This is a genomic window from Mesorhizobium sp. M7A.F.Ca.US.011.01.1.1 (genome assembly GCF_003998295.1).
Taxonomy (GTDB): Bacteria; Pseudomonadota; Alphaproteobacteria; order Rhizobiales; family Rhizobiaceae; genus Mesorhizobium.
The window spans coordinates 55,092-168,739 of record NZ_RZRT01000006.1; the positions used below are offsets into that span (position 1 = coordinate 55,092).

Annotated in this window: 110 protein-coding genes (2 of these 110 cut by a window edge); 43 read left to right on the forward strand and 67 right to left on the reverse strand. The window is 61.5% G+C overall.

The window, feature by feature from the left end:
* The 3 genes in view from EOA13_RS10240 to EOA13_RS10250 are tightly spaced (at most 13 nt apart) and all read left to right on the forward strand, a layout consistent with a single transcriptional unit that may run on beyond the window.
* A protein-coding gene (locus EOA13_RS10240) for an OmpA family protein (protein WP_127292017.1) crosses the window boundary here: on the forward strand, positions 1–2,272 show its 3' portion. Its footprint begins 407 nt before the window's first position; 2,272 of the gene's 2,679 nt are visible here — the last part of the coding sequence; the start codon falls outside the window, past its left edge; it ends in the stop codon at positions 2,270–2,272.
* Between the two features lie 13 nt (positions 2,273–2,285).
* The gene (locus EOA13_RS10245; protein WP_127292019.1) at positions 2,286–2,780 is read left to right on the forward strand and encodes a Rab family GTPase; all 495 of its coding nucleotides are present in this window, start codon (positions 2,286–2,288) and stop codon (positions 2,778–2,780) included.
* Positions 2,781–2,783: 3 nt separating this feature from the next.
* Positions 2,784–3,854 carry an adenylate/guanylate cyclase domain-containing protein gene (locus tag EOA13_RS10250; protein WP_127292022.1) on the forward strand — a complete coding sequence of 357 codons (1,071 nt, stop codon included), beginning with the start codon at positions 2,784–2,786 and terminating at the stop codon, positions 3,852–3,854.
* Between the two features lie 77 nt (positions 3,855–3,931).
* On the opposite strand, the gene EOA13_RS10255 is transcribed toward EOA13_RS10250, so the two are convergent.
* The 5 genes from EOA13_RS10255 to EOA13_RS10275 all read right to left on the reverse strand — a co-directional run bounded on the left by EOA13_RS10255 (position 3,932) and on the right by EOA13_RS10275 (position 11,436).
* Entirely contained in the window at positions 3,932–4,612 is a 681-nt protein-coding gene (locus EOA13_RS10255; RefSeq protein ID WP_127292367.1) for a redoxin domain-containing protein, read from the reverse strand.
* A 19-nt stretch (positions 4,613–4,631) separates the two neighbouring features.
* Positions 4,632–7,928 carry an adenylate/guanylate cyclase domain-containing protein gene (locus tag EOA13_RS10260; protein WP_127292025.1) on the reverse strand — a complete coding sequence of 1,099 codons (3,297 nt, stop codon included), beginning with the start codon at positions 7,926–7,928 and terminating at the stop codon, positions 4,632–4,634.
* 690 nt (positions 7,929–8,618) lie between these two features.
* Positions 8,619–9,998 carry a hypothetical protein gene (locus EOA13_RS10265; protein ID WP_127292027.1) on the reverse strand — a complete coding sequence of 460 codons (1,380 nt, stop codon included), beginning with the start codon at positions 9,996–9,998 and terminating at the stop codon, positions 8,619–8,621.
* Positions 9,998–10,522, reverse strand: coding sequence for a GNAT family N-acetyltransferase (locus tag EOA13_RS10270; protein WP_127292030.1), 525 nt, complete (start codon positions 10,520–10,522; stop codon positions 9,998–10,000). The genes EOA13_RS10265 and EOA13_RS10270 overlap by 1 nt, the downstream gene beginning before the upstream one ends.
* A gap of 74 nt (positions 10,523–10,596) precedes the next feature.
* The gene (locus EOA13_RS10275) at positions 10,597–11,436 is read right to left on the reverse strand and encodes a hypothetical protein (RefSeq protein WP_245490342.1); all 840 of its coding nucleotides are present in this window, start codon (positions 11,434–11,436) and stop codon (positions 10,597–10,599) included.
* Between the two features lie 188 nt (positions 11,437–11,624).
* On the opposite strand from EOA13_RS10275, the gene EOA13_RS10280 reads away from it, so the two are divergent.
* Positions 11,625–13,040: an adenylate/guanylate cyclase domain-containing protein gene (locus tag EOA13_RS10280; protein WP_127292035.1), complete on the forward strand. Its 1,416-nt coding sequence runs from the start codon at positions 11,625–11,627 to the stop codon at positions 13,038–13,040.
* Positions 13,041–13,167: 127 nt separating this feature from the next.
* On the opposite strand, the gene EOA13_RS10285 is transcribed toward EOA13_RS10280, so the two are convergent.
* From EOA13_RS10285 to EOA13_RS10320, 7 genes are all read right to left on the reverse strand, one after another.
* Positions 13,168–13,647, reverse strand: coding sequence for a class I SAM-dependent methyltransferase (locus EOA13_RS10285; protein WP_023809557.1), 480 nt, complete (start codon positions 13,645–13,647; stop codon positions 13,168–13,170).
* A 210-nt stretch (positions 13,648–13,857) separates the two neighbouring features.
* Complete coding sequence (locus tag EOA13_RS10290) at positions 13,858–15,039, reverse strand: ABC transporter permease (RefSeq protein WP_127292038.1); 1,182 nt, start codon at positions 15,037–15,039, stop codon at positions 13,858–13,860.
* Positions 15,036–16,034, reverse strand: coding sequence for an ABC transporter permease (locus EOA13_RS10295; protein WP_023809555.1), 999 nt, complete (start codon positions 16,032–16,034; stop codon positions 15,036–15,038). Before EOA13_RS10295 ends, EOA13_RS10290 begins: the two co-directional genes overlap by 4 nt.
* A gap of 2 nt (positions 16,035–16,036) precedes the next feature.
* Positions 16,037–17,935, reverse strand: coding sequence for an ABC transporter substrate-binding protein (locus EOA13_RS10300; RefSeq protein WP_127292041.1), 1,899 nt, complete (start codon positions 17,933–17,935; stop codon positions 16,037–16,039).
* On the reverse strand, positions 17,932–19,827 hold the full coding sequence (locus EOA13_RS10305; protein WP_127292044.1) for an ABC transporter ATP-binding protein: 1,896 nt from the start codon (positions 19,825–19,827) through the stop codon (positions 17,932–17,934). Before EOA13_RS10305 ends, EOA13_RS10300 begins: the two co-directional genes overlap by 4 nt.
* A 156-nt stretch (positions 19,828–19,983) precedes the next feature.
* Entirely contained in the window at positions 19,984–21,318 is a 1,335-nt protein-coding gene (locus EOA13_RS10310; protein ID WP_127292047.1) for an adenylate/guanylate cyclase domain-containing protein, read from the reverse strand.
* Positions 21,319–22,136: 818 nt separating this feature from the next.
* Positions 22,137–23,318: a DUF3095 domain-containing protein gene (locus EOA13_RS10320; RefSeq protein ID WP_127292050.1), complete on the reverse strand. Its 1,182-nt coding sequence runs from the start codon at positions 23,316–23,318 to the stop codon at positions 22,137–22,139.
* Between the two features lie 73 nt (positions 23,319–23,391).
* Here EOA13_RS10320 and EOA13_RS10325 point away from each other — a divergent pair, with 73 nt between their 5' ends.
* Both EOA13_RS10325 and EOA13_RS10330 read left to right on the forward strand, forming a co-directional pair.
* On the forward strand, positions 23,392–24,480 hold the full coding sequence (locus EOA13_RS10325) for a glycosyltransferase family 4 protein (protein ID WP_127292053.1): 1,089 nt from the start codon (positions 23,392–23,394) through the stop codon (positions 24,478–24,480).
* Complete coding sequence (locus tag EOA13_RS10330; RefSeq protein WP_127292056.1) at positions 24,477–25,256, forward strand: polysaccharide deacetylase family protein; 780 nt, start codon at positions 24,477–24,479, stop codon at positions 25,254–25,256. The genes EOA13_RS10325 and EOA13_RS10330 overlap by 4 nt, the downstream gene beginning before the upstream one ends.
* Position 25,257: 1 nt before the next feature.
* Here the strand turns inward: EOA13_RS10330 and EOA13_RS10335 are convergent, their stop codons facing one another.
* From EOA13_RS10335 to EOA13_RS10345, 3 genes are read right to left on the reverse strand one after another with little or no spacing between them, the layout of a single operon-like run.
* Positions 25,258–26,112, reverse strand: a complete 855-nt coding sequence (locus tag EOA13_RS10335) for an MBL fold metallo-hydrolase (RefSeq protein WP_127292059.1) — start codon at positions 26,110–26,112, stop codon at positions 25,258–25,260.
* Positions 26,113–26,135: 23 nt separating this feature from the next.
* On the reverse strand, positions 26,136–26,582 hold the full coding sequence (locus tag EOA13_RS10340) for a cyclic nucleotide-binding domain-containing protein (RefSeq protein WP_127292062.1): 447 nt from the start codon (positions 26,580–26,582) through the stop codon (positions 26,136–26,138).
* Positions 26,583–26,616: 34 nt separating this feature from the next.
* The gene (locus EOA13_RS10345; RefSeq protein ID WP_127292065.1) at positions 26,617–29,331 is read right to left on the reverse strand and encodes an ABC transporter ATP-binding protein; all 2,715 of its coding nucleotides are present in this window, start codon (positions 29,329–29,331) and stop codon (positions 26,617–26,619) included.
* Positions 29,332–29,564: 233 nt separating this feature from the next.
* Here EOA13_RS10345 and EOA13_RS10350 point away from each other — a divergent pair, with 233 nt between their 5' ends.
* On the forward strand, positions 29,565–30,230 hold the full coding sequence (locus EOA13_RS10350) for a class I SAM-dependent methyltransferase (protein WP_127292370.1): 666 nt from the start codon (positions 29,565–29,567) through the stop codon (positions 30,228–30,230).
* Between the two features lie 37 nt (positions 30,231–30,267).
* On the opposite strand, the gene EOA13_RS10355 is transcribed toward EOA13_RS10350, so the two are convergent.
* The 4 genes from EOA13_RS10355 to EOA13_RS10370 all read right to left on the reverse strand — a co-directional run bounded on the left by EOA13_RS10355 (position 30,268) and on the right by EOA13_RS10370 (position 34,811).
* Entirely contained in the window at positions 30,268–31,419 is a 1,152-nt protein-coding gene (locus EOA13_RS10355; protein ID WP_127292068.1) for a glycosyltransferase family protein, read from the reverse strand.
* Positions 31,416–32,660, reverse strand: coding sequence for a glycosyltransferase (locus EOA13_RS10360; RefSeq protein WP_127292070.1), 1,245 nt, complete (start codon positions 32,658–32,660; stop codon positions 31,416–31,418). The genes EOA13_RS10355 and EOA13_RS10360 overlap by 4 nt, the downstream gene beginning before the upstream one ends.
* Before the next feature lies 1 nt (position 32,661).
* On the reverse strand, positions 32,662–33,876 hold the full coding sequence (locus EOA13_RS10365; RefSeq protein WP_127292073.1) for a glycosyltransferase family protein: 1,215 nt from the start codon (positions 33,874–33,876) through the stop codon (positions 32,662–32,664).
* Positions 33,877–34,316: 440 nt separating this feature from the next.
* Positions 34,317–34,811, reverse strand: coding sequence for an alcohol dehydrogenase catalytic domain-containing protein (locus EOA13_RS10370; protein WP_164780047.1), 495 nt, complete (start codon positions 34,809–34,811; stop codon positions 34,317–34,319).
* On the opposite strand from EOA13_RS10370, the gene EOA13_RS37870 reads away from it, so the two are divergent.
* Entirely contained in the window at positions 34,782–35,276 is a 495-nt protein-coding gene (locus EOA13_RS37870; protein WP_164780042.1) for a hypothetical protein, read from the forward strand. The two genes, EOA13_RS10370 and EOA13_RS37870, sit on opposite strands and share 30 nt — an antisense overlap.
* Before the next feature lie 382 nt (positions 35,277–35,658).
* Here EOA13_RS37870 and EOA13_RS10375 read toward each other — a convergent pair whose 3' ends face one another.
* From EOA13_RS10375 to EOA13_RS10405, 7 genes are all read right to left on the reverse strand, one after another.
* Positions 35,659–37,035, reverse strand: coding sequence for an MmgE/PrpD family protein (locus EOA13_RS10375; RefSeq protein ID WP_127292076.1), 1,377 nt, complete (start codon positions 37,033–37,035; stop codon positions 35,659–35,661).
* Positions 37,036–37,060: 25 nt separating this feature from the next.
* A complete protein-coding gene (locus EOA13_RS10380) occupies positions 37,061–37,873 on the reverse strand; it encodes a CoA ester lyase (protein ID WP_127292079.1) in 813 nt (270 codons plus the stop codon).
* Entirely contained in the window at positions 37,867–38,709 is an 843-nt protein-coding gene (locus EOA13_RS10385) for a MaoC family dehydratase N-terminal domain-containing protein (RefSeq protein ID WP_127292081.1), read from the reverse strand. Before EOA13_RS10385 ends, EOA13_RS10380 begins: the two co-directional genes overlap by 7 nt.
* Before the next feature lie 11 nt (positions 38,710–38,720).
* A complete protein-coding gene (locus EOA13_RS10390; RefSeq protein ID WP_127292084.1) occupies positions 38,721–39,851 on the reverse strand; it encodes a CaiB/BaiF CoA-transferase family protein in 1,131 nt (376 codons plus the stop codon).
* On the reverse strand, positions 39,844–40,584 hold the full coding sequence (locus EOA13_RS10395) for an NAD(P)H-dependent oxidoreductase (protein WP_127292086.1): 741 nt from the start codon (positions 40,582–40,584) through the stop codon (positions 39,844–39,846). The genes EOA13_RS10390 and EOA13_RS10395 overlap by 8 nt, the downstream gene beginning before the upstream one ends.
* A 9-nt stretch (positions 40,585–40,593) precedes the next feature.
* Positions 40,594–41,742: an acyl-CoA dehydrogenase family protein gene (locus EOA13_RS10400; protein WP_127292088.1), complete on the reverse strand. Its 1,149-nt coding sequence runs from the start codon at positions 41,740–41,742 to the stop codon at positions 40,594–40,596.
* A 104-nt stretch (positions 41,743–41,846) separates the two neighbouring features.
* Positions 41,847–42,782, reverse strand: coding sequence for a LysR substrate-binding domain-containing protein (locus EOA13_RS10405; protein ID WP_127292091.1), 936 nt, complete (start codon positions 42,780–42,782; stop codon positions 41,847–41,849).
* A 161-nt stretch (positions 42,783–42,943) separates the two neighbouring features.
* On the opposite strand from EOA13_RS10405, the gene EOA13_RS10410 reads away from it, so the two are divergent.
* From EOA13_RS10410 to EOA13_RS10430, 5 genes are all read left to right on the forward strand, one after another.
* Complete coding sequence (locus tag EOA13_RS10410; protein WP_164748823.1) at positions 42,944–43,456, forward strand: thiamine pyrophosphate-binding protein; 513 nt, start codon at positions 42,944–42,946, stop codon at positions 43,454–43,456.
* A gap of 5 nt (positions 43,457–43,461) precedes the next feature.
* Entirely contained in the window at positions 43,462–44,049 is a 588-nt protein-coding gene (locus EOA13_RS10415; RefSeq protein WP_127292096.1) for a thiamine pyrophosphate-dependent enzyme, read from the forward strand.
* An 8-nt stretch (positions 44,050–44,057) separates the two neighbouring features.
* Positions 44,058–45,536: an aldehyde dehydrogenase gene (locus EOA13_RS10420; RefSeq protein WP_127292099.1), complete on the forward strand. Its 1,479-nt coding sequence runs from the start codon at positions 44,058–44,060 to the stop codon at positions 45,534–45,536.
* A 90-nt stretch (positions 45,537–45,626) separates the two neighbouring features.
* Positions 45,627–46,406: an SDR family oxidoreductase gene (locus tag EOA13_RS10425; RefSeq protein WP_127292102.1), complete on the forward strand. Its 780-nt coding sequence runs from the start codon at positions 45,627–45,629 to the stop codon at positions 46,404–46,406.
* 4 nt (positions 46,407–46,410) lie between these two features.
* Positions 46,411–46,860: a VOC family protein gene (locus EOA13_RS10430; RefSeq protein WP_127292105.1), complete on the forward strand. Its 450-nt coding sequence runs from the start codon at positions 46,411–46,413 to the stop codon at positions 46,858–46,860.
* A gap of 46 nt (positions 46,861–46,906) precedes the next feature.
* On the opposite strand, the gene EOA13_RS10435 is transcribed toward EOA13_RS10430, so the two are convergent.
* Positions 46,907–47,560, reverse strand: coding sequence for a GntR family transcriptional regulator (locus EOA13_RS10435; protein ID WP_027167548.1), 654 nt, complete (start codon positions 47,558–47,560; stop codon positions 46,907–46,909).
* Between the two features lie 106 nt (positions 47,561–47,666).
* On the reverse strand, positions 47,667–48,845 hold the full coding sequence (locus EOA13_RS10440; RefSeq protein WP_127292108.1) for an FAD-binding oxidoreductase: 1,179 nt from the start codon (positions 48,843–48,845) through the stop codon (positions 47,667–47,669).
* A gap of 203 nt (positions 48,846–49,048) precedes the next feature.
* Between EOA13_RS10440 and EOA13_RS10445 the strand changes: the two genes are divergently transcribed.
* From EOA13_RS10445 to EOA13_RS10465, 5 genes are read left to right on the forward strand one after another with little or no spacing between them, the layout of a single operon-like run.
* The gene (locus EOA13_RS10445) at positions 49,049–50,251 is read left to right on the forward strand and encodes a pyridoxal phosphate-dependent aminotransferase (protein ID WP_127292110.1); all 1,203 of its coding nucleotides are present in this window, start codon (positions 49,049–49,051) and stop codon (positions 50,249–50,251) included.
* Between the two features lie 8 nt (positions 50,252–50,259).
* Entirely contained in the window at positions 50,260–50,709 is a 450-nt protein-coding gene (locus EOA13_RS10450; RefSeq protein WP_127292113.1) for an acetyl-CoA carboxylase biotin carboxyl carrier protein subunit, read from the forward strand.
* A 5-nt stretch (positions 50,710–50,714) separates the two neighbouring features.
* Entirely contained in the window at positions 50,715–52,088 is a 1,374-nt protein-coding gene (gene accC / locus EOA13_RS10455) for an acetyl-CoA carboxylase biotin carboxylase subunit (protein ID WP_127292116.1), read from the forward strand.
* Entirely contained in the window at positions 52,078–52,464 is a 387-nt protein-coding gene (locus tag EOA13_RS10460) for a biotin attachment protein (protein ID WP_127292119.1), read from the forward strand. The genes accC and EOA13_RS10460 overlap by 11 nt, the downstream gene beginning before the upstream one ends.
* A 38-nt stretch (positions 52,465–52,502) precedes the next feature.
* Positions 52,503–53,276, forward strand: coding sequence for a 5-oxoprolinase subunit PxpA (locus EOA13_RS10465; protein ID WP_127292121.1), 774 nt, complete (start codon positions 52,503–52,505; stop codon positions 53,274–53,276).
* A 17-nt stretch (positions 53,277–53,293) separates the two neighbouring features.
* Here EOA13_RS10465 and EOA13_RS10470 read toward each other — a convergent pair whose 3' ends face one another.
* The 6 genes from EOA13_RS10470 to EOA13_RS10495 are packed head-to-tail and all read right to left on the reverse strand — an operon-like array spanning position 53,294 to position 59,014.
* Complete coding sequence (locus EOA13_RS10470; protein WP_127292124.1) at positions 53,294–54,319, reverse strand: proline racemase family protein; 1,026 nt, start codon at positions 54,317–54,319, stop codon at positions 53,294–53,296.
* Positions 54,320–54,361: 42 nt separating this feature from the next.
* Positions 54,362–55,393, reverse strand: a complete 1,032-nt coding sequence (locus EOA13_RS10475) for an Ldh family oxidoreductase (protein WP_127292127.1) — start codon at positions 55,391–55,393, stop codon at positions 54,362–54,364.
* Positions 55,394–55,431: 38 nt separating this feature from the next.
* Positions 55,432–56,595, reverse strand: coding sequence for an epoxide hydrolase family protein (locus tag EOA13_RS10480; protein WP_127292130.1), 1,164 nt, complete (start codon positions 56,593–56,595; stop codon positions 55,432–55,434).
* Positions 56,592–57,572 carry a biotin-dependent carboxyltransferase family protein gene (locus EOA13_RS10485; RefSeq protein WP_127292132.1) on the reverse strand — a complete coding sequence of 327 codons (981 nt, stop codon included), beginning with the start codon at positions 57,570–57,572 and terminating at the stop codon, positions 56,592–56,594. The genes EOA13_RS10480 and EOA13_RS10485 overlap by 4 nt, the downstream gene beginning before the upstream one ends.
* Positions 57,569–58,231, reverse strand: coding sequence for a 5-oxoprolinase subunit PxpB (pxpB, locus tag EOA13_RS10490; RefSeq protein WP_127292135.1), 663 nt, complete (start codon positions 58,229–58,231; stop codon positions 57,569–57,571). Before pxpB ends, EOA13_RS10485 begins: the two co-directional genes overlap by 4 nt.
* 6 nt (positions 58,232–58,237) lie before the next feature.
* The gene (locus EOA13_RS10495; RefSeq protein WP_164780043.1) at positions 58,238–59,014 is read right to left on the reverse strand and encodes an SDR family oxidoreductase; all 777 of its coding nucleotides are present in this window, start codon (positions 59,012–59,014) and stop codon (positions 58,238–58,240) included.
* Positions 59,015–59,252: 238 nt separating this feature from the next.
* Here EOA13_RS10495 and EOA13_RS10500 point away from each other — a divergent pair, with 238 nt between their 5' ends.
* The 6 genes from EOA13_RS10500 to EOA13_RS10525 all read left to right on the forward strand — a co-directional run bounded on the left by EOA13_RS10500 (position 59,253) and on the right by EOA13_RS10525 (position 64,639).
* Entirely contained in the window at positions 59,253–59,888 is a 636-nt protein-coding gene (locus tag EOA13_RS10500) for an RraA family protein (protein ID WP_127292137.1), read from the forward strand.
* A 148-nt stretch (positions 59,889–60,036) separates the two neighbouring features.
* The gene (locus EOA13_RS10505) at positions 60,037–61,155 is read left to right on the forward strand and encodes a branched-chain amino acid ABC transporter substrate-binding protein (RefSeq protein WP_245490343.1); all 1,119 of its coding nucleotides are present in this window, start codon (positions 60,037–60,039) and stop codon (positions 61,153–61,155) included.
* A 118-nt stretch (positions 61,156–61,273) separates the two neighbouring features.
* Entirely contained in the window at positions 61,274–62,185 is a 912-nt protein-coding gene (locus EOA13_RS10510) for a branched-chain amino acid ABC transporter permease (protein ID WP_023809510.1), read from the forward strand.
* The gene (locus EOA13_RS10515; RefSeq protein WP_245490344.1) at positions 62,185–63,144 is read left to right on the forward strand and encodes a branched-chain amino acid ABC transporter permease; all 960 of its coding nucleotides are present in this window, start codon (positions 62,185–62,187) and stop codon (positions 63,142–63,144) included. Before EOA13_RS10510 ends, EOA13_RS10515 begins: the two co-directional genes overlap by 1 nt.
* Before the next feature lie 2 nt (positions 63,145–63,146).
* A complete protein-coding gene (locus EOA13_RS10520; RefSeq protein ID WP_023809508.1) occupies positions 63,147–63,911 on the forward strand; it encodes an ABC transporter ATP-binding protein in 765 nt (254 codons plus the stop codon).
* The gene (locus EOA13_RS10525) at positions 63,911–64,639 is read left to right on the forward strand and encodes an ABC transporter ATP-binding protein (protein WP_127292146.1); all 729 of its coding nucleotides are present in this window, start codon (positions 63,911–63,913) and stop codon (positions 64,637–64,639) included. Before EOA13_RS10520 ends, EOA13_RS10525 begins: the two co-directional genes overlap by 1 nt.
* Before the next feature lie 27 nt (positions 64,640–64,666).
* On the opposite strand, the gene EOA13_RS38615 is transcribed toward EOA13_RS10525, so the two are convergent.
* On the reverse strand, positions 64,667–65,194 hold the full coding sequence (locus EOA13_RS38615) for a hypothetical protein (RefSeq protein WP_245490345.1): 528 nt from the start codon (positions 65,192–65,194) through the stop codon (positions 64,667–64,669).
* 63 nt (positions 65,195–65,257) lie between these two features.
* On the opposite strand from EOA13_RS38615, the gene EOA13_RS10535 reads away from it, so the two are divergent.
* From EOA13_RS10535 to EOA13_RS10545, 3 genes are all read left to right on the forward strand, one after another.
* On the forward strand, positions 65,258–65,461 hold the full coding sequence (locus EOA13_RS10535; protein WP_023809505.1) for a CsbD family protein: 204 nt from the start codon (positions 65,258–65,260) through the stop codon (positions 65,459–65,461).
* A gap of 554 nt (positions 65,462–66,015) precedes the next feature.
* The gene (locus EOA13_RS10540; protein ID WP_127292148.1) at positions 66,016–66,339 is read left to right on the forward strand and encodes a hypothetical protein; all 324 of its coding nucleotides are present in this window, start codon (positions 66,016–66,018) and stop codon (positions 66,337–66,339) included.
* An 80-nt stretch (positions 66,340–66,419) separates the two neighbouring features.
* Complete coding sequence (locus EOA13_RS10545; RefSeq protein ID WP_127292151.1) at positions 66,420–66,845, forward strand: c-type cytochrome; 426 nt, start codon at positions 66,420–66,422, stop codon at positions 66,843–66,845.
* A gap of 7 nt (positions 66,846–66,852) precedes the next feature.
* Here EOA13_RS10545 and EOA13_RS10550 read toward each other — a convergent pair whose 3' ends face one another.
* The 8 genes from EOA13_RS10550 to EOA13_RS10585 form a co-directional block, all read right to left on the reverse strand.
* Positions 66,853–67,890: a cytochrome c gene (locus EOA13_RS10550; RefSeq protein ID WP_164780044.1), complete on the reverse strand. Its 1,038-nt coding sequence runs from the start codon at positions 67,888–67,890 to the stop codon at positions 66,853–66,855.
* Between the two features lie 401 nt (positions 67,891–68,291).
* On the reverse strand, positions 68,292–68,633 hold the full coding sequence (locus EOA13_RS10555; RefSeq protein ID WP_127292157.1) for a hypothetical protein: 342 nt from the start codon (positions 68,631–68,633) through the stop codon (positions 68,292–68,294).
* 1 nt (position 68,634) lies between these two features.
* A complete protein-coding gene (locus EOA13_RS10560; RefSeq protein WP_127292376.1) occupies positions 68,635–69,237 on the reverse strand; it encodes a cytochrome c oxidase subunit 3 in 603 nt (200 codons plus the stop codon).
* Complete coding sequence (gene ctaD, locus EOA13_RS10565; RefSeq protein ID WP_127292159.1) at positions 69,234–71,174, reverse strand: cytochrome c oxidase subunit I; 1,941 nt, start codon at positions 71,172–71,174, stop codon at positions 69,234–69,236. The genes EOA13_RS10560 and ctaD overlap by 4 nt, the downstream gene beginning before the upstream one ends.
* Positions 71,171–72,151 (reverse strand): cytochrome c oxidase subunit II, encoded by a 981-nt coding sequence (coxB, locus tag EOA13_RS10570; RefSeq protein ID WP_164780045.1) that lies wholly within the window; start codon positions 72,149–72,151, stop codon positions 71,171–71,173. Before coxB ends, ctaD begins: the two co-directional genes overlap by 4 nt.
* A gap of 248 nt (positions 72,152–72,399) precedes the next feature.
* A complete protein-coding gene (locus EOA13_RS10575; RefSeq protein WP_127292164.1) occupies positions 72,400–73,281 on the reverse strand; it encodes a cytochrome c oxidase assembly protein in 882 nt (293 codons plus the stop codon).
* Between the two features lie 95 nt (positions 73,282–73,376).
* Positions 73,377–75,131 carry a thiamine pyrophosphate-dependent enzyme gene (locus tag EOA13_RS10580; RefSeq protein WP_127292166.1) on the reverse strand — a complete coding sequence of 585 codons (1,755 nt, stop codon included), beginning with the start codon at positions 75,129–75,131 and terminating at the stop codon, positions 73,377–73,379.
* A gap of 106 nt (positions 75,132–75,237) precedes the next feature.
* Positions 75,238–76,248, reverse strand: coding sequence for an ATP-dependent DNA ligase (locus tag EOA13_RS10585; protein WP_127292169.1), 1,011 nt, complete (start codon positions 76,246–76,248; stop codon positions 75,238–75,240).
* 222 nt (positions 76,249–76,470) lie between these two features.
* Here EOA13_RS10585 and EOA13_RS10590 point away from each other — a divergent pair, with 222 nt between their 5' ends.
* From EOA13_RS10590 to EOA13_RS10600, 3 genes are all read left to right on the forward strand, one after another.
* The gene (locus EOA13_RS10590) at positions 76,471–77,061 is read left to right on the forward strand and encodes a LysE family translocator (RefSeq protein WP_127292172.1); all 591 of its coding nucleotides are present in this window, start codon (positions 76,471–76,473) and stop codon (positions 77,059–77,061) included.
* Between the two features lie 237 nt (positions 77,062–77,298).
* On the forward strand, positions 77,299–78,678 hold the full coding sequence (locus tag EOA13_RS10595; protein WP_348629754.1) for an Nramp family divalent metal transporter: 1,380 nt from the start codon (positions 77,299–77,301) through the stop codon (positions 78,676–78,678).
* 87 nt (positions 78,679–78,765) lie between these two features.
* Entirely contained in the window at positions 78,766–79,260 is a 495-nt protein-coding gene (locus EOA13_RS10600; RefSeq protein ID WP_127292175.1) for a hypothetical protein, read from the forward strand.
* A 73-nt stretch (positions 79,261–79,333) separates the two neighbouring features.
* On the opposite strand, the gene EOA13_RS10605 is transcribed toward EOA13_RS10600, so the two are convergent.
* Positions 79,334–81,445, reverse strand: a complete 2,112-nt coding sequence (locus EOA13_RS10605; protein ID WP_127292177.1) for a catalase — start codon at positions 81,443–81,445, stop codon at positions 79,334–79,336.
* Between the two features lie 291 nt (positions 81,446–81,736).
* On the opposite strand from EOA13_RS10605, the gene EOA13_RS10610 reads away from it, so the two are divergent.
* Positions 81,737–82,300 carry a sigma-70 family RNA polymerase sigma factor gene (locus EOA13_RS10610; protein WP_127292180.1) on the forward strand — a complete coding sequence of 188 codons (564 nt, stop codon included), beginning with the start codon at positions 81,737–81,739 and terminating at the stop codon, positions 82,298–82,300.
* Here EOA13_RS10610 and EOA13_RS10615 read toward each other — a convergent pair whose 3' ends face one another.
* The 10 genes from EOA13_RS10615 to EOA13_RS10665 form a co-directional block, all read right to left on the reverse strand.
* A complete protein-coding gene (locus EOA13_RS10615) occupies positions 82,301–82,477 on the reverse strand; it encodes a hypothetical protein (protein ID WP_127292183.1) in 177 nt (58 codons plus the stop codon). It abuts the gene before it with no gap.
* Between the two features lie 458 nt (positions 82,478–82,935).
* Entirely contained in the window at positions 82,936–83,850 is a 915-nt protein-coding gene (locus EOA13_RS10625; protein WP_127292186.1) for a class I SAM-dependent methyltransferase, read from the reverse strand.
* 3 nt (positions 83,851–83,853) lie between these two features.
* Positions 83,854–84,840: a GNAT family N-acetyltransferase gene (locus EOA13_RS10630; protein WP_127292189.1), complete on the reverse strand. Its 987-nt coding sequence runs from the start codon at positions 84,838–84,840 to the stop codon at positions 83,854–83,856.
* Complete coding sequence (locus EOA13_RS10635; RefSeq protein WP_127292191.1) at positions 84,837–85,985, reverse strand: glycosyltransferase; 1,149 nt, start codon at positions 85,983–85,985, stop codon at positions 84,837–84,839. Before EOA13_RS10635 ends, EOA13_RS10630 begins: the two co-directional genes overlap by 4 nt.
* A 5-nt stretch (positions 85,986–85,990) precedes the next feature.
* Positions 85,991–86,923, reverse strand: a complete 933-nt coding sequence (locus tag EOA13_RS10640) for a beta-xylosidase (protein WP_127292194.1) — start codon at positions 86,921–86,923, stop codon at positions 85,991–85,993.
* A complete protein-coding gene (locus EOA13_RS10645) occupies positions 86,916–87,677 on the reverse strand; it encodes a TIGR04290 family methyltransferase (RefSeq protein WP_127292196.1) in 762 nt (253 codons plus the stop codon). The genes EOA13_RS10640 and EOA13_RS10645 overlap by 8 nt, the downstream gene beginning before the upstream one ends.
* Positions 87,678–87,679: 2 nt before the next feature.
* The gene (locus tag EOA13_RS10650) at positions 87,680–88,483 is read right to left on the reverse strand and encodes a sugar phosphate nucleotidyltransferase (protein ID WP_127292199.1); all 804 of its coding nucleotides are present in this window, start codon (positions 88,481–88,483) and stop codon (positions 87,680–87,682) included.
* Positions 88,483–89,583, reverse strand: a complete 1,101-nt coding sequence (locus tag EOA13_RS10655; protein ID WP_127292201.1) for a glycosyltransferase — start codon at positions 89,581–89,583, stop codon at positions 88,483–88,485. The genes EOA13_RS10650 and EOA13_RS10655 overlap by 1 nt, the downstream gene beginning before the upstream one ends.
* A gap of 14 nt (positions 89,584–89,597) precedes the next feature.
* Positions 89,598–90,194, reverse strand: a complete 597-nt coding sequence (locus tag EOA13_RS10660) for a histidine phosphatase family protein (protein WP_127292204.1) — start codon at positions 90,192–90,194, stop codon at positions 89,598–89,600.
* Positions 90,191–91,294, reverse strand: coding sequence for an inositol-3-phosphate synthase (locus EOA13_RS10665; RefSeq protein WP_127292207.1), 1,104 nt, complete (start codon positions 91,292–91,294; stop codon positions 90,191–90,193). The genes EOA13_RS10660 and EOA13_RS10665 overlap by 4 nt, the downstream gene beginning before the upstream one ends.
* Positions 91,295–91,450: 156 nt before the next feature.
* Here EOA13_RS10665 and EOA13_RS10670 point away from each other — a divergent pair, with 156 nt between their 5' ends.
* On the forward strand, positions 91,451–93,193 hold the full coding sequence (locus EOA13_RS10670) for a hypothetical protein (protein ID WP_127292210.1): 1,743 nt from the start codon (positions 91,451–91,453) through the stop codon (positions 93,191–93,193).
* A 9-nt stretch (positions 93,194–93,202) separates the two neighbouring features.
* Here the strand turns inward: EOA13_RS10670 and EOA13_RS10675 are convergent, their stop codons facing one another.
* From EOA13_RS10675 to EOA13_RS10715, 9 genes are all read right to left on the reverse strand, one after another.
* On the reverse strand, positions 93,203–93,388 hold the full coding sequence (locus tag EOA13_RS10675) for a hypothetical protein (RefSeq protein ID WP_032900517.1): 186 nt from the start codon (positions 93,386–93,388) through the stop codon (positions 93,203–93,205).
* Positions 93,389–93,482: 94 nt separating this feature from the next.
* The gene (locus EOA13_RS10680; protein ID WP_127292213.1) at positions 93,483–94,529 is read right to left on the reverse strand and encodes a UDP-glucuronic acid decarboxylase family protein; all 1,047 of its coding nucleotides are present in this window, start codon (positions 94,527–94,529) and stop codon (positions 93,483–93,485) included.
* 23 nt (positions 94,530–94,552) lie between these two features.
* Positions 94,553–95,656 (reverse strand): glycosyltransferase, encoded by a 1,104-nt coding sequence (locus EOA13_RS10685; protein WP_127292216.1) that lies wholly within the window; start codon positions 95,654–95,656, stop codon positions 94,553–94,555.
* A complete protein-coding gene (locus tag EOA13_RS10690) occupies positions 95,653–96,747 on the reverse strand; it encodes a glycosyltransferase (RefSeq protein WP_127292219.1) in 1,095 nt (364 codons plus the stop codon). Before EOA13_RS10690 ends, EOA13_RS10685 begins: the two co-directional genes overlap by 4 nt.
* A complete protein-coding gene (locus EOA13_RS10695; protein ID WP_127292222.1) occupies positions 96,744–97,874 on the reverse strand; it encodes a glycosyltransferase in 1,131 nt (376 codons plus the stop codon). The genes EOA13_RS10690 and EOA13_RS10695 overlap by 4 nt, the downstream gene beginning before the upstream one ends.
* Positions 97,875–97,876: 2 nt before the next feature.
* Positions 97,877–98,977, reverse strand: coding sequence for a glycosyltransferase family 4 protein (locus EOA13_RS10700; RefSeq protein WP_127292225.1), 1,101 nt, complete (start codon positions 98,975–98,977; stop codon positions 97,877–97,879).
* Complete coding sequence (locus EOA13_RS10705) at positions 98,962–100,254, reverse strand: TIGR04295 family B12-binding domain-containing radical SAM protein (RefSeq protein ID WP_127292228.1); 1,293 nt, start codon at positions 100,252–100,254, stop codon at positions 98,962–98,964. The genes EOA13_RS10700 and EOA13_RS10705 overlap by 16 nt, the downstream gene beginning before the upstream one ends.
* Entirely contained in the window at positions 100,251–101,324 is a 1,074-nt protein-coding gene (locus EOA13_RS10710; RefSeq protein ID WP_127292231.1) for an NAD-dependent epimerase/dehydratase family protein, read from the reverse strand. Before EOA13_RS10710 ends, EOA13_RS10705 begins: the two co-directional genes overlap by 4 nt.
* Positions 101,321–102,427 carry an SDR family NAD(P)-dependent oxidoreductase gene (locus EOA13_RS10715; RefSeq protein WP_127292234.1) on the reverse strand — a complete coding sequence of 369 codons (1,107 nt, stop codon included), beginning with the start codon at positions 102,425–102,427 and terminating at the stop codon, positions 101,321–101,323. Before EOA13_RS10715 ends, EOA13_RS10710 begins: the two co-directional genes overlap by 4 nt.
* A 212-nt stretch (positions 102,428–102,639) precedes the next feature.
* On the opposite strand from EOA13_RS10715, the gene EOA13_RS10720 reads away from it, so the two are divergent.
* Entirely contained in the window at positions 102,640–102,912 is a 273-nt protein-coding gene (locus EOA13_RS10720; RefSeq protein ID WP_127292237.1) for a hypothetical protein, read from the forward strand.
* A 106-nt stretch (positions 102,913–103,018) separates the two neighbouring features.
* Here EOA13_RS10720 and EOA13_RS10725 read toward each other — a convergent pair whose 3' ends face one another.
* Positions 103,019–103,612: a response regulator gene (locus tag EOA13_RS10725; RefSeq protein WP_023809469.1), complete on the reverse strand. Its 594-nt coding sequence runs from the start codon at positions 103,610–103,612 to the stop codon at positions 103,019–103,021.
* A gap of 332 nt (positions 103,613–103,944) precedes the next feature.
* Here EOA13_RS10725 and EOA13_RS10730 point away from each other — a divergent pair, with 332 nt between their 5' ends.
* Together EOA13_RS10730 and EOA13_RS10735 are read left to right on the forward strand one after the other, a co-directional pair.
* Complete coding sequence (locus tag EOA13_RS10730; RefSeq protein ID WP_127292240.1) at positions 103,945–107,055, forward strand: CheR family methyltransferase; 3,111 nt, start codon at positions 103,945–103,947, stop codon at positions 107,053–107,055.
* Complete coding sequence (locus EOA13_RS10735; protein ID WP_023809467.1) at positions 107,052–107,432, forward strand: response regulator; 381 nt, start codon at positions 107,052–107,054, stop codon at positions 107,430–107,432. Before EOA13_RS10730 ends, EOA13_RS10735 begins: the two co-directional genes overlap by 4 nt.
* A gap of 20 nt (positions 107,433–107,452) precedes the next feature.
* Here EOA13_RS10735 and EOA13_RS10740 read toward each other — a convergent pair whose 3' ends face one another.
* The 3 genes from EOA13_RS10740 to EOA13_RS10750 all read right to left on the reverse strand — a co-directional run bounded on the left by EOA13_RS10740 (position 107,453) and on the right by EOA13_RS10750 (position 109,898).
* The gene (locus EOA13_RS10740; protein WP_127292243.1) at positions 107,453–107,692 is read right to left on the reverse strand and encodes a hypothetical protein; all 240 of its coding nucleotides are present in this window, start codon (positions 107,690–107,692) and stop codon (positions 107,453–107,455) included.
* 166 nt (positions 107,693–107,858) lie between these two features.
* Positions 107,859–109,037 (reverse strand): zinc-dependent alcohol dehydrogenase, encoded by a 1,179-nt coding sequence (locus EOA13_RS10745; protein ID WP_127292245.1) that lies wholly within the window; start codon positions 109,035–109,037, stop codon positions 107,859–107,861.
* Between the two features lie 75 nt (positions 109,038–109,112).
* Entirely contained in the window at positions 109,113–109,898 is a 786-nt protein-coding gene (locus tag EOA13_RS10750) for an SDR family NAD(P)-dependent oxidoreductase (RefSeq protein ID WP_127292248.1), read from the reverse strand.
* Between the two features lie 331 nt (positions 109,899–110,229).
* Between EOA13_RS10750 and EOA13_RS10755 the strand changes: the two genes are divergently transcribed.
* The 8 genes from EOA13_RS10755 to EOA13_RS10790 all read left to right on the forward strand — a co-directional run.
* Positions 110,230–110,496 (forward strand): hypothetical protein, encoded by a 267-nt coding sequence (locus EOA13_RS10755; protein ID WP_127292250.1) that lies wholly within the window; start codon positions 110,230–110,232, stop codon positions 110,494–110,496.
* On the forward strand, positions 110,493–110,711 hold the full coding sequence (locus EOA13_RS10760; protein WP_127292253.1) for a hypothetical protein: 219 nt from the start codon (positions 110,493–110,495) through the stop codon (positions 110,709–110,711). Before EOA13_RS10755 ends, EOA13_RS10760 begins: the two co-directional genes overlap by 4 nt.
* Before the next feature lie 4 nt (positions 110,712–110,715).
* Positions 110,716–110,934, forward strand: coding sequence for a hypothetical protein (locus EOA13_RS10765; protein WP_127292255.1), 219 nt, complete (start codon positions 110,716–110,718; stop codon positions 110,932–110,934).
* Between the two features lie 84 nt (positions 110,935–111,018).
* Positions 111,019–111,249 carry a hypothetical protein gene (locus EOA13_RS10770; RefSeq protein ID WP_127292258.1) on the forward strand — a complete coding sequence of 77 codons (231 nt, stop codon included), beginning with the start codon at positions 111,019–111,021 and terminating at the stop codon, positions 111,247–111,249.
* Between the two features lie 157 nt (positions 111,250–111,406).
* Entirely contained in the window at positions 111,407–111,862 is a 456-nt protein-coding gene (locus EOA13_RS10775) for a hypothetical protein (protein WP_127292260.1), read from the forward strand.
* Entirely contained in the window at positions 111,859–113,079 is a 1,221-nt protein-coding gene (locus tag EOA13_RS10780) for an Nramp family divalent metal transporter (protein WP_127292263.1), read from the forward strand. Before EOA13_RS10775 ends, EOA13_RS10780 begins: the two co-directional genes overlap by 4 nt.
* Complete coding sequence (locus EOA13_RS10785; protein WP_127292266.1) at positions 113,079–113,438, forward strand: hypothetical protein; 360 nt, start codon at positions 113,079–113,081, stop codon at positions 113,436–113,438. The genes EOA13_RS10780 and EOA13_RS10785 overlap by 1 nt, the downstream gene beginning before the upstream one ends.
* 2 nt (positions 113,439–113,440) lie before the next feature.
* Positions 113,441–113,648, forward strand: partial view of a hypothetical protein gene (locus EOA13_RS10790; protein ID WP_127292269.1) — the 5' portion only. It continues 125 nt past the right edge of the window; 208 of the gene's 333 nt are visible here — the first part of the coding sequence; it begins with the start codon at positions 113,441–113,443; the stop codon falls past the right edge of the window.

Genomic DNA, 113,648 nt, shown 5'->3' on the forward strand with positions numbered 1-113,648 from the left:
GGCAATCCGCAAGTCGATCGGGGAAAAGATCGACCAGACATTTCAGTCACTGAATGAAACTTTAAGACATATATTTACCTGGCACGGGCTCAAGTGGAGATTTGAAGCTTGGAGGACAGGTGCGAGCTTCTCGGAAGTTGTTCTAAAGCATTCTCTTATCTATCGTGTAGAGCATGCCTTTCTCATTAATCGTAATTCCGGGCTTTTGATTGCGCATGTAGCTGCCGACAATGCGACGAGCGAAGATCCCCAGCTGATTTCGTCAATGCTTAGTGCAATTCAAGATTTTGTGAAAGATTCGTTTAACGAGAGAGAGCAGAGCGGCCTGGACACTATCCGTTTTGGCGACCTTCGTCTCTGGTCGGAAGTTGGACCGTTTGCGACCCTGGTTTCGGTGATCCGGGGAAATCCGCCAGAGGAATTGCATGAAATAGCTCGCGATGTATTGCTTCGCATCCATGAGGAATGCTCACAGGCTTTAGTTGAGTTTGACGGCGACAGTTCGCAGTTGGCCGGCGTAGAGGCGCAATTGCGGACCTGCGTCGAGCAGAAGCAGGAGGAATCAAACGAGGGATTTCCGTGGCTGGTGGCGGCCGTGGCCCTGCTGTTTTTGCTTCTGGCAGGCGGTTGGTTCTTTCTTTCCTGGCAATCCGGGCAGCGCTGGCAGGCTTATGTGTCGCGCTGGCAGGCCTACGTGTCGCGACTGGAGGCCCAGCCAGGCATCATCGTTGCCGAACAACAGGCGCGCGACGGCCAATTCTATATTGCCGGCCTGAGAGACCCGCTTGCCGCCGACCCACAGTCCCTGTTGTCTGGAACGCAGGTCGATCCCGCCCGGGTTCATTCGCAGTGGCAATTCTATCAGAGCCTTGAACCGGAGTTCGTGCTGAAGCGGCTGAAGGCGTCGCTGGCTCCGCCGGATTCAGTACGACTATCAATCGACAATGAGCGCATCGTTGCCGAGGGTGAGGCTCCCGACACCTGGATAGATCGGGCGCGCGCGGCGGCCCGACAGCTTTCGGCAGGCGGACCGGAGTTCGACATCTCCAAGGTTCGTGACGTAAGCCCCGAAGTACTCGAGGCGAAGCGCTGGCAGGCCTACGTGTCGCGACTGGAGGCCCAGCCGGGCATCATCGTTGCACAACAAAAAATACGCGATGGCCGATTCTATATTGCCGGCCTGAGAGACCCGCTTGCCGACGACCCGCAGTCGCTGTTGTCCGGAACGCAGGTCGATCCCGCCCGGGTTCATTCACAATGGCAATTCTATCAGAGCCTTGAGCCGGAGTTCGTGTTGAAACGGCTGACGGCGTCGCTGTATCCACCAGATACAGTACGACTTTCGATCGTCAATAATCGCATCATTGCCGAGGGCGAGGCTCCCGACACCTGGATAGATCGGGCGCGCGCAGCGGCCCGACAGCTTTCGGCAGGCGGACCGGAATTCGACATTTCCAAGGTTCGTGATGTGAGCCCCGAAGCACGCGCGGCGGAGCACTGGCAGTATTATGTGTCGCGACTTGAGGCCCGACCGGGAATTATTGTCGCCCAACAATCGGCCAGGGGTGGACATTTCTATATTTCCGGCCTGCGAGACCCGCTTGCCGCCGACCCGCAAGCTCTGCTGTCCGGAACGGAGGTTGATCCTGCCCGCGTTCATTCACAGTGGCAATTCTATCAGAGCCTTGATCCGAAGTTTGTGGTGAAGCGGCTGACGGCGTCGCTGACCCCGCCGAAATCGGTCCGACTTTCGATCATCCAGGGTCGCATCGTTGTCGTGGGCGAGGCTCCTGCCGCTTGGATCAACCGGGCGCAGGCCGCCGCTGAACAACTTTCGGCGGACGGAGTGGTTCTGGATGTCTCGCAGCTGCGTGAGCTGGACCTTGCAGAGCTCAATCATTTGAGAGAGGCCATCCAGATGACCGACATTTTCTTCTCTTCCGGCAAAGTTGTGCCTGGACCAGAGCAGACGCCGGTTCTCGACAGATTGGCGGATCAAATAAAGGAATTCGCCCAAAATGCCCGCAAGTCAGGCGTAACTGCGCGGTTCATGTTGACCGGCCATTCGGACACCACGGGCCGTGAGACGGCTAACGCATCGATCAGCGCCGCCCGCGCCGAGACAGTTCGTGCGCTTCTCAACAAGCGCGGCGTCGCTCCGGAACTGCTGCTGGTTCGGGGTGCGGGTACCTTTGAACCGGCGGTGCCTGAAAATAGTCAAGCTGGTAGCTCCACCAATCGCCGGGTTTCGGTTACGGTAAACCTGGACTAGGGCGGAGCCCAAGATGTTGCAAAAAAAGATCTGTATGCTGGGGGGGTTCTCTGTCGGAAAGACGAGCTTGGTCCGCAGGTTTGTGAAAAGCATCTTTTCAGAAACCTACTTGACCACGGTGGGAGTGAAAATCGACAAAAAGAGTGTCGAACTCCCGGACAAAACAGTGGATCTGATTTTATGGGATTTGGCCGGCGAAGATGATATCGGCTCGTTCCGGGTTAGCCATGTGCGAGGCGCAACGGGGCTCGTGCTTGTCGTCGATGGAACCCGCGCCGCTACCCTTACCGCCGCGCTCACGCTGCGCGAGCGGGTCGAGGCTGAATTCGGTGCTATGCCGTTCGTATTGCTTTTCAACAAATCAGATCTGGCCGATCGGTGGGTAATACCGGATAGAGAAATTGACGAACTGAGGCAACGGGGATGGCAAGTCTATCTAACAAGTGCGCTCTCGGGTGAGCATGTCGATGACGCGTTTCTTACACTTGCTTCGATGGTCACCAAATAGACCATGCAAAGATTGCCAAGAGAGATCGGAAACTGGATTTACGATTTCTTCTACAACGAGCGTGCTATTGCGTATGTGAAAATTGACGCCCAGCTGCGGACAGCGGCGAAGGGCGGTAACGTTGAACATTACGGGCTCTCATCCCTTCGCATCGGTAAGCCTGTTGCCGATCAGCTTGAATTCATGGAAGGTTTGCTGCCTTGCCCGGAGCTTCCATTTCATATGCCTATGGTCGAACTGCCCAGCGGGCGTGTCGCGGACCTTCATTTTTTTGCTGATGATGACCGCGTGTGGCTGCTCTTTCTTGATGCGACTGCCGAACGCGACAACAAGCAACGGCTTCAACAGAAGGCTTATGAAATGACGCTTCTGCAAGAGAGGGAGCGCCACCTCAACGAGAAGTTACAATCGGCCAATGAGGCGTTGAGGAAGAGCCAGGAGGGATTGGCGCGTGAATATCTGCGCGCCGAAACCCTGCTCCTAAACATTCTTCCGGCGTCGATCGCGGAGCGGTTGAAAGCGCAAAAGAAAATTGCCGACAACCACGCGGAGGTGAGTGTGCTTTTTGCCGACATCGTCGGCTTTACCGAAAGAGCGCGCAGCGTCGGAGCGGTGACGACGCTCGCTATCTTGAATTACTTCTTCAAGGCGGCGGATAGGCTCTCGGAACGACACGGCTGCGAAAAGATCAAGACTATCGGCGATTGTGTCATGGTGGTCGCTGGCCTGCCCACTGCGCGATCCGATCATGCACGAGCCCTCACGCACTATGCAGTTGAACTGCGCAAGGCGGTCAAGCGCGAACTCTTCGCAGGAGAACCGATAAGGCTGAGAATTGGAATTCACTCGGGACCGATCGTCGCTGGCGTCATAGGCAAAAGGCGGTTCGCCTATGATCTGTGGGGCGAGACCGTTAATCTCGCCTCACGTATTCAAACGTCCGCGGAGCCCGGTGAAATCCGTATCTCCGATGCAACGCGCCAACTGCTGGGACCAAAATTTGCTTGCGATCCACTCGAGGAAACGGAATTGCGTGGTGCAGGTCGCGTACGAATGTGGCGGCTCCCAGCCTGATTGTCGCTTGCCGACGCTGGAGCGCACTGCATCTCAAGCCGCAAATTATTAACGTGAAGATTTGACCCAACGGGACCTCATTGGGCGACTTGCGACACAGCTGACATCAGTTCCTTCGGGTTGGGCGCCCCAAACATGTATCGCCCCCCCTCCGGAACCTCCGTGAAACTCCAGCGGACAATTCCCTGCCTGTCCAGCAGGAATTGACCGACCAATTGTCCGTGTCCTGTTGCGATCATCTGTTCGTCGGCTTCGGTCACTTCGTAAGGGTGCTTCCTATCGAGGATTTCGCTCGCTGCAAAAGGATCCATGGGACCGGGCAACTCGCCTGGTATGTCGACCCGCATATCCTTTGCTGCTGCCATCGAGACCTTGTACGGCCAGTTCGTCTCGTTTTGGGTGAATTCGAGATTGGGTAGTCCAAAAGCACGATGTGAAGCGCGTTCCGGGTCGGAGGCCGCAAGCAGGTTCGGCATCGGGTGGTAGCGGAAATAGAGACGCGCCCGTTCGATCGGCGTGTTGACCACCGTCAGGCTCTCTACGCCCCTTTCGCGCAGCTCCGGATCAAGCCGCGCCTGGGCGGCGATGTGGCGCCGGCAGAAGGCACAATGCAGACCTCGAAACAGGCCGACCAGCACTGGTTTTTGCCCGCGAAAGTCGTCGAGCGCGATCTTGCCTTCCTGGGTAATAGCGTCAAGCACCAGGTTCGGCGCACGGTCGCCCGGTTGAAGCGGTACCAAGTCACTAGGCGCGGACATTTCCAACCCCTAACCCCGGCTAGTCGAGAAAAGGCAGCACCACAAGCGCTTCCGGGTCGAGCCCGTGCTGGGCGCATATACCCTGCGCCAGGGAAAAGTAGCGTTCGGCCTCGGCCAGATTGTCGAGGTCCAGATTAAGCGTTGCGAGACCATCATAACACGGAAAGAGCAGTTGGGGCTCGCCCATTTCGCGGGCGACGTCCAGTGCTTCGTGGAACAGGCCAACCGCCAGTTCCGGACGACCGTTGCACTGGTGGATCTGCCCAAGCACGATCAACGGCACCGGCAGGTGCTCGCGCTGGTCGAGCGCCCGGTCGATCTCGATAGCCTTCTCGGCGGCAGGCACGCCCTCCGTTGGACAGCGATCCGTGAAAGTACAACAAGCGACCGCCAGATTGGCGAGGAGGCGGGCCTGGAAACCCAGATCACCAATATGGCGCGCCACGTCCAGACCGCGCCGACAGACCTCCATCGCCTTTGCCGGATCGATAGTCGTGTAAAGCACGCCGAGATTGGTGTAGCCGCGGCAGGCCGCACCCAGCAGACCGGCGGCTTCGGCCAATTCAATGCTGCGCTCGACCTGGCCAACGGCTTCACGGTTTCGTCCGAGGCGAGCCAGCGCAACAGCCTTGGTATTAAGTGCCTCGGCGGTCACAAGAGTGGCATCGCGTCCTACGTCGGAAACATGCTCCGTCGTCAAAGTGCGTACACAATCCAGCGCCGCGTCCGCCCATTTTGTCGCGAGGGAGTGATCTCCGCTCCGGAACGCCTGTCGGCCACGTTCTTGCCAGAGATGCGCCTGCTCGATCGGGGCATCCGCTCCATCGAGGAGCGCTGCCGCTTCAGCATAGCGGGATTCTGCGTTGTCCCGCTTGCCGACGTCCCAGAGCAGCCGACCGATCTTACGCAAAACTCGCGCCGAAGCGACACGATCTGCCGACTCGCGGTATGCTAGCAACACCGCCTCGTAGTGGTGGTGCGCGACCTGGCGGCGGCCTGCCGGGCCGCTCAGATCGGCAATGCGCTCTGCAATTGCCAGTTTGAGCGGTGTTTGCCCGATCGCACCCACCGCCGTCAGTGCTCGCTCATAGAAACGAAGGGCGTCGTCGTTGGCGTATATCATGCGGGCGCGATCACCCGCCGCCTGCAGGTAATGCGCGCCCCTCTCCCGCTCGGCGCTCTGTGCGAAATGATGACCGAGCACGGCCAAATCCTCGAGCCGTTCCGGCCCGTCGCCGCACAGTTGCTCCAAGGCAGCACCGACCCGCCCGTGAATGTCGGTCCGGCGTTGCACGAGCAGATTCTGGTAGATCACGTCCTGCAGCAATGTTTGAGTAAAGCGGTAGCTTTGCGACGAGCCCGAGCCAGATCCGGCAACTTCCTCGATGATTTCCGCATCGCAAAGCAGTTCGCAGCCGGCTTCTAGCCGGCCGGGGTCGGATGTAACGGTTTTCAGAAGGGGGGCATCGAAGCGCGGGCCGATTACCGCGGCTTCCTGGGCCAACCGGCGCAACTCTTGGGGCAAACGGTCGACCCGAGCAAGCAACATTGCCTGGATCGTGGCGGGAATGCCGGTTGCGACTTCGCCTGCCACAGTCCGCCATCGCTGGCCCTCTCGCATCAATACACCGCGATCGATAAGGCCGCGAACGATCTCCTCTAAAAAAAGCGGGTTGCCGCCCGCGCGCTCGAGGATCTGGCCGAGAAGCCCTCCTGCGGAGTTTACCCAGCTCTCGCCGAAAAGCGCCGCCAGCAGACTGCGTCCGTCATCATTGTTGAGCGCCGAAAGCCTGAGCGCCGTGTGACTGACCCGATTTGAATCGAGTTGGTCGTTGTCCAGCGCTGGACGATGCGTGACCAGCAACATCAACCGTGTGCGTTCCAACCTGTCCATCACGAAACGCAGTGCCTCAATTGACACGGCGTCGGCCCAGTGCAGGTCTTCCACGACAATCAACAGCGGCGACAACGCAAGCCGCCGTTCGATGATTGTGCGGACTGCGTAAAGAATTTGCCGCCGCAGCTGCTCGGGTTCGATATGCTGCAAGGTGGCATCGGGGTCGCCAAGGCCAAGCACATGGTAAAGCAAAGGCATCAGTCGCTTCGCCTCCTCGCCCTGCAGGCCGAGATCGGTAAGCAAGGCTGCGAGCTTCCCCCTTATTTCATCCCCATTGTCGTTCTGCATCATCCCCGCAGCGCTGCGCACAACTGCGTCCAAGGCGCCAAATGATTGTTCGCCCAGCGGTGAGCACGCGGCCTGCCGCACGGCGACGTTGCGAAAACGATCCTCGTCGCCGACGCGGGCGACGAACTCCTTCACGAGCCGCGACTTCCCGATACCGGCCTCTCCGACGAGGCGGACAAGTTGGGCCGAGCCGCCGCACGCTTGGTCAAGGCTCGCCAACATTCTATGAAGCTCCGCACCGCGACCTATCATCGGCGCGCTGAGGCCGAGCGCCTCCAGCCCACGTGCTGCACGCGGGGCCGCAAGCGGTGCATCCAGTCGATGGACGAGCACGCTGCCGGCCTTGCCGCGAAGCACGATATCGCCCAGCGACTCGTAAGAGAAGGCATGCCGGGTCAGCCTGTGAGTGAGTTCGCCTACCAGCACCTCACCCGGTGCGGCCAGAGATTGCAGGCGCTGCGCCGTATTCACGGTGTCGCCGGTCACCGAATAGGATTTGGCGGTGCCGATGCCCAATCCGCCAGTAACAACCGGACCGGTGTTTATGCCGATGTGGAGTAACAGAGGCGAGCCGGAGTGGGGGGTGCTTTCACCGAGCCGCGCCGTCCGGGCAATCATGTCGAGAGCGGCGCGAAGCGCACGTTCCGGATCGTCTTCATAGGCCACCGGCGCACCGAACAAAGCGAGCAGCGCATCGCCGATGAATTTGTCTACGAAACCGCCAAAGTTTCGCACGGCCCCCGTCAATTCCTTGAACAGCGCGTTCTGCAGAGCTTGCATCACCTCGGGGTCGAGCTGTTCGCTGAGTGTCGTGAAGCCGCAAAGGTCGGCGAACAGGACCGTTACCGTCCGGCGATCGGCGTCAGAGACGGGATGCAGCCCATAGCTTTCGATGTTCGGAGGCAGCGACGGGATTCGAGAAGGCGGCACGATGGTCCCGCTTGGTTCCGGAACAGGCCGTTCGGCGGCTTTTGCGGACGCACCAAGGCGTGCCCCACATTTCGGACAGAACTCGAAATCAGGTGCGCAGGGGTAGCCGCAGCTGGCGCATGGCACAGGCTGGCGCCTGCCACACTTCGGACAGAAGGCGTAACCGCCCTCAATCTCGAAACCGCAGCCCGAGCAGTCCATGGAAACCTCACCCGAGCATGATGCCGAAAAGTTTGAAGCGGTTTTCGGACCACATCATGCTCTGTCTCTTTGACCTAGAGATGGATTCAGATTTCAGGTCGATTCGGCCTGCAATCATCCGGCTCTTGGGGCCATGACTCGTGATCTCGCCACGCCCTTCACGGCCAGGGTATTCACAATGATGAACCGATAGCCGTCAACCGGCAAGCGGCAGTGCAAATGGGCATCCGTGGGTCCGGTGGCGGAGCGTTGCCGATTCGGACGGCTGCTTGGCCGTCGTTGCGAAGTTCTCTCTTCGCCCCTCCGTCTTCCTGCTATCATGGAGATGAGGAGACGGACCTTGAGCGAGAATCGCAGACTAGTCGCAATCCTAGCTGCAGATGTGGTTGGATACAGCCGGTCGCCAGCGCGGACGAAGATTCGCCTCGCGTCTGGAGGGCGTCGCGGCGCCCGGCGCTATCTGCCTGTCCGAGGACGCCTATCGCTAGGTCAAGGCGAGGCTCGACCTCTCGGTCAGCGATCTCGGCACGCGCGGGCGGCATGGCAGGAACTGCTCGCGTCAATCCTGACTATTCGCTGGAATACCGCCGCAAAGTCTTGCCTTACAAGAACCCTGCCGATTTCGAACTCATGATCGACGGGCTCCGCAAGGCGAAATAGCGCAATGACAAATGAGGGCATGCGGCCGGATCAGACGCCAAAGGCTCGGCCGATCTTGCGCCATCGGGCGTTTTCACGAACCAGTTTCAGGTCGTCGGTCGTCTCGGCAAAGGTGTGCGAACGGTAGTGCCCGAGCAGGTCAGGAAACAGCCTCCCTGCCGGCAGGCCGGCAACCTGTTCGCGAACCGACATTTTTTCATCGATGACCCGGGTGCCCCAGGCATTTTCCCGAACCTGCAACTCGGCAGCCAGACCGCGCTCTTCCGGCGCGGTTTCATCCAGCGCAGCCAGCAGGATCGAGTGGAAAAGCGCTACATAACCGATCTGCCTCAGGCCGCCCACGACCCGCACGCGCGGCAATATGGCAAGAACGAGGAATGTCAGGAACAAGTTCGGCAGCAGCACGCCGTCCAGCAGCGCCTGCTTGAGATGCGCCCGCTCGAACGGGATGGAAAGACCATTCTGCCTTTCAGGCTCGATCAGGTGCCCGTTATCGAGAACAAGCTTGCGCACGCGCTCCTCGCGAATGCCCCAGAAGTAGGCCGTGGCATTGGGCAGGAATCTGCCAAATGGGCCCGATTCGGTCTCTTGCAGGGTACGTTCGAGACGCTGACGCCTTGCGGGCTCAAAGAGCAGCTTGGAAAGAAGGCTGCCGTCATGGTCCAGATGCCGCGCCACGACGGAAGCCGCGAGCCGGTCATCGATGAACACCGGCCGAGCCATGCCGGAACGATCCCAATCGGCGACCAGATCCTCGTTGAGGGCTGTCAGTGCATCAGCGGCGGTTCCAAACACCTTGTCCTGGCTGGCGAGCAGTGTGCCCAGCCAGCGGCTGGCATCCGTTTCGTCGCCCACCGCCTCGAGCGCCCGCTTGTTGAGGGTGACCGGGCCGGCCGCGCAGGCGCTTTTGCGGCATAGTTTGTGGCGCCCCATGCCAAACAAGTTGACCTTATCGTCGCCGACATCGAGCCATCCTGGCCCCTCCCGGCCAATTGTCTCCATGGTCATCGTCGTTCCCATGAAGCCGACGAAGGCCGACAGCCCGTTTTCGACCGCGCCGAGCCAGGCAAACAGGAGAGCATCGAAGGTGATCCGGTCCATCAGAAGCAGGCAGTGCAGGCCGGACTGAATCACCGGTCTGTGGTCGAATTCTTCAAGGGCCTTGCCGACCTCTTCAGGCTGCATGATCAAATCAAGGCGCTGATGCAGTATATCAAGCAGGATCGAACGGGCAGCGATCGCCGGACCCGAAGCAGGCCTTGCCACCGGCCGCCACAGATGGCGGGCGTATTCGGAAACCGGTGCATTCCAGTTCTGCTCGATGTCACGCACGACTTCCGGACAGAGCCGTGACAGCACTGCCAGAAGTTCCACCGGCAGCTTAAGGGTTGGATCAAAGACCGTGGTCATCAAAACCGCAGCCGGGCCATGCTCAGGAGGTCGTGGTACTGCCCGTCGGTAAAACCGGCCTTCACATGCCGGCCTTCGACCTCGAAGCCGTGGCTTGTGTAGAGGCGAATAGCCGGTTCGTTGTCGGCGTAGACGGTCAATTCGACCCGCTTCAGGGCGCGCCAGTTGTCGGCCACGTCAAGCAGCGCGCCAAGTATGGCAGAGCCGATACCCTTGCCGACAAAGCCATCGTCAAGGCCGATATTGATCTCGCCGATATGCGAACGGCGCGGCGAACCCTGCACGACCAGGCTGCCATGGCCGACGACCTTGCCGTCCAGCTCGGCAACGATCCAGGTGGTTTCCTGGCCGGACTTGGCAATACGCCGTTCTACCTGTTCCACCATCTCGAATGGCATCCTGAGCGTGCCCCAGCGGAAGCCCGGCATGTTGAAGATGGCGCAAAGCGCCTCCGCATCGCTTGGCCGAATGGCCCGGAGCTGCGGCTGGATTTTCTCTGGGAATGGCGAGGTCGTGCTGGTCATGGCTTTCCCGGCGAAGGCAATCGGCCCGGCACGATGCACCGGACGTCACCTGAAAATCCAGCCATCTCCGCATCCTATGATGCCGATTGCGCGCTGAAGTACCGGGAGACGGCGTAGAGTTTGAAGATGCCGCTGATTCCGATCCAGCCGAAAAGGGCGAGCCAGCACAATGTCCCCGTCGCCGTCCGGTCGATCCGGTGCATCGCGGTGTCGGTGATGACGAGGCCAAGGATGACAAGCAGGCCAACTAGGAACTGCGCCAGGCCGAGCACCAGCAGCTCTTCGCGCGGCGCGTTTTTCCAGACGAGATATGTGCCGCCCGCGCCGGCGAGGAAGATGGCGCTGTAAACCTGAGCGTGGAAGGCGTCGATCGGCCATGGCCAGAAGCCGCCGAATGTCAGGGGAAACAGCAGCAGACCGACGCCATAGAGCCCGAGGATCGCCATTTCCATCGACATGTAGCCGCGCCATGCAGAGTTTAAGGTCACGCCCTTTGCGGAAGGACGGGCCCTGGCCCGCCACAAGAACAGCCCGGATACCGCGACCGAAGCAAGATAGACCAAAAACCAGAGCCAGGGCGCTTTCCGCTCGAAGTTGAAATAACCGAGATTGATGAACGAAGCCACCGACACGATGACGGTGAAGATGAAGGCCATGACGAGCACAAGCCTGCCGGGCGACCAGCGATTCCAGAACAGCAGCGCCGCCATCACGACCATTTCGGCGGTGTAGAAGCCGCCGAGGAAGCGGGCGTTGAACGGCGTGACGGCCCAGGGCCAGCGCGGCTTGACCAGCGCAGGCGCGAAAAAAAGGCCGGCGCCGACGATCAGGAAGATGACGACCCCCGCAGAGAAAAGCCGGAAGGCCGTGGGAAATGGCGGGTTGTCGGGTGTCGGCGCGGGAGAAAGTCCCAAAGATGAATACTCCATGGACCCACCATAGTGCCGCTTGTGATCGGGGAAAATCCCGACGGAATTGACACGTCGGCGGGCTTTTCCTTTCGAATGGCTGTACGATCCGTTTCGAAGTAAGATGGAGCGCTCGGAACGAAGAACGGTTCCGGCCAACCCACCTCGGGGGCGCATTTTCCGGAGCCTGCACGATGACCGAAACTCAGGATCTGTTCGCGCTTTTGGGGCAGTCGACCGACGTCGATCCGAAGGCAATCGACGCGATCCGGCGGACCATCGCGGAAGGCAAGGATCATGAACTTTGCCGCATCAATGTGCCGGCTTTCGCCAGCAAGCATGGCCTCGACGAGGAACGCGCCATAAGCGCCTTCCTCCATGCGGCGCGGGTGGCCATCTTCGACATTTCCTGGAATGTTCTGTGCCCCGGCTGTGGCGGCGTGCTCGACACCAACGCTACGCTGAAAACCCTACAGAGGGACGAATACACCTGCGCGCTATGTTCCGAAGGCTATTCGCCGACCCTCGATGAAATGGTCGAGGTGACATTCACCGTGAATTCCCGCGTGCGCAGGATTGCCGCCCACAATCCACACGAACTGCCGTTGGTGGAATATTTTCGCCAGATCTACTGGGGATCCGGCGTCGATCTGCCGGAAGAGGATCTGGCGAAAAACATAGAAGCGTTCTCGCTGGCGGATATCGAGCTGGCGCCGGGTGAAAAGGCCGTTCTGCCCATACAGCTTCCGTCCGAATTCATCATCGTCTTCGAGCCGGTCACCCATTCAGCGCAGTTCATCGACGCGAAGGGCGAACCAACAAAAGAGCGGCGAAGCCTGTCGTTGGCTTTCGACCGCGACCATGTCCAGAACCAGACACTGGAAATGCAACCCGGTCCGCTGCGTATTTCGCTGGAAAACAGGACCGACACCCGGGTGCTGCCGGCAGTCTTCATCGCCGGCGAGGCATTGCATAATCTCCTGGGCAAACGCCGGCCTTTTCTAACCGCCAAGCGCCTGCTCACCAACCAGACGTTCCGCGACCTCTATCGTACGGATACGCTCGACATCAACCAGCGCCTGAAGATCACCAGCCTCACCTTCCTGTTCACCGACCTGCGCGGATCGACCGCGCTTTACGAGCGGGTGGGCGACCTTTCAGCCTTCGATCTCGTGCGCGTGCATTTCCAGGTTCTGCACGAGATCGTCGCGGCGGAGGCAGGCGCGGTGGTGAAGACCATCGGCGATGCGGTGATGGCGACATTCGCGACGCCTGATCGCGCGATGGCTGCGGCCCTCAGGATGCGTGACGCCATGCGTGCGCTCAACGACAGAAGCGGGCGCGAGGATCTGCTGCTCAAGATCGGTGTCCATGCCGGTCCCTGCATCGCCGTGTCCATGAACGAGCGACAGGACTATTTCGGCCAGACGGTCAACATTGCTTCACGGGTCCAGAACCTGGCCAACGCACAGGCTATCTTCGCCACCCGTGCGGTGGTCGACGACAATCTCACCGCCGATCTGTTGCGCAAGAACGCGCTGACGCCCGTGCCTCACGAAGTCTCGCTGCGCGGCATCGAGCGGGAGATAGCGGTGTATACAATCCCGTGAGCAATTGGGCCGTCCAGAGCAATTCCACGGAAAGTGTAAACGGTTTTTCGGGAAAAGCGCGTAGCACTTTCCCTTGGAATTGCGGTAGAGCAGCGTTTGCGTGAAAAGATGAGGCGCTCTCGGCCGCTCACACGCGCTTGCAGAGGAAATAACGATCGGCGGGCTCTGAAGTCGGCGCCGGGAGGCGTTGCAGCAGCGGGTGATCGAGCGGCGTGCCACTGACCGCAAAGCCGCCGACGCGGAGAAGGCTCGCAATCAGATCGGGAAGCCAGGTAGCAGTCACTGCATCGCGATCGTCATAGCCGGTGCCGATGTCGGCATGAACAAGGGCGGCTTCGATGCCAATGAACTTGCGGGCCGTCTCGCGTATTTCGCCGAGCACGAGGTTTTCGGCTTCGGGAATTGAGCTGGCATGTGCGCCGACTTCGCGGTCGAACACCACGATCCGGCGCCCGGGCAGGCGCTCGCGCAGATGGTGGAACGTCCGACCGTTGCCGAGGCCGAGCTCGAGTACAAGCCCCTCCATCTTCGCCACCTCGACGCAGACTTGGTCGAGAATGTCGCGCTGTGCGGTCATCCTGCTGATGAAATTCTCGAGGCGACTCATATGCTTTTGTGTGTCCTGAACCAGCTCAAGAGATCGTCAATGCCGCCGACAAGAACTGTTCACGGGTGAATCCCGAAGGCGTAGTGCTAAACTCGATCACGTCTCGGCACATATAGAGGTGGGCGATGAACACTGCAACAACCGCACAGGCAGCCGGCAAGGATCATACCGGATGGAATAGGCGGCACGGCGCGCGGCAAAATAACGACCTCACTTGTAGGGATCTGCGGCGTCCCGCAAGCCGTCTCCGAGGAAGTTGAACGCCATGATGACGAGAATGACGGGGAGCATCGGCAAGAGAAGCCATGGATAGAACGCGATCACGCTGACGCTGCGCGCCTCGGTGAGCAGGATGCCCCAACTGGTTATCGGCGCCCTCAGGCCGAGCCCGAGGAAGCTCAGCGCCGTCTCGCCCAGGATCATGCCAGGAATCGAGAGCGTCGCCGTCGCGATCAGATGCGACATGAAGCCGGGAATGAGATGCCGCCTAATGATGCGGCTGCTTCCGGCGCCCATCAACTGCGCGGCGAGAACGTAATCTTCCTCGCGCAAGGCCAGAAGCTTTGAACGCACGGCCCGCGCCAGTCCGGTCCAGTCGAGCACTCCGAGGATGACGGTGATGCCGAAATAGATCAGGATCGGACTCCAGGTTATCGGCATGATCGCCGCCAGGGCCAACCATAGCGGAATGCTGGGAATCGATTGCAGAACTTCGATTATTCGTTGAACGATCAGGTCGAAGATACCGCCGTGATAACCGGCCAGTCCGCCGATGACGATGCCGAGCAGGAAGCTGAAACTGATGCCGACGAGGCCGATTGTCAGTGAAATGCGTGCGCCATAGATCATGCGCGAGAGCACGTCGCGCCCCAGCCGGTCGGTGCCCGCCAGGAAGAGCTGACCGTTTTCGGCAGCGCAGACAAAATGCCTGTCACCTTCGATCAGGCCCCAGAACCGGTAACTGTCGGCCTTGCAGAAGAAACGGAGCCGCTGAACATCGTCCTGGTTGTCGATGTAGTTCCGCTTGAGCGTGTCCATGTCCAGCGTCATCTGGCGGCCATAGACGAACGGCCCGACGAACTGGCCGTTGTGGAACAGGTGCACCTGCTGCGGCGGCGAATAGATGTAGTCCATGTTGCGCGTGTGCAGGTTGTAGGGCGCCAGGAACTCGCAGATCAATATCCCGAAATAAAGCACTACCAGGAATATGCCGGATACAAGGGCGAGCCGGTGCATGCGGAATTTCCACCACATCAGCCGCAACTGCGACGCCTGAAAGACTTTCGACTGCTCCACCGTCATCGCCTCGACCGACTGCAGGTCAAAGGGCGTGCTGGAAACATAGTGTTCTAGTGGAGCACCCGGAGCGGGCAGCGGCGAATCCGTCTTCATTTGGTGCTGCCACCCTGCAAACGAATTCGTGGATCAAGCAGCGCCAGCGCCAGGTCGGAGATCAGGACACCGATGACCGTCAGGAAGGCGAGGAACATCAGGAATGACCCCGCCAGATACATATCCTGGCTTTGCAGCGCCTTGATCAGCATCGGCCCGGTCGTTTCCAAAGACAGCACGATCGCCGTGATTTCGGCGCCGGAGATGATGGCCGGCAGGATGGAGCCGATGTCGGAAATGAAGAAATTGAGCGCCATGCGCAGCGGATATTTGACCAGCGCCCTGAACGGATGAAGACCTTTGGCGCGCGCGGTCACGACATATTGCTTGTGCAGCTCATCGAGCAGATTGGCGCGCAGCCGCCGGATCATGCTTGCCGTGCCGCCGGTGCCGATGATCAAGACCGGAATCCAGAGATGGGAGAGTATCGACTTCGCCTTGGCCCAGCTCATCGGCTCGCTGAGATATTGCGGGTCCATGAGATGGCCGATGGACGTGCCGAACCAGATGTTGGCGAAATACATCAGGATCAGCGCCAGCATGAAGTTCGGAATGGCAAGGCCCAGGAGGCCAAAAAAGGTCAGGCCGTAATCGCCCCAACTGTATTGATGCGTCGCGGAGTACATGCCGATCGGAAAGGCGATGAGCCAAGTGAAGATGATCGTGACGAAGGAAACCAGTACGGTCAGCCACATTCGGTCCCCGACGACGTCGCGAACCGGCAACTCATACTCGAAGGAATAGCCGAAATCGCCGTGCAGCATACCGCCGACCCAATAGAAGTAGCGAATGATCGGCGGCTTGTCGAAACCATATTCCTTGCGCATCATCTCGATGCGATCGGAATCCACCCCTTCGCCCTGTGCCCGAAGCTCGGCGACATAGCTGTCGAAATAGTCGCCGGGGGGAAGTTCGATGATCGTGAACACCAGCGCTGATATCACCAGCAGCGTTGGAACCATCACAGTAATGCGCCAGACAATATATCGAAGCACGCTCAGGACTCTCCAAGCCAGAATGTATCCGGCATGTAGACACCGAAATAGGCGGTCGGATCGTAGCCGAAGAGCGCCTTGTCAGGCAGATTGCGCAGCCGTGAGGACACCAGAATCGGCTGATGCGTTCCGTTCACGGTCCCGATCGAAAATACCTGATCGGTGTAGATCGACAGCATCGAATTCCAGATTTCGGCGCGCTCTGTCGCTTCGGTCGATGCGTTCCAGCGCTTGAGCAAAACCATTAACTCGATCACTGCAGGAAGATCGGGCGTCTCGCCCATCTTGCCATGAGACAAGTAGTGAGCACCCCAGAGCGGCCATTGCAGCTGATCGTCGATGGTGGGGGCCAACTGACTCGGGTTCATGTCGGCGGTCGGCACGCCATTGTCGATGCCCGACCACATCGACATCATGATCTGGCCGCCAAGCGCGCGGCTGCGGAAGATGTCGCGCTGCGAAGTCCGGATGAACAGAGCGATGCCGATCTTTCGCCAGTGATCGGTGATGAGTTCGAGCGCGTCGGTTTCCAGCGTGCTTTCGCCGGCGGTTTCCACGATGATCTGGGCAGAGCGTCCATCGGGAAGTATCCGCAGACCGTCATCGTCACGTGCCAGAAGCCCGACCTCGTCGAGCAGCGCGTTGGCCTGGTCGGGATCATGGGCAACCCAAGCTTTAGCGAATTCCGGCCGGTAGAGCGGGCTCTCGGACAAGACCGTATCGGCGCTTTCCTGCGCCAATCCGTAGAACACGGCCATATTGATCTCGCGCCTGTCCACGGCGAGCGAAAGTGCGCGGCGCACGCGCACGTCACGCAGAAGGCCACGCCACACCTGGTCGGCGCAATTCAGATTCGGCAGCAGCGCCAGCCGAGAACCCTGTGTGCGTTTCCACAGGTGCATCTTCACCGGATAGCGCTTCTCCGCGTCCTTCAGGAAGGAGTAATCGCTGAAGTCAATTCCCATGCATTGAAGATCGCTCTCGCCCGCCCCGGTCTTGGCGGAGATGATCGCCGATGAGCTGACATTCATGATGATCCGGTCAACATAGGGCAGTTGCCGGCCGTTCTCGTCTACTCGATGAAAGAACGGGTTGCGCTCGAAGATGAATTGCTCGGCCGGCGGCTTGGTCCGGTTCTGCCAGGGGTCGAGCGTCGGCAGTTCCGGGTTCTCCGGGCGATACTGCCGCGACATACGGATATGCAGGAGCGTCCATTTCTGGGTCCGGTTCTCCTTCATCAGGCCGGCGAGCCGGAATGGATCCTGATATTTCTTGTGGAACTGCTTGAGATAGGCGGATGGCAGAACAAGCGATATCGGCGAAGCGGCAGCGAGCTTGGGCAGGAAGTCGGGATTGGGCGCATCCCAACTATAGCGCACCGTCAACGGATCGACGATCTCGAAGCGTGGCGGCTTGCCGTCCGCCATCAGGGTCGGGGCGAGCCCGCCTTGCGAAAGCTCATCGTTCAGCCAGACATCTTCCCAACAATAGCGAAAATCCTCCGGCGTCAGCAGGCTGCCGTCGGACCATTTGTGTCCTTCCCGTATCTTGAACGTGAAGATGCGATCATCCGCGACGTCGAAACTTTCGAGAATGTCGGGTTGCATGTTGAGCTTTTCGTCATAACCGACCAGGCGAGAATACCCGTAGATCGTCATCATCCGGATATCTTTCTGGCTGCCGATGATCGTCCGCAGCGTGCCGCCATACTGGCCGGGCAGCCGGCCCATTGCAGCGAGATTCAGCGCGCGCGGACTCTTGGGCAGGCGCTCGGTGAGTGCCGGCAGCGCCCTGGCTGTCAGCTGCGGCCGAAGAAATTCCGGCTCCAGGTCGCCAGCGCGCGACGTGCCCGGCAGGAGTGCCGAAGCCATCAGGCCAAGGACGGTGCGACGGCTGATCAATGGCGTAACTCGCTGACATCGGCCGAACGTCGGGCCAGCACGAGGTGGCCGCCGCCAAGATCGAGCGGCGCCAGGACATCCTCGTCGCCTTCTTCGCGGAATTGCGGTCCCCATGCGCTGGTGTCGGAAGCGCCGCCGAGCTTCAGCGTCTTGAAATCCATCGGCCGGTCGAGATCGGGGAAGGGTACCGCGGCAAGCAGTGAGCGCGTGTAGGGGTGGATCGGTTTCCTGAGCAGAATTTCGCGCGGCGCAAGCTCGACGATACGCCCGCCGCACATCACCGCGATGCGGTCCGCCATGTAGTCCACCACCGCCAAATTGTGGGATATGAACAGGTAGGTCAGGCCCAGTTCCTTCTGCAGGTCCTTCAGAAGGTTCAGGATCTGCGCCTGGACAGAGACGTCAAGCGCCGAAACCGGCTCGTCGCAGATCAGGAGTTCAGGCCCCAGCGCCAATGCGCGCGCGATGCCGATGCGCTGACGCTGCCCGCCGGAGAAACTGTGCGGATAACGCTTGATGAAGCGCGGATCGAGCCCGATTGCCTGCATCAGGCTCTTGACCGTGGCGAGCCGGGACGCGGTATTGCCACGCTCATGGATTTCCAGCGGCTCGCTCAAGATGTTCTCCACCGTCATGCGAGGTGAAAGCGACGAAACTGGGTCCTGGAAGACCATCTGGATTTTCGCGCGCAACATGCGCAGGGCATCTCCCTCTGCGCCCAGGACGTCGGTCGGTCCATCGCGGCCGTTGAAGATCACAGAACCGCCGCTGGGGGTGATGGCCCGCATGAGGATCTTGCTGACGGTTGTTTTGCCACAGCCGCTTTCGCCGACCAAACCCAGACACTCACCCCGCCTGATGTCGAAGCTCACGCCGTCCACCGCGTGAACAGAGGATTGATGACCCCCGCTGAACCATCCGGACTTGCGGGTGGTGAAGGTCTTTGTCAGATCCCTCACCGACAGGAGGATGTCGTCTGGCCCCCTCGATGCCGGGGCAGTCTGCTTGCCGAGCAGGTTCCCGACATTCACCGGTACCTCGCGGAGCGCCTTTAGCCTTTCACCGGGCTTCAGCTCGAAATGCGGAACGGCTGCCATCAGGCCCTTCAGGTAAGGGTGGCCCGGCCGGCGGAATATCGCCTCGACAGGCCCCATTTCCATGATCTCGCCATGGTACATGACCACCACCTCGTCGGCGACATTGGCGACAACGCCGAGGTCGTGCGTGATCAGCAGCATCGCCATGTTCAGCTTGGTCTGAAGCCCGCGCAGCAAATGCAGGATTTGCGCCTGGATGGTGACGTCCAACGCCGTCGTCGGCTCGTCGGCGATCAACAAAGCAGGCCGGCAGATAAGCGCCATGGCGATCATGGCGCGTTGCCGCAATCCTCCCGAAAGTTCAAATGGATACATGTCGTAGGCGCGTTTGGGATTGGGGAAGCCGACAAGGCCGAGCATTTCCTCGGTCCGCGCCTTGCGCTCCGCCCGAGCCATAGGCGTATGAATCTGCAAGGATTCGCTGACCTGGTTGCCGATCGTGTGCAGCGGCGACAGCGATGTCATTGGCTCCTGAAAGATCTTGCCGACGCGGCTGCCTCTCAACGCCCGGATTTCGGTTCCGTCACGCTGCATCTGCAGGATATCCTGCGTCGTTCCGGGCTTTTCAGGATCGGAAAACAGGATACGGCCGCGAACATGTGCTGTGTTCGGCAAAATGCCCATCACTGCCTGGCTGAGAACCGATTTTCCGGAACCGGACTCGCCCACAAGCGCGGTAACCTTGCCGGGCAGGACGCGAAGATTTGCACGCCTGACAGCATGCAACGGTCCCCCGATCATGGCAAAAGAGATACCAAGATCCTCGATCCGCAGCAGATCAACGCCCGAATTCATCCTCACACCAGCCCCACTCTGGCAGTCTGCCGGGCGGCAGACCCAAAAGCGAGACTAGCGCATTGCCAGCCTAGAGCAACTTGGATTCGAAACGGATTCGGCGACAAAACCGGCGACCGGACTGCACACCAAGGCGCTCGGACCAGATCGTGTCGGTTACTGGAGCTTCCTCCGCTCACTCGCCGACAGCCGCGCGGCATCGCGATGAAGCAGCATGACCTGCTCGGCGTCCGATATCCGGTCGTGAATCGGCGCAGCGTCTTCATCGAGTGCGAGAGCACCCGACAGATCGGGTGAAAGCACCGTCAGCTTCTGCTTGCTGCCCGCCAGTTCCTCCGTGCCGAGCGTCAGCCAACTGTTGTCGCCGCAATAGCTGGCGAAGTCCTTGCTGGCGAGAACGCTGTGCGGATATTTCTTGGTCAGGGTCTGGAGACGCTGGACCTCGTTTACAGCCGAGCCGAAGACAGAGAATGTCAGCCGGTCGGTAAGCCCGACATTGCCGAACATCACATTGCCGACATGCAGGCCGATACCAAACTTTATGTCGCCCAGTCCCTGCTCCTTTCTGCGCCGATTGAGTTCCATCATGCGCGCGCTGGCCTTGTGCGCTGCCGCAAGAGCAGCCTGGCAGGCGATCTCGGACTGCGAACGATGCCTTTCGCAGGGGTAGACGGCGATGAAGCCATCACCCAGGAAACTCATGATCTGCCCGCCTTTGCGATTGAAAGGCGCAGCGATGGCATCGAAAAACTGGTTCAGCGTATCGATGTAGATTTCGCGACCGGAGGTTTCTGCAAGCCTTGTCGACCCGCGCATATCGCCCATGACCAATGCGGCCCGGATTGTGTCACCCTCGCCGCGCTTGATCTGGCCGTCCAGCACACGCCTGCCGGCGTCGCCGCCAAGATAAGTGGTCATCATGTTGTCGGCGAGCTTGGTGAGCATCGCCATCTTGGTGGCGATAGCGAGATAGTTCTGGATCCGCAATAGCGCCGAAATCATGCCGTCGCTGAAGCCAGACGCACTGTCGGTCGACCACGACCCCATCATGCCCTGGCTGGTATCGCCGTTGAAGGGATGCACGAAAGCCATGTAATCGGTGACGCCCATACGCCTGAGGTCGTCGAAAACAGGAAACTCCGACCGCACCGACGGGTCAAGCCGGCGCCGCAGGTGGTCGAGCTTGTTGCTGAGCAGATGGTAGTATGGGCTGGTCAGGAATCTGTCGGAATGAACGCCGTTCTCACTGCGGAAGCCTTCCACTTCCAGGCCCTGGCCGCGAAGCCAGGTAAAGCCAAGCGCGTCATAAAGCGGATGAAGCATCGAAAAGCTCAAATGCACCCGCTTCAGCGGCAGGCCGGCAGCAGCCAGCCGTTCACAAAAGCCCTTTACCAATGTTTCCAGGTCGTTGCCCGCCAGCGCCGATTGGCTCAGCCAGTCGGCAACTTTATCCATGAGAATGGTGGAAATTTCTGCTTGCGCTGTGCTCATGCTATCTCAAACCCGTCGAAGACGAGCCATCTCCTTTGATCCGCCACACAATCGAAGTCAGTGAAGCCGGCTTCGACGAAAGCCGGCGAAGAATTTCCTAAATAACTCCTTGCAGGAAGGAAGCAGGCGTAAACAGCATCTATCACCTGGAACCCTATGTGGCGAGGCTTCCGGCGGAGTGCAATCTCGATCCTGACATCGGGCAAAGAATTCGCCGTCTCAGACATCGTCGGGCCTTCACCACCACTGTCTCTTGGACCAGCCCGAGGCGGCCAAAATCATTGCGTGTGTCGACGATCAGAGGAGCGTGATCAGCGATCGCCTGATAGTCGTCGATCGCGTCGTGGTCGGTTGCCACGACGACAGCATCGAATCCGTCGGGATCCTCTCGGGCTCCCGGTGTTTCGTCAGCGGTGTCGGAACGCAGATTATGATGGCATCGCAGACGGCTAGTTCGACAAATCCGCCGTGGCGCGGAACCGCCCGGCCGGCAAGGGCTGTCGACGTCACTGCCTCAAGTAGGATTGGCCGTTGTTCAGGCTCTCGACCTTCCGGGTTTCGATTCCGAAGCCGGAAACCGGGGACCCGGCGCGTGCGATCGCAACCGACAGCGGCAACCCGACATAGCCAGCGCGATCACGCCGAGATGCGCGGCGCGCCTCGAAATCCGGTTCAGAAGACGGTCATATGTCGATCGTGAGGCGTCCAAAAATCTGCTTTCCCGTCAATTCGGACAGACTACCCCTCCCATGGCGCGGCTCACCGGTGCCAAGAACCATGAGTGAGGGCATATTGCGGAAATCGATTTCCGCAAGCAGTCAGCAGACCGGCGCCTTCGCCTTCAGGCTTGCGGCAGCCATCGCGTAGCCGCCGGCGGCGCCATCGATGAAATGAACGTGATCGCGCTGCAGCGGCGAGGTGACGAGGCAGGTCATTAAGGCCGACTTCTGGCGGTGCAGGCCATAATTGCAGATGCCCGCCTCTTCCGCCTGCTTCAGCCGGTCTTGGATCCGATGCAGCACATCCGCGTCAACGTCGATGGTCATTTTCAAGCCGTCGTCGAACTTTCGGAAATCCGAATTGCTGGCCACCTCGCGTTTGTAGACCTTCGGATCGAAACGGCCAATCGTCCAGCCAAATCGATCGGTTACAGCCGTGAGCGTCATCAGGAACACGATCCACAGCTTCGACCGCCACCGCCATCCTGCCGGGGCCATCGCCCGCGCCTCGACATCCAGGCCGGCGGGCAGCAGACTGTAGCCCGGGCCGTCCACCGGCACCGGGTGGCCATCGCGCTCCTGCCTGCCGGCGAGGGCGATGATGTCGGAAGCCAGAAACTGAAACCCGCGCAAGTCGCGCGACGCCCCCGGTGTGGCTATGATCGAGACGATTTCGCCATGCCGTGCTTCGATCGGGTTCCAACGGCAGGAAAGGCCGGTCAGATCCGGCCGCGCGCCGACAGGCGCAGGATCGATGCGGTAGCGCCCCGCTTTCATCTCGGCTTCCGCCCAACTGCCGCCACCGCCGGCGAACATGGCATAGAAGGCCGCTTCGGAGGCCTGGAACCTCGCCACGCGAACGTCGAGGCCATGCGCCCTTATGTCCCCTATCGGCACGATCGCGGCGCGCAAGGTCAGGCCCAGTTCGTCCGCCACCCATCTTTGGACGGTTGCCAGCGCGTTGCGGGCGATCTCCAGCGCCGAGCCGGGAAACGCCACGAGTGCGCCGTCGCCGCCGAAGACAAAGGGGAGATCTTGCCGACCCAGCGCATTGAGCAGCGCCGAAATGACGCTTGCGCCGGCCATATTGACGGTTTTATAGCGCCCCGCCTCGATCGCCTTGGTCGAGCCGACAATGTCGGCGGTGGCCAGCGCCCAGCCATCGGGGAGGGGCCGATAGTTATCGATGTCGGCAACGCTTTCGAACTTTGCGAAGACCGGCAAAGAAGCGACAAACGGGTCGGACGCGACAGCTGTTTCCATGGCCATCAGATAGCACATTCCACGGCTTCAAGGTGAAGTCGATCGCGCTTCGAAATTGACTTGCGCAGGCTTTCCGAGGATAGGTCGCGCGATGCGAATTGCCTTCTACGCGCCGCTGAAGTCACCCAATCATCCCGTTGTATCCGGCGACCGCCAGATGGCACGGATGCTTGTCAAAGCGCTGGAGCACGGAGGGCATAGCGTCGAACTGGCATCTGAGTTGCGCTTCTATCTACGCCAGCCGGAGTCGAAAAGTTTCGCGGCACTAAAGATCGAGGCCGCAGAGGAAGCCGCGCGGCTGACCAAGCTTTGGGATCGTGACGGCAAGCCCGATCTCTGGTTCACCTACCATCCCTATTACAAGGCGCCCGACTTGATCGGGCCGGAGCTGGCGTCGGCCTTTGCTGTCCCCTATGTGACAGCGGAAGCCTCCTATTCCAGGCGACGCAATGCCGGCTTGTGGGCCGATAGCCAAGCATTGGTGGCGCGAGCCATCGAACAGGCGGCCCTGAATATCTGCTTCACCCAAAGGGATCGTCAGGGACTGGCGGATGCTATTCCTAAGGCCACTTTCGGTATGCTTTCGCCCTTCATCGATACATCGGCATTCCGGGAAGTCCCGGCACGGGGTTGTCCGACGCGCCTCGTTACCGTCGCCATGATGCGCCCGGGCAACAAACTGGACAGCTATCGCATGCTGGCGCAAGCGCTCGGCTCGATCGGCCACCTGCCCTGGACCATGTCGGTCGTCGGAGACGGGCCAGCCCGTGACGAGGTCGAAGCGCAATTCGCCGGCTTGCCCGCCGATCGTATCGAATGGATTGGCTCGATCGAGCCTGACGCCGTGCCGGATGTTCTTTACACCGGGGGAATCTATGTCTGGCCGGGTTATGGCGAGGCCTACGGCGTTGCCTATCTTGAAGCACAGGCCGCCGGCCTTCCGGTGGTGGCTCAGGACATCGCCGGCGTGCCGGAAGTCGTGCGCGATGGCCAGACCGGGTTTCTCACCACGCCGGGCGATGTCACGGAGTTTGCTTCCGCCATTGAAAGGCTTCTGGTCCGTAACGATGAAAGAACCATCATGGCCGCGGAAGCCAGGCGTTTCGTTCTCGAAGAACGTTCCCTCGGTGGCGCAGCTGCGCGTCTGGCCGAACTTTTTGCGAAGGTCCCGGTCTCATGACGTCCGATCCGATCTGGCAACCCTTGGTGGAAGAGCTGGCGCGCCTGCAACGGGCGGGCCGCAAGGCGGAGTTCTGGCTGCGCGACGACGACGCCGTGGATCCGACGCCCGCGCTTGATCGGCTGCTCGATCTCACCGGTGAATTCGCGGTTCCGGTCACTCTGGCCGTCATTCCGGCCCTGACCGACGCGAAGCTTGTCGCCCGGCTTGACGAGGCCCCGCATGCCACGGTCGCCATCCATGGCTGGGCGCACCGAAATCATGCGCCCGAGGACCAGAAAAAGCAGGAGCTCGGCGCGCCTCGGCCACGCGAGGCGGTGCTCGATGATCTGGCTCGCGGACTGTCGCGCGTAACCGGCCTGCACGGCGCACGTGCCGTTCCGATGCTGGTGCCGCCCTGGAACAGGATCGACGCCGGCGTGATATCCGACCTTGGGTCGATAGGATTCGCGGCATTGTCGGTCTTCGGGCCGCCGAAGCCGGCTTCACTGGCTGTCATCAACAGCAATGTCGACATGATGGATTGGCACGGCACCCGCGGTTGCCACGATCATGGCCTGTTGGTTCAGAGGATTATCGCACAATTGCAGCATGCATTCGACGGCGGCGAACCGGTCGGCCTGCTCACGCATCATCTCGTGCATGATGAATGGGCTTGGCTTTTCCTCGAACGGCTGTTCGCAGTCACTGCTCGGATCGAAGCCTGCGCATGGCTTCCGATCAGGACATTGATCGGACGCAGTGATTCCATCGGATTGGGCTTTAAAGGAAAATAGCTCAGCGCTTTCTGTGCGATGAGACCGGGAATTTGAGCGTCTGGCCATCCCGCGCGGCAAAAGCGCCGGCAAACCTGTCCTTGGCCAGCTTCTCCATCTCGTCCAGTTGCTCGTCGGTGCGTGTCGGATCGTGGTGAAACAGCGCAAGCGCCCGTGCACCAGCTGCCTTACAGAGCTTGACGCCCTGTTGCCATGTCGAGTGCCCGTTACCGCGGCGGCGTTCCATTTCCTTCTCGGTGTAGGTGCAATCGTAAATGACGAGGTCGGCATCTTCGATCAGGTCGAGCACCGACTGATCGAGTTTGTCCGGCTCGTGCTCGGTGTCGGTGATCACCGCCACGACGCGGCCGCCCCATTCGATCCGGTAGCCTATGCAGCCTCCCGGATGGGTGAGACTGCCGGTCCGAATCACCACCCCTTCGCGCGGCCGAAGCACGTCTCCGGAGACGAAATCGCGGCAGTCGAGCTTTGCCTTGCAGACGTTCATTTTCACCGGAAACCACGGCGGCCGTATGAACTCATCGATAATCTGCCGGGTCGTCATGCGTCCTGCAAGATGCCCGGACCAAAGCGTAAGCTTGACGCTCGGGTCAAAGATAGGCGCAAAGGCCGGCAGCCCGATGATGTGATCGTAATGGCAATGGGTGAAAAGCAGGTCGAAATCGGTCACATCCGACGCCTGAAGCGCCCTGCCGGCAGGCCGCAGGCCAGAGCCTGCGTCGAACAGAAGCGTATGCTTGCCGCATCGCATCTCAATGCAGATTGTGTTGCCGCCATAGCGAGCGAATTCTGGCCCGGATACAGCAATGCTGCCGCGCACGCCCCAAAATCTGACCAGGAAAAAATCGTCGTCCATGCTACCTTTCGCCCATCATAGCTCTAGGCGCTTCGAGCGTCGATCAGATCCGCGGTCGTGTGGCTTAGCCGATCGGCAAGAACCCGCAATATCTCGATGGTCATTTCCGGGAACTCTTTCATAAGCCTCAGGAAATGATCCTTGCGGATTCTCAAGGCCTCCAGATCACTTGCCGCGCTGACGGTGGCAGTGCGGGAGCTGTTGCACAATATGGCGATCTCGCCGACGATCGAATTTGGCAGCAGTTCGGCAACTTTTATCGGCCCGCTGTCGGAATCGACCAGAATATCCGCCCTGCCTGAAAGGATGACGTAGGCAGCGTCTGCCTCGTCGCCCTGCCGGAAAAGAATCTGGCCGGCACTGTAATTCACGCGATCGGATGTGAACGCGAGCAGCTTGAGCTTTGCCGGCTCAATGCCAGAGAACAAGGGAACGCGTTGCAGCATTCCAACTTCATCCTTGAGCAGCATTGTCGCAAACCTTCCTAAATTCGCGTCTGCCAGGCTATGACAGAAGTTCCTTGAAGATACCGTTCTCTGCTAAAAGTGTCTCGTGTGTACCGTCTGCCACCAGTTGGCCCGAGTCAAAGACGATAACGCGATCGAACATCATCGCCATTGCCGGACTCGTCACGACCCACACAATTGCCGGCGAATGGCCGTCGCGTCTGGCTTCCTCGAGCACGTTTCGCAGCACCTTGTCCTGAATGCGCTGGTCGAGCGCCGACAGCGGCCGGTTGAGAATGAGAAAATCGGGACGCTTGAGCAGAGCCCGGGCAACATCGAGCTTCTGTCGCTGTCCGCCAGTCAGCCGCCTTCCACCGGCGCCGACGTTGAAGTCCAGGCCGACATCCAGAAGCTCGGCATAGAGCCCCAGCTCGTCAAGAATGTCATAGACGATGGAGCGTATGCGGTCCGGGGCGTCGGGATGGTTGTTTCCCACACGGCCGAATAGGACATTGTCCATGACGGTGGCCGCGGCAATGTATCTGGCAGGATCATACCGTTCGATCGCGTTGTGCAGCTCGGGCGGCAGGTTTTCATAGAACTGGTTGCGTGCGGCGACGATCTTGCTCATCAACTCGTCGGTCAGCAGGCCGAAGCGGTGCCGGGGCTCGATATAGGCAAAGCTCAAGGTGATGATCATGGCGCGGTCGGCCTCCGAAACCGCCTCGTAGGGGCGGTTCTTGAGCCGCTGCAGCAAGGTCTCGTAGGCGGGGATCTCCTCGGCGCTCATGAAGGCGAGTTGCTGGAAGAACTGGTGATCTGCCGGCAGGTCGGCAAACAGCTCGATTGCCTGTTCGGCGATTTCCATGCCCATCTCGTAGAGCGTGCTGTCGAGGCCGGCCTGCTTCAGCACGGAAGCAAAGTAGGGATTGGCCGCCAGAGCCTTGTCGGCCAGTTCGGGGCCGGCGGCGGCGCCGAAAAGCAAGTTCTGGCCGATCGTCGCTTCCGTGTTGTAAGCGCCCGGCTCGAAAGGAACCACCAGTTCGCGCAGCCCTTCCTGTTCCAGCCGGGTTCGCAGCGCTGCACGCAGTTCGACGATCCGCCCGGCGAGCTTCGTGTGACGCGTGAGGTCGGCCGAAGAGCGCAAGCCAAGATCCAGAATGTCGCGCGACAGAAGAACCGCGTCGAGCACCCGGCGCACCGCTTCAAAGAGGTCGTGCGGGCCGGTAGCACCGGCGGAAGCATAGTCGATCCAGTCGCTGTGGACGTCGAGGTCCGGATTGCCCGACCGGCGCGCCTCGTCAATGTTCCAGCGCTGCTGGTCTGCCGCGGCGCCGTCATAAGTCACCGATGTCAGCGGTGCATGCTTCAACCCGTAGAGCAGGTTGTCGCGCAGGCTTGCTTGGAACAGGAAAACATCCGACGAGGCGTAGGACATGCGCCGGCCGGTCACGGCTTCGGGGAGTTCAAGCAGGTCATCGGCGCCCGAAGCGACCTTTCCGCTTTCCGGCCAGTTCAGACGCGCAAACGCTTCTGCTAGCGCCTCCGCTCCGCCTGTCGGGGTGCTAACCAGCGCCACCGTCTCCGCCGGCTTGACCTGCATGGAGACACGGTTGAGGAGCATTGCACCGCCATCGTCTGCCATGGAGAGACCGACCGCCGACAGGGGGTTTGTCATCGGACCGGGATCGTCGATCATCAGTGCCGCGATTCCCGGCGCAATGATATCCTCGACGGTGAACTGTTCAACGACCTGCTGATATTTGACCTGGACATCCTGCCGATCCTGATCCCAGTCGATCAGTTCCTTCATCGGTCCGGGCAGGTCCTTGTAGGCTCCGATCACCGCCACGAGCTGGCCGACGTCCAGCCGGCCCCCGATGACCAGATACCCGCCGATCATGTAGAACAGAAAGGGCGTGAGCTGTGCGAGAAAATTGTTGAGGAACTTTACCATGAATTTCCATTGGTAAAGATCGAAGCGGATCTTGAAGATGAGCCCTAGCCTGACAGCTATGTCGGCGCGCTCGTAGTTCGACGTGTCGTGGACGTGAACCGCGCCGATACCATCGACGATTTCGCCAACCCGGCCCGAAAGCGCGCGCGCCGTCAACTGCCGTTGGCGCCCAAGCACGAGCAGCCGCCGCCGCATCCGCGGAATGAGTACGATCTGGATGATCACGATCACCACCGCTATCATTCCGAGCCAGACGTTCTGGACCATGATGAACAGCATGGCCGTCAGCGCCTGGCCGCCGAGCAGCACCGGCTGCAGGAAGGCATCGCCGATAAAGCCGCCAAGCGGCTCCACCTCATCCTTCACCATGGTCGCCACTTCGGCGGATTTCACGCGCTTGAAGTAAATCGGCGGAAACCGCAGCACACGATCGATCAGATCGAAGCGGATACGCCGCAGCATGCGTTCGCCGAGGCGGCCCTTGTAAGTGTTGATGTAAAGTTTGAACAGGCCGTTGATGACGACCAGCAAGAGGAACACAAGGCTCAGGGCGAGCAGCGTCTCCTTGCGGTCAAGTTGAAAACCGGAGAAGAACTGGACCTCTCCAATGAACGGCAGGTTATAGTGCAATCTCATGAAGGGCAGGGTCGCGCCGGGTTGCTCGAACCCCTTGCCCTGGATCGGGCCGTTGACGATCAGCTTCGGCAGGTCGAAGGACATGAAATATGGGATCATCGAAAGCAGGACGATCATCAATATCCAGATCTGCTGCTTCCGGGTGTGCGTCCAGATATAGCGGGCTAGGCTGGGTTCCATATGCGACTGTCAGTTTGGAGGATGCAGGCGGTGAAAGCACCTGCTGACAAACGATGTATCGGCAATATCTTCGCGGATGGACGCCGCTGGTCGGGACAGACGCAATCGGCCCCCTTCACCACCGCGCAACGGCGAAACGGCTGGCGGCATCGTCTCATTCGCAAGTCGAACAGGCTCGCGTGAGGCAATATTGCGTTGTGTCGCCCGAAATCCCAACATAGAAGACGAATATGATGGATGTCACACAAGCACGCAATGCCGGCGGGCACGAACAAGCCTTGGACCTCGCCCGGGGAATTGCCGCCTATGTCGATCACCCTCTCGTCGCCGGGCTGGCGCGCGTCATCGCCAAGCATCCGACGGCCGATATCGCCAACGCCTTCAACCACAAGCAGGTCGCTTGCAAGATGTGGGCGCTCGACGAGCTGTTTGGAAGCTGCGGTGGCCGGTTCGGGCGTATATGGGTGCTGGGTGGATGGTACGGCGTATTGCCGGCAATGCTTTTCAACGACGCCCGTTTCGACATTGCGGCGATCGACAGCATCGACATCGATCCGGAAGTCGGGCCGGTCGCCCGGACCCTCAACCGGGAAGCCGGCGACCGCTTCCAGGCGCTGACGGAAGATATGTACGCACTCGACTATGCGGCCGGGCGGCCCGACCTGGTGATCAATACGAGCTGCGAACACATAGCCGATCTGCGCGCCTGGCTTGCTCTGGTTCCACGGGGCGCGAATGTTCTGCTGCAATCGAACGATTATTTCAGCGAGCCGACGCACATCAATTGCGTGGTTTCACTGGCAGCCTTCGAAGCAATGGCGGCGCTCCGGGAGATCAGGTTCTCCGGCGAACTGCGGACAAAAAAATATACGCGCTTCATGCTGATTGGAACTGTTTGAAGCGCGTTGCGCCAATCCAACCGAGATGCGACCTGCGCTAGGATTTCGAGGACCAGGTTCGATATCGCTCGCGCAGGACTTGCGCCGAGCGACGCGCGCCATCCAGATCGAGACGATGCGCAGCTGGCGTCGGTCCCGCAAGCGCCTGTTCGATCGCTTGTGCTAGACCTCCAGGCGTCAGGTCGTTTTCCCTCAGAACCGTCGCCAAACCCAGTTCCTCGAGCATCAGGGCGCGAACCGTTTGTTCTGTTTCGCCGCCGGCTGCAAATGGGACGAGCAGGGAGCGGCAACCCGCGCGCAGGACATCGCAGACCGTGTTGTAACCCGCCTGCGAGACCGACAGGCGGGCTCCGGTAAGCAAGCTGGCGAAATCCTCGCGAAACCGGAAGATGGACAGGCCCGGCGTGGCATCGCGTGAAATCGCGTCAAACTCGTCCTTCGGCAAGTTTGGGCCGGTGATCAGACACCATTTCCAGTCGTTGTCGGCATTCCACGCTGATGCGATGGTGGACCGGACAAGGCTCTTTCCGGCGGCCCCGCCGCCAACCGACACCACAACGTCGAAACGCTCGGAGGCCGCGGGCGCTGGTGGCGCGGCAACGAGTCCCGTGTACGCAACCTCGGCCCTGATCGCCCCCGCCAGTGGAAATGTCTTGTCGATGGTTGCGAAAGCTGGATCGCCGTGGACCATGACAAGGTCAAAATGCCTGTTAACGAGATCGACCGTTTCCTCGTTTCGGCCCGGCTTGACGCGCTCCTGAAGGATATCACGGACGGACGTCACCAGCAGCGGTCTGGGCGACGCCGCGTCGACGGCCTCGATCAGCGGCAAGAGTTCGAAACGCATCTGCCGGCGTCCAAATGGAAACGCCTCGACAATGACGATATCAGGCCTGCAATCCCGGAATGCCTGCAGCAGCATCTCTGAACGTCGTTTCTTGAAATCATCGTCGATGGGCTTGCCCTGCAGGTCGACAAGTCCGGAAAATCCTTCATCACCGGAGGTGACAGGTGGCAGGGTTACAGATATTGCCCCCAATCCCGGAAACCCCGCGACCGGCGCTCCGCCAGTGACGACGGTTACGTCAAACCCGTCATCGACCAGAGCCGCCGCGACGCGGCTGGAGCGCGCGAGATGGCCGATGCCGAGCAGGTGCTGGACATAGAAGAAAGCGCGCAGCCGCTTCATTCGACGGCCCGCCACTCCCGTTCGAACAGCTCCTTGAGATGTCCAATGCTTGCCAAATGATCGAAATTGCCGCGCACGCGCGCCTCTGCGGTGTCGCCGAGGCGGGCACGCAGCACGGGATCACGGATCAGGCGCTCCAGCGCCTGTGCCAGGGCAATTGGGTTTTCCGTCGGAACCAGCAGCCCGGTTTCATTCGGCGATAAAAGCTCCGGTACGCCGGAAATATCGGTCGACACGCAGGCAAGCCGCTGGCTGGCCGCCTCCACCAGAACATTCGGAAGACCGTCCCGGTCGCCATTTGCAGTGATCCTGCAGGCCAGGGCGAAGATATCGGCACGGCGGTAGTGCTCAAGCACCTCCTCCTGTGCAAGCGCGCCTTTCCAAGAGATGCGACCATCCAGTCCGAGCTTTTGCGCCAGCGCCTTCAGCGGTTCCAGTTCCTCGCCGCTGCCGATATGCTCGAAACGCCACGCCAAGTCGCCAGGCAAGATGGCAAGGGCTTTCAGCAAGATATCGTAGCCTTTCTTTTCGACGGCGCGCCCGACACTCAGAACGATGACCGGTCCGCCCGGCTCCGAGCCGTCATGCTGTTTTCGCGCCTCGCCGAAAATGCCGAACCGATCAAGATCGAGCCCATGATAGCTCAAATGCACGGACGAGTTGTCGTCGGCGAGTTTTTTCAGACGGTCGAAGCCGGTTTTCGTGCAAGTTACCGTCCAGCGCGCCGAGGAAAGCTTGCTGGCCAGATCCCAGTCCGCCGAAGTCCAGATGTCTTTGGCATGGGCCGAGCAGCTCCAGGGTAGACCAAGAAGCTGGCTGGCATAGCGCGTCACCGATGCCGGCGTGTGCGCGAAATGCGCATGTAACCATACCGCGTCTTCGGGCCATTCGGCCGCTAGCACGAGCGCTTGCCCGAAACGGCGCGCGCGACTGCGCGTAAAGTCGCGCGGGATATCGACGGCCAGCGATCCCAGTGCACGCCAGAAGCCCGGCCGCAGCAAACAAGCAAAAAGCGAGCGAACTACGCGCAGCGGCTCTTCATGCAGATATTCCGGCAGATAATGGACGGGCGCCTTGATCTCGTCATGCACGGGGTGGCGTTTTGCGTCGGTCGGCCGCCTGAGCGCGACGAGTATCAGATCGAACCCCGCACGCTCCAGTCCGAGCAGTTCCTGCGCGATGAAGGTTTCCGACAGCCGCGGATAACCCTTCAGAACCACGACGATCTTGCGATGTTGCAACTCAGTTCATGCCTTCAATAACCGAAAGGTGAGGACCGGCCTGCCGGTCGAGCAGTTCCGCGACGATTTCGGAAATGTGAGGGAGCCCTTCCAGGGTCAGATGCGGATTACTCTGGGATGGACGAGGCCGGTTCGGCAGCGCCACCAGTGCATCGGCAAACCGCTGGGAGTCCTTGGCTTCCTCCGGCAGAAGCATTTCGACGAGGCCCAGTTCGGCCGCGCGCCGAGCGCGGATCAGTTGTTCCTGGCGGGGTTCGATGCGCGGCACGATGAGCGCCGGCTTGTCGAAAGATAGTATCTCGCAATAAGTATTGTAACCGCCCATCGCCACTACCGCCTTGGCGCCGGCAATCAGGTCTTCCATGCGGTTGTCGAACTCGATAATCTTGATGTAGGGGATCGTGGCCCCCTTCTTCAGCAACTTGTTGCGCTTGCGCGCCGGCATGTAAGGCCCAAGCACGATCAGCGCCCTGTGCTGCAATTTCGGATCCTGCTGATAAGCATCGATGACGTCGTGAATCAATTCGGCGCCGTCGCCGCCGCCACCGGTGGTAACCAGGATATAGTCGCCCTCTGGCCGGTGGCCGGGCAACTCGTTCCGTTGCAGGCTCCGCTGCAGGAAACCGACGAATCTCATTTTTGCCCTGACAGCCGGCGGCACATCCAAGCCGGTCAACGGATCGTAGAAATCCGGCGGGCCATAGGCCCAGACCTTGTCGTAGAACAGGCCTATCTTGCGCATCACATCCCTGCGCGCCCACTCTGCTTCGAGCAGATGCGGTGCATCCATCACCTCGCGCAGGCCAAGCACCAGCGTGGTGCCCCGCGTCTTGAGGTAGGACAGCGTGTCCTCAATCTCACCGCGCAGGCCGAGCGGTTCCTTGTCGACGATGAAGATATCCGGCCGGAAGGTCTCGGCTGTGTGGCGGATGATAGACTGACGCATCCTTAGCGTCTCATGCAGATCGATGTCCTTTTCCAACGAGGTGTATTCGCCGTTGCGCAACTTGATGACGCTGGGGATCTTCACGAAGTCGACACGGGCGCGGTAGTCGAAGGCGCCAGCGATAGTCGCACCCGAAATGATAAGCACCTGAAGCCCACGGAAATCCTCGACTAGCGAATGCGCGATAGTCCGGCAGCGCTGCAAGTGGCCGAGCCCGAACGTGTCGTGGCTGTACATGAGAATCCGAGCGTTTTCTGCGTGCTGGGTCATTCTTGAACGTCTCTTAAAATTCTCGCCTTGAGACCGTGAGTGGCCCGCCGGCTTCGAAACCATCCTGGGTTTGGCCGCAATTTTCAATCTATATTGCTTCTATGGAATGCCGTTCAGATATGCTTTCTGATCGCGAGTCCGGAACTAGATGGGTTGGCGAATATCGCCGCGCGGGTGTGAGCAGAGACTTCCTGTTGTATTGTGGGATGGATCGAGGAGGAAAGCGATGTCAAAAAAATCGGCAGAAATCATCCCTCTTGATTCCAATCCGGACTGGTAAAGGTGAAATTCCCCTTGCCTATATAGCCAATTGCTTGATCGGTATACGAAAGGACAAGGTCGCTGGCGCCGCACGGCGCATCGTTGTAGAACTCATTCGTGCGCCATTGCACTCGCCTCGGGACCAAAGGTGCCGCCCATTATTCTCTTGACGGGCGGTCTCATTGTGGCTCACCGACCAGAAATTGAGCCATCTGTCGCCAAGCTAGCCGGAATTTCAGCAAGAATCGAGTGGATGCCAGCGCGGTCGCGACACACCACCCGCTACAGGGTGTGTGCGACACCGGTCGCTTGTCGATCGTTAGGACGTTGGCGGCAATCGAGATCGGTTCGGCCAGCGCCGCCAGACTGAACGGCATGTCGGCCGGAATTGGAATGGCATTATGCGCCGGGACGGCGACGAAGTTACGGAAACCGCCGTCGCGATGGACGCCGATCACTTCGAGGTTGGCGCAGACATTGGAACGGCCGATCCGGCAGGGATAGCAGTGGCCGCACGACACCACGGGGTCGACCACCACGCGGTCTCCCACGGCAACGCCGGTCACATGGCGTCCGAGCGCGGTGACGGTGCCCGCGAACTCATGGCCGATGACGCGCGGATAGACGGCGAACGGATTTGAGCCATGCAGGATGTGAATGTCGGAGCCACAGATGCCGACACGGCTGACGTGAACGACACCTCGCTGGCGCCGGGCTGTGGCATGCCCGGCCGGATTTCCAGCGACTGCGGCGCGCTGACAAGAACCTCAAGCATGAACACTCCAGCTAAGTATACTAGTCGACAATTACCCATGGCTAACGTCAAGTTGGTGCGCGACCAGAGGCCTCCTGATGAGCCGATCGAAGCGGAACGGGCCGGGGATAATTGGACAAGCGTTTCGGCGCTTCTCGCCTGGCGACGTGCCATCCCGAAGTCGCGAAGCTGCCAGTCAGGTTCCGGCCCCATTTCCGCCGTTCTGGACCCTGCTCCCAACGTTCAGCTATGGTCGGCAGTTTGGGGTCGCGGGAGCATACGGAACGATACGGGAAGCTTTCGGATTCTGGCCCACGAAAAACTCAACAAAACCAAGGATTTGAATATGCCGTCCGGGCCCGCCATTATCGTTGTTTATCAATAAGTTAGTGTGTTTCATTTGCCTCGGTTAGCCAAATCAGGTTGGCGAACCTCCGTCGATCTCGTTGAATTCATTGATTATGGTGGGCTCCCGAGGACGGCCGATCAAACTGCTTTACAACACAGGGCGGCGCGAAAAGAATCGAACTGCCCGCTATGCGCTCGTTCGCAATTGACGACCAAATTCAATAGCGTTTGTTCAATCTTCGCAAATGGCAGCAATGCGCTTCAAGTCGGCCGTTCGACACTGGGTGATCTCCCGAAAGCTGACATCGCCTCTGAAGTCAAGTGTGGTCGCTCCTGCGCACGACGCCCCCATAGCACGACCGGCCGCGAGCAATTCTCCATCCGTTCGGGCGGGTGCAGTCCTTCGGCGCGATAGCGGGCTAACTCTCAGCAAATATTTCCGCCGTGCTCCCGGGCTGACCGAGCCTCCAGATGCGGGCTATGCAGCGACGCATCTCATCAGCGGTGGCGCCGCCTCGGAATTCGGCGAGGCGTACAGCCTTGGCTTCCAGTTCCTGTTTCGAAAGGGTGTTGCCGGGATCCCCCTTGGGCTCGTCGACGCGGGCATTGAATTTGCGGCCGTCAACGGTCGTGACGCTCACCTTGCCGACCCACTGCTTGGGATAAAGGGTGTCGACCTCGGCGTCGAGTTCCATCCGGACCTTGGCGCGGAAACGGGCGACGCGGGTGTCGGCAAGTGCATGGTGTTCGAAAGCATCGAGGTCGGCGACGCCGTGAACGGCGATCAGCCCCAACACCGTGCCCATGGAGAACTTCGCCTGATGGACGGTTTGAGGGATGTCTACCGCGCCCAGGACATCCATGGCGCCTTGATGAACATGGGTCACCACATCAGTGATGTCGTCCGGACCGAGCCCTTCGCGACGCATGAGAGACTGCAGCGCATCGGCGGCCGGATGGGTGTGCCGGCAGGCGGCGTGCCATTTGAAGGACGTCTCCTCGGTTACCCAACGGCTGCCGAGCCCGTCCGTCAGGCGGGCCGGATCGGCGTCGCTGGACATGCCGGCCGCCATGCCTCTTTTCCCTTCGAGGATCTGCTCGGCCCCCCTGAAGCCATCGCGCGCCAGATAGGCAGAAAACAGGCCGTTGGCGGCCGCTCGCGCCGTATGAAGCTGCTTGGAATCGGCGGCGTCACGCAGAAACTCCCAGAGACCTGCCGCCTGCGTACCGGCCGAGCCGACAGCATGGTTGAGCCCGGCTGCGTCCAGCCCGATCAACCTGCCGACAGCCGCGGCCGCGGCGACAGCGCCGGCGGTGCCGGTGGTGTGGAATATCTCGTAGTGCGAGCGTCCGAGGAATTCTCCTACGCGGATGCCCACTTCATAGCCGGCGATGCAGGCAGTCAGGACTTCGCGGCCGGTCTTCCCCTCAGCCTCCGCAACCGCCAAAACGGCCGGAAAGATCACCGCAGCCGGGTGAAAGACCGAGCCGTTGTGAACGTCGTCCTGTTCCACGATATGCGAGGCCGCCGCATTGACCATCGCTGCGAAATAGGGGCTTGTGCGCCGCCGCGTCGGGATGATGGTGCTTGGGCCGTCCGCCGGCCCCATGGCACGCGCAAAGCCGTCGATCATCTCCACCTGGTGCGCGCCCTTGCCGGCCAGCGCCGAGCCGAGCCAGTCGATCATCAGTCCTTGCGCGAAATGAACGACGCGCGGCGGAATTTGCTCGAAGTCGAGTCCGGCGATGAAGGCGCAAAGTCTGGCGGTCGGCCAATCGGCGGTGTCCAGGTTCATCCGTTGCTCCTCCCCTGCATGCCCTTTAGACCAAAGTGGCCCGGCGCAGGACCTGCCTTGCACGTTCGATGACCGGCCGATCCACCATCTCGCCGTTCACCTGGCTGGCTTCGCCTGATGAGGCCGCGCCAATGATGTCGCGTGCCCATGTGATGTCATTTTCGCTCGGGCGAAAGCCATTGCGAATCGGCTCGATCTGCCTCGGGTGGATGGCCATCTTGCCTCCGAAGCCCATCTTCATGGCGTGGCGTGCGTCATCCTCGGCGATTTCGGGACTGCTCAGGTCGGTCGTCACGCCGTCGATCGGCGCGGCCCGGCCAGCCGCGCGCGAACGCCAGACGATTTCGTTGCGGGCCGCAAGCAGCATCAACCGGTCATGCGCGCAACCGAGATCGAGCGAGAAGTCGACCGAGCCGAAGGCGACGGCAACGACGCCAGAGGTGGCCAATATGTCTGGCAGGTTGGCGAGGCCGACGGCGCTCTCGACCAGCGCGATGACGGAAACGCTGCGTGCCATGTGCTTGGCCATATCGGCAATGTCCTCCGGACGTTCGGCCTTGGGCAGCATGATGGAGACGCCGTCGAGGCGCCGCACGGCGTCGATGTCCGCTTCGTGCCAGGGTGTTCCCGCGGCGTTGATGCGGACCACAACGGCGGATTTCAGCGTGGCCGCATTGGCGAGAATCGCTTCGCGAGCGCGGTCCTTGTCGCAAGGGGCTACGGCATCCTCGAGGTCGAGAATGACCGCATCCGCGCCGCTGCTGTCGGCCTTGGCAAAGCGCTCCGGCCGCGAGCCCGGCACGAAGAGCGGCACGACGGGCATGACGAAGTTCACCATTGCGCCATGGCCTTCACCGTCACATGGCCGTCGGCCGACCGTGCCTCGAGAGCCATGCCGTCCTGGCCTGGGGATGTTGCGCTCAGAAGCAGGCGCTGTGGGCCGCTCGCCGGATGGACGCCGCGGAATGAGAAGCGGCGCGGCGACGTGCCCACAATGGCGGTGGCGAAATTCATCAGCAGCGTCGCCTGCAGCGGGCCATGGATGACGAGCCCGGGATAGTGCTCGACCCCCATGGCGTAGGGCGCGTCGTAGTGGATGCGGTGCCCGTTGAACGTCAGCGCGGAATATCGAAAGAGCAGCACGGGATCGATGTCGATCGTGCGCTCGTGCGATGCGGCCAGGGGCGAATTGGCCGGCGGGGCAGGGGGCGCAGCAGCGGCTTCGGCGCCGCGATAGACGATGGTCTGGTCCTCCTCGATGATCGGACCGGAATCGTTGGCGATGTCGTGCCGGACCGTGACGAAGGTGAGCGGGCCGGTGCGGCCCTGTTTCTCCTCTATGGCGGTCAATGTCGAGTTGCGGCGGATGCGGTCGCCAGAGCGGATCGGCGCCATGAAACGCACATCGCTGGCAGCCCACATGCGGCGTGGAAGCGACACCGGCGGCAGGAAGCCGCCTTTGGCCGGGTGCCCGTCAGGTCCGAGTTCTCGCATTTCGGCAATGTCGGGTGTCAGGCACCAGTGCAGTCCGGGCGCGGCCGCGCCCTCGGCAGTCTGCGCCGCGTGGTCCCCAAGCGTGGCGCCAAAGCTGGCCAGCAGGCGCGGGGTCACAACGTCCTCGACCTCGTGCGTGCGTCCAACCCATTTCTGCAGTGTGGTTGTGTCCAGGCTCATGAGTTTCCTCGTCAGGGGGCGAATTCGGACCGGATCCGGTCCGTATCGGCGCCAAGCGCGGGGACGCTGGGAACCGTTGCAAATCCCTCCGGCCGCCCTGCAGGCATGGGTACTGCGATGCGCTTGCCGTCCGGCAGTGCCACCTCCGTCCGGCGGAGGGCCTTGTGGTGCGGCAGGTCGCGCATTGCACTCACCCGGCCCCAGGCGATCTGCGCCTCGTCGAGACGGTCTATGGCCTCGTCGCAGTCGATTGCCGCGAAGATCGGTTCGATCACGGCGTCGAGCGCCGCGCGGTTGGCAACCCGCCAGGTATTGGTGGCGAAGCGTTCGTCGGCGAACAGATCCTGCCTTTGCAGCACGAGCGTGCAGAAGCGCTTCCATTCATTGTTCTGCTGGATGGACACGACCACGCTGCCATCCCGACAGGCATAGGGTCGATAGGGGTAGATCGAAGCGTGCGCCAGGCCATATCTCTGGGTCTCACGGCCCGCATATTCGTAGTGCAGCAGCGGCACGGTCATCCAATCGGCCATGGCGTCGAACATGGCAATCTCGACAATGCGACCGCGCCCAGTCTTCTGGCGCGCCAACAAGGCTTCGAGGATCGCTGCATGGGCATTCATGCCGGTGGCGATGTCGGCGGCGGAAACCCCGACCTTGCTCGGCGTGTCCGGTGTGCCGGTAACGGCGCAGATGCCGCTTTCGGCCTGCACCAGCATGTCGTAGGCGCGCATGGCCGCGTAGGGCGTGTCCTGCCCGTAGCCGACGATGTTGATGGCTATCAGCCGAGGAAACTCTTTCGCAATTGTATCGGCCGAGAGGCCGAGCCTGTCGATGGCGCCCGGCACGAGATTCTGCACGAGGACGTCGGCGCGCGCGACCATCCGGCGCAGGAGAGCCAGGTCGTGCTCGGTCTTCAGGTCGAGCGCCGCGCTCTCCTTGCCGCGGTTGAGCCAGACGAAGTAAGCCGACATGCCCTCCACTGCGGAATCGTAGTGACGCGCGGTTTCGCCTTCCGGGCGCTCGATCTTCACGACGCGTGCGCCGGCATCGGCAAGGCGGACCGTGCAGAGCGGAGCGGCGACGGCCTGCTCGATCGAAACGACAAACAGGCCCTCCAGTGGGCGGGCGCCGTCAGACATTGCGCTGCACTCCCGAGCGCGCCAGCACACCAGGCTTCAGCCGCTCGTTCTTGCCGTAGTCCTCGGCTGCGTGGAAGAACAGATGCGGCGTGCCATCAATGTCCTCGAGCCTCTTGCGATAGGCTTCCAGATAGGCCTTGCGGCCATCGTCGCCGACACGGCCCGGCATATAGGCGACGAAGGGCGGCAGCACGTCGAAGCCGGAATAGCGCAGCAGACCATTGTGGATCGGCCACAGCACCGTGAGGATGTCGCCGTCGATGCCATCGGGCGCGTAGGTGTCGGCCGACGTGCCCGTGGTGGCGGCCACCATGGCGAGCTTTCCCCTGAACATGCCGGTGTCGTATTTGCGGCCCGGCAGATAGGCGAAACCGCGCGCGAAGACGCGATCGGCCCAGCCCTTGAGCATTGCAGGCATTCCGAACCACCAGACCGGGAACTGGAACAGCACGAAATCCGCCCGCTTCAGCTTGTCGACCTCGGCGTTTATGTCGGCCGAGAGTGCGCCGGCCTCGTAGGCGGCGGTCTGTTCGCGCGGCAGGCTGAAGAAGTCCGGATCGTTACGCTCGCCCGATACGTCGCCCGGCCCTGCGACAGGATTGAAGCCCATCGCATAGAGGTCGCTGACGACCACATCGTGGCCTGCGCGGGTCAAGGTTTCCACAGCCAGATCCTTCATGGCGCCGTTGAAGGATTTTGCTTCCGGGTGTGCATAGACGATGAGGACGTTCACGGACGACTCCTAGTAGGAACGCGGCAGTCCAAGCACGTGCTCGGAAAGGTATGACAGGATGAGGTTGGTCGAGATCGGCGCGACCTGATAGAGACGCGTCTCGCGGAACTTGCGCTCGACATCGTATTCTTCAGCGAAACCGAACCCGCCATAAGTCTGGATGCAGACATTGGCGGCTTCGTTCGAGGCGTCGGCCGCCAGCATCTTGGCCATGTTCGCTTCGGCGCCGGGGTTCTTGCCGGCCTCGTAGAGGTTCAGCGCCTCGCGCACCATCAATTCGGCTGCCCGCATGTTGGCGTAGGCCCTTGCGATCGGAAACTGGATGCCCTGGTTCTGGCCGATCGCCCGGCCAAACACATGCCTTTCCCTGGCGTAGGTGCTTGCCTTTTCGATGAACCATTTCGCATCGCCGACGCATTCGGCGGCAATCAGGATACGCTCGGCGTTCATTCCCGAGAGGATGTAGCGGAATCCCTTTCCCTCTTCGCCGATCAGGTTTTCGGCCGGCACGCGCAGATCGTCGAAAAAAACTTCGGTGGTGGCATGGTTCATCATGGTGGGGATCGGCCGGATGGTGAGGCCGTTGCCAACGGCTTCGCGCATGTCGACGATGAGGACGGAGAGGCCGTCGGTCTTCTTCATGCCATCCTTGAGTGGTGTGGTCCGCGCCAGCAGCAGCATCAAATCCGAATGCTCGGCGCGGCTGGTCCAGATCTTCTGGCCCTTGACCACGAAATGATCGCCGTCGAGGCGAGCAGTGGTCTTGAGCGCGCCGGTGTCAGTGCCGCTGCTCGGTTCCGTGACGCCGAAGGCCTGCAGACGCAATTCTCCCGCGGCGATCTTCGGCAGGTATCGCTGCTTCTGCGCTTCCGAGCCGTGGCGAACAAGCGTGCCCATCGTGTACATCTGGGCATGGCAGGCGCCGCCATTGCAGCCGGCGCGCTGGATTTCCTCCAGCACGGCAGCGGCGGCCGAAAGCGGCAGGCCCGAGCCATCATACGCCTCCGGGATCAGGATCGAGAGCCAACCGGCCTGCGTCAGCGCTGCGACGAAGTCACCGGGATAGGTCATTTCCCTATCGAGTGCGCGCCAGTATTCTCCGGGAAAGCGCGCGCACAGCCTGACGACGGCATCGCGAATGTCCTGATAGGCTTCCATGAGGTTTGTCCGGGTTTCGTCTTGCTGCGGGCCTCACTATCGCGCCTCCATGTCCTGTCAGCAATGCAGAGCGGACGTGAGCAGATATAACGGAATTCGAATGCTTATGGTGGAGGGCCGAGAAGCTGGCCGACCCAGACGGCCCGCCCGACAAGATCCTTGGCGATGTCCTCTATCGCTTGTCCGGCAAACCGCGCCAGCCGCGACGCAGGCCGGTCTGCCGGGTATGCAAGGACCAGGCGGCGCACCGGCACCGGGTCGATCAGCGGCGCGGCGGTGAGCAGCCCCGCAGCCACGTCGGCATGGATGGGGGCGAGCGGCAGGATCGTCCAGCCATGGCCGTTGCGTACCAGGTCCTTCAGCGCCGAATACGAGTCCGCTTCGATGCCGACATCGAGCGTGATGCCGGCATCCGTGGCGCAGCGTTCGACGATGATGCGCAGCCCATGCTTGATGCTGGGCAGCAGCAGGCGCTTGCCGGCGAGCGAGGCGAACGATACGGCGCGCACGGTTGAAAAACCCGCATCTGGCGGTCCGATCAGGAAGAGGTTTTCCAGAAGCAGCGGGCGCGAGCGCAGCGAACGTGCCATGCGCGGGTCGTAGAGCACCGCGACGTCCACTTCGCCTCGGTGCAGCCAGTCCAGCAGATAGCCTGTGTAGGCGCTGACAAGCCTGAGCTTGGCCTTGGGGTGGGCCTTGCCGAAGGCGGCAGCCAGCGGCATCGAAATAATGTCTGCAACGGTGGGTGGCAGGCCGATGGCGACTTCGCCGATCAGCGGTGCGTCGGCGGGCGTGGCTGTAGCGCGGATCTCGTCGATCTCGGCCATCACGCGCATGGCGTGTGTCAGCACCTCCTTGCCTTGCTCGGACAGCACCATGCCGCGTCCATGGCGCAGGAAAAGGGCAAAGCCCAATTCCTCCTCCAGCATGCGCACCTGCCGGCTGAGCGCCGGCTGCGCAATGTGCAGCCGGTCGGCGGCCTTGCTGAGGCTGCCGAGTTCGGCGACGTGGATGAGGGTGCGTAGCTGCGATAATTCCATGAGCTATCGAATACCATTATATCTGATCACCAGAAAGAGCCGAAGATTGCATCGGTCAAGCGCGCTAGTCTGATGCCAGTCCAATATCTCGGAGATGCAAGGTGACGGCGAGCATACAAGCAAAACCTCCGCAAGCAGCAGCGCCTGCCGCCGCTCCGACCGTGTCTGAAAGGCAGTGGCCGGATCAGGTCTATGAGGTGCTCAAGGCTGCCGGCATCAGCCACATGTCCTATGTGCCGGATGCCGGTCATACCACATTGATCCGCCTTTTCAGTGAGGATCCCGAAGTCGTCACCAATGTGCTGACGACGGAGGAGGAGGGCATCGCCATCGCAGCAGGCTCCTGGCTCGGTGGCAAGCGGAGCGTCGTGCTCATGCAATCCTCCGGTGTCGGTAATTGCATCAACATGCTGTCGCTTCCCGTGCAGGCGCGCTTCCCCTTGCTCGTCCTGGTGACGATGCGGGGCGAATGGGCCGAGTTCAACCCGTGGCAGGTGCCGATGGGACAGGCGACCGAGGCCTCGCTGAAGGCGATCGGCCTCAGGGTGCTGCGCGCCGAGACCGGTCCCGACCTGGTGGAGACGGTGGCGCAAGCAGCCTTGATGGCTTTCGACGCCGACCAGCAGATTGCCGTGCTGATCGGACAGCGGCTGCTCGGCAAGAAGAAGTGGTGAGCGACATGAATTTACCGACGATGGACCGCCGGGTTGCGGTGAAGAAGCTGCTCGACGCCCGCGACGGCGCATTGGTCGTGACCGGTCTCGGCTCGCCGAGCTACGACGTGCATGCTGCCGGTGACCGCAACGACAACTATTATCTGTGGGGCGCCATGGGCGGTGCTGCGCTGATCGGCCTCGGGCTTGCCCAGGCCCAGCCGCAGAAGCGGGTCATGGTGATCACCGGAGATGGCGAACAGCTCATGGCGTTCGGCTCGCTGGCGACGATCGCGGTGGCGCGGCCGAAAAATCTCGACCTGATCGTGCTCGACAACCAGCATTTCGGCGAGACCGGCATGCAGTCGAGCCATACCGGCAAGGGCATTGGTTTAGATAAAGTCGCCGCCGCCTGCGGTTTTTCGAAAACCGCCGAGTTGCGCTCACTAGAGGAGGTCGACACGCTCTGTGAAGAGCTGCGTCGTCCAGCCGAGGGGCCACGCCTTTTCGTGCTGAAAATCACTGCAGAGAACTTGCCGCGCTCGCTGCCGCCGCGCGACGCGGTCGAGGTCAAGAACCGCTTTCGCGCCCATCTGGGCTTCGCCACTTGTTGAGGTCCAATATGCCGCTGGTCAGCTTCCAGAACACGGTCGGTGGTCGACTCCAGTCGAGCGCCGATACATTCGAGAGCCATGATCCTTTTACCGGCAGACCCTGGGCGCTGATCCCGCGCGGTGGACAGGCCGAGGTGGACGCCGCCGTGGCGTCCGCCAAGGCGGCTTTCCGGTCGAAGGAATGGGCCGGCATCACGCCCACCGCGCGGGGCAAGCTGCTCGTGCGGCTGGCCGATCTGATCGCCGAGAACGCGGATCGTATTGCCGCCATCGAGACGCGCGACAATGGCAAGCTGCTCACCGAAATGACGGCACAGCTGCGCTATATCCCGGAATGGTTCCGCTATTTCGGCGGTCTTGCCGACAAGATCGAAGGGTCGGTGCTGCCGATTGACAAGGCTGGCATGTTCGCTTTCACCCGCCACGAGCCGCTGGGTGTCATTGCAGCGATCGTGCCCTGGAATTCGCCGCTTTTACTCCTGACATGGAAGCTCGCGCCGCTGCTGGCGGCAGGCAACACTGTCGTCATCAAACCGTCGGAACACGCCTCGGCCTCGACGCTGGAGTTCGTGAAACTGTTTGCGCGGGCAGGCTTCCCGCCCGGCGTGGTCAACACCGTTACCGGCATGCCGCTTGATGTCGGCGCGCCACTCGTCTCTCATCCCGACGTCGCCAAGATCGCCTTCACCGGTGGTGAGCCTGGCGGGATCGCGGTCTATCGGGCGGCTGCCGAACAGCTAAAAGTCGTCACGCTGGAGCTCGGCGGCAAATCGGCCAACATCGTCTTCGACGACGCCGATATCGAGAGCGCGGTCAACGGCGCGATCTCAGGCATCTTCGCGGCCAGCGGCCAGACCTGCATCGCGGGTTCGCGGCTGCTGGTGCATCGCAAAATCCACGACCGGTTCGTGGAAGGCGTCATAACGCTGGCGGCCAGCGCTCGATTGGGCAATCCGGCGCTGCAAGAGACGCAGGTTGGGCCGATCACCACGCAAGCCCAGCGCGAGAAGGTGCTGTCCTATCTCGGCATCGCGCGCCGCGAGGGTGCGCTTTGCGTGCTGGGCGGCGGCAAGCCGGCCTCGGGTGAATTGGCCGAGGGCTGGTTCGTCGAGCCCACCATCTTCACCGGCGTCAACAACACCATGCGGATCGCGCGCGAAGAGGTGTTCGGACCGATCCTGTCGGTCATTCCGTTCGACGACGAGGACGAGGCTTTCGCCATTGCCAATGACAGCCCCTATGGGCTGGCGGCGGGAATATGGACCAGCGACATGGGCAGGGCGCTGCGCGGCGCGGCCGCGATGGAAGCGGGGATGGCCTGGATCAATTCATACCGTGCCGTCTCCTACATGGCGCCCTTCGGCGGCTACAAGAGGAGCGGTATCGGGCGCGAAAGCGGGCAGGACGCCATCAATTCCTATCTGCAGACCAAGACGGTGTGGATAGACACCGCAGGCAAGACCGCCAATCCCTTCGTTATCCGCTAGGCTAGGCTTCGGTGGGAGAATCCCCATCCCTAGCCTCGGCCCATGCTCCCTGAGACGGTGGCCGACTTACAAATGATCGAAGGATTGGACATGAGACAGGCAGGCAAGGTGGCGGTTGTCACAGGCGCGGCGCGCGGCATCGGACGCGCTTGCGCGGAACGCTTTTGGGCGGAAGGCGCGAAGCTCGTGCTCGGCGACATCGATGCCGTGGAGCTAAAAAAATGTGCCGCTGAAATCGGCACCACCGACAGCGTCCTGGCAGTCGTTACGGATGTCAGCAAGAAGGACCAGATCGATGCGCTGGTTGCCGCGGCGGTGGCGAAGTTCGGCCGGGTCGACATCATGGTCAACAATGCCGGCATCGCTCCGGTCCAGGACTTTCTCGACATCAGCGAGGCGGACTATGACAGGGTTCTCGCCGTCAATCTGAAGGGCGCGTTCATGGGCACCCAGGCCGCAGCCCGCCAGATGATCGCGCAGGGTGGTGGTGGCGTCATCATCAACATGTCGTCGATCAATTCGGGCCTCGCCAACCCACGCGTCGCCACCTACGCGATCTCCAAGGGGGGCATGAACCAGGTCACCAGCACCGCAGCCGTCGCCTTCGCTCCCCATGGCATCCGCGTGGTCGGTGTCGGCCCGGGCACCATCGCCACGGACATGGTGATGGACGGGACATTCATCGATTCGGAAGAAATGCGACGGGCGGTTCTTTCGCGCACACCGCTCGGGCGCCTCGGCACGGCAGCCGAGATCGCCTCGGTCGTGGCGTTCCTGGCCAGCGACGACGCTTCCTACATCACCGGCGAGACGATCTACCCCGACGGAGGGCGCCGGGTGCTGAACTATACGGTCCCGATCAAGGAGTGAGCATATGGGTAATTTCGACAAGCTGCATCACATCTGCATCGTCGTGCACGATATCGACAAGGCGCAGGCCTATTATGATTCCATCGGCATCGGGCCATGGGAGTCCTATCCGCCGCTGGCCGAATACGAAGAACTGCAGGTCCCAAGCCCTGAGGGTTTCAAGGCGATGCAATACCGGATCTGCAACCTGCCGAACGTTCAGCTGCAACTTTGCCAGCCGAACGGCGATCCTTCACCGCAGCGCATTCATCTCGACAGCAAGGGTGCAGGCGTCTTCCATATCGGCTTCGAGGTTCGTGATGCGGACGCAGCCGAAACCAAGGCGAAAACCGACGGACTTGCCGTGCTGATGCGCGGGCGCCGGGAAAACCGCACCGGCTTCACCTACTACGACACAGCTGACAAGGCAGGCGTGATCCTGCTGACCCGCGCAACCAATCTGCCCGGCAAATGATCTTCGCGCTAAGGATTGGGGCTGAACGAGGAGACGGGGCGACGGATCAGCTGCCCCGCAATTCCTGAAGCCGGTCGACCAGGAATTTGCCGCTGGTGATGATATGCATTTCCAAAAGGCCGACGGCGCGCAGCGTATCCTTGGCTTCGCACAGGTCGATGAGCTGCCAGTGGTCGCGGTCGGACTGGGCCTGAATCTCGGTGAGCGTCACCATCATGCGCGTGTAGCGTTCCAGCTGCTGGTAGATGCGCCCGACCAGTTCGATCGTCGCCTTGCGGCCGGACGGTGCGTAGAGCGCGGCGTGGAAGTTCCAGTTGAGCTGGTTCGAGTACTCGCCGGTCTTGCCCTGCTCCTGGTGCTGCTTTGCACGCTCCCGGGCCAGCGCGAGGTCTGCCTCCGTCATCCTTGGAATGGCCAGGGCCAGCAGCCATGTTTCGATCCGGGCTCGCAATTCGTAGAGCTCGAGGATCTCGTCCAGGGAAATGGAGGTGACGACGGCGCCCTTGTGGGAAACCAGCGTGACGAAGCCTTCCGAATGAAGCTGATGCAGCGCCTCTCGCACCGGAATTCGGCTGACGCCGAACTCGGTGGCCAGATGCTCCTGCCGCAGCTGGAAGTTGGCCTCGTATTCGCCGATCAGGATCTTCTGCCTGATGGCATCGGCGACCTGGGTCGAGATGGTTTTCTTCTGTACGAGCATGAATCAGCCTGAGGCGGCGGCCGTGTTTGTTGACTGGCGCCGTTTTGATTGAAGAAGTGGACGCATAGCACCGTTGTCACTGCGATGCCATGTCGCCCGTTTCGCTTCAGTAGACATGTTCCTCGATAGGCTGATTGCCAGCGATCCGTTCGTAGCGGAAGGCCGACAGGTCGACAGAGCGGTACTCGCCATAGGCAATGAGATCACTGACGCCCGACCCGGTCGCCGCTGCATGCATCATGCCGTGGCCGCTGAAGCCGGTGGCCAGGACAAAGTTCGACACCTCGGGATGCCGGCCGATGATGCCGCTGTGGTCGAAGGTGTTGTATTCGTAGAGCCCCGCCCAGGCGCGCAGCATGCGCAATTGTTCGAAGCCGGGCACGCGATGGGCGAGCGCCGGCCAGATCAACTCGTCGAACAGGTCGTAATCCACATCTAGGCCAAAATCGTCCGGCTCGTTCTCGCGCACCGGCGGAATACCGCACAGGAAGAGCTGACCTTCCGGCCGCAGCCAGAAGCCGCTCGTGTCGAAGACGAAGGGGCAGTTTTCGATCCTTGCCGGCGTTTCGAAGACGAAGACGCAGCGCTTGCTCGGGACAACCGGCAGCTCGGCGCCGGCCATCCTGGCAATGCCCGCGCTCCATGGTCCGGCCGCGTTGATCACCGTGCCGGCGGCAAGCCGGTCGCCATTGTCAAGCACCACTTCGCCGACCTTTTGGGGAGACGCCATGGTCAGTCCGGTCACCGTCGCGGCAAGATAGTTCACGCCCTGCGTGCGCGCTTTGCGGCGGAATGCCTGCATCAGGCCGGGGCCGTCGAACCAGCCTTCGCTGCCAAGGCCGAGCGAGCCAAGGGCGAGATCGTCCGTGTTGAGCCACGGGAAGCGTCGTGCCAGATCGACCTGCTCGATCAGTTCGGCGTCGACGCCCATGCCGCGCTGAACGCGGTTCTTGGCACGTTGCGCGTCTGCGCGCTCGGGTGTCGCCAGCACGAGGTAACCGGGCTCATGCAGGCCGATGTCGGCCAACTCGTCGCCGATGGCAAGCCGCGTCTTTACCTTGCGCAGGAAGTCGATGCTGAACTTCGACATGGCGATGTTCGGCGCCGTGCCGAACTGCTGGCGGATGGCGCTGGTCGACAAGGAAGACGAGGAGGCCGTGTAGTAGGGATCCCGTTCGACCACCGCGATACTGCCATCGAAATCCGGATTGGCCGACAGGAAATAGGCGATCGAGCTGCCGACAACGCCGCCGCCGACGATCACCACATCATAGTTTGTGCCCATACCAATCGTGTTCCCTATCTCAAATATCATCCGTGGCGACAAGGATTGGATATCTTCCTCTATCGGTCCACCTCCAAAACGAGACATAACCCGGTCTTCGATGCAGAAAAAGAGGTTTGACGTGAAAAACAGAATACATTATCCAATTTGTAACAGATATCACCTGCCCGGCAACGTCGCGGCAGCCATGCCGAGGATTTCCCGTGGGCCTCATCGCTCCCCGTCTCGACGTCATCAAGCCAAGTCCCAGCATGGCGGTCACCGCGCGGGCAATCGAAATGCGCTCGGCCGGCATCGACGTCATCAGCCTGAGCGCCGGCGAGCCGGATTTTCCAACGCCTCCGCACATTGTCGAGGCAGCCTACGAGGCGATGCGCAGGGGTGAAACGCGCTATACGGCGGTCGACGGCACCGCCGCGCTGAAGAAGGCGGTGGCCGGGAAATTCAGGCGCGAGAACGGCCTCGACTACAAGCCTTCGCAAATCAGCGTCGCGGGTGGCGCAAAGCAGATCATCTACAACGCCATGCTGGCAACGCTGGCGCCGGGTGACGAGGTGATTGTCCCAGCGCCCTATTGGGTTTCCTACACCGACATCGTCCTACTCGGTGAAGGCAAGCCCGTGGTCGTTCCCTGCACGGAGGCGCAGGGCTTCAAACTGACACCGCAAGCCCTGCGAGCCGCGATCACCGGGCGCACCAAATGGCTGCTGCTCAACACGCCTTCCAACCCGACAGGCGCCGTCTACAGCCGCGACGAACTTGCGGGGCTGGCGGGGGTGTTGCTCGATCACCCGCATGTGCACGTTCTGACCGACGACATCTACGAGCATATCCTGTTCGATGGACGTACGTTCCATACCATCGCCGGCGTCGAGCCGAGGCTGAAGGACCGTACGCTGACAGTGAACGGGGTGTCGAAGGCCTATGCCATGACCGGCTGGCGGATCGGCTATGCCGGCGGGCCGGAACCGCTGATCCGCGCCATGGCGACCGTGCAGAGCCAAAGCACGTCGAACCCGTCATCCATCTCGCAGGCCGCGACCATCGCCGCACTGGAAGGTGCCCAGGACTTTCTTCGCCCGCGGGCACTCGAATTCCAAGCGCGGCGCGACCGCGCTCTGGAGCTGCTGCGCAAGATTCCCGGCCTTACCTGCCAGACGCCCGAGGGCGCCTTTTATCTCTATCCCAATTGCTCGGCCCTGATCGGCCGTCGCCGCCCGGACGGCACTCCTATCGGCAGCGACGACGACTTCTCGCTTTACCTGCTCGATCAGGCGCGGGTCGCGGTGGTGCAGGGCTCTGCCTACGGCCTGTCGCCGCATTTCCGCATTTCCATAGCCACGTCGATGGACCTGATCGAAAAAGCGATCGGGCGTATCGCCGAGGCTGTCGAAGCGCTGCGATAGGGCCGGCGATGGATCTCGACTTCGTCCAGAAGCTGATCGAATTTGTCTCGCGTTCGCCCATTGCCGAGTTGGAGATCGAGCGCGATGGCGTTCGTATCCGCATGTCCAGGCAGGGGGTGCTGGCGCAATCCGCGTCGCAGCCTTCGCAGCAGTCGGGGTCAGCCGCCGGCCCTGCCGTCTTCACAAATCCGGCTTCGACAGCTCCGCCCATCGCGCGGCATTCGATCCGCGCGCCGCTGACCGGCGTGTTCTACCGTTCCGGCACCGAAGGCGAACCGCCGCTCGCTTCGGTTGGCGATGTGGTCGTGGAAGGGCAGAAGGTTGGTGTCCTCGAAGCCATGAAGACGTTCAATGTCGTGGAATCCGATCGCGCTGGGCGGATCGTCCAGATCGCGTTCGACGACCATGCCGCCGTGCAGTCCGGCGATGTGCTGTTCGTTCTCCAAGATTTGGGCTAGCGGCGATGTTCGACACCGTCCTTATCGCCAACCGCGGTGAAATCGCGCTGCGCATCCTGCGCGCCTGCCGCGATCTCGGATTGAAGACGGTGGCGGCGCACTCGGAAGCCGATGCGAGCCTTCGCCATGTCGCGCTGGCGGACAGGGCGATCTGCATCGGGCCGGTTGCCGCGACGGAGAGCTATCTCAATATCGCCGAGATCATCGCGGCCGCGCAACTCACCGGCGCGGGCGCGATCCATCCGGGCTATGGTTTCCTCTCGGAAAACGCCGCCTTCGCCGAGGCCGTCGAAAATGCCGGCCTCGCCTTCATCGGGCCGTCGGCCGCGGCGATCCGCACCATGGGCGACAAGGTCTCCGCCAAGCACACGATGATCGCTGCCGGCGTTCCCTGCGTTGCAGGGTCGGAGGGGGCGCTGCCGCAGGACGAGCAGGCAGTGCGCGCCATTGCCGAGGCCATCGGCTATCCGGTCATCGTCAAGGCGGCGGGCGGCGGCGGCGGGCGCGGCATGCGCATCGTGCGCGAGCAGCACGCCCTGATGGAAGCCGTTTCAATGGCGGTGAAAGAGGCGGACCGGGCCTTCGGCAACCCGCAAGTCTATCTGGAGAAATTTCTCGAGCACCCGCGCCATATCGAGATCCAGATTCTGGCGGACAAGCATGGCAAGGCGGTGTGGTTAGGCGAGCGGGATTGCTCCATGCAGCGCCGCCACCAGAAGATCATCGAGGAGGCGCCGGCGCCGGGGATCGCCCGCGAGGCGATTGCCGAAATCGGCGAGCTGTGTGCCCGCGCATGCCTGACCATCGGCTATACCGGCGCGGGCACGTTCGAGTTCCTCTACGAGGACGGGCGCTTCTCTTTCATCGAGATGAACACCCGCGTGCAGGTGGAGCATCCCGTCACCGAACTCGTCACCGGCGTCGATATCGTGCGCGAGCAGATCCGCATCGCCCGGGGCGAACCCCTGTCGTTCAGCCAGCAAGACATCCGCATCCAGGGCCACGCTGTCGAATGCCGCATCAACGCTGAAGATCCATATAGCTTTCGCCCGCATCCGGGCCGGGTCGAGCGCTGGACGCCGCCCGGCGGCCCGGGAATCCGCGTCGAATCGCATCTCTACTCCGGCTACACCGTGCCGCCGCACTACGATTCCCTGGTGGCGAAGCTGCTGGCGCATGGCGCGACGCGGGCCGAGGCGATCCGGCGCATGAGCGGCGCGCTGGCTGAGATGGAAGCTGTCGGCATCGCCACCAACGCGCCGCTCCACGGCCTCCTGATGGAGGAGCCCGGCTTTGCTGCCGGCGGCTTCGATATCCATCATCTTGAACGTCTCATTGAAGGCGGTCTGCTCCAGGGACGAGGCGGCGATGACGATTGAGGAGATCGAAAGGCTGGCCGCCTGGTGCGCAAGCGCCGGCATGGGCGAGATAGAACTGTCGGACGCCGGCTTTTCGTTGCGCCTGCACATGCAATCCGTTGTTGCCTCGAACCCGGCCGAAGCCCCGAAGGCCGAAACGGTCTTTAAGGGCGTGCGCGCGCCCGGCGTCGGCGTGTTCCGTCTCGATCATCCAACGACCGGCCACCCGGTGGTCGGACTTGGCCAGGCGGTCCGCAAGGGTGAGACGGTCGGCGTCCTGCAAATTGGCCCATGCCTGAAAGCAGTCGTGGCGCCTGCCGACGGCGTGCTGGGCACTGCGCTGGCCGAGGACGGAGCGGTCGTCGGTTACGGCACGCCACTCTACGAGCTGGTGTGAAGGCAAAGGCGATGGTTCGAACCACTGAGGAAAGCGCCATGGCGGCCAAAGGATTGCAGGTCGATATCAATTCCGACATGGGCGAGGGTTTTGGAGCCTACAGGCTCGGCGACGATGCGGCGATCCTCGACATCGTCAGTTCCGCCAATGTGGCCTGCGGCTTTCATGCCGGCGACCCCGAGATCATGGCGGCCACGTTCTCGATGGCGCGCGACAAGGGCGTTGCCGTTGGCGCGCATCCGAGCTTCGCCGATCTGTGGGGGTTCGGACGCCGCATCATTCCGCATTCCATGGATGAGATCGAAAGGCTGGTCGCTTATCAGATCGGCGCAGCGCAGGCGCTTTCCACCTATGCCGGCCATCCGATCCGCTACGTGAAGGCGCATGGCGCGCTAGGCAATCTTACCCAGACCGATCGTGGCGTCGCCGAAGCGGTGACGCGCGCGGTCAAGGCCGTCGATCCCGGCCTGATCTGCCTGGCCATTGCGCTCGGCTTCCAGGACAGGATCGCGCGCGACGCGGGTCTGACGGTCAGGTCCGAAATCTTTGCCGACCGCGCCTATACGGAGGAAGGCTTTCTTGTCTCGCGCAAGCTGGAAGGCGCTGTCATCCATGACGCCGAGAAGGCGGCGGAACGGGTCGTGCGGATGGTCAAGCAAGGCGCCATCGAGACGCTTTCCGGACAGATGCTGCAGACGCCGATCGATTCGATCTGCGTCCACAGTGACACGCCGGCAGCCGTCGCCATCGCCGCGCGCGTCCGGCGACGGCTGGAGGCGAGCGGCGTCAGGGTCAGAGCGTTCGCGGCCTGAGCACGGCCGGGTCCGTTTCAGAACCAGACATCGCTGAGGCGATGTCCGCGCGGATAGGGATCTGTCGGGTCGAGGCCATATTGGCCGATGCTGGTAATCCAGGCCTGTCCGGCGATGGTGACCACGACAGCGTCGCGATCGCCAACACGCGCATTGGCGATCACGCGGGAATCGAAATGGGTCCCGATGATGGACCTGTTGCGGAACAGCTCGCCCTTGGCGATCTGCCCCTTTGCCGACATCACCGCAAGCCGCCCGGTGGTGCCGGTGCCGGTCGGCGAGCGGTCGAGCCTGCCATGCAGGCACACCGTGCCGTTGATGCTATCCACGCGCCCGTCGATGCGCTCGATCGGACCTTCGAAAATCACGTTGGACACGTCGCGGATCTTCGGGTTCTCCGGATGCACGACCTTGAGCTGCTCGTTGACCGCCTTCTTGATGCGTTGGCCCATCAGCGACATCTGGTGGGCCTCGTCGGGTGTTATGGAAAAGCCCAGTGCGCGGGCGTTCACATGGGCGAAAGTCATGCCGCCATAGGAGGTGTCGACGGTGATCGTGCCGAGCCCCTCGACTTCGACTGGTGTGTCGAGGTGGAACGCGAAAGCCGGTACATTGGTGAACTCCACCTGCTTCACCTTGCCGTTCTCGCAGAGACAGCGCACCTCGATCACGCCGGCCGGCGCTTCCATGCGCAGCAATGTCTCAGGCTCCTTCATCGGCACCATGCCCGTTTCCAGCGCCACTGTGGCGACGCAGATGGTGTTTGAGCCAGACATGGGCGGGTATTCCGTGCTTTCAATTATGACGTAGCCGAGATCCGCCGAGGGATCGCAAGGCGGCAGGATGATGTTGCCGTTGACGTAGGGCGCACCGCGCGGCTCGAACAAGAGCAGCCCACGAATGTCGTCCATATGCGCTTCGAGATACTCCTTCTTTTCGAACATGGTCTTGCCCGGAACGTCCTTGACGCCTCCGGTGATCACATTGCCGACTTCGCCCTCGGCATGGCAGCCGACGACCGTGAATGTTTTCGTCCAGCGCATTTTTCTCCTCCTGTGATCGGTCTTGGCCCTGGCGATACCGATTCAGACCGCGTCGAGCCCCCGTTCGAGAAAACGATCAAGTTGTTCCATTTCCTGGTGCGAGAGGACGATACCGTCGCGCCCCGAGGTCTCGCGGGCTAGGAACCGCCTTTGCGAGGGTAGGCGCGCACCCTGGCCCAAGATCGCCTCGAACAGCGCTTCAGCACGGCCCAGCGGATTGCCGGGCCGGCCGGCGGCGAAGGCTTTCGGCGAGAAAGCGATGACCAACTCTCCGTGCGACGGATAAAGCGTCGTGGTGCCAAGCAGCTCGAGCGCCTCGGGGCTGGTCAGGTCGCCGATCATGATCCCGGCGAGCAGTTCGATCATCGTCGCGATGGCGGAGCCTTTGTGCCCGCCGAAGGGAAGCATGGCGCCCGCCAGGGCAGCTTCGGGATCGGTCGTTGGCCTGCCATCCGAATCCATGGCCCAGCCTTCCGGCAGCTTCTTGCCTGCCCGGCGGTGGAGCTCGATCTCGCCGCGCGCGGCAACCGAGGTCGCGAAGTCGAAAACGTAGGGAGGCTGCTCTTCTCGCGACCAGCCAAAGGCAAAAGGATTGGTGCCCAGCAACGGTCCGCTGCCGCCGGTCGGAGCGACTGTGGCATAGCTCGGGCACATGGCCAGGCCGGCAAGGCCTGCCTGGGTCAAGGCTTCGACCTCCACCCAAAGGGCGGAAAAATGCACGGCATCGTTGATCGCGAGCGCGGCGATGCCGCAGGAGCGTGCCCGCTCGACCAGCACCGGCAGGCCCAGTTCGAAGGCCGGGTTGGCGAAGCCGTGCTTCGCATCCACTTTCACAATGGCGGGAGCGTCTTGCGGCAACAGTTCGGGCACCGCGTCTGGGTTTACCTTCCCTGCCTTGATCGTTCGCAGCGCGCCTTCGATCCGGTAGACACCATGCGACTTGCAGGCATCGCGTTCCGCCGCGACGATGACCCTTGTGATGGCGCTGGCCTGGATGGGGTTCAGTCCGGCCTTGCGGAAAATTGCATCGACGCGCTCATGCAAGGCATCGATGGTGAGGACGGTATTGTTCATTTCTGGCCTTCGGGTTTGGCTGCGCGCAAACGCTGCCTTTAAAAATCCAGACCGCCGGCAAAGGCTCTTATATCCTGTGCAAGCAAAGCGGGCTGCTCGAGGGCTGCGAAATGACCACCGCGCGGCATCGCTGTCCACCGGCGGATGTCCGGAAAGACGCGCTCGACCCAGCTCCTTGGCGGCATCGGCAGCTCTTTGGGGAACAAAGCCACTGCGAGCGGGACGTGGATCGCCGTGCCGGGCGCGAATGCAAGCGGGCGGGCGCGCGTTTCCCAATAAAGCCGCATCGACGAAGCGACGGTCCGGGTGAACCAGTAGAGCGAGATGTTGGCGAGCATGTCGTCGCGCGAAAAAGCGGCGTTGGCCAGATCGCCATCGCAATCGCTCCAGTCGCGGAACTTCTCGATCATCCACGCCGCCAGTCCGACCGGCGAATCCGTCAGCCCATAGGCAAGCGTTTGCGGGCGCGTCGCTTGAATATGAGCATAGGCGCCATGAAGATCCGCCCATCCGGCTTTCCGTTCCAGGAAGGCGCGTTCTTCCGACGTCAAGTCGCCATCCGGGCTTGCATCGTGGGGCGGTGAGAATGAGCCGGGGATGAAATTGAGATGCACCCCGGCGAGACTGTTGGGATGCAAATGCGCTAGGCAGGTCGACACGCTAGCGCCCAAATCCCCTCCCTGGGCGAGATATCGCTTGTAGCCGAGACGGCTCATCAACTCGGCCCAAAGATCGGCGACGGTGAACAGGTTGAGGCCAGGCCTGGTCGGCCGGCTCGAAAAGCCATAGCCGGGAATCGAGGGGACCACGACATTGAAGGCGTCCTCCTGCCTTCCGCCATGCGAAAGCGGATCGGTCAGAAGCGGGATCAGCTCATGAAATTCGAAGACGCTGCCTGGCCAGCCATGGGTGAGTATGATCGTTCTGCCGGTCGCGACAGCGGCGCGCGCATGGATGAAATGGAGGGTTTCGCCGCCGATATCCGCCTGGTAGTGCGGATGGATGTTCCAGGCGGCTTCCTGCTTGCGCCAGTCGAAGCCGGTACGCCAGTGCTGCATAAGCCGGCTCAGTTCCTCGTATTCCGTTCCCTGCGCCCAGCCTATTGCCTGCAGCTGGTCCGGCTCGCGCCAGATCGAGATGCGCTTCTTCAAATCATCGATTTCAGACTGGGCAATCTCGATGGTGAAGGGGCGAATTTTCATGGAGCCCTCTGCTCGCCGGCCATGAGGTTGCGGGCGACGATAAAGTCGCGACGTTGCTGCCGGTTCGCGCGAAGCGCTTCCGTCGACGCTTCGATCGAGACTGCTGAGAAACGCAGGCGCGCGCCGACCGGCGCTTGCGCCAGCCGCCAGAGGTCGGCTTCGATCACCGTGGCCATCTTCGGATAGCCGCCGCAGGTGTTGGCATCGGCAAGCTGGATGATCGGCTGGCCGGACGGCGGGACTTGAACAGTTCCCGGCACGATGCCGTGGGACAGCAATTCCAGCGGCGAGAGGAGGGAAAGCGTCGCCCCGGCAAGGCGATATCCCATACGGTTGGCGTCGTTGGTGATGCTCCATTCGCTGCCGGTGAAAGCCGCCTGGGCCTCCGGCGTGAAGGCGTCGAACTCGGCGGCCGGCAGAACCCGCAATTCGATTGCCGAGGCCAAGCCGTCCGCCGCGCCTCGTCGCTCCTCCAGCGCCGCGCCGATGCCGCCCGCGGGGAGGCGGCATTGCGCAGGGTTGAGCGCAAGCCGGTCACCGCGCGACAGGCCGCGTCCAGCGAACCCGCCGAAACCGCCTTTCACATCCGTCGCGCGCGACCCCATGACGGGCGGCAGATCGAGCCCGCCGGCGAAGGCGATATAGGAACGAGCGCCGATGCGCGGGGCTTCGAGGACAAGGGTCTCGCCGGCGCGGATCGTCGTGGCCCACCAGGGAGGGCAGGGCCGATCGCCGACGCTGACGGCGCAATCCGCGCCGGTGACGGCGACGGCGGTGTCGATATGTACGCGCAGCCGGAACGGATGAAGCGCGACCTCGATCCCGGCGGCCGAGGGATCATTGCCCAGTATCAGATTGGCGATCGCCAGTGCCTGCTTGTCCATGGCGCCGCCATGGCTGACCCCCAGCGCCAGATGACCGGGTCGGCCGAGATCCTGGACCGTGTTCGGCAGGCCGGTGGTAAGGATCTCGATCATGCCTCGATCCCTGCGATTGCGAATCGGATCTTGTCTCCAGGCCTGAGCAGCACGGGCAATTCCGTTTCGGCGTTGAACAGCTTCACGTCGGTATGACCGATTATGTGCCATCCGGATGGCGCGGTCATCGGCATGATACCCGCCTGCACGCCGCCAATGATGACGGCGCCCTCAGTGACTTTGAGGCGAGGCGTGCTGCGCCTTGCCCAGGCAAGCCGCGGGTCGAGACCGGCCAGATAGGGAAAGCCCGGCATGGCGCCGATCGCGGCGACGGTGTAGGCGGCCGCCGCGTGGCGGCTGACGGTCTCGTCGACAGACAGGCCGCAATGCGCGGCCCAGCCGGCGAGGTCCTCGCCGCGAGTTCCGCCATAGCTGACGGGAATGGTATGATGGGTGCCTGCAACCGCGTCGGCGTCGGTGCAGACCCAGAGCGACATCAGCTGACCGCCAACGCTGTGGGCGTTCGTAACGAGTGGGTCAAATACCACCAGCAGGTTGTTCATGCCGGGAACGGCCTCGCGCACGCCCTCGAGGCGCAGCGCGGCATTCGCTACCGCCCAGACCAGCTCCTGCGTGGCATCATTGAAAGCCCCCTGGACGCCATCGAGCAGCAGCGCGCCTGATCCCGCAAGGCTGATGTGGGGCGTACCGACAACCATGGGCGGTCAGTCCTTCACCGGCACCGTATAGTTCAGGATCAGGCGGCCGCCATCCGGATAGATGGTCTGGCCGACAATATAGGAAGCGTCGTCGCTGGCCAGGAACGAAGCGACGCTGGCGATCTCCGAAGGCTCGCCGCAGCGGCCGCTTGGCGTGCGCGACAGGATGGTCTGGCGCTGCGCTTCGCTGGCCATGACCGAGCTCTTGACCATGTCGGTCAGGATGGTGCCGGGGCCGATGGCGTTGACGCGGATGTTATGCGGGATCAGTCCGACGGCCATCACCGCCGTCAGCTGCTTGATGCCACCCTTGGACACGGCATAGGCGACGGAATTGGGAATGGCCAGAATGGCGTTGATCGACGACATGTTGATGATCGAGCCGCCGCGTCCCTGCGCGATCATGGCTCGTGCCGCGGCCTGCCCGAGCAGGAAGGGCGCCTTGAGATTGACGCGCTGAACCAAGTCGAAGGCTTCCTCGGGGAAGTCGACGAAATCGTCCAGATGGATGATGCCGGCATTGTTGACGAGGACGTCGACGCCGCCGAATCGCTCCGTGGCCTTGGCAACAATATCGGCTGCCATTTCCTGCGTGCATTCGGAGAGATCCGCCGATAGCCAGGCGGCACGCTCGCCCAGACGTTCGGCATGCTCGCGCCCGCGATCGGCCTGTACGTCGACGAGCACCACCTTGGCGCCATCGGCATGAAAGCGCTCGGCGCAGGCAAGGCCCAGCCCTTGTGCCGCCCCGGTGACGATCACGACTTTTCCTGCATGCTTCACAGCCAATTCCCTTTTTACAATCATGGCGTTTATGGATATGTTATCCAATCTATCTTGAACTTTGCCGCCATTGCAAGCCCCGGATACGTGGATCTATCAGGTCGGTTCTGGAGCAGTGTGCCATTCCTGAGCCGCTTTCGCTTTTTTCTGCCGACCATCGCAAGGTTGGTTGACTCCACCGAATTAAGTGTGATTGGATACTATATTCATAAAGTGCCGACGAGGAGGAGTGTAGGCGATGGCGGATGGATCTCAGGAAAGCGAACTGATCGACGCGTTCCGCGCCCTTGCGACGCCGTTGATCAGCGACAATCTCGCTCGTGTCCCCGGGGCTCTTGGGTTGCGTCCGTTTCATCGGGTGAGCGGCGTCATGGCGGGGAGGGCGCTGACGGTCAGGACCCGCCCCGGCGACAACCAGTTCATCCATCGTGCGCTCGATCTGTTGCAGCCCGGCGATGTCATTGTCGTCGACGGCGGTGGCTATGAGGGACGCGCGCTGGTCGGCGAAATCATGACTAGTGTCGCGGCTTCGCGCGGCGCCGCAGGCATTGTCATCGACGGCGCCATTCGCGATGCCGGCGCCATCGGCCGCAATCCGTTCCCATGTTTCGCGCGGTCGGCCATCCATCTCGGACCTTACAAGGATGGTCCGGGAGCCATAAATGTTCCCGTCTGCATAGGCGGCATGGTCGTCGGTCCGGGCGACATCGTCGTGGGTGACGAGGATGGCGTCGTGGCATTTCCAATCGAAGATGCCGCGGCTTTGCTGGCCGCCGTCAGGGCGCAAGAAGCGCGTGAGGCCGAGATCATGCAGAGCATCCGGGAGAACCGCTACCAGGGAGCCTATGCCCGGGCTGCCGGCGGCAGTCACTGATCGGCGGATCAGGAGCCTGCGGGTGACAAATCGCGTGGCCGGCTAGCGATCTTGCTCAACATAACCGCTCCGCAGCTAACCGAGGGGCGAAACAATGCATTTCGGGCACGCCGCCTGGATGCGCCAACAGGGGAAATGGAGAGAATTAATGGTTGTTTCCTTCAAGAGGCTTGCCAAGAGGCTTGCTTGTGCCACCGCCCTTGCCGGGCTGGCTATGACCACGATGGCCGCGGCTGCCGACATCAAGATCGGCATTGTGGCCCCCATGACTGGCCAACTGGCCAGTGAGGGGCAGGATATGGAGAACGCCGTGAAGATGGCGATCGATGCCGTCAACGCCAAAGGCGGCGTCAACGGCGACAAGATCATCACCACTACCGCCGACGACGCCTGCGATCCGCAGCAGGCGGTGACCGCAGGCAGCAAGCTTGTCTCGGAAGGCGTGACCGCCATCGTCGGCGGCTACTGCTCGGGCGCCGTCTTGCCGACATTGAAGATCTATGGTGACGCCGGCATTCCGTTCGTCATCATCGGAGCGAACTCGACCAAGCTGGTCGCCGCCAATCAGGGCAATGCCTTCCTAGCCAATTCAACCGGTGACATGCAGGCGACGACAGCCGTCGAGCTCTTCAAGAAGAACGGCTACAAGAAGATCGCGGTCGTGGACGAAGGCGATGCCTATTCGTCCGACCTGGCCAAGCTGACCGCCGAAGCCTTCAAGAGCGCAGGCGGCGAAATTGCCGCCAAGGAGACCACCACGGCCGGCGAGCAGGACTATTCGGCGGTCGTCACCAAGATCAAATCGAGCGGCGCCGACGCTGTCTTCTGGACCGCATATCATGCCGGTGGCGCCCTGCTCACCAAGCAGCTTCGGCAGGCCGGTTTCCAGGGCGGCGTTGTGCTGGGCGACGGCAACAATTCGCCGGAATATCTGGAAATCGCCGGCTCGGCCGGTGAGGGCGTGTATCTGTTGTCTCCGCCCACCGTCGACCTCTTGTCCGGCGCCGCCGACTTCAAGGCCAAGTACAAGGAAACCTATGGCCGCGACGCCGGCGCCTATGCGGCGCTCTCCTATGATGTGGGCGGCCTGATCGCCGATGCGATCACGCGGGCCAAGTCGGCGGATCAGAAGGCAATCATCGAGGCGCTCAAGGCGAGCGACTTCAAGGGCCTTGCCGGTGAAATCAAGTTCACCGACAAGAACACGCTCCAGACCTCGAACTTCCGCCCGGTGATCGCCAAGGGCGGCAAGTGGGTAGCCGAATAAAGGCTAACAGGATTGACGCCGAGGCAGGCCTTGTGGCGGCCTCGGCGTCACCGCCGATTGTCTGGTGCGCCGACGCTGCGCCCAGACAAGACTTTTTCAATTCTGCCCCGGAGCATCAATGACGCTCGACCTGCTTATTCAGCAACTGGTGAACGGTCTTATCGTCGGCTCGTTCTATGCCCTGATCGCGCTTGGCTACAGCATGGTCTTCGGCGTCATCAAGCTCCTGAATTTCGCCCATGGCGACATCTACATGAACGGCGCCTTCGTCGGCCTCATCGTGTTTTCCTTCGTCGGCATATGGGTCGGCAATGGCTGGCTGGGCGTGGTCTGCGCCCTGCTTGTGTCGATGCTGGCTGTCGGCTTGCTCGGCGTTATCATCGAACGCTTCGCCTATCGGCCGATGCGCAATGCGCCGCGCCTGTCCATCCTGATCACGGCGCTCGGTGCGTCGATGGTGCTGAACGGCACGGCACTCGCGCTGACCGGCGGGCGACACTATGCCTTCAACACGGACCTCGGTTTTGCCGGTGTCGACATTTCCACCGTTCACATCACCTACACGCAGATGGTGCTGGTGGCGGCCTCCATCGCTCTTATGGCCGGGATGCAGGCCTTTGTCTCACGCACCATGTACGGCAAGGCGATGCGCGCCGTGTCCATCGACATGGGGGCGAGCCGCCTGATGGGCATCGATGTCGACCGGGTGATCGCCTTGACCTTTTTCATGGGCTCGGCGCTCGCTGCCGGCGGCGGGGTCATGGCCGGCGCCTATTATGGCAGTGTCCATTTCTTCATGGGCTTCATCATGGGGCTCAAGGCCTTCACCGCCGCTGTCATCGGCGGGATCGGCAGCGTGCCGGGCGCCATGCTCGGCGGCTTGCTGCTCGGCCTGCTCGAAGCTTTCGGCTCGTCCTTGCCCTTCGTCGGCTCGGAGTGGCGTGACGTCTTCGTGTTCGGAACCTTGATCCTGTTCCTTGTTTTCAAGCCGACCGGCCTTCTTGGCCGCTCGGTCGTGGAGCGGGTGTGATGACCGACGAAGTGAGAACCATGCCGGCCCCCGGGCAACAGCAATTGATGCGCTGGTCCGTCGTGCTGCCCGGCCTGGCGGCGCTCGCCGTCGCGCTGGTCTTGCCGCAATTCGCCAACGCCTACGTCACGGAGGTGGCAACCACGGCGCTGCTCTATGTCGTTCTGTGCCTAGGCCTCAACATTGTCGTCGGCTATGCGGGCCTGCTCGATCTCGGCTATGCCGCCTTCTTCGCGGTAGGCGCCTACACATCAGGCATCCTGACCGCGGAATTCGGGTTCAATTTCTGGCTTACCATCCCGGTCGCCATGGTCGCCGCCTGCGTGGCCGGCATCATCATCGGGGCTCCGACATTGAGATTGCGCAGCGACTATCTGGCGATCGTGACGCTGGGCTTCGGCGAAATCGTGCGCATCATCGCCCGCAACCTCGACATCACCGGTGGCGCGAGCGGACTCATCGGCATCGAGCGCCCGGAGATATTCGGCTTCAGGCTGATGCAGGTGCAGCACTTCTACTATGCGTTCCTGGTGCTTGCGCTGCTCACCGCCTTCGTCTGTCTGAGCGTCGAGCGATCGCGAATGGGACGAGCCTGGTTCTACGTTCGCTACGATGAGGACGCCGCCGCTGGCATCGGCATCAACCGTGTCACGGCCAAGCTGCAAGCCTATATGATGGGCGCTGTGATCGCTTCCGTGGCCGGATGCCTCTACGCAGCCAAGATGACGGCCATCTCGCCGGAGAGTTTCACCTTCAACCAATCGCTGCTCATCCTTCTCGGCGTCGTCCTGGGCGGCATGGGCCGCATTCCCGGCGTCGTCCTTGGTGCTGTTCTCGTCGCCCTGCTTCCGGAGGTGCTGCGCGGCGCGGGAACCTATCGTCCCCTGGTGACCGCGGTTGCGCTGCTGGCAATCATGCTCTTCAGGCCGAACGGGCTGTGGCCGGACAAGCGAGTTTGACCATGGCGCTGCTGGAAGTCCGCGATCTGCGCCTCAGTTTCGGAGGACTGAAAGTCCTTCACGACATTTCGTTCTCAGTTGAGAAAGGCGCCATCAACAGTCTTATCGGGCCGAACGGGGCCGGCAAGACATCACTCTTCAATTGCCTGACCGGCTTCTACAAGCCGAAGGGCGGCTCGATCAGTCTGGGCGGCCGGCCAATCACCGGCTTGCCGCCGCATCGCATCACCGCGCTGGGCCTCGCCCGCACGTTCCAGAACATCCGGCTGTTCAAGGAAATGACCGTTCTGGAAAACGCCATGTCCGGCCAGCATTGCCGCAGCCGCCACGGCATCATGTCGGCGATCCTGCACTTGCCGGCACAGCGGCGCGAGGAGGAGACGATCCGCGCGGCTGGCATGCGCTGGCTCGATTTTGTCGGCATCGAGCAGCATGCGCATCGCCGTGCCGGTGGTCTTTCCTATGGCGATCAACGGCGGCTCGAACTCGCAAGAGCCCTGGCGTCGGCGCCCGAGCTCATCCTGCTGGACGAGCCCGCCGCCGGCCTGAACGAGCGCGAGAAGCTGGACCTTGTGCACCTGATCCGCCGCATCCGTGACGAAACCGGTGTCACCGTCCTGCTGATCGAGCACGATATGGGCCTGGTCATGCAAGTGTCGGAGAAGATCGTGGTGTTCGACTATGGGCAGAAGATCGCCGACGGACCGCCGGAGGCCGTGCGAAAAGACCCCAGGGTCATCGAAGCCTATCTCGGTACGGAGGACTGATGGACGCCGAAATCGTTCTTTCCGCGGACCGCATCGTCGCGCGCTATGACGGCATCGAAGCCCTTCATGGTGTCAGCCTTTCGGTCAAACGCGGCCAGATCGTCGCCCTGCTTGGCGCGAATGGTGCGGGCAAGAGCACCACCCTGCGCACGCTGTCCGGCCTTCTTGCCGGATCCTCCGGATGTGTCCGCTTCCTGGGCGAGGACATAACCAAAGTCCCTGCCCATCGCCTGCCGCATCGCGGGCTCGTCCACGTCCCGGAGGGAAGGCGTATTTTCGGCGACATGACGATCAAGGAGAACCTTGACCTCGGCTCTTTCACGCTTGCCGACGACGTCGAGCGCCGGCGACGGCTGGACCATGTTTTTGAGCTCTTCCCCATCCTGGCGCGCCGGCAGAATGGCGATGCAAGGAACCTCTCGGGCGGTGAGCAGCAGATGCTGGCGATCGGCAGAGCCCTCATGGCCGCGCCCAAGGTGCTGTTGCTCGACGAGCCTTCCATGGGTCTGGCGCCGCAACTGATCAAGGAAGTCATGAACATTGTGCAGCGCCTCAATCGTGAAGGCGTGACCATCCTGCTTGTGGAGCAGAATAGCAAAGTCGCCTTAAAATTCGCCGACTACGGCTACGTTCTCAAGGCCGGACGCGTTGTTCTTGAGGGACCAGGCAGCGATCTCGCGAGCAATGAAGCAGTTATCAGCGCCTATTTAGGTGGCGTCGCTGCTTAGCTGGCAAAGCTGCCAACGCCCGGATTCTTACAAAATGCGGCCGCCGCTCCAGTCCATGATTTGCCCGCCTTGCAGGAGTGGGATCAGCCACAACGTATTGATTTTGTAGAAAACGTTGACCTTCCGGGGCCTACCATCCAGTCTGTGTCCGACCCCGGGGACATAGCTGACAAAACCTTGAGGGACGCACGGCAACCAGCGGATTGCCGCAACCGCGACGGCGATCCCATAATGGCTCAGGAGTGATTGTTCATCCGCTCGAACAAAGCTTCGCCCATCCGGCGCGTATCGGCCAAAATACCGACAAGCACCTCGTCCTTGTCCGCTTCGAATGCGCAGCGCCTCGGTGGCGAATTCGTCCGGACTGACCATCATACGGTTGGCTGTTCCTCCGCTGCGGGTGCTGCCAACGAGACCGGTATCGACAATTGGCGGAGCCATCTCCACCACCCGAATTCCGCTCGACCTCAATTGATGACGCAGACTGAGCGTAAAGGAATGGATCGCGGCCTGTGAGAGCAAGACAAGCGCCTTGCTGTCGAGTTCCAGGAACATCCGTCGTTGATTTGCGTTTGCTCTCCGAGGTTAGACGTTTTCAAACCGAAGGAGAACGGTGTCATGGACTGGAACCGCGTAGAAGGAAACTGGAAACAGGTGAAAGGCAAGGTCAAGGAGCAGTGGGGTAAACTCACCGATGACGACCTTGACCGCATCGCAGGCAAGCGCGATCAACTCGAAGGCAAGATCCAGGAGCGTTACGGCCTCGAAAAAGACCGTGTGCGGCGCGATATCGATGATTGGTACGGGCGGCAGGGTTGGTAGGCATGTGAGCCCCGGCTGTGGCCAATTCCAGGACGCGGCCCAACAGTCCGGCAGGACCATGCAGGCGCTGAGCCTTGTCGTTAGCTGAATTTTGCAGCAAGGATTTCGTATTGTGGCAGAAAATATCTCTCGCAAGCAAGAGCAACGGGGGACAAGAAGAATTGTCATGTGGGCGATCGCAGTTATCGCTGTGATTTTTCTTGTTCTACTGGCTACATTCGTGTTCGGCCCGTTGGTATGACTTTCATGGCGATGATTGGAGCTGTCTCCGATCCGATCCGGGGATGATCGGGCGTTGGTCGGGGACGCCGGCAGCGGCCAGTGAGCAACTATACAGGCTTCCGGCGAGGGCATGCGGCTAGCGCTGCTCCAGCGACCGGACGGCGCCAGTGACGCACCTATGTCGACCGCCGGCGCGCGGCCAACCACTTCTGCCGGTCTGCAGTATCGGTACGGAAACCCGTTTCACAAGAATTTTGCTGAACACGATTTCGCCGGGAACATATCAGGAAAAGATTGGTTTGGTGGCGGTACATCCAACCAGGAGATCCACCATGATTGTCAAACTTCTCTCCGCCGCTGCGCTCGCGCTTACATTGGCTACATCGGCAATGGCGCAGTCGAACGGTTCCGGCTCCAACACTGGCACCGGCTCGAACAACGGCACCGGCGCTACGTCTGGAAACACCGGGGGCAACAGCGGCACCGGCTCTGGAACGTCCGTGAATCCTTCCGATCCCAGCACTACGAATTCGACAAATTCGACAACGAAATCAGGTGGCATGACTGACCGCTGCAAAGATGCGGCAGGCAACGATATCGACAACAACACCGCGACCGGCACGACAACATCGAATGTGCAGAACTGCAATAAATGAGCTGGCTCCTCAATCCGCTGCCGGAACAATGCTTCGGCAGAATCCGGCAGCGCATTGAGCGCTGAGAGTAGTAAGCGTAGATGAACCGGCAGGCCGCCAAGCAAGCGTCGCCCCAATCCTTGTGGTTGGCAGGAGCATCGGCGGCTGTCGTCATCGGTTTTACCGCCTTTGCCAGTGGATCGGTTCGCAGCAACAGTCTGCGACAAACCCCCATTGTGCAGGCCATCGGCGGCGACCCTGAACGGGCCGTCCCGGCAATGATCCGCAACGGCTGTGGGGGATGTCACGAAATCCCGGGGGTGCCCGGCGCCCATGGCACCGTCGGTCCGTCCCTGCAAGGCGTTGTCGAAAGAGGATATATCGGGGCGTCGCGAGCCACCCCGGATGCGATGATGCGCTGGATCAGCAGGGCGCGGGACGTAGACCCGAAGACGGCCATGCCCAATACAAATCTGTCGCCTCAAGAGGCGCGCGACATTACCGCCTATCTCTATGCAAGAACATGAGGCGCGCTCAACTCATCCCACGGCGCAGGCGTCTTGCCAGCAAAAGCAGCAGGCCAAGCATCAACACGGCGGCGCCCGCTACAAGTGATTGAGCTGCCAGAATCATGATTGTCTGGCTGGTTGTCGTTCCTGCCCGCATCTGGCGTACATCGGCCGCGGTGACGCTGAGGTCGGGATTTCCGAACCGCGCGGTGACGTAATTTGCAAGAGCTGCCACCTGGCCATCGTCCAGCCAGCCGCCGAAGGCCGCCATCGATTGACGCCCGGCCACGTCACCAGCTTTGACGCCTTCAAGGATGGTCATGACGACATCCTCGGGCGTGGCCGCGCCGGGGGTGCTGTTGCCGGTCAAGGACGGATAGTATCCGTCGGGCGATCCGCCTCCGTTCGCCCCATGGCACGTCGAACAGAGCGATCGATAGAGATCATCGCCGGTTGCGGTCCCGCTGCCTTGCGTCATCCCCTCGGTTCCAGCATCGCCGTCGGCCGCGGCCGCGTTACCCCATGAGAAACGCGGCTGCTTCTCGTCTCCCGGTTGGGTGGGCACGTCCCTGAGATAGGCGACAATAGCCTGGATGTCGTCGTCGGAAAGATGCTGTAGGCTGTTCATGACCGTTTCCGCCATCGGCCCGCCCGCGTAGGCCTTCCCGGGCACGGCGCCGGTTTTGAGAAATCGAGACAGCTCTTCGTTGCTCCAGCCGCCGACGCCTGCGATCTTGTCGCTGGTGATGTTGAAGGCGTGCCAGATGCCGGCGGTGCCGCCGGCAAGCTTGTGGTCTTCATCCATGCCGAACGTCGCATTCCTTGGCGTGTGGCAGGCACCGCAGTGGCCGAGCACCTCGACAAGGTAGGCTCCCCTGTTCCATGCGGCGGTCCGGCTCCGATCAGGCGTGAAACTGCCGGTTTGGAGATTCGCGAGCTTCCACAGCGCAACCGTCCAGCGCTGGTTGAATGGAAAAGGCAGAATGTTTCGCGGCCGCGGCTGGGAAATCGGCGGCTGCGCAAGGAGATAGGCCCGAATCGCAAGCACGTCCTCGCGGCTCATTGCGGCGAAGCTGTCATAGGGCATGGCGGGGTAGAGATCGGCTCCGTCGCGCCTGATACCTTTCTGGACAGCTCGCACGAACTCGTCCGCGGAATAGCGTCCGATGCCCGTTTCGAGATCTGGTGTGATGTTGGTCGAGTATACATCGCCGAACGGTGTCGGCACGCGATAGCCTCCAGCGAAGGGGCGGCTCGGATTGGACGTGTGGCAGCCGATGCAGTCGGCCGCTCGCGTGAGATATTCACCCCTCTGGATTTCGCTCGCCCGCAGCTCGGTGCAAAGCGCCAACGATGCCAAGACGAGTACGACCGCCCGAGAAATGACGGCTGGGAATGGAATGCCCGTGGCAGGCCAAAGCGCGTACCGGCGGTGGATGGCCAATCTCCGCGTCTTTGGCGTCGTCACAGTTCGCACCCGCTGAAGATCAGCCCTGCCACCACTTGCGCCAGCAAGATGAGCGTGAACAGCGCCCCGATGCCCACCGAAGTCCTGGCAAGGAACGCACGCGTGCGCGCCCTCCGCGGCGGGATCGTACCATGTCCGCGGTCATGAACGGCGTGCCACGACAGCAGCGTGCCTGCCAGGGCGACAGCGGCGCCTATCAATGAGAACAAGGCGGTGGGACGAAAGCCGGCATGGCACTGCCAGGATGCAATGGAGTAATCGAGCTGCAGGGCTATCGCCCACGCAACTGGCCCGCTGACCAGGCCTGCCCAGGAAACGCCGGTACGGATCGCCTGCATCTCACATCCTCGGAACCCAATAAATAACAAGATAGAGCACGACCCATGAGACGACGACGAAGTCCCAGTAGAACGCATTGTCCGAGACGTCGCTGAAGCGGCGGCCCGCCTTGCCTTTTTGCGTGAACATGAGAACCGCCAGGACGATCGTGTCGCCGACATCGGTAAGAAGATGCGTCGTATGCAGTCCAAGCAGGAACCAGACGATCGATCCGTAAGCGTTCTGATCCCAGGAAATCCGCAGAGCCGGAAATTCCCAGATGCGAACGATCAGCGGAAGAATCCCGACGATCGACATGACGACCATGCCAAGGCGAACTTTCGCGAGGTCCTGGCGACGCGCCCAAAACTCGATCAGGTGGTTGGGCACGACGCTCGCAACCAGAATAATCAACACTGCCGTGCCCGGCAGCAAATCTGGCGCCGGGGCTCCGATGGGCCAATGCCGGGCCAGCACAGCCAGATAGAAGTAGGTGCCTATCGCCAAGGCAAAACCTGTTGCCTCGAGAGCAATGAAGGCAAGGGTTCCCCACCACATCGGGCTCGCCGACCCGAAATCATATGTGGGCAGGTGGCTGACGTCGGCGACGGGACGGTGCCTCATTCCTCGTCCTCCGGCTCGCCTTTCGGCCAGAACCAACAGATGAAGCCGATCGAAACCGGGATCGCTCCCCAGACCACCGCCCAAGGCGTGTATATCGAACCGAGAAATGCGCCGCCCACCGCAATGGCCGACAGCAGCGGCCAGATCGAGTTGTCAGCCGATGGCACCCTTAGTTGCGGCACCGCATCGGCGACCGTGCCGGCGAGCACCTCGCGTGCGTCGACACGCAGACCCTCGACCACGGGAAGCGTATCGGGCTCGGCCCAAAGCGGTTCGCGGTGAGTTACCACGGGCAGCCGCGAAAAATCGTAGGAGGGCGGCGGCGACGTCGTCGCCCATTCGAGCGTGCTCGCGCCCCAGGGATTGTCTCCGGCAATGCGGCCGTTGCGAAGGCTGAGCAGGAGGTTCAGGAAGAAAAGCGCAAAGCCGGCGAACACCACCAGTGAAGAGAGGCTGATGAAGAGGTTCATCTCGCCCCAACCGCTCGCCGGCGGATACGTATAAACGCGGCGCGGCATGCCTTGCAGACCGAGAATATGCATGGGGAAGAAGGTGAGATTGAACCCGAGGAAGACGAGCCAGAAATTCCAGCGGCCGAGCCTCTCCGACAGCATGCGTCCGGTGATCTTGGGAAACCAGTAATAAACGGCGCCGAGCAGGGGGAAGACGGCGCCCCCGACCAGCACATAGTGGAAATGGGCAACCACGAAATAGGTGTCGTGCACCTGCAGGTCGAGCGGCACCGAGGCGACCATGACCCCGGTCAGGCCGCCGATCACAAAGGTGAAGATGAAGCCGAGCACGAAAAGCATGGGCGTGGCGAAGATCGGCCGGCCGCCCCAGATCGTCGCAACCCAGCAGAAGATCTGAATGCCGCTCGGAATGGCGATCATCATCGAGGAAGCGGTAAAGAAGCTTTCCCCGAGCTGCGGCAGGCCGGTAGCAAACATGTGGTGCACCCACAGGCCGAAGGAAAGAAAACCGATCGAGATCAACGACAGGACGATGCCGAGATAGCCAAAGATCGGGCGGCGAACGAAGGTCGGCAGGATCGCGGAGACGAAGCCGGTCGCCGGAATGAAGATGATGTAGACCTCGGGATGGCCGAAGAACCAGAACAGATGCTGCCACAGCAGTGCATCGCCGCCTGCTGCGGGATCGAAAAATTTCGTGCCGACCAGGCGGTCCAGGATCAGCATTGTACTCGAGACCATCACGGCCGGCATGGCGAACAGGATGACGAAAGCCGTAACGAGGACGGACCAGACATAGAGCGGGATGCGGTCGAGCGACATGCCGGGAGCACGTTGTTTGAACACTGTCGCGATGATCTCGACCGCTACCGCGAGCGCGGACACTTCAGTGTAGGTCACCATCTGCGCCCAAAAATCGGGGCGCTTGCCGATACCATATTCGGGTCCGGCGAGCGGTACGTAGGAAAACCAGCCGGCATCCGCACCGGTTTCGAAGGCGAAGGCGATCCAGATCATCAGCCCACCGGAAAGATAGACCCAGTAGCTGAATGCATTGAGCCGCGGAAAGGCGACATTGCGAGTGCCGATCATCAGCGGCACCAGGTAAATGGCGAAAGCTTCCATCACCGGCACGGCGAACAGAAACATCATCGTCGTGCCATGCATGGTGAACAGCTGGTTGTAGAGATCGGGGCCGATGTGGCCGGCCTCAGGCTGGGCAAGCTGGAAACGCATGGCGAGCGCTGATAGACCCGCAAGGATGAGAAACAGGAAAGCCGTCACGATATAGCGCCGTCCGATCAGCTTGTGATCGACCGTGACCAGCCAGCCGTAGAAGCCTTTCGGCGTTCGCCAGGCATGCGCCAGAAAAGCGCGCAGTCTCACCTCTTCGAGGCCGGTGTCACGGATGCCTTTCAAGCCCTCCTGTGTATGCTCGGCCGGCTTTCCCGCAATGCCGCTCATTCGAGGCTTCCGAGATAGGTGACGACCGCGTTGAGATCGTCGGCGCTAAGGGCAATGCGCGGCATCTTGGCGCCAGGCTTTATCGACTGTGGATCGGCAATCCAGGCGGCGAGTGCACCAGGGGTCATGGCCAGCGTATCCGCGGCCAGTGCACGTCGGCTGGCGAGATGGGTAAGATCAGGTCCGACCGTTCCGCTGGCAGGCGTGCCTCTTATCGTATGGCAGAGCGCACAGCCGGTGGAAAGAAATGCCTGTTGGCCGCGGCGTTCTTCCTCGTCGCCAGGCGCCGATGCGACGGCGTTTTGCCTGGATTGCCATGCTTCGAACGCTTCGCGGCTTTCCGCGATGACGGTGATGGCCATATGGGCGTGCTGATAGCCGCAGAATTCGGCACACTGGCCACGATAGATGCCGGGCTTATCGGCGATGAGGGTAAGCTGGCTTGGCCGGCCCGGAATGAGATCGCGCTTACCGGCAAGGTTCGGCACCCAGAAGCTATGAATGACATCGAGCGAATCGAGTTCGACCTTGACCGGTTCGCCAACCGGGACATGGATTTCATTTGCCGTGACGATCGATTGCGAGGGATCATTACCGGCATACCGGACCTCCCACCACCATTGGTGCCCCGTGATCCGCACGGCAAGTGTTTCCGTTCCGCTCAGCGAAGCAATGGATTTGCCGGCGAAAAAACTCGCTATCGTCATCATGACGAGCACCAGAACGGTCAACGCAATGGCGCTGCCGACAGCGCGGGTAAATCGGCGCTCCTGATGTGAATCGATCTTGAGCGGCGGGCGCGTTGTCTCGGACAGGCGGCGATGCAAAAGCGCTGCCGCCAAGACCAGCATGACAAGCAGCCACGTGGCCACCGCGACTGCGCTGAAAGACCAGATCAGATCAAGGATTCTCCGGGCGTTCGCACCGTGTGCATGGAGGGCCGACTGCCGATCGCCGCATCCTGCCAATACCAACATCGGCGCTGCGCTGACCCACCTCAAACGCTGTTGCGCGGCCTTTCCCGGAACAATGCCAGTCAGGATTTGCGTTGGACATGTAAAGGCAAGCGACATTCGCGGTCCGTGTCCGCCTGCGAGAGCTGGCCAACGAACTCATGCACCTCGCCATGAAGGCTCCACCATCGTTGCCAAGGCCATAACGCAGCTGGCTGAAAAAGGATGCTTGGCAACACCGCCCGGCGAAAACCGACGTGAAGCGGTGCGGGTTAGACGATGCGCAACTCCTGGGGAGCCTGATGCCGCCGACTGCTCGTTTGAATCCAGAAAGCGACCAAGAGCAGTGCGGCTCCGCCATAGATCAGGCCAGCGGGAATCCACATGATCAAGCCTGCAAGTTGCTGGTCCTCGAGCGGGCTGAGCCCCCACAGATCCGAGCCGGCGGCGTTAGCCGGATACCACAGCTTTGGCGAGACAACGAGCAAAGCCCCGAGCAGCCCGGTGTGGAGCGAGGTGAAGAAGAGATGCATCACCGCATTGCCGCAAGCGTGCTCGCGGCCAGGGCGAGGCAGCAGCACCCACCAGAACAAAAGCCCGGTGCCGAGGAAGCTCGCATGCTGGGCATAGTGCAGGAAACCCTGCTGGAGGGCAGCCTCGAACAGCGCCGGGGCATGCCAGATCCATATCGCGGCTCCGTGCAGGACGGTCGCGACCACAGGGCGGCTGATGAACGCCCAGATCGCCCGAAGCGTATTTGCATGTCCGGCCGCTCCAAATATCTGGCGCAGCTGTACCGGCAGTGCCCACATCATCGCCGCTGTCGGGCGGGAGGCAACCAGCAGAGGCGCTGCGACCACCATCAGCAATTCATGCTCGATCATGTGCGCCGCAAACACATGTTCGCCCAACGTATGGATCGGGCTTACAAGGGCGAACGCCAGGACGGCCCAGCCGGCAGCAAACTGGAAGGCCTGCCGTGATCGCAAGCGACGTCCGCGTCCGCTCCGTCGCCACAGTCGGCTGGCGCCGGCAACATACAGCAAAAGGATTGCCGCCAGTGGCAATGTGATGGGGAGCGCCAGAGTCCAACCAGCCTGCGGAGCGCCGTTGCCGTAGCAGATGGAGCTCGAAAAAAGCGCGTCGAAGCTCATGATCCGCATCCGTCACCCGGAAGAGCACCGGTTCATCTGGAAAGATCCAGAATGAAGCCAAGGAGGCGCGCTGTTCCCACCCCCTTGCGCTGCCTCTAGGCGTCCATCATCGATTTCGCCGGCTCCCGGGCGATATTTTCTTCTATGCGTTCGTGTCCCGGTGTTCGCGGCAGGGCCTGGCGGAAGTTCTTGGCATAGTCTGCCGGCATTTTGGGCGGCATCAGCGGCTCATAGGCATCTACCAGCGCTTCGATCACGACAGGGCCTTCCGTGGCGAAAGCCTGGTCGAGAACCGTCTCGATCTGATCGGCCCGCTCGATGCGAAAACCCTTTGCGCCCATTGCTTCCGCCGCCATCGCAAAATCGATCGGCTGCAATTCGCAACCGAATTGCGGATTCCCCAGAAACATCATCTGCTCCCAGGCGATCTGATTGAGCATGTTGTTCTTGATCACCAGAACCTTCAGCGGGATCTTGTAGCGCACCGCCGTCGAGAATTCGCCGAGCTGCATGGCAAAGCCGCCATCGCCGACGATGGCGGCAATCGGGCGACCGGGGAATGCTATGCCGGCAGCGATGGCGTAGGCGAGACCGCAAGCCATCGACGCCAACGATCCGGACACCCCAAATGCCTGGCCGCTGCGAAGATCGACATGGCGGGCGGCCAGTTCCGTGTTCTGACCGGAATCCGTGGCCAGCACCGTGTCGTCGGCCAACCGTTGTCCGAACGTCCGGGCAATCGCCTGTGGCTTCAAGGGTTGCGCCTGCATGTCTTCCGACTGCCGCATCATCTCACGCCATTTTCTCATGGTCTCTTGGGAACGGTGCAGGAATTCATCGGAGGGCTTCTGCGTCAGACGTTGGTTCAGCGCGCGCAATGTCTCGGCCGCGTCGCCGACAAGGCCGGCCTCGACCGGAAAGCGCAAGCCGATCCGCTGCGCATCGCAGTCGATCTGGACGCCACGGGCCTGCCCGGGCTGCGGGTAGTATTCGATATAGGGAAAGGTCGAACCGACAATCAGCACCGCGTCACAGCTCTCCATCGCCTCTTGCGAAGCCAGGGTTCCAAGAATGCCGATCCCGCCGGTGGTGTAAGGATGGTCGTCCGGCAGCACCGCCTTGCCCAGCAAGGCCTTCGCGACAGGCGCCTGCAGCAGGCGCGCCGTGTGTTCGAGTTCGGCGGCCGCGCCGATGGCGCCGCGTCCGGCCAGGATCGCAACCCGCGAAGCGTCATTGAGAATGGCGGCGGCTTTGTCGAGCTCAACGTCCAGCGGTACGCTGTGACCGGCGAACATATCCTGCGGCGTGTGCGCCGGGCGATTGCGCTTGGAGCGCTTTGACGGATCGCGCTCCTGCTCCTGGATGTCGCTGGCAATCGAAAGATGAGCGACGCCCTTGCGCACCAGCGCGGTTCGGCAGGCAAGGCTGGCGACGTTTTCCATATGCGCGGCATCGGCAACATGGGCGTTATAAACGGAGACATCATTGAACACGCGCGTCAGATCGACATCCTGTTGCGTGAACGTCTCGATCAGATCGTGGAACTGCATGCCCGTAATCGCCAGCACCGGAGCCTGGTCGAGCTTGGCGTCATAGAGGCCGGTCAGAAGATGTGTTCCGCCGGGACCGGACGTCGCAAGGCACACGCCCAGCTTACCTGTCCACTTGGCATACGCACATGCCATGAAGGCAGCCGATTCTTCATGCCGGACCTGAACGAAGGCAATCTTGTCGCGCCGCGTCCGCAACGCTTCCATGACGCCGTTTATGCCGTCTCCCGGCAAGCCGAACACCACCTCCACGTCCCAAGCGACGAGCGTATCGATGAGAATTTCTGCTGCATTTGGCATGTCAGGGTAGCTCCGGTGGATGGTGTCCGAACCGGTGAATCCCGAGTTGGTTCCTTCGTCACAATAAATCGTGACAGGTTTCTGGAAGCGATCTTCCAGGAGCGGTCTATTCGATCTGCTTGAACGTGCATTGCCGTGGCGCCTTGTCGGGGCGCCAGCGCAGCAGTTTGGTGCCGTGGCGAAACCGATTGCCGGTAACGTGGTCGAAGCGGACCTCCACCACCAGTTCAGGTTCCAACGGTTCCCATTGTCCGCTGCGCTCCGTGCTCCAGCGGCTCGGGCCGCCGGGCGCCTTGCCGGTGAATCCGGGCTCTGACCGCAGCCCTTCCAGCCGGCGCGTGAGCGCTCCTCTGTCGGTCCTGGCGATGGTCGACGTGAAGCCGACGTGATCGAGCTTGCCGTCGTCATTGTAGAGGCCGAGGAGCAGCGAGCCAACCTCACGACTGTCCGCGAGATAGCGGAAACCGCCGACAACGCAATCGGCGGTGCGCCTCGGCTTTACCTTCACCATCGCACGTTCGCCGCACAGATAATGCTCATCGAGCACTTTGGCCACGATGCCGTCGGTCGATGCATGGCCAGCGCCGTTTAGCCATCGAGCCGCCGTGGCTGCATCATAAGTGCACTTCGACAGGCGAAGATCTGGACTGTTCGAGGAGGTCGCGAAGTCCTCGATCGCTCGCCGCCTTTCGACAAGTGGTTTGCCCGTGATGACCTCGCCGCCCGGCTTGGCAAGCATGTCGAAGAGGATCAGACTGGCAGGCGTCTGCGAACTCAGTTTGCGGATTCTGCTTTGTGCGGGGTGAAGGCGCATCTGCAGCGCTTCGAAGGAAAGCTCACCGTCAACCTCAATGACAATCTCGCCGTCGATGACGAAGTGCCCGCGCTTGAGGTCACGCAAAATCTCCGTGATTTCTGGAAAATAGCGGCCGAGCGGCTTGCCGGATTTGGCGCGCAGGTCAACGGCGTTGTTGCTCTTGAAAGCCAGGCAGCGAAATCCGTCCCATTTGGGCTCGTACTGCCAGCGGTTCCCGTCCCTGGGGATTTCATCGGCAAGCCTGGCCTCCATCGGAGGAGTGTCCAGCGGGAGCGGGAAGGCGTTTATCGGTTCATGCACGGGTCGGCCTCCAAAACCGGTTCAGGAACGGCTCCGGCTTTTCAACTTCCAGGACTGGCACCGCGTTCCATCTGACGGTTCTGCCTAGTTCTTCGCGATGGGACATTTTCATTTGCCGCGGAACCGGATGACGGCTGGTCGCTTTGATGTCATCGGCAACGCGAGCGGAGATGTCCCATCGATCCCTCATTGTGGATAGCTTTTGTCGGAACCGTCATTCTGATGCAGATGCCGCCAGGCCCCGACAGCATGCTGGTGATGGCCCGCGGCATCGGACAGGGGCGCGGCGTGGCGCTGTTCACGGTGCTCGGCATGACGCTGGGCGCCGGACTGGTGCAGCTTCCGCTGATTGCATTTGGCCTGTCTTCGCTTGTCCACGCCTCGCCGCTGGCGTTCAATCTGCTTCGATGGGCCGGTGCGGCCTACATTGTGTGGCTGGGTGTCCGGCTGCTGCTTTCAGCCTCGGCAACCATTCCCGCTGGTGACATCAAGGCGCTGCGGCCGCTCGCCGCCGCCCGGGAAGGAATGATCGCCAATCTGAGCAATCTCTGGCCTTTGATGTTCATGGTTGCGTTCTTGCCGCAATTTGTCGATCCGCATGGGGGCTCCGTCACGTTGCAGCTGGTGCTGCTTGGCGCAACACAGAAGATAACCGGTGTGCTGGTGCTGGGAGCCTACGCCTTGGCATCGGGCGCGGCCGGCGCATGGGTCATGCGGCACCCCCGCGCAAGGCTTTGGCAGCAGCGGTTCGCCGGCTGTCTCATCATCGGCCTCGGCGTTAGGATGGTGATCGGCGGCGGTACGAGCCGCTGACGAAGCGGATGAACGGCCGGACCGAACACTCGACTTTGGCGCCGCGGGATTTTCTTTTAGGGAATAGTTTGTGCCACGTCGAAGGACAGGCTTCGAGACAAGCATTCTCTTCTTCAGGGGACCGAGCATTCGCTTGGAGGTTCGGCTCCGCCGAAAGAACATCGGATGAATCGCCGTCGCGGACCGGGACTGTGTCCAGGAACAAAAAGCCTGACCAGAGGTTCGAACTCGATCTCAATGCAGCTTGAAACGGCTGCTTCATCGGCATCCGATTGGAATGTTCGTCATGATTTCTTGCGTGGCCCCGGTAAAGACGCGCCTTCAATGAACAAGCCACCTGAAGAGGGCCAAAGGGCAAGAGAGCAAAAAAAAGGCGGCGTCGTTCGGGCTCTCGGGCTTGGTCTGATCACCGGCGCGGCCGATGACGACTGCTCGGCTATCGGTACCTACGCGAGCGCCGGAGCGCGATTCGGGCCCGACCTGCTGTGGACGGCACCTGTCACGCTGCCGATGATGTATCTCGTCGTCTATGTTTCATCCAAACTTGGCCAGGTTTCGGGTCGCGGGCTTTTCAAGGTCATATCGGACTTCTATCCGCGTTGGCTGCTATGGTCTGTGCTGGTGGGCGTACTGATTGGTAACACGATCGAGGCAGCCGCCGACCTTGGCGCCATGTCGGCGGCCATTGTGCTGTTTGTTCCGCTGCCTGCTCCGTTGGTCGTCATTGTCGTCGCGATCGTCATTTTTGCCCTGCAGGTGTTCGGATCGTATAAATTGATCCGAAATGTGTTCCGGTGGCTGGCTCTGGCTCTGCTTGCCTATGTGGTCTCCGCGGTGCTTGCCAAACCGGATGCCGCCTCCGTTCTGCGTGGCACGCTGTTGCCAAAAATCGAGTTCAGCCGCGAATACCTGTCCATCCTCGTCGCCATCGTCGGGACCACGCTCTCCGCATACCTTTATACGTGGCAGTCCAATCAGGAGGTGGAGGAGGAGATCGCCAAGGGTCGAACGAGCCTCGAAGAGCGCAAAGGCGCCACCGAGGGCGAGCTGCGCCGATCCCGCCGCGATATCCTGATCGGCATGACGTTTTCCAATCTGATCATGTATTTCATCATCCTTTCGACAGGGTCGACGCTCTACAAGGCCGGGCAGACGCAGATCGAGACAGCGGCACAGGCGGCCGAAGCGCTGCGGCCGCTTGCCGGCGACGCTGCCGGCATTCTCTTTGCGGCCGGTGTAATTGGCGTCGGCTTTCTGGCCGTGCCGATCATGACCGCTGGCGCTGCTTTCGATTTCGCTCAGGCGATGGGATGGAAGAATAGCTTGCATGCCAAACCCCGGCAGGCTCCCAAATTCTACATCGTGATCGGGGTCATAACGCTGGTGGCGGTGGGCCTCAATTTCTTCGGCTTCAACCCGATGAAAGCTCTGGTCTGGTCCGGCATCGTGCAAGGATTTTCAACGCCGCCGCTGCTGCTTCTCATTCTCATCATGACCAACAACCGCAAGATCATGGGTGACAAGGTCAACAGCACAAGCACGAACATCCTGGGTGGGGTGACGATCCTGGCGATTCTTGCGGCGTCGGCGGGGCTGGTAGCAAGCTGGTTCCTGTAGCTCGCCGGGCGTGAAGGATGTTCAGGCATGGTGGAACATCGGCGGTCAAATGTCGTTGAGACGTTTGTGGGAGAAAGGAGGTTGTCCATGTCAAAGTTGCAGGCCGCCACTCCGGATCGTTTAAGGCAACTCAGGCTTGAAGCTTCAGCACATTTCGCTCCGTTGATGCTGAATGAGGCCCTGTTGCGCCTTTCCCATGCCTGCGGAGGCGACAGCCTCGACCGCTTCGAGAAAGCCATGGTTGATCAAATCGAGGCGGCAAAGGACGATCGGGCCGATTTCGAAACGATCAAGGAATTCGCGATCGAGCAGCTTTACGCCCTGATCCGGAACGCCAACGATTCGCCAAAAAAGAAACAGGCGCTTGAGAAGATAGACACACGCAGAACGCCCGGCCGTTCCGAAGAACCACAGACGCTCGAGGACCAACTGCAGGCGGGGTTGGAGGATTCCTTTCCGGCGAGCGATCCGCCCTCGGTGGTGTCCACGACTATTTCAGGCGGAGCAAAGAAGCTGGTCGGGACCGACGAGGTCCTGGAAAAGCAGCGGCAACAAGCGTCCAGCAAGGAAGGCCGCTCGTAGATCGCGGTGCCGGCTGGTTTGGCGGCAACCAAAGGCCTGCGCACACGCCAACGAAACAGCTGGCGCCATCGCATCAAAGCTTGACAGCCGCCTCCCGCGCCCAGAGCCGCAATTTGCGGCATGACTGCACAAACGCAGTTACCGAAGCTGCCGAATCCAGCCGCGTCAGCCCCTCATCGGCATCGGGAGCGACGCCTGCTTTGATCAGGAGCGGCTCGGCCCCCGGGGTGAAGCCGATGAACTTGCAATGCGCAAACGCATCAGACACGAAATCCTTCGCAGCGGCCTCCTTGACCAGCAACTCGGCGCCCGCCTCGGAGAGGAGCAGCACCACCGCGTCGAACAATACGGATGGACCGCCGTCGATCATGTGCCTTGCCTCGATGTGAGTGCCGTCGGCGGTTTCGACGCCGCCCACCTTGGGCGCAACCACCTCCATCACCGCGCCTTCCGCTTCGATGGCGGAACGAAGTTCCTCGAACAGCGCGACATCGGCCCCATCGCTAAGCATGACATCGACTTTGCGGCCTTCAAAACTATCAGGCCCGTTTTGGATGATGCTGAGCGCCGGCGACGGCGGCAAGTCATCGCGCGGCGGAATGGCGGCTTCGGCAGGTTCGGGCAGGTCACGGATGCCGAGCTTGTCGGCGACCGTGGTCGCCAGCGTTTCATCGATGTTCAACAAATGCGAAACCATGCGCTCGCGGATCGCCGGCGCCTGGACCTTGCTCAGTTCAAATGTCAGCGCCATCGCGATGTGACGCTGCTCCGGTGGTGTCTGGCTGTTGAAGAATTGCCGGGCCTGGCTATAGTGATCGGCGAAGCTCTCCGCGCGCAGACGTACTTTCTGCCCTTCTTCGGCATCGGCGAAAGAACGGAAGCCACGCTGCGGATCCTCGCGCGGTCCCAGTCCCCATGAGTTCGGCTCATAATTGGCGCGACCGGCCGGGTTGCGCATGGCCATGTGCCCGTCCTGTTGAAAATGGGCGAACGGGCATTTCGGCGCGTTGATCGGCAGATGGGTAAAGTTCGGGCTGCCCAGCCGTTTCAATTGGGTATCGAGATAAGAGAAGTTGCGGCCTTGCAGAAGCGGATCGTTGGAGAAATCGATTCCGGGCGGCACATTCTGCGTCATGAACGCCACCTGCTCGGTCTCGGCGAAGAAATTATCCGGCATCCGGTCGAGCACCAGCCGACCGACGGGAATTGGTTCGAGGACCTCTTCGGGAATGATCTTCGTTGCATCCAGGATATCGAAGTCGAAACTGTCGGCAAACGCCTGATCGAACAGTTGCACCGTCAACTCCCATTCCGGGAAATTGCCGGCCTGTATGGCCTCCCACAGATCGCGGCGATGGAAGTCGGGATCGGCGCCATTGATCTTGACCGCCTCGTTCCAGACCACCGATTGCATGCCGAGCTTGGGTTTCCAGATGAACTTGACGAAGGTGGATTCGTCCTTCGCGTTGACGAGGCGGAACGTGTGCACACCAAAGCCTTGCATGAAGCGGAAGGAACGCGGGATCGCGCGATCCGACATGATCCACATCACCATGTGCATCGATTCCGGCATCAGGCTGATGAAGTCCCAGAAATTGTCGTGCGCCGTCTGTGCCTGCGGAAAGGCGCGGTCGGGCTCCTGTTTGGCGGCGTGGATCAGATCGGGAAACTTGATGGCGTCCTGGATGAAGAAGACCGGGATGTTGTTGCCGACCAGGTCCCAATTGCCTTCCTTGGTGTAGAGCTTGACCGCGAAGCCGCGCACGTCGCGGGCGAGATCGAACGAGCCCTTGTTGCCGGCAACCGTCGAGAAACGAACGAATGCCGGCGTCTTTTCACCAACTCGCTGGAAAATGTCGGCACGTGTGTATTTGGCAAGTGACTCGTAGGTCTCGAAAAAACCATGCGCACCGTAGCCGCGGGCATGAACGACCCTTTCCGGGATGCGTTCGTGGTCGAAGTGGAAAATCTTCTCGCGAAAGTGAAAGTCCTCGATCAGCGATGGTCCGCGCTCACCGATCCGCAATGTGTTTTGGTCGTCGGAGACAGGCGTTCCGAGCGCCGTCGTAAGGGCAGGCGTTTCATCCCCCGCGATCTGGTGCAACTCGCCGCCATTTCCGCGCGCGCTATTCTGATCCAGTCCACTTGCCGATTGGCGAGCGGAGGGGCGAGCGGATTTGGCCATGACAGGTCCTCGATCGATACCGGAAGGTTGAAGTGGTCAAGCCATCAAACTGCCGGTGAGCGGCTTTGTTCCCGTAAAAAATGGACGCTGGAGACACCGCTGTCGGAGGAGCCGTGACTGCTGCGGCGATGGTGCGCGCCGATCGGATGACAGATATCTCCGCCTGCGCAGAATTTATGAAGAGTTGTCTCCAGCACGAGGAACGAACCAAACTTCCATGCATTTAGCTGGGGCTGCGTTCACACACTCTTTCTTCTGGGAGCTGGACCATTGTCATCCGGAGGCTGCCTTTTGGCCGACCAGGAAACCAATGAAGTTTCCATCGTTGACCTGATACCTGCCCTGCGGGCATTCGCGCGCACCTTCTGCCGCGTCCCCGACGACGCCGACGATCTCGTGCAGGAGACACTGACCAAGGGTCTCGCCAACATCGACAAGTTCGAACCCGGTACGCGCATGAAGTCGTGGCTCTTCACCATCATGCGCAACACTTATTACACCCGGGTCAAGATCGCTGCCCGGGAGGCGCCCGGCCTGCTCGATTGCGCGTCTTCGAGGCCAATTTCGGAAGCTACCCAGGAATGGACCGTTCAGAGCAGGGAAGTTCACGGCGCCATTCAAAGGCTGCCTGAACACCAACGCGAGGTCCTGATGCTGATCGGCGTTTTGGGAGTGAGCTACGAGGAAACCGCCGACATATGCGGTTGCGCGGTCGGGACGGTCAAAAGCCGCCTGAACCGTGCGCGCGCCAACATCCTTGAATTCCTTGGAGAGAGTTCGCTGGAGACATTGATGGAGAGAAGAAACCAGCTTTCGGATGGTCAGCTTGATGTCGAGGTCGACGGCCGCAGATAGTCAGTTCTTCACGTCGCGTCGACGTTTCTCGACGAGCGCGTTTTGCAATTCGATCGCCAGCTTGGTCAGGCGGTCTGGAATTTTTTCCTGCTCTATGGCGGCCAGCAGGGAAGCAATCTCCTGATCCACAGCCATCTCGACATGCGGATCCGCGGTATCGTCGCTCGAACGAGACATCACATTCTCTTGATAGCGGTCCCTTGATCTTAGTGTGGTGGTAAGCGCCTTGCATTACAAGGCGGTGTCCACCGCCAAGAAGCTCACCAGCGGTCCCTTGCACAGGTTTATTTCCTTGCTGCTCCTTCGTCGCCGCGGGCCATGGACGCGCTGCGGTGGCGTTCAGTCCTTCGGCAATCGGTCAGCGGCGTGACCCGGATATTGATCGGACTTTCCGATTGCCGTCCTGCCCGCGCTCTTGGCATGCTGCTTCTTGTCGCGATTCGACAAGACCGCGTTTTCTTCGATCTCGTCCTTCTCCGGGGAGATCACCGCGCCGGCGCCGGCACTCTTGCTTGGCTGCTGCGGCCGAAATGTTTTTTACCGCCGGATGCCATGATATCCTCCTTCGAATCGGGGACACTCGTCGGTGCCCGTTGTTCGACGTCCGAACTGGCATCGCGCTGTAATGTTCCGCTTCACCCAGCGAGCAGAAAGGCGTCGCCATCCCACGACCGAAACGGCTTCTCGCCGTCGATGAGGACCCGCAATTGATGAGTTTGCGCCAGACGGCCGATATCATCGCGGTCTGAGAGAAGTGATCCGCGATAGGAATAGTTCAGCAAGGCGAGCCAGCCCGGCCGTTTCAGAACGCGCGCAATTTCGTCGAAATGCCGATCAGCCATGCCGGCCAGAACCAGATAGGGAAAGCTGTCCACCGCCAGCACGCAATCGAAACTGGCATCGGCGAATTCGGACAGATCGAGACCGGAGGTTTGTCGCAACTCGACATTGCCGAGTGCGGCGCATTGCTCGGAGGCGATGGAGATCATCCGCGGCGATATGTCGATGCCGACCATCCGCTTGAAGGATTTGCACAGCGCGCGCTCGAAACGGCCGATGCCGCAACCGATGTCGAGGATGCTCCGTTCCCTTCCGGTGAATTCTCGCGCTTCCAGCCATGCAACGATTTCGTTGGTCGTGGCTGTGAGCCTTGCCTCATCGCCGAGGGATGCCAGTTGGACACTCGCGGCTCCCGAAATCGCTGCCGCGGCATCGAAGCTGGAGGCCAGCCGCCTGACGACAGCGACATTCGTCTCATCCTCATCGCGCTCATGCCGAACGGCGCCACCCGTTGCCTGCAACATGGCGAAGACGTCTGGCTTGCAGCGCAGCAGTCCGGCGACCTTTCGCAGCCTTGCTGCGTCGCCGGCATCCGCCGGCTGGACCTTCAGCACGACCTCCGCCAATTCCGCTGCTCCAATTGTGGGCGGCAGGTGGAGCGCCAGCCTTACGAGAGCGCCTTCGGCGCAAATGCCATCGGCCACGCAGTCTTCAACCGCCAGCCTGACCGATGTCGGGCGCCGGGCGGCTTTCGGTGCGGTTACACTCATGCATCAACTCCGCGTCCAGACCCTGCGCATCGTCCACCTGTCGACGGCGCCCCAGCCATATTTATAGGCCTCCTGGCCGCGCAGGAAATCGAACTCGCGCGCATCTTCGCGGATCGCTTCCGCGATTGCGTGGCCAATCAGGATCGCGCCTGGGCTCTCCTCGGCATAAGCAGGGTCGAAGCCACCGAGGTAAGCATAGGCACGGCCGCCGTAGTGAAATCCGTAATAGGCGCCGACGGTCCCGCCATCGATCGCCAACAGCCAGCATCGCACCAGACCGTGAGCATCGAGCACGGGAAGTGAGAGCCGATGGAATTGCTCGACGGCGGCGTTGGCCAACACACCGCCTCCTTGTTCGGCCCAGCGCATATTGTGCAGGCGGATCAACTGATCGAGGAAGGTTTGCGGACTGCCGCTCGCCGACGACAGCGCGATCCGGCCGCATCTTGATGCGGCTTGACGCGCCCGACGCAACTGGCGTCTGCGTCTTGCGGGGACGCAGCCTGCAAGCGTTTCGTCGCCGGCGAGGGCGAGCACGGGGCAGGCGGCATGGGCGGTCGGCCAATCCATCTCGGGATGCGTCATCGCAAGGGCGACGCTGTCCTGCGGCAAGTCCGACAAGATCCATTGCACCCACCCGATCGAGAGGATCGACTCGGCGACAATGGCGACGACCTCGGCTTCGATCCCAGGGACAGCCAGAATGTCCAGGTAGTCGCTGAGCGAAATGCCGACCGGAAGCAGCTTCGAACCGGCGGTCCCATGCTCAAGATAGAGCGGCGCCAGCCCGACCAGATCGCCGCCGCGCCATACCGCGACCGTCGCCAGTTCACCGGGTGCGAATGCGTGCCACCACGGCACCAGCCAGGCGGGAGATTGAAACGGCGTCGCCGAGGGACTCTGCTGCCACAGTTTCCACCAGTGCGGCGTCAAGGCGTCGAATTGTGCGAGATCACCGATGATTTCGCTGCGCAGCACAGCTTTACTCACGGCACCGCGGCGAAGCGCCGGCGACCACTGCCAAGCTGTGCCAGCGCCTGATAGGCGTCCATGTAAGACGAGATCATCCGTTCCAGCGAAAACCGCCGTCGCGCTTCGGCCCTGCATGTCTCGGCATCCAAGCTGGACGCCGCAAGAATGGCTTGGGCCATCTCGTCGACCGTGTCGACGAGAAAGCCCGTCCTGCCGTGCTCTATGACATCGGGAAGCGCACCATTTGGAAAGGCGACCACCGGGGTACCGCAGGCGAGGGCCTCCATGGCCACAAGCGAGCTGGTCTCGGCTGCGAGGCTCGGAATGACCAGACAGCGCGCTGCGTTGAGAATGCGTCGCTTGGCGGTGAAGCCGAGCGGGCCAAGGAAGCGGCGGCGGCCATCGAGGCGAGATTGGACCTCATCGCGAAAGTACCGCGTATGCGTTTCATAGGGATAGACCTTGCCGCCGATGACCAGCGGCACATCTGCCTGTTTGGCTGCGTCGAGCGCCAGGTGGACGCCCTTTTCCGGGCAAACCCGGCTTAGAACAAGGGCAAAGTCGCGCTTCGGCTGCAGCAGGGTCAGTGCTTCGATGTCAACGCCGTTTGGAATCGGCGCCGCCAGCCTGGCGCCTGATGGCGCGGTTTTCTGCTGGCTGGGCGAGACCGCATGGAGCCAGAGGTCACCGCGCGTCGGGCGCAATGCCGCGGCCGGATACCAATCCAATGGCAGGTGGAGGGTCACCAAGGTCGGACCATCGTCGGGCAGATAAGCGTCGAAATCAATGCCGTGCAGATGAACCACGTCGATGGGCCATCGGGCGCGGGCAGCCGCGATCGCGTCGCGATGGGCCTGTTGCGCGCGGCTCTTCGCCGCCTCGTCGAGTACGCCGTTTTCGGCCGGTATTTCCACAAGCGTGCCGCTCGTTCTGGAGCCTCGGCAGCCAATGACGATAGATCGATGACCGGCCTGAACCAGTGCCCGATCGAGCATCGACAGAACCTGTTCGGCACCGCCGACAGCGTCGGGGCCGACGGGCGCGAGAGGGTAGGCGACATTGAGGACGGTGAGTGTCGCGGCCGGTCGCTTCTCGTTGCCCTGCGCCGCATCTCCACCTGTCAACGGCGTCGCGGAGCCCGGCATCTGATGCATGGGCACCATGACATTCACGCGGCCGAGGCCCGCTGCGTGGGGAGCGAGGCGGATGTCATGCCAGGCGCATAGCGGCGGATCATGGTTGAACAGAATTCCGCGAACTCCTCCGGCACCAGGGGGGGGCTGGTGTGGTGGGGCATCATTCCGCGGTGCTGAGGTGTGAAGCAGAAGGTGACCGTCACATCGAAATCGGCGAGTGCTTCCATCTGCCGGTCGAACCAGTCCAGCGCATTCGGCCGAAAGCCGTCCGCCCAGGAAAGCCCGGTACGCATATTGGTGACACCCAGCCGCTTCATCCAGGCGACGGCATCGTCCAGCCGCGGGTCTTCGAAATGAAACCACTGCACCAGGCCCATTGCGGGTGTATGGCGCAGGAATTCCTCCAGCGCGGGCTTTGGCGTGCCGTCCTGGCGTAGCAGCCCCATATGGAAATGCCGGTAATAAGACGAGCCCTCGGCTTCGCGGTGCCGCGTCGTTGCTTCCCATTCACGCGGAAGATCATAGAGGCTGTACCACTGGATGCGTGGTGCATTGCCGAGCAGCAATTCAGCTGTGCGCTTGAGCCCCCAGACTTGGATTTCCTCGGCGCCGAAGGTCGATACGCCGACTTCGCTGACCCAGATGGGAAGGTCGGTGACGGTCGCGATCTCGCCGATCTTCTGCGGCCATTCCTGGATCTGCCACAGGTTCCAGTCGAGGGGAAAGCCGTGCACGGCGACGGCGTCGACATGGTCCAGCACGCCGAATTCCTTCATCCGGGTGATGAACCCCGGATCTATCGGCGAGATGCCGCCGAGCACTTTGGTCAAAGCCGGGTTTTCAGATGCGATTGCGTCCGCCGACAGGATCGCCATCCTGGCAAAGCGGCTCCAATCAGGGTCGAGCTCGGGATCCCAATGCGATTTGTTGTTGGGCTCGTTCCAGATCATCGCGGCTTCAATCATGGCGCTGTCCTTTCGAGGGGTAGACGGGACCGCCACTGGCCGGGTCGCCGGCGGCGCGGCAGAAATAGACCTCCTGCTCCGGATGCAGGACGATTTCAAATCCGGCGCTGCGCAGCATCGCTTCGGTGCAGGCGCGGTTGGGTATCCACCAGTTGGTCGGGTCATCGGCATAGCGGTGCTCGATGAAATGGAGCTTGGGAAATTCCGGTCGGTCGAACAGGTCATGCGTCCAGAAATGATAGTTCTCTTCCATCTCCGGCAGATCTGTGCTGCCGCGCTGCATAGACTGGAAGATCATCAGGTCACCGGCGACATGCTCACGGATAAGGTCGAGCGCGAGCAAGGGGTGGCGCAAGTGATAAAGCACCCCCATGAACAGCACGATATCGAATGTTTCGCGCAGGGCGCCGACGTCGTAGACCGAAAGTTTCTGGAATTCGATTTCCCAATTGGCGATCTCGGCGGCAAAGCGGGCCTGCGCCAGATAGGCCTCATCGAAATCGATGCCGAGGACACGGGCAGCACCTCGCCGTTTCATCTCGATGGAATAGAAACCGGCATTGCAGCCGATATCCAACACCGTCTTGCCTGTCAGATCCGCGGGAATGGCCTCGGCGAATTTGCGCCATTTGATCAGCGGATAATTGCCGAGAAAATGGTTGGGAGCGGTTTCGACACCCGCCAGTTCCATGTTGTGGAACCATGGGCCGAGAGCATCGATACGGCGGCGGATTTCGGCATGGGAATGCAGCATGGTCAGGCTCCTTCGCCGGGAACGACAGGCACATGCGAACGGGCACCTGGCATAATCGTGGCGGTTTGGTGATGGACGGGTGCGGCGCCGTCCTCGAGCAGCCGCAGAGCCGTGCGATAGCCATTGAACGTGCCGACATCGACATAGGCGGACCCAGCCTTGACGCCGGAGGCTTGACCTCCGGCCGCAAGGTAGGCGTTGACCAACGTGCCGATATATTCGTCACGGCATTCCCGCTCGCGCCAGAGTGCCGCAAGCTGATGCAGGATCTGGCCCGGCATCTTGAACGCACCCCAAACCCAGTTCGTGCCAGCATCCTGTTGCTTGACCTGGATTTCGATCACGCGCTCGTGGTCATCGACAATGACGGCGTCGAAGAATTCCGGACAATCCACCGGGAAGAGCAGAAATGAAAGCTGATCGTCAGGCAAATGACAGAAGCCGTCCTCGGGAAACCAGATCGTGTCGGGAAGGCCGACCAGGACGACCTCATCGGGCGCGACGAGAGGAGCTGCCCGAAAAATCGCATCGCAAAGCCCAACCGGATTGGGCTGCACCACGAAGAGAGCCGCGGCGTCACCATAGCCGGCGGCGTAATATTCGAGGATGTCGGATTTGCCCGATCCAATGATGAAACAGATCTTGTCGACGCCGGCGTGCACCATCCGCCGCACCAGATACTCGCTCACGGCGCATGGACGCTCGGTCTGCCCATCGATCCGACTGCCGACCGGCAGCAGCTCTTTGGAGAAGCCGAGCGGCTGAATGCGGCTGCCGCGCCCGGCAGCGGGCACGATGCCCAACATCAGACTGCTTCCATCATCGGTTCGCCGGGAGATCTTTGAAAGGCGTCGTTTAGAACGTGGTCCAGCTCCGCCGCGCGCCGGGCAGAGGTGTGTTCGTCGAGAACCCGTTCGCGCGCTCGGGTTTTGATGGCATCGAGTTCTCCTGCGGGTAAGGCGAGCGCCGCGACGACGTCATCGGTGTCGTGGGCCAGCAGGATCTCGCTGCCGGGTTCGAAGAAGCTGCTTAGGCCCGGCCAGGTGTCGGTTATGATCGGCACTCCACATGCCGCTGCTTCAAACAACCGGCCCGAAGGGCACCAGCCCTTTTGCGCCATCGCCTCGCGGGTGACATTCAGCGTCAGACGAGAGGATGAGAAAAACGCCGGGTGATCGGCCGGCGGAAGGTGCCTGACGAAGAAGATGTTGTCGCTCCACGGGAATTCCTGCGGGTATTGTGCGCCGCCGATGACGAAGCGCTGGTCCGGCAAGCGCGCAGCTGGGCGAACCAGCAGATTTTCGACTGCTGCCTGGCGATCTGGCGCATAGGTTCCGAGATAGGACAAATCGGCCCTGAAATCGGCTCGCGGCGCTGCCGGCCGGTGTTGGTCGGGATCGACATGCCCATAGAGTGGCACCACGTGGCGCGCACCCAGCACCGACTTCAGCGCGTCGATCGCCGGGCCGCCTGTGTAACTCAGGACGAGATCGAAATCCGCAAGACCCTCGGGGCCGAAATAGGGTGGACGCTCACCTTGTTCGATGCGGGCAAGCGTGACTGGAGTGTCCAGATCGTAGAAGACACGCACTCCGCGGCCTGCCTGCTGCGCCAGCCGCGAGGCGTCCACGGCGTCGGGACAATAAGAGGTGACGATCACGACATCCGATCGTTTGATCGTTTGCTCCGCGACCCGGCGGATGTCCTCCCAGTCCGGGTAGAGCACGACGTTGCCGCCGTCCAGATGATCGAGATCGCGCGTTCCGGCATAGTAGGGTGTGTCGCGTTCGAAGAAGGTAATGGACCAGCCGCGCCGGGCGAGGGCTCTGATCAGTCCCCTCCATAGGGTGGCATGGCCGTTACCCCATGAAGACGTGACGGTAAGACCGAAAATGACCATCTGCATCCGGCAAATCCTCGTCAGGCAACTTCGTTCAATCGGATCAGCTTCGCCCCCCAGTCCCCCGACACGATCGTCGTGATCGAGGCGGGGTCGATGTCGAAGCGAAAGCAGTCACCGGCCGGCAAGCCAAGGATGTTGCAGACGGCGGCCTTGATCACATCGGCGTGGCTGACCAGGGCGACGCATTGGTTCTGATGCCGCTCGCGGACCGCGGTCATCAGCGACACAATGCGTTGCTGGACATCCTGCATGGTCTCGCCACTCGGTGTCCTTGCCTCCTGCCGCTGGTCATTCCAGGCTCGCCAATTGGCGTCGCCATTCAGCTCATCGAAAGTCTTTCCCGACCAGTCGCCGAAGTCGATCTCGTCGAGTTCGGCGCAGATCGCGATTTCCCCGACACCGCAGGCTAGCGCGATTGGCAGCGCCGTCTCTCGCGTACGCTCACGCGGGCTGCACAGGATCGCGACGATAGGCTCCCGGGCCATGCGGCCGCCAAGCTGCGCTGCCTGTGCCTTGCCGGCATCGCCGAGGCAAACGCCGTCCATCCGGCCTGCAAGATAAGAGCCGACATTGTCGTGTGCCGCATGGCGGATCAGAAAGAAGGTCGTCGTCATTCTGCGGCATCGAGCAAAGGCTCGTCCTTGCCGGCGATGAACGCAAGCGTGCGCTGCCGCGCTTCGGCGTCGGTGAACTGTTCGGGAGGCGACTTCATGAAATAACTGCAGGGACCGGTCAGGGCACCGGCTATGCCGCGATCGAGCGCCAGCTTCGCGCAGCGTACCGCATCGATCACCACGCCGGCTGAATTTGGAGAATCCCAGACTTCCAGCTTGAGTTCGGCATTGAGCGGCACGCCGCCGAAAGTCGTGCCTTCCACCCTTATATAAGCCCATTTGCGATCGGTGAGCCAAGGCACATGGTCGCTCGGGCCGACATGAATATTGCCCGGCTCCAGGGGAACATCGAACTGGCTGGCCACGGACTGTGTCTTCGAGATTTTCTTCGATTCCAGCCGCTCGCGTTCCAGCATGTTGAGAAAATCGGTGTTGCCGCCGAAATTCAGCTGATAGGTGCGGTCGATGCGCACGCCGCGTTCGCGAAAGAGATTGGCCAGCAACCGGTGCACGATGGTCGCGCCGACCTGGCTCTTGATATCGTCGCCGACCAGCGGCAGTCCTCGCTGCTCAAAGCGCCGGCGCCATTCCGGACGTGAGGCGATGAAAACGGGTATGCAATTGACGAAGGCGCAGCCGGCCTCGAGTGCGCATTCGGCATAGAAGCAGGTCGCCTCCTCGGAACCCACCGGCAGGTAGGAAACCAGCACGTCAGCGTTGCTGTCGCGCAGTATCTCGCTGACATTGGCAACCGGCTCCGGAGCTTCTTCAATCTCGTCACGCAAATATTTGCCGATCCCGTCCAGCGTCGGTCCGCGCTCGACGCGAACGCCGGTTGTCAACGCGTCGGCAAAGCGGAACGTGTTGTTGGGGGCGGCGTAGATCGCTTCCGCAACGTCGAGGCCAACTTTGCTCCTGGCGACATCAAACGCGCAGACAATCTCGATGTCGTCGACATGGTAGCCGCCGAGGTCGGCATGCATCAGCCCAGGGATTGGTTCGTTGCTTTTCGCGTGACGGTAAAAGGAGAGGCCCTGCACGAGGGAGGATGCGCAGTTGCCGACCCCAACGATACCAACACGAACCTTTTTCGATCCCACGAAACCGCCACCCTATGTTGTTCAAAGGTAAGTTCCTGGCGCCGAACCATCAGCGTGCCGGAATGTTCCTCCGCCCATCGAAAAATTGCGCGAGACAGCATGGATCGAAGCTGCATTCGATGCGTTGCCGCACGGCAAGCATTGGAAAACCGATCGATGATCGTCTACGGCGACCACAAGCAGACGCAGAACGCACAACAGCTTCGCGAAGCAGCCAGCGAAATGGCCGAAAGCCTGGATCGGATGTCCTATGGCGTCCCACGCCACGCTTCATTGGTCGGACTGTTCATCAGCGTGTCGGAGCTGGTTCAGGCGCTTGCCGATGTCGATTTCGAAACCAGCGGCATCGACATCTTTTCGCCGCGACAACAGCAAGGTGCCAGGTTGCTGGTCGGACTTGCGGCAGAGGTGGCGAAGTCGTGGCGAAGCGGTTTCGACGTCGGCGGTGGCATCGATCCGGGACTTCTCAAACTGCTCGCCGGGCTCGACTGCCAGGCCGAGGTTGTGACCGGCTCTGCCGAGGGTTATGCGCACTATGCGCTTTATCCCGAAAGCTATTTGGACGCGGCGCGGAAGTCGGGTCTCGATGCGAACACATGCGTAATCGGCGTCCGCAGCATTGGCCTCGGGCTGGCAGCTATGGTGGCGGCCTCGATTGGTGCGCCGGCGCCATTCAGCGTTCGCCCGATCGGCCATCCCTTCCGCCGGCATGTCAACGCCGATCCGCGGTCGATCGCCACCTGGAAGAACAATCCGTCGGCTCGCTTTGCCGTTGTCGACGAGGGTCCCGGCCTGTCCGGCAGTTCGATGCATGCCGTTGTCGTGTGGCTGCGTGAACTGGATATCGATACGGATCGCATTCACCTGTTTCCCAGCCATTCAGGCGGCCCGGGCACCGAAGCGTCGCGGGAGGCTCGGGAGACGTGGTCGCGCTGTCCGAAACATGTGGCGACGGCGTTTGAATGCACCTTCTCGGAAAGCTCGAAAATTCCCACGCTGCGCGAATGGGTGGCCGAGGCGGTCGGCAGGCCGGAATTAAGCCTGACCGAACTGTCTGGCGGCGAGTGGCGGGCCGCCCACTACCCCGACGAAGGGCGCTGGCCGCCGAGCCCACGCGGTACCGAGCGGCGCAAATTCCTGGCGTCCGCCGGGCGTGATCGCTGGCTCGTCAAATTTGCAGGCCTCGGCGAAACCGGACTGCGCAAGAAACGAGCCGCGGCGATGTTGCATGAAGCCGGGTTCGGATCGCAAGTTGTCGCGCTTTGCCATGGCTTTCTGGTTGAACGGTGGATTGACGGCACTACGATGGATCAGGCGCCGCTGCCCAGGGAAAGACTGATCGTGGAGTTCACAAATTACCTAGCCTGGCGTGCGCTTAATCTTCGAACTTGCGAACCGGGTGCATCATTGCTGGCGCTCGCGGAGATGGCTGTTTCCAACGCGTCGGAAGCCTTGGGCGAAAAACGCGCGGCGACGTTGCGCGGTTGGCTCTCGAAACAGACCCCCGCGCACGTACTGCAGCGCGTTGAAATCGACGGAAAGCTCCAACCGTGGGAGTTTCTCGTTCGTGCCGACGGCAGGGTGCTCAAGACAGATGCTGTCGACCATTGCCGGGCACACGATTTGATTGGCTGCCAGCCGATTGAGTGGGACATTGCCGGCGCCCGTGTCGAGTACGGGCTATCCGACAGCGATGTGAGGACCCTGGTCCAAGGAATGAAGCTTGCCATCGACAACGGCCACATCGGCTTTTTCGAACCGTGCTATTTGGCATTCCAGCTCGGGCTCTGGAGCACGGCTGCGCAATCCGAAAATGGCCGGGAAAAAGCAAGGCTGGCCGCGACGGCAGACCGATATAGGATGCGACTGATACGGTTCCTGGACGAATGCCGGCCATGATCGTTCCGATCAGTCCAGCCTTCGCAACATGTCCGCTTCCTGCTCGAGAATAGTGGCCACTTCCTCCCGCTGGAGATGCGTCATCATCAGGCTGACGCAGCACTCGAGATAGGTGATCGAGGCGCGCCGCAGATAGGCAGCCGTTTCGCGTTCGGCCATCTGGTCGATATCCCTCGCGGGTCGCTTGGGTTGCATGAGGATGATCCTCCGTATCGGGTCCTCCCGCCAAACCACAAGCTTGGGCGGATGTTCCGCACGATCTCGGGAAAGATTCGACCGCCGACTCGCATCATGCCGGAAGGTTCTGCAGCCCGCCGGATGCGGGTCTCACCCTTTTGGCAAAGCCTGTCATCTGATCGCCGATGCGACTGCCTTCGAGTGCCGCGAAATAATCGATCGTCAGCTTGAGCCCTTCGTTGAGGGGCACCTTCGGTGTCCAGCCGAGCAGCGCTTTTGCACGCGAAATATCGGGCTGCCTGCGCCGAGGATCGTCTTGCGGCAGCGGCAGAAATCTCAGATCCGATTTGGTGCCGGTCATCGCCTTTACCAACGCCGCCAGTCGCACGATGCTGAATTCTCCGGGATTGCCCAGGTTGACCGGCTTGCCCGGATTGGGATCGATATCCATCAGTCGCCTCAATCCATCGATCTGATCGGAGACGTAGCAGAAGGATCGCGTCTGCAAGCCGTCGCCGAAGATCGTCAGAGGACGTTTCTCGAGCGCCTGCATGATCAGGTTCGAGACGATGCGGCCGTCCGCCGGATCCATTCTCGGACCGTAGGTGTTGAAGATGCGCGCGACGCGCACGTCGGCTTTGCCGGCTCTAAGATAGTCGAAGCAGAGCGTTTCGGCGGTGCGCTTGCCCTCGTCGTAGCAGGCGCGTGGGCCGGTGCAGTTCACATGGCCAACATAGTCCTCCTTCTGAGGATGTTGCTCCGGATCGCCATACACTTCGCTCGTCGAGGCCTGTAGCAGCCGCGCGTTATTGTGGGCAGCGAGTTCAAGCAGGTTGAGCGTGCCGATCACACAGGTTCGCGTGGTGTGGATCGGGTCGGCCTGGTAACGCGGCGGCGAGGCAGCGCATGCCAGATTGAAGATACGCTCCACGGGCTCGCCGAGATCCAATGGCCGGCAGATGTCCTGCTCGATCAATCGGAAACCCGGCTGGTCCATGATCGAGATGATGTTCTCCATGCGCCCAGTCAGGAAATTGTCGGCGCAGATCACGCGCCAGCCGTCGCGGAGCAATGCTTCGCAAAGATGCGAACCGAGGAATCCCGCACCGCCGGCAACAAGCACTGCCTTTGCCCTTTGCGCGTTTCTTTTTTGTCGCATCGTCGTTTTCTCCTGTATGCCGGTCATGCTGCGCTTCCGATGTCGAAATCGAGGGCCGCCGCCCTTGGCTGTGTCAACGCCGCCACGAATTCGCGGGCCCTGGCCGCACCGGTGTGGAATGCGAGGACGCGTTCGCGGGCCCGGCGGGCCATGGCCCGGCGTGTGCGCTCGGACTCGCCGAAGAGGATCTCGACGACAGCGTCCGTTTCTCCGGCGGTGTGGATCGCCGATGCGGGAAAGAAGCTGTCGAGCCCTGGCCAGCGATCGCTGATGATGGGCGTGCCGCAAGCAGCCGCTTCGAACAGGCGCACACTGGGCGACCATCCGGCAGCGATCATGGAACTGCGTGTGACGTTCAGCGTGTAGCGCTGACGGCTGTAGAACGCGGCATGATCGGCCGGCGGCAAATGTTCGATGCGTTCGACATTGTCCGGCCAGGTGATGTCGGATGGGTATTGCGAGCCCGCTACGACGAAACGGCGGTCTGGCATATGCCGTGCGGGTTCGAGCAGCAGCGCGTTCAGCGTTGCCTGCCGATCCGCGCTGTAGGTGCCGAGATAGCCGAGATCCCAGCGGATCGGATCGCCGGTCCGGTGATGCCGTTCCGGGTCGGCCGAGCAGTAGAGCGGTTCGGCTCGGCGCGCGCCGAACTCCTCCACCAGATGGCCAAGCATCGGCCCGCCGGTGAACGAGAAGTAGACATCGAAATACGGAATCTGCCGCCAGCTCAGATAATCGCAATCATCGGCCGAAAGCTGCGCCACGGTCACCGGTGTGTCGATGTCGTAGAAGCAGAAGCGCCCCTTGCAAAATGAAGCGACGATGTCGATGACCACGCGCCCTTCCGGCACGAAGGAGCCGATGACGACGATGTCGGCCTGCTCCAGGCACCGGGCGTAGTCGCGTTGCAACTCCGCAGTGGTTTCGTAGTAGCGCAAGGCGCAGAAATCCGGATCTCGCAGATCGCGGTGGTTGGCGTACCACGGCACGTCGCGCTCCAGAAAGGTCACGCGGTGGCCGAGTTCGTGCAGACCTTTCAGCAGGCCTCGAAACGTCGTGGCGTGACCGTTTCCCCAGGACGAGGACAGCGACAGGCCGAGAAAGACGATGTCCAATTGCTTGGTCATTCCGCTGCCTCCACGGTCCCCTGCTCGAAATGACGTTTGAAGACGGCATCGGCCACGTCCGCCCGCAGCGCGTAGGTATGGTCGGCCAGCACGCGGCAAAGTGCGGCCTGGCCGATTGCTTTTGCCCGACTGGAGGTCAGCGAGCGCATGATCTCGGCGACATCGTCGCCGTCGCGCGCAACCAGGATCTCCTCGCCTGGTTTCAGGAACAGTTCCACGCCCAGCCACGCGTCGGTGATGAGGCAGGCACCGGCGCCGGCTGCCTCGAAGACACGCGTGGCCGGTGAAAAACCGTTTACGGCCATGCTGTCGCGACTGATGTTCAGCACCGCCATGGGTGTGACGTTGAAGGCATTATGATCGCGGGTGCCAACGTGACCAAGCCAGCCGACATTGGCGGGAAGCGGCTTGTCTCCCCAGCCAGATCCGCCGAGCAGAAAACGCTGTTTCGGAAGCTGGCTTGCGGGATCGAGGAAGAACGCTTCGACGCGTGCCTCACGATCCGGCAGCCGGTTGCCCAGGAACGCCAAATCGCAAGCGAAACGCGCATTGCTGATGACGGGGTGATGCGTTTGGGGATCGAGCGCATTATAGATCGGCACGCATTCGTTCGCGCCCATGGCACGGTAGGCCCAGACGACGGGGTCGCCACCGCCATAGGTCAGCACAAGGTCAATTTCTTGAAGGGCGCCATGGAGCGGATGGTCCGGTTCGTCGCGCAGCTGGGCAAGGGTTGCTGGAGCGTCCACGTCCCAGAATACCACCAGCGCGTCGCTGCGGGCGTGGTCGAGGACGGCGCGCAGCAGCGCCTCGTCCTCGAAACCGACGCCACTCGCCTTGACGACGATGTCGGCGCTGGCGGCGCGTGCCGCGACCTGCATCAGCGCGTGCTGGGTCGCTTCATAAACGACCACAGTGCACCAGTCAGGCGCCTCGATGTCGCGGTTCTTCTGCCGGTCGTAGACGTCGGGCTCATAGAAGGTGATTTCGTAGCCCAATTGGGAAAGCGCCTTCAGCAACCCGCGATAGTAAGTCGCGGCACCGTTCCAGTAGGACGACAAGAGGCTCGATCCGTAGAATGCCATCTTCATGCGGCGGCTTCCTTTGCGGTGGTCTTGTTGATGGTGTGTTCGGCTGTGCATTCCGTGAGCACGCCGAACAACTCGTCGACGCGATGCCGGCAGGTGTGCCGCGAGCGGATGGTCTCGAGACCCGAAGTCACCAGGGAAGCCGCGAAATCCGCATCGGCCAATACCGCCCGCAGGTGTTGCCGCATTTGCGAGCCATTGTGGGCAAACAGAAAGTCGACGCCGGGCCTGAACAGCTGCTCGACATCGGACCATGGTGCTGAAATCAGCGGAATGCCGCAGGCGAGCGCCTCGAACATGCGGATCGTCGGAATTCCGGGCAAACCCTCACGATAGGGGCGCCGTGGGATGTGGACGGTGACACGATGCGCGGCGAACGCCTTCGGCACGTCGGCATTGGCGATCCATCCGTCATAGCGCAGTCCGGCGGCGGCTAGGTCCGTGAGCGCCGGCTTGGGATAGCGGACGCCGTGCACCGTGGCCTCGAGGCCGAGACCGCGGACTGGCTTGATCAGAAACTCCCTGAGTTCGGCGGTTCGTTCATCGTCGCCCCAGTTTCCAATCCAGACCAGATCGGACGTGATGTGGATCTCCGGGTGCGGCTTGAACAGGCGATCGTCCGCGGCTTCATGCCAGGTGAAGACGCGCTTGCCCCAGCCGGCGCGCAGATAGCTCTCGCGCAAGGCCTCGCCAAAGGCGAGAACGCCGTCATAGTGCTCCAACCGCAGCGCCGAGATTGCCTCGGTGGCCGATACGGCCCGGTGGTGGGTGTCATGAAACAGAAGGATGAAGTTGCCGCCAGCGGCCCGGGCACGGCCGAGGCGTGCGACAAGCTCCGGATCCGTCCACTCATGAACGATCACAACGTCGGCCTCAGCGATCCAGGCTTCGTGATCGAACCCGGCATCGTAGGTCACCGGCATCAGTTCTGGGAAATCCTTGCGGAAGCGTTCGATAGCGAAGGATCCCTTCTCGGCCAGCAGGTTCGAACGGCTCCAGCCGTCCGCGGGCTCCAGCGCCACCGCCTGGTGCTGGCGCGCGACCAGTTCCCGCATGATACCGCGCAGGAAATGGGCATTGCCGTGGTTCCAGTCGGAAACGACCGAGTGGGTGTAGAACAGAAAGCGCATGGTCAGCGCCCCGCCATGGCCAGGGCCGCCTTGTCGTAGACGCCTCGCATGGCCGCCGCTTGCCTGACCAGTGTAAACCGGCGGCTCCGTCGCATGGCTGCCTGGCCGAGCTCCCGCCTGAATTCGGCGTCGCTGGAGAGACGATTGAGGCAGGCAGCGAGGTCGTGCGGATTGCGCGCATCAAAGAACACCGCGGCCCCGTCCCATAGTTCGCGGTAGGTTGCGATGTCGGAAAGCACCAGTGGCGTTGCCGACATGGCAGCTTCCAGCGCGGCCAGACCGAATGGCTCATAGATTGATGGTGACACGAAAATGCCGGCGCGCGCCATCAAGGAGCGCACCTCGTGAGAGGGCAGTGCTCCCAGAGGAACAGCATAGCTGAAGCTGGTATGCCCGCCGTTCGGACCGTGCATCGAACCGGCGACAAAGATGGGCCATTGCGTCAGCGACGCGGCCTGGTCGACCACCGCCGCATTCTTGCCCTCGTCCCACCAGCGGGCCGCGGCGAAGACGAGTGGTTGACGTTTTTCGGCATTCGGGACGGGACGGGCGCCATTTGCAACAACATGCAGGCGCGCGATCGGGCCGTAGCAGGTCTCAAGCATGTCGGCGTGGCTGCGGCTCGGCGCGATGACTGCGTCGGCCCGATCCAAGCCGCGCCTGTTGCGCTCCTTCTGCCAGGCCCATGCGCCGTCCACTGTCTGTTTCCTGACGGCGTGGAACCATGTCGTCACGCAGGAATGGGAGACCACCACGGCTGGGCATGGCGCATCGAATCCCGATGCCTGCGTCGGCGCGTTGAAATGGACAAGGTCGATGGCGTGGTCGCGCATGGGCGCAAGCAATTCCCGCGGCAGCGCGTCGAGGTCGCTGCCGTTGCGGGTCATCCAATCCGGCGGCGTGTTCAACCAGATCAGCGTCGTGAAAGCCTCCGCCTCCTCGGCCTGCTGCCTCGACGGTTGCGGACCGAGGCCGGCAAGCACCACGCTGTCGCCATCGTTCACAAGTTCCCGTGCCAGATCAAGCGCGTAGCGCCATACGCCGCCCACGGCATCGACGGTCATCAGGATGCGCCGCGAGCGCGGCGTCAGTGTCCGCAACATGTCGCCTCCAGTTCCGCCAGCGGCCGCGGCCGCCTCTCCTGGATGTCACTGAATTTCTGGAAAGATGCGAGGTAGTGGTCATGGGCGCGTTCCCAGGCAAGGTCGTCGGGTTCGCCCCAAAGCTCGCGGTAGCTGGGCGAACTCGGATACGGGTAAAGCGGCACAGGTTCGTTGGCCCATACGCCGTGGTCGATCAGGTGGGTTCGCCAGTGCTCGACCAGGGCGGGATCATCCTCGACCACGCCGATCAGATTGGCCTGGACGAATGGAACGTGACGTCTGGCATCGACGAGCAGCGCGGCGAGTTCCTCGGTCCCCAGCCGGCAGCGCTTGGCCAGCATTGCCCGACCTTCGACGGTCAGGCTTTCGAGACCGGCCTCGATGGAGACGCAGCCCGCGGCGCCCAGCAATTCCAGCAGCTCGGGCTTCCACAGATCGATGCGGGTCTGTACGCCGAATTTCACGTCGCGATCGACCAAGGCTTCCAGCAACGCTTTTTGCGGCAGGAAGATCTCGTCGATGAAGTAGATGTAGCCGACACCTTGGGCAATCAGCCGATCGATCTCCGCTACCACCACTTCGTGGTTTCGACGGCGATAGGCATCACGGAAATCGATCTTGGCGCAGAAGCTGCAATTGTAGGGACAGCCGCGCGATGCCTCGACTTCCGCGCCGAACCCGACCTGACTGTCGTCAAACCTGTGATGGTGATGCGCATGGGCTGCGATCCAGTCCGCTGGCCATTCGAGTGGCAGATGATCGACAAACGAGCTGGCGTGGACGCCGCCGTTCGAAACCACCTTGGCGTCCCGTAGATAAGCGGTTGAGGGCACCGCGCTCCAATCGTCGCGCTGGGCAAGTTGCTCGACGACTTCTTCGCATTCGCCGCGCACGACGATGTCGACACCAAGCTTGCGCAAGGTTGGCGCCGGCGTCGCCGAGCCGTGCGGCCCGACCGCGACCGTGCGTCCACCGCGCCCGGCCAGACGGTTGAGGAAATCGGCCGGCACACGCAATTCCGGCGGTGCGCAGCGCCAGAACAGATAGGTCGGGGCGGTACTGACGACGGTCATAGCCGGGGCGAAATCAGCCACCCGCTCGCAGAGACCGGAATTATCGAGCTTCTGCAACTGGCCATCCAGCATCAGCACCTGATGTCCGGCGGCTTCGAGCAGGGCCTTCGAATAGCCGAGTTCCAGCGGCAGATGCGGTTGGCGGCAGCCGAAATAAATGCTGTCGTCATACGTCCAGGACGGGTTCACCAGGGCGATTTTCATGCAACGTACCTCACGGCTTCAGGGCGAGGCTCGAGCCGATGGCGCTGCAGCCAGTCGGCGAGGTCGCGGATGCCTTCGCGCCATGAAACATGGGCCATCCAGCCAAGCGCGGTTTTGATCTTGCGGGTGTCGGCGACGAAGAAGGGCTGGTCGCCGGTGCGTTCCCCATCATGGCGGATTGAAAGATCATGGCCGGTCAGGCTACGGATTTCGCTCAACAACCTGCGCAGGCTGACCGCATTTTCCGGGCCGCCGCCAAGATTGAATGCCTGGCCTTCGGTGGTCTCGATGCGATCGAGCACGGCCCTGTAGGCGGCGACGGCATCGGAGACATGCAGGATATCGCGCACTTGCCTGCCGTCGCCGTAAATGGTGATCGGGCGCCCCGTCAGCGCGCTGAGCAGGAAGTGCGCGACCCAGCCCTGGTCCTCGGTTCCGAACTGGCGCGGTCCATAGATGCAGCTCATCCGCAGCACCGCCGTCGGCATGCCGTAGGATTTGGCATAGTCGAGCACATACTGATCCGCCGCGCCTTTGGAGCAACCGTAGGGCGTGCAGAAGTCCAGGCCCCGAGCCTCATCGATGCCGTTCGCCTGGATGACGCTGTCGCAAGGCACATAGCAATCGCCGTCCTCGCGGACCGCGACGTCGGGCAGGCTGCCATAGACCTTGTTGGTGCTGGCAAAGATCACAGGGATGCGCTCACCGCTCAGTCGCGCCGCCTCCAGAACGTTGAACGTCCCGCGAAGGTTGATGTCGAAATCCTCGCCCGGCTGGACCAGGCTTGTGGTGACGGCGGTTTGCGCGGCCAGATGGAAGATCGCCTTCGAACTCATCAGAGCCGGCGCCAAGGCGTTGGCGTCCCGCACGTCGATCATCTCCACCGTGAGCCGACCGCCGTGTTTTTGCGCCAGCCATTCAAGGTTCTGCTCGACGCCCGGACGGCTGAGATTGTCGATCACCAGTACCGGTTCGCCATCCGACAACAGGCTGTCGGCGAGGTTCGATCCTATGAAGCCGCTGCCGCCGACGATGGCGACCGGCGCGTCGCGTCGATTGCGTGTGTTCATGACACCAGCCCACGTTCTTCGAGCTCGCGCTTCATGTCGGCGCCGCGGTCGACGGCGGACGTGTTACGCACCCAGGAAACGAACTCGCCGAGCGAATTCTCCAGTTGCCGCACCGGCTCGAAACCGAGCAGCTCACGGGCCTTGGAGATATCGGCGAAGCAGTTCCGGATATCGCCGGAGCGGGCTTTGCCGAGCAGTTCCGGCGAGCGGTTCGGTGTCCCCATGGCTTCGGCCAGCAATCGCGCGACTTCGCTGATCGCATAGGCGCGGCCGCTGCCGATGTTGATGACATGACCCCTTGCCTGGCGTTGCTGCAGAGCAAGGCGAAAGGCGCGGGCGACGTCACGCACATGGACGAAATCGCGCTTCTGTTCGCCATCCTCGAAGATCATTGGCCGTTGGCCGTTGGCGAGACGCGAAGCGAAGTTGGCAAGCACGCCGGTATAGGGATTGGATAACGCCTGGCCGGCGCCGAAGACATTGAACAGGCGCAGCGCGACCGCATCGACGCCATAGGCCTCGCCGAAGATCAGCACGGCGCGCTCCTGGGCGTATTTTGTCAGCGCATAGATTGAGGCAAGATCTACCGGCTTTTCTTCGTCGGTTGGCAGCGGCGAGAGGGCGTCTCCCTCCGGCGACAGCGGGTCCCATTGCCCGCTCCTGATGTCGCTCGCCTTGCGCCGAGCATTGTCGACACGCCGGCCGTCGGACGTGGCATAGAGTCCCTCGCCGTAGACACTCATTGACGAGGCAACGACGATGCGCTCGACCGGGTGTTTGATCAGCGCCTCAAGCAGCGTTGCGGTGCCGAGATCGTTGCTGCCGACATAGCGCGCGATCTCGTACATCGATTGTCCGACGCCGACTTCCGCCGCCAGATGAATGACCGCGTCAATGCCTTCCAGCGCCCTGGCGACCGCCTCCCGGTCGCGGACGTCGCCCTTGATCAGTTCGGTCCCGGCGGGAAGCGCGACGGCTTCGCCCGCATGCACCTGCTCCAGCAGCGCATCGAGGATGCGAACCGAATAATCCTGCTCGACGAGTTCCTGTGCGACATGCCGGCCGATGAAGCCGCAGCCTCCTGTAACCAATATGCGTTTCACGACGACTCCTCAGACAAGTAACCTCGGCGCCCCGAACTTTTCGGCAAAAGGTTTGTTCCCTTGCTTCAACAAAGTTCCTTTGGCCGGTCCCATTGGGAGCCGGCGCAGCGCGATCACGGCGCGGTTCTGGAACATTGACGTGCTTGTGCTGTTAGGACGCCCGACAGCCCGCGTGTCCTATGTGGCAACGCCGATGATCAAAGGAGATTTCAATGTCTCAGTCGCAAATGACCACCAACCATGACGAAATTCGCAAATGGGCCGAGGAGCGGGACGGCCGGCCGGCGGTGGTGCGCACCAAAGGCGAGGGCGGTATCCTGCGGATTGACTTCGGCGAGCCCGAGGAAGCATTCGAGCCCATCGAATGGGACGAGTTCTTCCGGATATTCGACGAGAATGATCTGGCCTTTCTGTATCAGGCCAAGACCGGTGAGGGGAAAGCCAGCCGTTTCAACAAGTTCGTCGAGCGCAATCAGAAGGGCTGATGACGCCGGTCAAGCGGCCTATCTGTACGGCCAGTTTTTCGAGATGTGGTGAACAATGACGGCCCCGCGGCTTAGCACTTCAGCCTGAGAGGTCTTGGAAAACAAACTAATGCATCAGTTTTGCGCCGCGGGTTTTCGCCATCTCTTGCATGATGTCGTTGAGCCAGTTTTCAGTGGATTGACCAAGCTGTCTGCGGTCGACATCCCGGATCGCTTGCTCGAGCGTCCTCTCGACGAGCCGATCCGATGCCTCGACGTCTGCCAGCAAAAGGCGCGCCGCAAGTCGCAGTTTGGGCAAAAGCGCGAAGACGTCGTCGGAGGGGTCCGGCACGGGGGCCGCTCGCCCAGATGCCTGCGGGGGAAAGAGCGCGTTGAACACCGCCTGGCTGCCCGAGGATTTCCGCAAATTGCTGGCGTAGCGGAGATGATCGGGAATGGCGATGTCGTCATCACCACTGAAGAACACGAAGGGGACACCCCGGCGCATCAACTCATCGGCGATTGGAAACACGCGTCGGCCATTGAGATTGACGTCGAGTATTGCAGCTTCAGCCGTCCCGGTGTGTTTGGATGCCTGTTCGACGGTTGCAGCGGGACCGAGGATGATGGCACCCATATTGCTGAAAAACCGCGCAAGATCTCCCGCCATCGCCCATTCGTCTTCGACTATCAGAATATGCAGCCCCCGCAGGTCGCGCACGTCGTCATCCTTTCTTGGAACGGAGGTTAGAATGCAGCGGATTTGCCTTCCGAATTCTGTCGTCCAAGGCCGCCTGCAACCGTCTCGTAAGCGCCAGCATGCGATCAGGGACGGCCCTAGCATGGGAACTTCCAAGCGATCCAGGCTCCCCTGATACCACCGGCGTCGGGAGTTTTATGTCAGCAGATCGTTTTGTCATTGAATCACCATTGATATCGGGTTCAACGTCATCCCTGACGTCTTGTTCCATCCGTCTTGCGCGCTATATGGTTGTGTCCTGTCCGCCGGCCTTGAGGGGATTTCAGGTCGGGTCGGCGAAAGGGGGACATGACGTGACAGCCCAACCGAAAAGGTTTCCCATCGTGGGCATAGGCGCGTCCGCGGGCGGCATTCCCGCGATGGAAGGTCTGTTCAAAGGCGTGGCCGGTCAGCCTGGTATGGCTTTCGTCATCATCACGCATCTCAGCCCCAAGCGCGAAAGCCTGTTGCACGAGGTCATCAGCCGCTACACCGAGATGCCTGTCATCGTGATCGAGGACGGCATGGTGGTTCAACCCGACCACGTCTATGTGATGCCGCAAAACGTGACATTGGCCATTGAATCGGGGGTGCTGCACCTGCGCCGGCCGAATGGGCTTACCCAGGAGCGCAAGCCCATCGATATCTTCTTCGCCGCATTGGGTGAAGACCAAGGCGAATATGCCGTTGGCGTCATCCTGTCGGGCGGCGACTCCGATGGAACCCTGGGCGCCAAGGCCATCAAGGAGCGGGGCGGGTTTACCGTCGCGCAAGCGCCGGACGGCTACGGGCCGCGCAATCCCGACATGCCGCAGAGCGCTATTGCCAGTGGACTCGTCGATGTCGCTGTGCCCGCCGAGGAGATCGGGGCGAAGCTGGAGGCTTTCGCCCGCGGCTTCGACCCGCTGGAAGGGCTGGCGGAAGAAGATGGCGACCACACGGCCGACATCGATAAGGTGCGAGAACAGATATACGCCATTCTGCGCAGCCACTCCGGCCACGACTTCTCGGGCTACAAGACCAAGACATTCCTGCGCCGCGTGAAGCGGCGCATGCAGATCGCCCAGGTCCATTCCATCAGCGCTTATATAGACTGGCTGAAGAAGGATGCTCGCGAGGTGATGAACCTTTTTCGCGATCTGCTGATCAATGTCACCAACTTCTTTCGCGACCCCGATGCCTTCGAGTTGCTCGAGCGAAAGATCATACCGCAGCTGTTCGAAGGCAAGACCGCCAGCGACACCGTCAGGGTCTGGGTTCCCGGATGCGCCACGGGCGAGGAGGTGTTCTCCATCGGCATCCTGCTGCGCGAACACATGGAGAAGCTTACGGTCGTTCCGCGCGTCCAGATATTCGCGACCGACATCGACGAGCCGGCGCTGGCGGTGGCGCGGGCGGCACGCTATCCGGAAGCCTTGCTGCAAGGTCTTTCTCCCGAACGAAAACAGCGGTTTTTCAACGGCGATGGCGAAAGCTATGTCATCAGCAATGCGATACGCGAACTGTGCATCTTCTCGCCGCACAGCGTCATTCGCGATCCACCCTTCTCGCGCATGGACTTGGTCTCCTGCCGCAATCTGCTGATCTATTTCGGCCCGATCATCCAAAACCGCGTCATCCCTGTCTTCCATTATGCGCTGAAGCCCGGCGGTTACCTTTTCCTTGGCACCTCCGAAAGCGTCGGGCAGCACGACGATCTGTTCGCCACCGTCGACAAGAAACATCGCATCTTTCATGCGCGGGAGCATGCCTCACCGCACATCAGACTGCCGGCCCTGATCGGGGAAAGTCATTCCAGCGTCTTCCCATCCGAAAGCGCCGGCTCGAAGAAGGGACTTGTCGGCTATCCCCTGCGGCAGGCAGTGGAGGCGCAGGTGCTGGAACGGTTCGCGCCGCCGCATGTCCTGGTCAACGCCGAGGGCGATGTCGTCTATTATTCGGCCAGGACCGGCAGATATCTCGAAGCGCCACAAGGCATTCCCAGCCGGCAGTTGCTGACGATGGCAAGGCGTGGGCTGCGGCTGGACCTCCGCGCCGCACTGCGCGAAGCGACGACCACACGCCGCACAGTGGTGCGGGAAAACCTGACCGTGGAGGAAGATGACGAACGGGTGCAGCCGATCAGGCTGACGATCGAGCCGCTCGCCGAACGCGGCAATGGCGAGCCGCTTTATCTCGTCCTGTTCGAACCGTCGGGGCCGACCCAGGCCCGCTCAGAGGAAGACGGCGGCAGCCGTGACAGTGACAGCACCGCCGATCTCGAGCGGGAACTGCGCGATACCAGAGAGCGCCTGCAATCGATGATCGAGGAATACGAGACCGCGCTGGAGGAGGTGAAATCGTCCAACGAGGAACTCGTCTCCGTCAATGAGGAGGCGCAATCCACCAACGAGGAACTCGAAGCCTCGAAGGAGGAGATGCAGTCGCTCAACGAGGAACTTAACACGATCAACGCCGAGTTGACGGCCAAGATAGAAGAGCTCAACCACGCTAACGGCGATCTGCGCAACCTGTTCGAAAGCACCGACATAGCGACCATTTTCCTCGACCGCAGCCTTGTGGTCCGCACCTTCACGCCGGCGGCGTCATCCTTCTTCAGCCTGCGCCCCTCCGATGTTGGCCGGCCGCTGACGGATTTGTCGAGCCAACTCGACTACCCAGAGTTGAAGCAGCACATCGACAAGGTGTTCGAGACAGGCGAGATCCTGAATCACCATCTGCCGCGCGATGCTAGGGGCTTGTTCCACATGGTCCGCATCAATCCCTATCGGGACAAGGGCAACAGGATCCAGGGCGTGGTGGTGACACTTGTCGACGTCACCACGCTGGCACAGGCAGAAGAGCACCAGCAGGTGCTCATCTCGGAACTCAACCACCGGGTCAAGAACATGCTTGCGGTGATCGCCAGCATTGCAAGCCGCACGCGGGAAAGTTCTGATACGAAGGAGGAGTTCGCGGATGCGCTGATCGGCCGTCTGCATGCCATGTCGCGGGCCTACGGCCTGCTGACCCGGGAGAGATGGAAGGAAGCCTCGGTCAGGGAATTGCTCCAGCAGGAGCTCGAACCCTTCGGCATCGAGCGGGTTGAACTCGGTGGCGCAGACGTGAAATTAGGCCCGCAACAGGGGCTTTCCCTCAGCATGGCCATTCATGAACTGGCCACCAACGCGGCCAAGTATGGCGCTTTGTCAAAAACCGACGGCAAGGTCAGTGTGCAATGGTCGATCGAGGATGACAGTTTCACATTTGGCTGGCGCGAAAAGAACGGCCCTCCTGTCGAGGCGCCGTTGGACAACGGCTTTGGCCTGACCCTGTTGCAGGGAGAAATCGGTTACAGGCTCGGCGGCCATGTCGAGACCGCGTTCCACAAGGACGGCCTCAGCGTCCAGATCGCGTTTCCGGCAAATCACAAGGAGGCACCGTGAGCGACGACAGGCCGCGCGTTCTGGTGGTCGAGGACGAATGGCTGATCGCCGAAGACGTCGCGTCTCGCCTGCGTGCTGCGGGTTATCCGGTGATCGGCCCGGTCTCGTCGGTCGCAGCGGCTCGTCAGCTTATCGATGCAGGCAAAGCCGACGTGGCGCTGCTGGACATTCAATTGAACGGTGAAACAAGTCTGCCCGTGGCCGAAACATTGCTGGCTCGCGGCATCCCCTTCGCCTTCATGACCGGATTTGGGCCGCGCGACGTTCCCACACCCTTCCGAAATTGCAAATTCGTGCCGAAACCGGCAGGCGACGCTGCACTTCTCAACACCCTGGCCGACCTGGCATCGCTTCGGCCCGACAAACACTCGCTGTGATTTCAAGAGGCCGGTTTCGATTAGTCCAGGGGCTTGTCGGTCGGCCTAGGCGTGGTGCTCGCCTGACGCGGCCGGCCGGCGTTTCGATTGGCAACCGGATTGTCCAGCGGCGGGGCCGATGGCCGGGATGTGCCGGCGGTTTTCGGCGTCAGCGGCTTGGCACCGGCATCCGTATCACTGGCGTCCCGTTTCGGGTGCGGGAGAGCATCGGCGTTTGGCGACCGGACGCTGGGTTTCGATGTGGGATTCTCATTGCTCATGGCGATAACTCCTTCGCAGCGGGCGGGCACGACAGTCTCGCCGCCCTGAGTTTTTTCTGCGGGTCAACCGTCGCCACGGTCGAAAGTTCCGGGTACCTCAGTAGTGTCGGAGCCATCCCTGGCGGAAAATTCGCGCAAGGTGGACCCCGCGCAAGATGCCGACGTCTCAGCCATGCGGTCGCATCACCACCTTGATGCAGCCATCCTGCTTGTCGCGGAACTTTTTGTAGAGATCCGGTCCCGCTTCGAGGTCTGCCTTGTGCGTGATCACGAAGGAGGGATCGATGTCGCCCTTTTGCACCATGGCCAGGAGCGGTTCGAGATAGCGTTGCGTGTGCGTCTGACCCATTCGGAAGGTCAGGCCCTTGTTCATGGCGGCGCCGAACGGAATATGATCGACGAGGCCGATATAGACGCCGGGCACCGAGATGGTGCCGCCTTTGCGGCAGGAGTAAATTGCTTCGCGCAATACATGCGGCCTGTCGGTGCCGAGATAGACGGCAGCCTTGACCTTGTCGAGCATGGAGTCGGCACTGGCGCCGGGATCCGACTCGGTACCGACACAGTCTATGCAGCGATCCGGACCGCGGCCATCGGTCATCGCCATCAAGGCGTCGTAGATATCGGAGTTGCTGAAGTCGAGCGTCTCGGCCTTGCCGTGCTCGCGAGCCATCGCCAGCCGCTCCGGCACCTTGTCTATGGCAATGACGCGGCCGGCGCCGAGCATCCATGCGCTCTGAATGGCGAACTGACCAACCGGACCGCAACCCCAGATGGCGACGGTATCGCCTGGCTCGATGCCGGCGTTTTCAGCCGCCATATAGCCGGTTGGAAAGATGTCGGAGAGGAACAGCACCTGTTCGTCGTCCATTCCCTCGGGCACCTTTATCGGACCGACATCAGCGAAAGGAACGCGCAGATATTCGGCTTGCCCTCCCCAATAGCCGCCGACCAGATGCGAGTAGCCGAACAGGCCAGCCGGGGATTGCCCCATCACTTCGGCAGCCTCTTTGGCGTTGGGATTGGACCTGTCGCAAAGCGAGAACAGCCCCTTCTGGCAAAACCAGCATTCGCCGCATGAGATGTTGAAAGGCACCACGATGCGGTCGCCCTTTCTGAATTTCGAATGGCGGCTGCCGACCTCCACGACCTCGCCCATCGTCTCGTGTCCGAGCACATCACCCGACTCCATCGTCGGCATATATCCGTTCATCAGATGCAAGTCCGAGCCGCATATGGCGCAACAGGTGACTTTGATGATGACGTCACGATCATCCTCGATGGCGGGATCAGCCACCTGGTCGCATCGAATGTCGCCTTTGCCGTGCCATGTGAGCGCTTTCATGATGGTGCTCCTGCCTTGGAAGAAGGTCGGCAGAAGAGTCTGCCCGACATTTTGGTTTGGCGTGAAGGCCGAAGGTCAGCCTTTGGAGGCAGAACCCGGCTCGGCCATCTTGCGGTGCTGTTCGGCCAGCGTGCCTGCCGGCGTCACATGTGCCGCGGCGACCTGCAGCTTGTTCTTCCAGCCGCTGATGACTTGTTCCTCACCGTCCATCATCGCCTCGTAGCCGGCCTCGGCCACATCGGCGGGATTGTCCTTCTCATCGGTGCCGACCTTGGTATCCATCATTTCGGCGCGTTCGAAGAACCGCGTCTGCGTTGCCCCGGGCATCAGCACGGTGACTGTGACTCCTGTGGCCTGCAACTCATGACGCAGTGCGATCGAGAAGGAATCGATGAAAGCCTTGGTGCCGTTGTAGACCGCCTGGAAAGTGCCGGGCATAAAACCAGCGATCGATCCTGTGAAGAGAATGCGGCCTCGGCCGCGGCGTGCCATCCTGGCTCCGAGTTGATGCGCGAGATAGACTGTCCCGGTGATGTTGGTGTCGATGATGCGGCGCACTTTTTTCCAATCCTGATCTACGAAACCACGGCCGAGCCCACGTCCGGCATTCAGGAACAACAGGTCGACATCGCGATCGCCGATCCCGGCGATCAAACGATCGACACCCTCCTCGGTCGCCAGATCGGCCTCGATGGCTTCGACCGTCACACCATGCGAACCGAGCGCCTCAGCTGCCTGCTGGATCGCGGGCTCGTCGGCGGCTAGGATCAGGTGGTAGCCGTCCTTGGCGCACAGTTTGGCGAGTTCCTTCCCAATGCCGCTCGAGGCGCCCGTCACCACGGCCAATTTTTCATTCGTCATCTCGTCCTCCGAGCTTCGCTTCGGCCGAACCACTGTCGGGGCGGATTGTTCCGTACGGAGAGGTTGAATGCGTGGCCGTATGCAGGCCGTGACAAGGATTTGTTCTTGAGTTCAATGAACACGCGGCGTGGAGAGGTGGAACAACTCAGGTCTGGGCGAGTTCGATATCATGCAGCATCGTTGCTCCCCTTGTTTGATGCTGCACGATCGGGTCCCCTCAGCCTGATCCGCTCGCGCTTTCTATCGGAAAGCGCGAGCATCTAATCACCTCGACAATCATGTTTTTGGAACAACAAACCCGTTCGGCAGTTCGGGGCGCAGGAGGAATAAAATGCAATACGCCGAAGAAATCGCGCTCAGGCGCGTGAAAATGCTGGTCGAACAATATGTTGTCGCCAGGAGCAGGAGATATGATTTCGTCTCGACGGAACTTGCCTGCAAAGCCATTCGCCAAGTCGTACGAGGTCCGATCGAAGACGCCGAACTGGACCATTTGCTGGCTAGAAGCGCGGTCAAACAGGGGCTCTCGGTACGGTTCGACCGAATAGGTCATTGGCAGGCGGCTTCGCCCGAACTCAGCCAGGAGAAATCAGCATGAGGGTAGTCCTTTTGGTGTCGGCTGCATTCCTCGCCTTGGCGGGGTGCAACGACAATGCCGATCCAGCCAAGTCCAAGACGGATACCACGAACAGCCAGCCGGTCGACAAGAATCCCACGACGGACACCAACCCGACGCCGCAGACCAGCACCGGCGGCGACCAGCAAGGTACGCAGCCAACGCAGCCCGCATCTCCAAAGCCAAGTGGCGGCTAGGCCTATGGAGCGACGCAACGCAATAATCTCGCTGGTGATAGCGGCGGTCCTCATTGTCGGTTTCATCGTCGGCTTTTTCTACGTTGACATGGGCTGGCAGACCTCCCCGCTGAAACGTGCGCCGGAGCAGAACCAGGGCGGCAATGCCCCGGCGGATACCGCCCCGGCTGCGGGCGTCCAGAAAAATCCCAGGGAAAACACGGAAATGCCGGGGCAACAGTGATCGACGACCGGCAGCAACAGGAGAGGGCGACCTCGCGGTGACCCTGCCGAACTGAGTTCAATACAGCACCGATCTGGAGTGTGGATGATGGGCATCCTTTCCGACCTCGACAAGAAGCTGACGGACAATATGTACGAGCATGGCAGCGAACTCACCGATGCGGTTTCGGACCTGCCGGAAGCAGTCGTGGAAGCGGTCGAACGGCTGATGTTTTTCATCCAGCCCGACGCGCGCGACACAGTCAGAAGTCAGGTTCTCGGCCTCGTTAACGAATACAGAATCCGAGACGCTTCGAGCGGGGATCGCCCCGACTGACCTTCAGCTTGCGCTGATGCGCCAATTGAAACCGATCTGGACCTCGCTCGCCGCCTCGTGCTCCGGATCGGGAGCCGCGGTCGTTGACGGACCCGACGAGCGCTCTAGATCAGATTTACGCAGGCCGCAGTTTTGTTGGGCCGGGGAGACTTATTCCGTGGCGCACCAAACGCCGGATTTGATTGCTAGACGCCGCCATCTCAGGCTCGACTGCCTATGCCTGCTTCTGCTGATTTTGTCGGCATGCTCATCTTCCGATCAGGTCGAGCAGCAATCACGAACTGCGGCCTCTGCATCGCAGACCGTGATGATGACGCTGGACGCTTGGGCGGCGGGGGCGGCGCCGACCACATACACGGTGGATACGCTGCAATCGATCGGCAAGACGCTTGCCGACGCCGGGGCGCAAATCCGGTCCGCGCAAACCAGTGAACCCGCCGAGCAAGCTTCACTGACAAAGGCAGTCTACGATTTGTCGGTCGCGGTGGCGCGTGCAGAGGCCGGATTGCAGGCGGGCGACCGGCCGGAAGTCCAAGACGCGCAACAGGATCTACGGCTGGCGTCGCGTTCGCTCGCTACCGCCTACGCCAAGTATTTCGCGCCGAAGCCATGAAGAAGCTAATGGAAATATCCCTCGGCGTCGTCACCAGCGTCGGCGGCTTCCTCGAAGTCGGGTCCATGGCGACGGCGGCGCAGGCAGGCGCGATGTTTGGCTTCCAGTTGATCTGGGCGGTGGTGCTAGGCACCCTCTGCATCATCTTTCTTGTCGAAATGTCCGGCCGGTTCGCGGCCGTGAGCCATCACACGATCTCCGACGGCATCCGCGAGAGATTCGGCTTCAACGTCTTTCTATGGCCGTTGCTTGCCGCCCTGCTGGTCAATTTCCTGGTGCTGTCCGCCGAGATCGGCGGCGTCGCCATTGCGCTCGAATTTGCCACCGGCATAGGCTTCCAGTGGTGGGCACTGCCGGTGGCTTTGCTGGCGTGGCTGCTGCTTTGGAAAGGCACCTTCGGCTTCATCGAGAAGGGCGTATCTATTCTCGGTCTGGTGACGCTGTGTTTCGTCGTCGGAGCGGTGATGCTGAGACCCGATTGGACGGCAGTCGCAAGGGGCGCCGTGCCTTCGCTGCCGGTCCACGATGCCGCCAATTACTGGTTCATGGCGGTGAGCATTCTCGGCGCCTCGATATCGCCCTACCTCTTCATGTTCTATTCCTCGGGGGCCATCGAGGACCGGTGGGACAAAAGCTATCTCGGAGCCAATCGGGCCATAGCGGGGTTGGGCATGACTTTCGGGGGGACCATCTCGATCGGCGTGTTGATCGTGGCCGCTCTCGTGCTCGCCACGCATGGCGTCACCCAGGTGGACGACTATCACCAATTGCCGTTGATGCTGATATCCATATTCGGCTTCTGGGGCTTCGTGCTGTTTGTTGCCTCCCTCGCCATTGCCTGCTTCGGCGCCGCACTAGAGGTCGGGTTGCAACAGGCCTATCTTGTGGCCCAGGGTTTCGGCTGGAATTGGGGCGAGGATCGTAAGCCGCGCGACGATCCGGGTTTCAGCGCCACCTACACGATATCATTGCTTTTGGCGGCTATTCCCATCGCGCTTGGTCTCGATCCGCTGAGGCTCACCATCTTCTCCATGGCGCTGACGGCAGCCAGCCTGCCGCTGACGGTCGTTCCTTTCCTGTTTCTGCTGAACGACAAACGTTATGTCGGCGAGCATCGCAATGGCTTTTTGTCGAATGCTGCCGTCATCTTCATCATCGCGCTTGGCTTCGTGCTGGCCGTGGTGACCATCCCGCTGCAGATATTCGGAGGCACATGATGAAGTTGGTGCGTGATCTCCTCGACAAGCAGGTGGTCGACCGCGAGCAGATCAAGATCGGCAAGGTCGACGGGCTGGTGGCGGAGTTGCGGCCTGGCAAGCCGCCTCGGATCATTGCGATCGAGCTCGGCTCCATCACCCTGGCGCGTCGCCTCGGCGCAGGGCCCGGGCGCTGGATGGCGCGGCTCGCGGTCAAACTGGGTGGCAAGCAGCATGGCGAGCCTCATCGAATCGCCTGGCACAAGGTGAAAGATATCGGCATCGATATCGAGTTCGACATCGATGTGGGAGAAACGTCGATCTTCGCCTGGCAGGACTGGTTGCGCGACCATGTCATCGGGCGCATTCCGGGAGCTTGATGATGACCACGGTCAATCTCGAGCATCTGGCAGGGCGACGAGTACTCTCGCAGCGCGGCAAGAATGTCGGTTATATCGAGGAGATCCACGCCGAACGGGATGGTGACGATTTCGTCGTCACCGAATTCCATGTCGGGGTCTACGCCGCTTTCGAGCGCCTCTCGGCCTCGGCCATAGGCGTGGCAGTGCTGGATCTTTTCCGATTGCGCC

Bases quoted from the DNA above. Each gene is read 5' to 3' on its own strand.
- EOA13_RS10515 (WP_245490344.1), top strand. From the start codon at position 62,185: ATGACCGACGAAGTGAGAACCATGCCGGCCCCCGGGCAACAGCAATTG.
- EOA13_RS10695 (WP_127292222.1), bottom strand. From the start codon at position 97,874: ATGCGCTTTCTGTTCTACACCCACTCGGTCGTTTCCGACTGGAACCAC.
- EOA13_RS10500 (WP_127292137.1), top strand. From the start codon at position 59,253: ATGGCGGATGGATCTCAGGAAAGCGAACTGATCGACGCGTTCCGCGCC.
- EOA13_RS10580 (WP_127292166.1), bottom strand. From the start codon at position 75,131: ATGCCAAATGCAGCAGAAATTCTCATCGATACGCTCGTCGCTTGGGAC.
- EOA13_RS10285 (WP_023809557.1), bottom strand. From the start codon at position 13,647: ATGAGTCGCCTCGAGAATTTCATCAGCAGGATGACCGCACAGCGCGAC.
- EOA13_RS10590 (WP_127292172.1), top strand. From the start codon at position 76,471: ATGCAGATGCCGCCAGGCCCCGACAGCATGCTGGTGATGGCCCGCGGC.
- EOA13_RS10765 (WP_127292255.1), top strand. From the start codon at position 110,716: ATGGAGCGACGCAACGCAATAATCTCGCTGGTGATAGCGGCGGTCCTC.
- EOA13_RS10740 (WP_127292243.1), bottom strand. From the start codon at position 107,692: ATGAGCAATGAGAATCCCACATCGAAACCCAGCGTCCGGTCGCCAAAC.
- EOA13_RS10615 (WP_127292183.1), bottom strand. From the start codon at position 82,477: ATGTCTCGTTCGAGCGACGATACCGCGGATCCGCATGTCGAGATGGCT.
- EOA13_RS10705 (WP_127292228.1), bottom strand. From the start codon at position 100,254: ATGAAAATCGCCCTGGTGAACCCGTCCTGGACGTATGACGACAGCATT.
- EOA13_RS10595 (WP_348629754.1), top strand. From the start codon at position 77,299: ATGCAGCTTGAAACGGCTGCTTCATCGGCATCCGATTGGAATGTTCGT.
- EOA13_RS10280 (WP_127292035.1), top strand. From the start codon at position 11,625: ATGACCGAAACTCAGGATCTGTTCGCGCTTTTGGGGCAGTCGACCGAC.
- EOA13_RS10310 (WP_127292047.1), bottom strand. From the start codon at position 21,318: ATGAGCACAGCGCAAGCAGAAATTTCCACCATTCTCATGGATAAAGTT.
- EOA13_RS10510 (WP_023809510.1), top strand. From the start codon at position 61,274: ATGACGCTCGACCTGCTTATTCAGCAACTGGTGAACGGTCTTATCGTC.
- EOA13_RS10350 (WP_127292370.1), top strand. From the start codon at position 29,565: ATGGATGTCACACAAGCACGCAATGCCGGCGGGCACGAACAAGCCTTG.
- EOA13_RS10305 (WP_127292044.1), bottom strand. From the start codon at position 19,827: ATGAATTCGGGCGTTGATCTGCTGCGGATCGAGGATCTTGGTATCTCT.
- EOA13_RS10770 (WP_127292258.1), top strand. From the start codon at position 111,019: ATGATGGGCATCCTTTCCGACCTCGACAAGAAGCTGACGGACAATATG.
- EOA13_RS10345 (WP_127292065.1), bottom strand. From the start codon at position 29,331: ATGGAACCCAGCCTAGCCCGCTATATCTGGACGCACACCCGGAAGCAG.
- EOA13_RS10265 (WP_127292027.1), bottom strand. From the start codon at position 9,998: ATGACCACGGTCTTTGATCCAACCCTTAAGCTGCCGGTGGAACTTCTG.
- EOA13_RS10390 (WP_127292084.1), bottom strand. From the start codon at position 39,851: ATGTCTGACGGCGCCCGCCCACTGGAGGGCCTGTTTGTCGTTTCGATC.
- EOA13_RS10260 (WP_127292025.1), bottom strand. From the start codon at position 7,928: ATGGACTGCTCGGGCTGCGGTTTCGAGATTGAGGGCGGTTACGCCTTC.
- EOA13_RS10785 (WP_127292266.1), top strand. From the start codon at position 113,079: ATGAAGTTGGTGCGTGATCTCCTCGACAAGCAGGTGGTCGACCGCGAG.
- EOA13_RS10440 (WP_127292108.1), bottom strand. From the start codon at position 48,845: ATGGGCACAAACTATGATGTGGTGATCGTCGGCGGCGGCGTTGTCGGC.
- EOA13_RS10670 (WP_127292210.1), top strand. From the start codon at position 91,451: ATGATCGTCTACGGCGACCACAAGCAGACGCAGAACGCACAACAGCTT.
- EOA13_RS10505 (WP_245490343.1), top strand. From the start codon at position 60,037: ATGGTTGTTTCCTTCAAGAGGCTTGCCAAGAGGCTTGCTTGTGCCACC.
- EOA13_RS37870 (WP_164780042.1), top strand. From the start codon at position 34,782: ATGCAGGATGTGAATGTCGGAGCCACAGATGCCGACACGGCTGACGTG.
- EOA13_RS10450 (WP_127292113.1), top strand. From the start codon at position 50,260: ATGGATCTCGACTTCGTCCAGAAGCTGATCGAATTTGTCTCGCGTTCG.
- EOA13_RS10560 (WP_127292376.1), bottom strand. From the start codon at position 69,237: ATGAGGCACCGTCCCGTCGCCGACGTCAGCCACCTGCCCACATATGAT.
- EOA13_RS10600 (WP_127292175.1), top strand. From the start codon at position 78,766: ATGTCAAAGTTGCAGGCCGCCACTCCGGATCGTTTAAGGCAACTCAGG.
- EOA13_RS10415 (WP_127292096.1), top strand. From the start codon at position 43,462: ATGAATTTACCGACGATGGACCGCCGGGTTGCGGTGAAGAAGCTGCTC.
- EOA13_RS10525 (WP_127292146.1), top strand. From the start codon at position 63,911: ATGGACGCCGAAATCGTTCTTTCCGCGGACCGCATCGTCGCGCGCTAT.
- accC (WP_127292116.1), top strand. From the start codon at position 50,715: ATGTTCGACACCGTCCTTATCGCCAACCGCGGTGAAATCGCGCTGCGC.
- EOA13_RS10340 (WP_127292062.1), bottom strand. From the start codon at position 26,582: ATGCTGCTCAAGGATGAAGTTGGAATGCTGCAACGCGTTCCCTTGTTC.
- EOA13_RS10555 (WP_127292157.1), bottom strand. From the start codon at position 68,633: ATGCAGGCGATCCGTACCGGCGTTTCCTGGGCAGGCCTGGTCAGCGGG.
- EOA13_RS10700 (WP_127292225.1), bottom strand. From the start codon at position 98,977: ATGTTGCGGACACTGACGCCGCGCTCGCGGCGCATCCTGATGACCGTC.
- EOA13_RS10540 (WP_127292148.1), top strand. From the start codon at position 66,016: ATGATTGTCAAACTTCTCTCCGCCGCTGCGCTCGCGCTTACATTGGCT.
- EOA13_RS10385 (WP_127292081.1), bottom strand. From the start codon at position 38,709: ATGAGCCTGGACACAACCACACTGCAGAAATGGGTTGGACGCACGCAC.
- EOA13_RS10575 (WP_127292164.1), bottom strand. From the start codon at position 73,281: ATGAGCTTCGACGCGCTTTTTTCGAGCTCCATCTGCTACGGCAACGGC.
- EOA13_RS10270 (WP_127292030.1), bottom strand. From the start codon at position 10,522: ATGACCAGCACGACCTCGCCATTCCCAGAGAAAATCCAGCCGCAGCTC.
- EOA13_RS10625 (WP_127292186.1), bottom strand. From the start codon at position 83,850: ATGAGTGTAACCGCACCGAAAGCCGCCCGGCGCCCGACATCGGTCAGG.
- EOA13_RS10480 (WP_127292130.1), bottom strand. From the start codon at position 56,595: ATGAAAATTCGCCCCTTCACCATCGAGATTGCCCAGTCTGAAATCGAT.
- EOA13_RS10355 (WP_127292068.1), bottom strand. From the start codon at position 31,419: ATGAAGCGGCTGCGCGCTTTCTTCTATGTCCAGCACCTGCTCGGCATC.
- EOA13_RS10250 (WP_127292022.1), top strand. From the start codon at position 2,784: ATGCAAAGATTGCCAAGAGAGATCGGAAACTGGATTTACGATTTCTTC.
- EOA13_RS10635 (WP_127292191.1), bottom strand. From the start codon at position 85,985: ATGGTGCCCATGCATCAGATGCCGGGCTCCGCGACGCCGTTGACAGGT.
- EOA13_RS10685 (WP_127292216.1), bottom strand. From the start codon at position 95,656: ATGACCAAGCAATTGGACATCGTCTTTCTCGGCCTGTCGCTGTCCTCG.
- EOA13_RS10545 (WP_127292151.1), top strand. From the start codon at position 66,420: ATGAACCGGCAGGCCGCCAAGCAAGCGTCGCCCCAATCCTTGTGGTTG.
- EOA13_RS10335 (WP_127292059.1), bottom strand. From the start codon at position 26,112: ATGGACGACGATTTTTTCCTGGTCAGATTTTGGGGCGTGCGCGGCAGC.
- pxpB (WP_127292135.1), bottom strand. From the start codon at position 58,231: ATGGTTGTCGGTACGCCCCACATCAGCCTTGCGGGATCAGGCGCGCTG.
- EOA13_RS10460 (WP_127292119.1), top strand. From the start codon at position 52,078: ATGACGATTGAGGAGATCGAAAGGCTGGCCGCCTGGTGCGCAAGCGCC.
- coxB (WP_164780045.1), bottom strand. From the start codon at position 72,151: ATGTTGGTATTGGCAGGATGCGGCGATCGGCAGTCGGCCCTCCATGCA.
- EOA13_RS10640 (WP_127292194.1), bottom strand. From the start codon at position 86,923: ATGATTGAAGCCGCGATGATCTGGAACGAGCCCAACAACAAATCGCAT.
- EOA13_RS10435 (WP_027167548.1), bottom strand. From the start codon at position 47,560: ATGCTCGTACAGAAGAAAACCATCTCGACCCAGGTCGCCGATGCCATC.
- EOA13_RS10420 (WP_127292099.1), top strand. From the start codon at position 44,058: ATGCCGCTGGTCAGCTTCCAGAACACGGTCGGTGGTCGACTCCAGTCG.
- EOA13_RS10365 (WP_127292073.1), bottom strand. From the start codon at position 33,876: ATGACCCAGCACGCAGAAAACGCTCGGATTCTCATGTACAGCCACGAC.
- EOA13_RS10780 (WP_127292263.1), top strand. From the start codon at position 111,859: ATGAAGAAGCTAATGGAAATATCCCTCGGCGTCGTCACCAGCGTCGGC.
- EOA13_RS10550 (WP_164780044.1), bottom strand. From the start codon at position 67,890: ATGAGCCGCGAGGACGTGCTTGCGATTCGGGCCTATCTCCTTGCGCAG.
- EOA13_RS10520 (WP_023809508.1), top strand. From the start codon at position 63,147: ATGGCGCTGCTGGAAGTCCGCGATCTGCGCCTCAGTTTCGGAGGACTG.
- EOA13_RS10470 (WP_127292124.1), bottom strand. From the start codon at position 54,319: ATGCGCTGGACGAAAACATTCACGGTCGTCGGCTGCCATGCCGAGGGC.
- EOA13_RS38615 (WP_245490345.1), bottom strand. From the start codon at position 65,194: ATGTTCCTGGAACTCGACAGCAAGGCGCTTGTCTTGCTCTCACAGGCC.
- EOA13_RS10750 (WP_127292248.1), bottom strand. From the start codon at position 109,898: ATGACGAATGAAAAATTGGCCGTGGTGACGGGCGCCTCGAGCGGCATT.
- EOA13_RS10330 (WP_127292056.1), top strand. From the start codon at position 24,477: ATGACGTCCGATCCGATCTGGCAACCCTTGGTGGAAGAGCTGGCGCGC.
- EOA13_RS10650 (WP_127292199.1), bottom strand. From the start codon at position 88,483: ATGTTGGGCATCGTGCCCGCTGCCGGGCGCGGCAGCCGCATTCAGCCG.
- EOA13_RS10325 (WP_127292053.1), top strand. From the start codon at position 23,392: ATGCGAATTGCCTTCTACGCGCCGCTGAAGTCACCCAATCATCCCGTT.
- EOA13_RS10430 (WP_127292105.1), top strand. From the start codon at position 46,411: ATGGGTAATTTCGACAAGCTGCATCACATCTGCATCGTCGTGCACGAT.
- EOA13_RS10290 (WP_127292038.1), bottom strand. From the start codon at position 15,039: ATGAAGACGGATTCGCCGCTGCCCGCTCCGGGTGCTCCACTAGAACAC.
- EOA13_RS10255 (WP_127292367.1), bottom strand. From the start codon at position 4,612: ATGTCCGCGCCTAGTGACTTGGTACCGCTTCAACCGGGCGACCGTGCG.
- EOA13_RS10645 (WP_127292196.1), bottom strand. From the start codon at position 87,677: ATGCTGCATTCCCATGCCGAAATCCGCCGCCGTATCGATGCTCTCGGC.
- EOA13_RS10745 (WP_127292245.1), bottom strand. From the start codon at position 109,037: ATGAAAGCGCTCACATGGCACGGCAAAGGCGACATTCGATGCGACCAG.
- EOA13_RS10660 (WP_127292204.1), bottom strand. From the start codon at position 90,194: ATGACGACGACCTTCTTTCTGATCCGCCATGCGGCACACGACAATGTC.
- ctaD (WP_127292159.1), bottom strand. From the start codon at position 71,174: ATGAGCGGCATTGCGGGAAAGCCGGCCGAGCATACACAGGAGGGCTTG.
- EOA13_RS10680 (WP_127292213.1), bottom strand. From the start codon at position 94,529: ATGCGACAAAAAAGAAACGCGCAAAGGGCAAAGGCAGTGCTTGTTGCC.
- EOA13_RS10710 (WP_127292231.1), bottom strand. From the start codon at position 101,324: ATGAACACACGCAATCGACGCGACGCGCCGGTCGCCATCGTCGGCGGC.
- EOA13_RS10485 (WP_127292132.1), bottom strand. From the start codon at position 57,572: ATGATCGAGATCCTTACCACCGGCCTGCCGAACACGGTCCAGGATCTC.
- EOA13_RS10400 (WP_127292088.1), bottom strand. From the start codon at position 41,742: ATGGAAGCCTATCAGGACATTCGCGATGCCGTCGTCAGGCTGTGCGCG.
- EOA13_RS10425 (WP_127292102.1), top strand. From the start codon at position 45,627: ATGAGACAGGCAGGCAAGGTGGCGGTTGTCACAGGCGCGGCGCGCGGC.
- EOA13_RS10475 (WP_127292127.1), bottom strand. From the start codon at position 55,393: ATGAACAATACCGTCCTCACCATCGATGCCTTGCATGAGCGCGTCGAT.
- EOA13_RS10375 (WP_127292076.1), bottom strand. From the start codon at position 37,035: ATGAACCTGGACACCGCCGATTGGCCGACCGCCAGACTTTGCGCCTTC.
- EOA13_RS10380 (WP_127292079.1), bottom strand. From the start codon at position 37,873: ATGGTGAACTTCGTCATGCCCGTCGTGCCGCTCTTCGTGCCGGGCTCG.
- EOA13_RS10245 (WP_127292019.1), top strand. From the start codon at position 2,286: ATGTTGCAAAAAAAGATCTGTATGCTGGGGGGGTTCTCTGTCGGAAAG.
- EOA13_RS10755 (WP_127292250.1), top strand. From the start codon at position 110,230: ATGCAATACGCCGAAGAAATCGCGCTCAGGCGCGTGAAAATGCTGGTC.
- EOA13_RS10405 (WP_127292091.1), bottom strand. From the start codon at position 42,782: ATGGAATTATCGCAGCTACGCACCCTCATCCACGTCGCCGAACTCGGC.
- EOA13_RS10535 (WP_023809505.1), top strand. From the start codon at position 65,258: ATGGACTGGAACCGCGTAGAAGGAAACTGGAAACAGGTGAAAGGCAAG.
- EOA13_RS10720 (WP_127292237.1), top strand. From the start codon at position 102,640: ATGTCTCAGTCGCAAATGACCACCAACCATGACGAAATTCGCAAATGG.
- EOA13_RS10675 (WP_032900517.1), bottom strand. From the start codon at position 93,388: ATGCAACCCAAGCGACCCGCGAGGGATATCGACCAGATGGCCGAACGC.
- EOA13_RS10690 (WP_127292219.1), bottom strand. From the start codon at position 96,747: ATGAAGATGGCATTCTACGGATCGAGCCTCTTGTCGTCCTACTGGAAC.
- EOA13_RS10655 (WP_127292201.1), bottom strand. From the start codon at position 89,583: ATGCAGATGGTCATTTTCGGTCTTACCGTCACGTCTTCATGGGGTAAC.
- EOA13_RS10760 (WP_127292253.1), top strand. From the start codon at position 110,493: ATGAGGGTAGTCCTTTTGGTGTCGGCTGCATTCCTCGCCTTGGCGGGG.
- EOA13_RS10320 (WP_127292050.1), bottom strand. From the start codon at position 23,318: ATGTGCTATCTGATGGCCATGGAAACAGCTGTCGCGTCCGACCCGTTT.
- EOA13_RS10465 (WP_127292121.1), top strand. From the start codon at position 52,503: ATGGCGGCCAAAGGATTGCAGGTCGATATCAATTCCGACATGGGCGAG.
- EOA13_RS10605 (WP_127292177.1), bottom strand. From the start codon at position 81,445: ATGGCCAAATCCGCTCGCCCCTCCGCTCGCCAATCGGCAAGTGGACTG.